The 82284-nt window shown below is 63.7% G+C and carries 76 protein-coding genes, 1 other RNA gene and 2 pseudogenes (1 of these 79 only partly in view); 34 read left to right on the forward strand and 45 right to left on the reverse strand.

Translation table 11 applies throughout. The annotated features are described in order from the left end of the window. Together PCE31106_RS09280 and PCE31106_RS09285 are read left to right on the forward strand one after the other, a co-directional pair. A protein-coding gene (locus PCE31106_RS09280; protein WP_017234925.1) for a benzoate/H(+) symporter BenE family transporter crosses the window boundary here: on the forward strand, positions 1-260 show its final stretch. 937 nt of this gene lie to the left of the window's left edge; only the last 260 of its 1197 coding nucleotides appear in the window; its start codon lies off the left edge, out of view; the stop codon is at positions 258-260. A 94-nt stretch (positions 261-354) separates the two neighbouring features. After that, positions 355-693 carry a DUF2322 family protein gene (locus tag PCE31106_RS09285; protein WP_150551534.1) on the forward strand — a complete coding sequence of 113 codons (339 nt, stop codon included), beginning with the start codon at positions 355-357 and terminating at the stop codon, positions 691-693. Positions 694-816: 123 nt separating this feature from the next. Here the strand turns inward: PCE31106_RS09285 and PCE31106_RS09290 are convergent, their stop codons facing one another. Continuing rightward, entirely contained in the window at positions 817-1659 is an 843-nt protein-coding gene (locus PCE31106_RS09290) for a class I SAM-dependent methyltransferase (protein WP_150551407.1), read from the reverse strand. A gap of 409 nt (positions 1660-2068) precedes the next feature. Between PCE31106_RS09290 and PCE31106_RS09295 the strand changes: the two genes are divergently transcribed. Next, on the forward strand, positions 2069-2749 hold the full coding sequence (locus tag PCE31106_RS09295; protein WP_017234922.1) for a methyl-accepting chemotaxis protein: 681 nt from the start codon (positions 2069-2071) through the stop codon (positions 2747-2749). 103 nt (positions 2750-2852) lie between these two features. Here the strand turns inward: PCE31106_RS09295 and PCE31106_RS09300 are convergent, their stop codons facing one another. The 4 genes from PCE31106_RS09300 to PCE31106_RS09315 all read right to left on the reverse strand — a co-directional run bounded on the left by PCE31106_RS09300 (position 2853) and on the right by PCE31106_RS09315 (position 7759). Beyond that, positions 2853-3365 carry a DNA-deoxyinosine glycosylase gene (locus tag PCE31106_RS09300; RefSeq protein ID WP_150563073.1) on the reverse strand — a complete coding sequence of 171 codons (513 nt, stop codon included), beginning with the start codon at positions 3363-3365 and terminating at the stop codon, positions 2853-2855. Next, complete coding sequence (locus PCE31106_RS09305) at positions 3353-3961, reverse strand: chorismate--pyruvate lyase family protein (RefSeq protein ID WP_017234920.1); 609 nt, start codon at positions 3959-3961, stop codon at positions 3353-3355. The genes PCE31106_RS09300 and PCE31106_RS09305 overlap by 13 nt, the downstream gene beginning before the upstream one ends. A gap of 211 nt (positions 3962-4172) precedes the next feature. After that, positions 4173-6059: a molecular chaperone HtpG gene (gene htpG / locus PCE31106_RS09310; protein WP_150563074.1), complete on the reverse strand. Its 1887-nt coding sequence runs from the start codon at positions 6057-6059 to the stop codon at positions 4173-4175. Between the two features lie 254 nt (positions 6060-6313). Further along, positions 6314-7759, reverse strand: a complete 1446-nt coding sequence (locus tag PCE31106_RS09315; RefSeq protein WP_017234918.1) for an aminotransferase-like domain-containing protein — start codon at positions 7757-7759, stop codon at positions 6314-6316. A 211-nt stretch (positions 7760-7970) separates the two neighbouring features. Between PCE31106_RS09315 and PCE31106_RS09320 the strand changes: the two genes are divergently transcribed. The 5 genes from PCE31106_RS09320 (at position 7971) to PCE31106_RS09340 (ending at position 11954) form a co-directional block, all read left to right on the forward strand. After that, a complete protein-coding gene (locus PCE31106_RS09320) occupies positions 7971-8324 on the forward strand; it encodes a DUF2917 domain-containing protein (RefSeq protein WP_017234917.1) in 354 nt (117 codons plus the stop codon). A 54-nt stretch (positions 8325-8378) separates the two neighbouring features. Beyond that, entirely contained in the window at positions 8379-9065 is a 687-nt protein-coding gene (locus tag PCE31106_RS09325) for a VOC family protein (RefSeq protein WP_150563075.1), read from the forward strand. A gap of 73 nt (positions 9066-9138) precedes the next feature. Next, positions 9139-10035 carry a DMT family transporter gene (locus PCE31106_RS09330; RefSeq protein WP_150563076.1) on the forward strand — a complete coding sequence of 299 codons (897 nt, stop codon included), beginning with the start codon at positions 9139-9141 and terminating at the stop codon, positions 10033-10035. A gap of 140 nt (positions 10036-10175) precedes the next feature. Next, complete coding sequence (locus PCE31106_RS09335; protein ID WP_017234915.1) at positions 10176-11366, forward strand: aminotransferase-like domain-containing protein; 1191 nt, start codon at positions 10176-10178, stop codon at positions 11364-11366. Positions 11367-11498: 132 nt separating this feature from the next. Beyond that, a complete protein-coding gene (locus tag PCE31106_RS09340; protein WP_150563077.1) occupies positions 11499-11954 on the forward strand; it encodes a RidA family protein in 456 nt (151 codons plus the stop codon). 130 nt (positions 11955-12084) lie between these two features. Here the strand turns inward: PCE31106_RS09340 and PCE31106_RS09345 are convergent, their stop codons facing one another. Next, positions 12085-12876 carry an SDR family NAD(P)-dependent oxidoreductase gene (locus PCE31106_RS09345; protein ID WP_150563078.1) on the reverse strand — a complete coding sequence of 264 codons (792 nt, stop codon included), beginning with the start codon at positions 12874-12876 and terminating at the stop codon, positions 12085-12087. Between the two features lie 35 nt (positions 12877-12911). Then, positions 12912-13115 (reverse strand): annotated as a pseudogene (locus PCE31106_RS09350) (SDR family oxidoreductase); the annotation flags it as partial. A 1-nt stretch (position 13116) separates the two neighbouring features. On the opposite strand from PCE31106_RS09350, the pseudogene PCE31106_RS09355 reads away from it, so the two are divergent. After that, positions 13117-13542 (forward strand): annotated as a pseudogene (locus PCE31106_RS09355) (substrate binding domain-containing protein); the annotation flags it as partial. A 94-nt stretch (positions 13543-13636) separates the two neighbouring features. Here PCE31106_RS09355 and PCE31106_RS09360 read toward each other — a convergent pair. Further along, a complete protein-coding gene (locus PCE31106_RS09360; protein ID WP_254440961.1) occupies positions 13637-14923 on the reverse strand; it encodes an MFS transporter in 1287 nt (428 codons plus the stop codon). Between the two features lie 114 nt (positions 14924-15037). Here PCE31106_RS09360 and PCE31106_RS09365 point away from each other — a divergent pair, with 114 nt between their 5' ends. Beyond that, positions 15038-15961 carry a LysR substrate-binding domain-containing protein gene (locus tag PCE31106_RS09365; protein ID WP_017234909.1) on the forward strand — a complete coding sequence of 308 codons (924 nt, stop codon included), beginning with the start codon at positions 15038-15040 and terminating at the stop codon, positions 15959-15961. A gap of 19 nt (positions 15962-15980) precedes the next feature. Here the strand turns inward: PCE31106_RS09365 and PCE31106_RS09370 are convergent, their stop codons facing one another. The 9 genes from PCE31106_RS09370 to PCE31106_RS09410 form a co-directional block, all read right to left on the reverse strand. Then, on the reverse strand, positions 15981-16433 hold the full coding sequence (locus PCE31106_RS09370) for a CopD family protein (protein ID WP_017234908.1): 453 nt from the start codon (positions 16431-16433) through the stop codon (positions 15981-15983). Positions 16434-16445: 12 nt separating this feature from the next. Then, positions 16446-18782, reverse strand: coding sequence for a DNA topoisomerase IV subunit A (parC, locus tag PCE31106_RS09375; protein ID WP_017234907.1), 2337 nt, complete (start codon positions 18780-18782; stop codon positions 16446-16448). Between the two features lie 262 nt (positions 18783-19044). Continuing rightward, positions 19045-20007, reverse strand: coding sequence for a lytic transglycosylase domain-containing protein (locus tag PCE31106_RS09380; protein WP_254440962.1), 963 nt, complete (start codon positions 20005-20007; stop codon positions 19045-19047). After that, the gene (locus tag PCE31106_RS09385; RefSeq protein WP_150563125.1) at positions 19991-20395 is read right to left on the reverse strand and encodes a DUF4399 domain-containing protein; all 405 of its coding nucleotides are present in this window, start codon (positions 20393-20395) and stop codon (positions 19991-19993) included. Before PCE31106_RS09385 ends, PCE31106_RS09380 begins: the two co-directional genes overlap by 17 nt. A 120-nt stretch (positions 20396-20515) precedes the next feature. After that, positions 20516-22495 carry a DNA topoisomerase IV subunit B gene (locus PCE31106_RS09390; RefSeq protein ID WP_150563080.1) on the reverse strand — a complete coding sequence of 660 codons (1980 nt, stop codon included), beginning with the start codon at positions 22493-22495 and terminating at the stop codon, positions 20516-20518. Positions 22496-22805: 310 nt separating this feature from the next. Continuing rightward, positions 22806-24737, reverse strand: a complete 1932-nt coding sequence (locus PCE31106_RS09395; RefSeq protein WP_017234903.1) for an ATP-binding cassette domain-containing protein — start codon at positions 24735-24737, stop codon at positions 22806-22808. An 86-nt stretch (positions 24738-24823) separates the two neighbouring features. After that, on the reverse strand, positions 24824-25312 hold the full coding sequence (locus PCE31106_RS09400) for a GNAT family N-acetyltransferase (protein ID WP_150563081.1): 489 nt from the start codon (positions 25310-25312) through the stop codon (positions 24824-24826). Between the two features lie 101 nt (positions 25313-25413). Continuing rightward, complete coding sequence (locus PCE31106_RS09405; RefSeq protein WP_017234901.1) at positions 25414-25647, reverse strand: hypothetical protein; 234 nt, start codon at positions 25645-25647, stop codon at positions 25414-25416. A gap of 558 nt (positions 25648-26205) precedes the next feature. Then, positions 26206-26721: a hypothetical protein gene (locus PCE31106_RS09410; protein WP_150563082.1), complete on the reverse strand. Its 516-nt coding sequence runs from the start codon at positions 26719-26721 to the stop codon at positions 26206-26208. Positions 26722-26875: 154 nt separating this feature from the next. Between PCE31106_RS09410 and PCE31106_RS09415 the strand changes: the two genes are divergently transcribed. From PCE31106_RS09415 to PCE31106_RS09430, 3 genes are all read left to right on the forward strand, one after another. Next, positions 26876-27073: a hypothetical protein gene (locus PCE31106_RS09415; RefSeq protein ID WP_017234899.1), complete on the forward strand. Its 198-nt coding sequence runs from the start codon at positions 26876-26878 to the stop codon at positions 27071-27073. Positions 27074-27182: 109 nt separating this feature from the next. Then, positions 27183-28901 carry a glutamine--tRNA ligase/YqeY domain fusion protein gene (locus PCE31106_RS09420; RefSeq protein ID WP_150563083.1) on the forward strand — a complete coding sequence of 573 codons (1719 nt, stop codon included), beginning with the start codon at positions 27183-27185 and terminating at the stop codon, positions 28899-28901. A gap of 320 nt (positions 28902-29221) precedes the next feature. Further along, on the forward strand, positions 29222-30160 hold the full coding sequence (locus PCE31106_RS09430) for an urea transporter (protein WP_150563085.1): 939 nt from the start codon (positions 29222-29224) through the stop codon (positions 30158-30160). A gap of 290 nt (positions 30161-30450) precedes the next feature. Here PCE31106_RS09430 and PCE31106_RS09435 read toward each other — a convergent pair whose 3' ends face one another. After that, positions 30451-31947 carry a cryptochrome/photolyase family protein gene (locus tag PCE31106_RS09435; RefSeq protein ID WP_150563086.1) on the reverse strand — a complete coding sequence of 499 codons (1497 nt, stop codon included), beginning with the start codon at positions 31945-31947 and terminating at the stop codon, positions 30451-30453. Positions 31948-32044: 97 nt separating this feature from the next. Here PCE31106_RS09435 and PCE31106_RS09440 point away from each other — a divergent pair, with 97 nt between their 5' ends. Next, a complete protein-coding gene (locus tag PCE31106_RS09440) occupies positions 32045-32500 on the forward strand; it encodes a hypothetical protein (RefSeq protein WP_150563087.1) in 456 nt (151 codons plus the stop codon). A 251-nt stretch (positions 32501-32751) separates the two neighbouring features. On the opposite strand, the gene PCE31106_RS09445 is transcribed toward PCE31106_RS09440, so the two are convergent. From PCE31106_RS09445 to PCE31106_RS09485, 10 genes are all read right to left on the reverse strand, one after another. Continuing rightward, the gene (locus PCE31106_RS09445) at positions 32752-33261 is read right to left on the reverse strand and encodes an MgtC/SapB family protein (protein WP_150563088.1); all 510 of its coding nucleotides are present in this window, start codon (positions 33259-33261) and stop codon (positions 32752-32754) included. Positions 33262-33340: 79 nt separating this feature from the next. After that, entirely contained in the window at positions 33341-34471 is a 1131-nt protein-coding gene (dinB, locus tag PCE31106_RS09450) for a DNA polymerase IV (protein WP_017234893.1), read from the reverse strand. Positions 34472-34550: 79 nt separating this feature from the next. Next, positions 34551-35264: a hypothetical protein gene (locus PCE31106_RS09455; protein WP_254440963.1), complete on the reverse strand. Its 714-nt coding sequence runs from the start codon at positions 35262-35264 to the stop codon at positions 34551-34553. A gap of 196 nt (positions 35265-35460) precedes the next feature. After that, on the reverse strand, positions 35461-36543 hold the full coding sequence (locus PCE31106_RS09460; RefSeq protein WP_150563127.1) for a CaiB/BaiF CoA transferase family protein: 1083 nt from the start codon (positions 36541-36543) through the stop codon (positions 35461-35463). A 102-nt stretch (positions 36544-36645) separates the two neighbouring features. Continuing rightward, positions 36646-37929 (reverse strand): CaiB/BaiF CoA transferase family protein, encoded by a 1284-nt coding sequence (locus PCE31106_RS09465; protein WP_150563089.1) that lies wholly within the window; start codon positions 37927-37929, stop codon positions 36646-36648. 12 nt (positions 37930-37941) lie between these two features. Beyond that, positions 37942-39960, reverse strand: a complete 2019-nt coding sequence (locus tag PCE31106_RS09470; RefSeq protein WP_150563090.1) for an aconitase family protein — start codon at positions 39958-39960, stop codon at positions 37942-37944. 129 nt (positions 39961-40089) lie between these two features. Continuing rightward, entirely contained in the window at positions 40090-41166 is a 1077-nt protein-coding gene (locus PCE31106_RS09475) for an ABC transporter substrate-binding protein (RefSeq protein WP_150563091.1), read from the reverse strand. A 180-nt stretch (positions 41167-41346) separates the two neighbouring features. Beyond that, entirely contained in the window at positions 41347-42258 is a 912-nt protein-coding gene (locus PCE31106_RS09480) for a LysR family transcriptional regulator (RefSeq protein ID WP_150563092.1), read from the reverse strand. A 367-nt stretch (positions 42259-42625) separates the two neighbouring features. Continuing rightward, positions 42626-42781, reverse strand: a complete 156-nt coding sequence (locus PCE31106_RS23980) for a hypothetical protein (protein WP_157211514.1) — start codon at positions 42779-42781, stop codon at positions 42626-42628. Between the two features lie 65 nt (positions 42782-42846). Continuing rightward, positions 42847-44568, reverse strand: coding sequence for an ABC transporter permease (locus PCE31106_RS09485; RefSeq protein ID WP_150563093.1), 1722 nt, complete (start codon positions 44566-44568; stop codon positions 42847-42849). A 301-nt stretch (positions 44569-44869) separates the two neighbouring features. Here PCE31106_RS09485 and PCE31106_RS09490 point away from each other — a divergent pair, with 301 nt between their 5' ends. From PCE31106_RS09490 to PCE31106_RS09500, 3 genes are read left to right on the forward strand one after another with little or no spacing between them, the layout of a single operon-like run. Continuing rightward, positions 44870-45979, forward strand: a complete 1110-nt coding sequence (locus PCE31106_RS09490) for an ABC transporter ATP-binding protein (RefSeq protein WP_150563094.1) — start codon at positions 44870-44872, stop codon at positions 45977-45979. Positions 45980-46038: 59 nt separating this feature from the next. Next, positions 46039-46833: a thymidylate synthase gene (locus PCE31106_RS09495; RefSeq protein WP_017234884.1), complete on the forward strand. Its 795-nt coding sequence runs from the start codon at positions 46039-46041 to the stop codon at positions 46831-46833. Further along, positions 46830-47318 carry a dihydrofolate reductase gene (locus tag PCE31106_RS09500; RefSeq protein WP_150563095.1) on the forward strand — a complete coding sequence of 163 codons (489 nt, stop codon included), beginning with the start codon at positions 46830-46832 and terminating at the stop codon, positions 47316-47318. The genes PCE31106_RS09495 and PCE31106_RS09500 overlap by 4 nt, the downstream gene beginning before the upstream one ends. On the opposite strand, the gene speD is transcribed toward PCE31106_RS09500, so the two are convergent. The 3 genes from speD to PCE31106_RS09515 are packed head-to-tail and all read right to left on the reverse strand — an operon-like array spanning position 47303 to position 50474. Continuing rightward, positions 47303-47791, reverse strand: coding sequence for an adenosylmethionine decarboxylase (gene speD, locus PCE31106_RS09505; RefSeq protein ID WP_150563096.1), 489 nt, complete (start codon positions 47789-47791; stop codon positions 47303-47305). The two genes, PCE31106_RS09500 and speD, sit on opposite strands and share 16 nt — an antisense overlap. Next, positions 47784-49070 (reverse strand): MFS transporter, encoded by a 1287-nt coding sequence (locus tag PCE31106_RS09510; protein ID WP_150563097.1) that lies wholly within the window; start codon positions 49068-49070, stop codon positions 47784-47786. Before PCE31106_RS09510 ends, speD begins: the two co-directional genes overlap by 8 nt. A 6-nt stretch (positions 49071-49076) precedes the next feature. Then, on the reverse strand, positions 49077-50474 hold the full coding sequence (locus tag PCE31106_RS09515; RefSeq protein WP_150563098.1) for a coproporphyrinogen-III oxidase family protein: 1398 nt from the start codon (positions 50472-50474) through the stop codon (positions 49077-49079). Between the two features lie 599 nt (positions 50475-51073). Between PCE31106_RS09515 and PCE31106_RS09520 the strand changes: the two genes are divergently transcribed. Beyond that, the gene (locus PCE31106_RS09520) at positions 51074-51805 is read left to right on the forward strand and encodes a helix-turn-helix transcriptional regulator (RefSeq protein WP_174975065.1); all 732 of its coding nucleotides are present in this window, start codon (positions 51074-51076) and stop codon (positions 51803-51805) included. A gap of 160 nt (positions 51806-51965) precedes the next feature. Here PCE31106_RS09520 and PCE31106_RS09525 read toward each other — a convergent pair whose 3' ends face one another. The 6 genes from PCE31106_RS09525 to pmbA all read right to left on the reverse strand — a co-directional run bounded on the left by PCE31106_RS09525 (position 51966) and on the right by pmbA (position 58128). Next, positions 51966-52679 carry an ABC transporter ATP-binding protein gene (locus PCE31106_RS09525; RefSeq protein WP_017234881.1) on the reverse strand — a complete coding sequence of 238 codons (714 nt, stop codon included), beginning with the start codon at positions 52677-52679 and terminating at the stop codon, positions 51966-51968. After that, positions 52676-53479 carry an ABC transporter ATP-binding protein gene (locus PCE31106_RS09530; RefSeq protein ID WP_017234880.1) on the reverse strand — a complete coding sequence of 268 codons (804 nt, stop codon included), beginning with the start codon at positions 53477-53479 and terminating at the stop codon, positions 52676-52678. Before PCE31106_RS09530 ends, PCE31106_RS09525 begins: the two co-directional genes overlap by 4 nt. Positions 53480-53497: 18 nt before the next feature. Next, positions 53498-54373, reverse strand: a complete 876-nt coding sequence (locus PCE31106_RS09535) for a branched-chain amino acid ABC transporter permease (RefSeq protein WP_017234879.1) — start codon at positions 54371-54373, stop codon at positions 53498-53500. 13 nt (positions 54374-54386) lie between these two features. Beyond that, complete coding sequence (locus tag PCE31106_RS09540; RefSeq protein ID WP_017234878.1) at positions 54387-55268, reverse strand: branched-chain amino acid ABC transporter permease; 882 nt, start codon at positions 55266-55268, stop codon at positions 54387-54389. 131 nt (positions 55269-55399) lie between these two features. Next, the gene (locus PCE31106_RS09545) at positions 55400-56551 is read right to left on the reverse strand and encodes an ABC transporter substrate-binding protein (RefSeq protein WP_017234877.1); all 1152 of its coding nucleotides are present in this window, start codon (positions 56549-56551) and stop codon (positions 55400-55402) included. 218 nt (positions 56552-56769) lie between these two features. Then, a complete protein-coding gene (gene pmbA / locus PCE31106_RS09550) occupies positions 56770-58128 on the reverse strand; it encodes a metalloprotease PmbA (protein WP_017234876.1) in 1359 nt (452 codons plus the stop codon). Between the two features lie 115 nt (positions 58129-58243). On the opposite strand from pmbA, the gene yjgA reads away from it, so the two are divergent. Then, on the forward strand, positions 58244-58849 hold the full coding sequence (gene yjgA / locus PCE31106_RS09555) for a ribosome biogenesis factor YjgA (protein WP_150563100.1): 606 nt from the start codon (positions 58244-58246) through the stop codon (positions 58847-58849). Beyond that, positions 58849-59469: a molybdopterin adenylyltransferase gene (gene mog, locus PCE31106_RS09560; protein WP_150563101.1), complete on the forward strand. Its 621-nt coding sequence runs from the start codon at positions 58849-58851 to the stop codon at positions 59467-59469. Before yjgA ends, mog begins: the two co-directional genes overlap by 1 nt. Before the next feature lie 96 nt (positions 59470-59565). On the opposite strand, the gene orn is transcribed toward mog, so the two are convergent. Then, a complete protein-coding gene (gene orn, locus PCE31106_RS09565) occupies positions 59566-60204 on the reverse strand; it encodes an oligoribonuclease (protein WP_150563102.1) in 639 nt (212 codons plus the stop codon). 103 nt (positions 60205-60307) lie between these two features. Here orn and PCE31106_RS09570 point away from each other — a divergent pair, with 103 nt between their 5' ends. Together PCE31106_RS09570 and rsgA are read left to right on the forward strand one after the other, a co-directional pair. Continuing rightward, on the forward strand, positions 60308-61555 hold the full coding sequence (locus PCE31106_RS09570) for a M48 family metallopeptidase (protein ID WP_130025503.1): 1248 nt from the start codon (positions 60308-60310) through the stop codon (positions 61553-61555). After that, the gene (gene rsgA, locus PCE31106_RS09575; protein WP_017234871.1) at positions 61552-62493 is read left to right on the forward strand and encodes a ribosome small subunit-dependent GTPase A; all 942 of its coding nucleotides are present in this window, start codon (positions 61552-61554) and stop codon (positions 62491-62493) included. The genes PCE31106_RS09570 and rsgA overlap by 4 nt, the downstream gene beginning before the upstream one ends. An 88-nt stretch (positions 62494-62581) precedes the next feature. On the opposite strand, the gene PCE31106_RS09580 is transcribed toward rsgA, so the two are convergent. From PCE31106_RS09580 to rpsP, 6 genes are all read right to left on the reverse strand, one after another. Next, positions 62582-63520 (reverse strand): CobD/CbiB family protein, encoded by a 939-nt coding sequence (locus PCE31106_RS09580; protein WP_026132135.1) that lies wholly within the window; start codon positions 63518-63520, stop codon positions 62582-62584. A 135-nt stretch (positions 63521-63655) separates the two neighbouring features. Next, positions 63656-64342, reverse strand: a complete 687-nt coding sequence (locus PCE31106_RS09585; RefSeq protein WP_026132134.1) for a CoA pyrophosphatase — start codon at positions 64340-64342, stop codon at positions 63656-63658. 232 nt (positions 64343-64574) lie between these two features. Beyond that, complete coding sequence (rplS, locus tag PCE31106_RS09590) at positions 64575-64961, reverse strand: 50S ribosomal protein L19 (RefSeq protein ID WP_017234868.1); 387 nt, start codon at positions 64959-64961, stop codon at positions 64575-64577. Between the two features lie 103 nt (positions 64962-65064). After that, complete coding sequence (gene trmD / locus PCE31106_RS09595; protein ID WP_150563103.1) at positions 65065-65835, reverse strand: tRNA (guanosine(37)-N1)-methyltransferase TrmD; 771 nt, start codon at positions 65833-65835, stop codon at positions 65065-65067. A gap of 60 nt (positions 65836-65895) precedes the next feature. Next, complete coding sequence (gene rimM, locus PCE31106_RS09600) at positions 65896-66546, reverse strand: ribosome maturation factor RimM (RefSeq protein ID WP_254440964.1); 651 nt, start codon at positions 66544-66546, stop codon at positions 65896-65898. Positions 66547-66675: 129 nt separating this feature from the next. After that, positions 66676-66927 (reverse strand): 30S ribosomal protein S16, encoded by a 252-nt coding sequence (rpsP, locus tag PCE31106_RS09605; RefSeq protein ID WP_017234865.1) that lies wholly within the window; start codon positions 66925-66927, stop codon positions 66676-66678. 328 nt (positions 66928-67255) lie between these two features. Between rpsP and PCE31106_RS09610 the strand changes: the two genes are divergently transcribed. The 5 genes from PCE31106_RS09610 to PCE31106_RS09630 all read left to right on the forward strand — a co-directional run bounded on the left by PCE31106_RS09610 (position 67256) and on the right by PCE31106_RS09630 (position 72072). Continuing rightward, positions 67256-68332 (forward strand): PQQ-dependent sugar dehydrogenase, encoded by a 1077-nt coding sequence (locus tag PCE31106_RS09610; RefSeq protein ID WP_254440968.1) that lies wholly within the window; start codon positions 67256-67258, stop codon positions 68330-68332. A gap of 196 nt (positions 68333-68528) precedes the next feature. Then, entirely contained in the window at positions 68529-69329 is an 801-nt protein-coding gene (locus tag PCE31106_RS09615; RefSeq protein WP_174975067.1) for an META and DUF4377 domain-containing protein, read from the forward strand. A 9-nt stretch (positions 69330-69338) separates the two neighbouring features. Next, on the forward strand, positions 69339-69788 hold the full coding sequence (locus tag PCE31106_RS09620) for a TM2 domain-containing protein (protein WP_150563105.1): 450 nt from the start codon (positions 69339-69341) through the stop codon (positions 69786-69788). 9 nt (positions 69789-69797) lie between these two features. Further along, positions 69798-70730 carry a Rossmann-like and DUF2520 domain-containing protein gene (locus PCE31106_RS09625; RefSeq protein ID WP_150563106.1) on the forward strand — a complete coding sequence of 311 codons (933 nt, stop codon included), beginning with the start codon at positions 69798-69800 and terminating at the stop codon, positions 70728-70730. Positions 70731-70917: 187 nt separating this feature from the next. Next, positions 70918-72072: a PA0069 family radical SAM protein gene (locus tag PCE31106_RS09630; protein ID WP_150563107.1), complete on the forward strand. Its 1155-nt coding sequence runs from the start codon at positions 70918-70920 to the stop codon at positions 72070-72072. Between the two features lie 66 nt (positions 72073-72138). Here the strand turns inward: PCE31106_RS09630 and PCE31106_RS09635 are convergent, their stop codons facing one another. Beyond that, positions 72139-72627, reverse strand: a complete 489-nt coding sequence (locus tag PCE31106_RS09635; RefSeq protein ID WP_017234859.1) for an Lrp/AsnC ligand binding domain-containing protein — start codon at positions 72625-72627, stop codon at positions 72139-72141. Between the two features lie 104 nt (positions 72628-72731). Here PCE31106_RS09635 and PCE31106_RS09640 point away from each other — a divergent pair, with 104 nt between their 5' ends. From PCE31106_RS09640 to PCE31106_RS09670, 7 genes are all read left to right on the forward strand, one after another. Next, a complete protein-coding gene (locus PCE31106_RS09640) occupies positions 72732-74018 on the forward strand; it encodes a D-amino acid dehydrogenase (RefSeq protein WP_150563108.1) in 1287 nt (428 codons plus the stop codon). Positions 74019-74123: 105 nt separating this feature from the next. Further along, positions 74124-75257, forward strand: coding sequence for an alanine dehydrogenase (gene ald / locus PCE31106_RS09645; RefSeq protein ID WP_150563109.1), 1134 nt, complete (start codon positions 74124-74126; stop codon positions 75255-75257). A gap of 217 nt (positions 75258-75474) precedes the next feature. Further along, positions 75475-76173: a bifunctional 2-polyprenyl-6-hydroxyphenol methylase/3-demethylubiquinol 3-O-methyltransferase UbiG gene (ubiG, locus tag PCE31106_RS09650; protein ID WP_026132131.1), complete on the forward strand. Its 699-nt coding sequence runs from the start codon at positions 75475-75477 to the stop codon at positions 76171-76173. A 1-nt stretch (position 76174) separates the two neighbouring features. Then, positions 76175-76900, forward strand: coding sequence for an HAD-IA family hydrolase (locus PCE31106_RS09655; RefSeq protein ID WP_254440965.1), 726 nt, complete (start codon positions 76175-76177; stop codon positions 76898-76900). A gap of 111 nt (positions 76901-77011) precedes the next feature. Further along, positions 77012-81022: a DUF748 domain-containing protein gene (locus tag PCE31106_RS09660; RefSeq protein ID WP_150563110.1), complete on the forward strand. Its 4011-nt coding sequence runs from the start codon at positions 77012-77014 to the stop codon at positions 81020-81022. 30 nt (positions 81023-81052) lie between these two features. Then, positions 81053-81411: a transfer-messenger RNA gene (ssrA, locus tag PCE31106_RS09665) on the forward strand. Positions 81412-82020: 609 nt separating this feature from the next. Further along, the gene (locus PCE31106_RS09670; protein ID WP_174975069.1) at positions 82021-82245 is read left to right on the forward strand and encodes a hypothetical protein; all 225 of its coding nucleotides are present in this window, start codon (positions 82021-82023) and stop codon (positions 82243-82245) included. The last annotated feature ends 39 nt before the right edge of the window (positions 82246-82284 follow it).

The following is an 82284-nucleotide window of genomic DNA, read 5'->3' on the forward strand; positions in this document are numbered from 1 at the left end:
GCACGTTCGGGGCGACCATCGCCGCCTTGTTCGCGGCGTTTCCGAAGGCCCTCGTGGTCTCGATTGCCGCGCTCGCCCTGTTCGGCTCGATCATGAACGGCCTGGCCAACGCCATGCACGACATGCGCCAGCGCGAAGCGGCGCTCATCACGTTCATGGTGACGGCGTCGGGCCTGACGCTGTTGTCCATCGGCTCGGCGTTCTGGGGCCTGATCGCAGGCGTGCTGACGCTGACGATCCTGCAATGGCGGCGCCCGTGAGCGTTGTGTGAAGCGGCGCGGGCCGGAGTGATACCATTCGGCCCGCAACATTTTTCGAACGCAACGTAACCGCAGGAGCCGCACCCCCATGGCAATGATCGAACCGACCCCGGTCTTCAAGGACAACCTCGCACAGATGGCCGCCGTCGGCAGCATCGAGGGCATCGCGCGCATTGCGCTACGCGACGGCACGGGCGCAGTCGTGGCGACCATCGAGAACGCACCGGGCAAGCAAGGCTCGCTCGCCGTGTACCACTATCTGAAGCAGGCCTTTGGCACGCTTGACGCCAAAGCGGCCGAGCACGGGCTGGCGGTCTTCGGCGAACACACGGCGGATGCGCGCAATCGTCCGGGCGCGCACCCGAACGTCGACCGCCTGCTGGCGATCGTGGCCGGCGGCGAGACGCTGAGCATCGAGGAAGTCGCAGCCTGAGAAGGCCACGTCCGTCGCACCCAATGAAAAGCCAGCCTCGCGGCTGGCTTTTTTTACATCCCCGACAGGCATCGCCGCGCCGAGATGCGCAGAGGTGCGCCGAAATGCGCCGACGCTCTGACGTCAGATCGTCAGCACCGGACCACCGTCGCCGTTGGCCGAGCGAAGCTGCTTGACCCAACGCTTGGCCGGCAGGCCCGTGGCGGCTTCCACCACCTTCGCGCGGGCTTCCACATCCTTCCACTCCACCGAGAGCAGCGGACCGTTGAAGGCCAGCACGATCACGTTGCCGTCGTGCACTTCAGGGAATTCGATCACGCGATTATCGAAAGCTTGACGCAGGCGACGGATGTTCTTCGGATAGCTGTCGTGATCGCCGAACAGATTCGTCGTCAGCATGCCGGGTGCGCTCAGCGTGGCGCGGCAGGCCTTGTAGAACGCGGGCGTGTCATGCACCGGGCCACGTGCGGTCGCGTCGTAGAGATCGACTTGCAACACGTCGACCGTGCCATGTCTCGCCGGGTCGGTGACGAAATCCCAGGCATCCGCTTCCAGCACCTTCAATCGGCGCGAGTCATCGGGCAGGCTGAACATGGTGCGCGCCGCCACGACCACGGCCGGGTTCAGCTCCACGGCGGTGACCTGTGTACGCGGGAACTGGCGATGCGAGAACTTGGTAAGCGACCCAGTGCCGAGACCCAGTTGCACCACGTGCTTGGGCGCACGCATGAACAGCAGCCACGCCATCATCTGTTGCGCGTATTCCAGCTCGATCCGGTCAGGCTTGGACAGACGCATTGCCCCTTGCACCCACGGGGTGCCGAAGTGCAGGTAACGCACGCCACCCATTTCGGAAAACGTCACCGGCGCGAAACGCGGCTTGTACGCGGGACGGGGGGAACGGGCGGTGCGCTCGTCGCTGACGAACGCTTCGGCTTCGATGGATTTGCGTTTGATGAGGGTCATGTGTCCTTCAATGAAACTCGGGAGATTCCGATGGGAACGCATTGTACCGGGTTCGCTTCCCGCCCCGTCGAGACGCCGCAACGCACGCGTCGCGATGACGCATCCGGCACAAGATCAGTGCCCCGGGCAGGATCCGCCGCACCATTTCGCTGCGCCCCGACGCCCAGGGCCGCTGCAATGAGCGATGGCATGGATATTGCAGAAGACACGCACAGGCCAACGGCGGCCTGAAAACAAACTGGCAAGTCGCGATGACATGCTCCGAAAAGGAGCGTCCCGGGCAATGGCGCCCCGAAGCGAGATGACCACGCACCGGGCAACCGGTTCGCAGGCATCTCGCTTCGGGGCGCTTTTGCTTTGCCGCTCAGCACGGCGCGCCTCTGCGTCGACACTCTCTGTAAGGCATGGCATGAACGCTTTTTCTACGCAATCAACCGAGGCCGAAGTGTCCGCCGAAACCCTCGGCACATTGATCAACCTCTCCGGCAGGCAGCGCATGCTGTCGCAACGGATCATCCTTCAGTTGTTGCTCGCTTCGCGTGGGGACACGGCCGCGCTCGATATCGCACGTCAATGTCTGTCGATGTTCGAGTCGGCGCATTCGGATCTCGCGACGGGCAATGAGCGTTTCCCTGGCGCGTTCTCCAGCGCCTTGCAGCAGCTTTATTTCGGCAGTCCGCGCGCCGACGCACGTATCCGTGATTTCATCGCCCAGGTCAGCGCCGTGATAGACGCCCCTTTGGCGGACACCCATCGGCAAGCGTCATCCCTCGATGCGCTGGTCGCACAGGCCACCCCGCTACTTGACCTGCTACAGACTGTTACGCAGGCCTATCAGGAGGAAATGCACCGTTGCGAAGTTGCCGTGCGCAAACGCCAGACCGACCTCGTGGAGCGCCTCAGCGGTATTTCGATGCAAGCCAACATCGTTGCGCTCAATGCGCGCATCTCGGCGGCTCGGGCGGGAGAGCATGGCAGGGAGTTCGCGGTGATCACGCAGGTGCTTGCAGACATCATCAAGGAGATGGATCAGTTGATCCGCAACGTCGTCGGCTCGAACGACAAGTCCAAAGGTTCAGCCAGGGTTTGATGCACCGACACCCGTGGATCGCTACGAATCGCGCCTCGCACAGTTGCGTGCAGCCACGCGCGGGCATGACCGAGCTACCCCGGACGCGCCGCTCGACAGGCCGTCACGCGGTCAATGCCTGCCACATGCGCAGCTTTTCTGCGTAGGCCAATGTGTAGGCCGGGCTGCTGGAGGGAAGCATCACGGTCCGGTACCGCTGCGCATGATGCGCCAGCACTTTCATGCCCAACCGGGCCGCCGTGCCGCCGTTGAATGCAACCACCTCGATACCTGGCAGTGTCTCGATGAGCCCCATCAGGTCGTTGCCCGTATGGTCGCGGATATTGCTGTCGAGACTGCCCTTGCGCCGGGCCTCGGCCACCACATCCCACAACCCGATGCGATGGGCGAGCAGCGCCTGCAGCTTCGCATCGTAGGAGAGCGACGGCAGGTCGACGCGGATCGTATCGCCCACCAGATGCCAGAAGCGATTCTGTGGATGCGCGTAATACTGCTGATGCGCGAGCGAGACGTCGCCGGGCAGGCTGCCGAGAATCAGCACGCGCGTTTGCGCGTCCACCACCGGCGGAAAGTTGCGTTTGCGCTCAGGGATGAGGTTCGTCGTCATGACACGCATCCGTCGTGAGCCAGCGCACCGTGCGTCGCTTCCAAACGCCGCCAGAAACGCGGCAGAAACGCTTCGGTGACAAGCAACGGCGCGCCTCGGCGTACGAAGACCGACCGACGCGCCCACAACCGCGCGCGTGGATTCGCACCGACGAGCGGGTCGCGCGCATCATGACGCGCACGGCCGTGCAACAGATGACGCGGCGCAAGCGGGCACGACACCAGCATGGACCGCGTGACGGTGGGATCGTGATAGAGCAGATCGGCCAGCGGTCGCGTACGCAAGCGACGCATAGCCTGCCAGATCGAGCGGCTATAGGCGAGCGGCGTGACGCTGTGCGCCACGACCACTGGCTCGCCGTCGACCAGCAGGATGACATCGCGGGCCCACATCGGCGTGCGCAATGGCACACCGATGGCGCGGCATTGGTCCGCGTCGGCGGGCATCACTCGCTCCGCCACGACGCGCACGCTCACGCGCCCCAGGGTCGACAGATGACGCGTGAGCGCGCCGCCCCGGGTAAGCCAATCTTTATGACGACGCGAAAGCGCCGGCGCCGGGACAGCCTGCCAGCGCCGCCCCCCCACATCAAATCGGAAAGTCATGGCTCGGCATTATAAAGGCGCAAGGCGACGACGCACCGCCCACACGTCGCGCAGCGGCGGCATTGGAGCCGGTCTGCGGACACCGGTCCGACACCCTTGATCCGCCGCCCCGTAACGCTCGCACCCAAAAACAAAAGGCCCCCGCGACATATCGACGCGGGGGCCCATCGGCAACGCCATGGTCAGCGCTGCGCGGTCTGCACTGGCGCGCTCACTGCGCGGCGAGCAGCAACGCGTTCGTACGCTTCACATACGCCGCCGGATCTTCCAGGCTGCCGCCTTCGGCCAGCAGCGCCTGATCGAACAGCAGTTGCGCCCAGTCCGCCAGATCGGCACGCTCTGCCGTCAGACGCTGGATCAACGCATGCTCCGGGTTGATTTCGAGAATCGGACGGAATTCCGGCATCTTCTGCCCCGCCGCCTTCATCAAGCGCTGGAGCGTGCCGCTCATGTCGTTCTCATCCGACACCAGGCACGACGGCGAATCGGTCAGACGGAACGTCACACGCACGTCCTTGGCCTTGTCGCCGAGCACTTCCTTCATTTTCTCGATGAGCGGCTTGAGGTCGCCGCTGGTCTTCTCCTGGGCGGCCTTTTCCCCCGCATCTTCCAGCGCGCCCAGATCCAGGTCGCCACGCGCCACGCTCACGAGCGCCTTGCCGTCGAAGTCGTGCACGTACGAGAGCATCCACTCGTCGACGCGATCGGTCAGCAGCAATACTTCCACGCCCTTCTTGCGGAACACTTCCAGGTGCGGACTATGGCTTGCCGCCACCCAGCTCTCGGCCGTGACGTAGTAAATCTTGTCCTGACCGTCCTTCATACGGCTGACGTAGTCGGCCAGCGACACGTTCTGCTCGGCCGAGTCGTTGTGCGTGCTCGCGAAGCGTAGCAGCTTGGCAATGCGCTCGCGGTTCGCCTGATCCTCGCCGGTACCTTCCTTGAGCACCTGCCCGAACGCGCCCCAGAACTGCGTGTACTTGTCCTTTTGGTTCTCGGCCAGATCTTCCAGCAGTCCCAACACACGCTTTGCGCAGCCTTCGCGGATCGCCTTCACATCGCGGCTTTCCTGCAGGATTTCACGCGACACATTGAGCGGCAGATCGGCGGAGTCGACCACCCCGCGCACGAAGCGCAGGTAGTTCGGCAGCAGTTGTTCCGCGTCGTCCATGATGAACACACGCTTGACGTACAACTTCAGCCCGCCCTGCGAATTGCGATCCCATAGATCGTATGGCGCATGGCCCGGCACGTACAGCAGTTGCGTATATTCGCTGCGTCCTTCGACGCGGTTGTGCGTCCATGCCAGCGGCGCCTGCATATCGTGCGCGATGTGCTGATAGAACTGCGTGTACTGCTCGTCCGTGATCTCGCTCTTGCTGCGGGTCCACAGCGCGCTCGCCTGGTTGACGGTCTCGTCGGACTCGGCGGGCACCATCGCCTGCTTTTCTTCGTCCCATGTTTCGCCGCGCATGACGATCGGCAGCGAGATGTGATCCGAATACTTGCGAATGATCGACTGAAGTTGCCACGACGAGAGCAGTTCGTCTTCGCCGTCGCGCAGATGCAACGTGATGGCGGTGCCGCGCGGGGCGCGCTCGATGGTCTCGACCGTGAAGTCGCCCTCGCCCGCCGACGACCAGCGCACGCCCTCCGAAGCCGGCAGCCCGGCTCGGCGAGACTCGACCGTCATGCGATCGGCCACGATGAAGCCCGAGTAGAAGCCCACGCCGAACTGGCCGATGAGAGCGGCGTCCTTCTGCTGATCGCCCGACAGGCGCGAGAAGAACTCCTTGGTGCCGGACTTGGCGATCGTGCCGAGATGCGCGATGGCTTCCTCGCGGCTCATGCCGATGCCGTTGTCCTCGATGGTGACGGTGCGGGCGTCCTTGTCGAACGACACGCGAATCTTGAGTTCCGGATCCTGCTCGTACAGCGCGGCGTCGTTGATCGCCTCGAAGCGCAGCTTGTCGGCGGCATCCGAAGCGTTGGAGATCAGTTCGCGCAGGAAGATTTCCTTGTTGCTGTACAGCGAATGAATCATCAGTTGCAGAAGCTGTTTGACTTCTGCCTGAAAGCTCATGGTGTCTTGCGCCATGGTCGGGAATCCTCGTGAATCGGTGAGATGGATGGAATATCGACACTGACCGCCGGCCGGCGCACTTGCGCGCGCGCTGCCGGAGCGGCGGTACCCGATGAAAATAGGGACGGCGGGCCGGCATTTCAAGGCCGGCAGAAGGGTTATTTCGCGGCAGCTTGCGCGACGATACGGGAAATTACGGCAAAACCTGGCGAAGCGCCGTGCCAGTGAGACGGTCGAACCGCCACCATCGGGCTCGCGCCCACGCCCACTCAGGCGGCCAGTTCGAGCTGCCGCGAGAGGAAGGTCAGCATGGCGGGATCGCTGGAACAGGCGATATTCATGCGCATCCAGGTACTCGGCGCCTGACGCGGCGAGAACAACGCCCCCGGCGCGAACAGGAAGCCCGCTTCGTGCCCCGCGGCGGCAACCGCGCTGGTATCGACGCCGGTGTCGACCCAGAAAAACATGCCCGACGTCGGTTCGCCGAACATGCGCAGGCCAATGCGCTCCAGACGCCGGCGCGTGGTGTCGCGCACCTCGTCGAGACGCGTACGCAAGCGCTCTACGTGACGCCGGTAATGCCCCTCGGTCAGCGCCTTGTAGACGATCCGCTCGTTGATCTCCGGCGTCGTCGAGCCAGACAGCATCTTGTGATCGACGAAGGTCTTCGCCAGCGCCGGCGAACACGCCACGAACGCCACCCGCAGGTTCGCGGCGAGCGTCTTCGAGAAGCTGCCCATGTAGATCACGCGCTTGAGCTGATCGAGACTCGCCAGTCGCGCCACCGGCTGGTGCGACGGGCACAGGTCGCAGTAGATGTCGTCTTCGAGCACCATGAAGTCGTACTGCTCGGCCAGACGCAGGATCTGGAAGGCGCGCGCCGCCGTCAGCGACGTTCCGGTCGGATTCTGCAGGATCGAATTGAGGATCAGCAACTTGGGCCGATGCTGCTGCACCAGGCGCTCCAGCGCCGGCATGTCGAGTCCGTCCGGGGTGTACGGCACGCCAATGGTGTGGGCGCCTTGCGACGCGATGCGGCCGAACATGACAAACCACGCCGGGTCTCCCACCAGCACCGTATCGCCCGCGCGCACGTACAGACGCAGCAGAAAGTCCACCGCCTGCGTAATGCCCGATGTCAACACGATCTGCTCGGGGCGCGCGCCGATTTCGAGTTCCGCGAGTTGTGTCTGAAGTTGCACGCGCAGCGGCAGGAAGCCATGCGGGTTACCGCTTTGGAGCAGATGCGCGCTCGACTGACGGCTCATCGAGCGCATGGCGGACGTCATCATGTCGGCATCGAGCCAGCTCGGCGGCAGATAGCCCATGCCCGGACCGCGCTCCGGCGCGACCGAGTGAAGCATGCTGCGCACGAGCCAGGCCACGTCGATCGGCCCCTGCGCGAGCATCGGCGCCGCCGCGTTCTGCGCGGGCATCACAGGCCGCTCGCGCACGTAAAAACCCGAGCCGCGCCGCGCCTCGAGATAGCCCTGCGCGACCAGCCGCTCGTACGCCTCGACGACGGAAAAGCGCGACACACGCTTGTCTTCCGCCAGCGAGCGAATCGACGGCATGCGCATGCCGGGCAGGAAGACTCGTTCCTCGATGCGCAGGCTCGCCCAATGCACGAGCTGATCGACAAGCGTCATGCGCGACGTGTCGAGCGCGGCGTTGTCGGCCAGCACCAGCGGGGAAATGGGGGTCGTTGTCGTCATCGTCTATCCACCTGGGCAAAGCTGACCGCCGCTTCGCGGTCAAAGTGTCTGCTGCGCGTCGGCCCGGTATTGCGGGGATTGTCCATCGGTCGCCACTCTACGCGCGCCAAATTCTCTGTCAATCCTTAACTGTACCGAAGATTACTTTGCCATCTGTACCGGTACTGTACCGGAGTTAACCGTTAAAGTGTCCTCTCAACTGGAGACCGCCATGCGTGAAATCCGACTCTTCGAACTGGACCGGGAACAGACCGTCTTCTGGCAGGCCCCGGCTGCCGACCTGCCGCAATCGCTTCAAGTGCTGCAAGGTGTCCTGTGGCTGACCGTGGAAGGTGAGCCCGCCGACCATTGGCTGCACGCCGGCGAGAGTTTTGAGATTCGGGCCGGTCAGCGCGTGTGGCTGGGCACATGGCAAGACGGCGTGCGTCTGCGCGTGAGCCATCCCGCGGCCACACTCACCGCGTCTGCCGGCAAGCGCCTCGTGCGCGCCGGGTGGCGACTGGCGTGGCGCGATCTCGCCGTGCGCATGGCCAATCGGACGATGACGCGACTCTCGCGTGGATGACCCGACGAAGGAACGAGGCGGAGTAAGCTATCGATTTTGCCGCCCGAACCCGCCATGACCGCACCCCAAGCCCTGAAACTGGATCATCTCGTCGTTGCCGCGCAAACGCTGGAGGCGGGCGAAGCCCATGTCATCGAGCAGCTCGGCCTCACCGAGCTCGTACCGCAGCGCGGCGGCAAGCACGCCCGCATGGGCACGCACAACAGTTTGCTGGGACTCTGGGGTGGCGCTTACCTAGAGATCATCGCCATCGACCCGGAAGCCCCGCCGCCAGACCGGCCGCGCTGGTTCGGCCTCGACGACGAGGCCGTTCAGGCGCGCCTCGAGCGCGGCCCCTACCTCGCGCACTGGGTGGCGCGCGTGGAGCGGCCGCGCTCGCTGCCACGCTGGCAGGCGCAGTATCCGCAGCGGTTGGCGCCAGTCATGGCGATGCAGCGCGGCGCGCTGTCGTGGCGGATCGGCGTGCCCGACGACGGCAGTCTGCCCGCTTGGCAAGGCGCCGGACAAGGTCTGCTGCCGACGCTGATCCAATGGGATTCGGCGCAGCACCCGAGCGATGCGCTGCCGAGCGCCGATTGTGCCGTTACCGCGTTGCGCGGCTTCCATCCACAGGCGGCGGCGATCCAGGCGCAATTGCAGTGGCTTGGGGCCGACGCACTCGTCAACGTCGAAGCCACGCTGGTCGAGCCGTCGCTCACCGCCGAAATCGAGACCCCCGACGGGCCGCGCACGTTGCGCTAGGCCCGCCGCACCGAACGCCCGGCACACCGCATGACGGGCGGATGACGCAGAACCAGACATACGAGGCGACACCATGAATTCGCGTGAATCCCGGGGCATGCTGATCGGACTGATCGGTGTGCTGATCTTCAGCCTGACGTTGCCGATGACACGCATTGTCGTCGCGGAAGTCAACCCGTTGCTCAATGGGCTGGGGCGCGCGCTGGTCGCATCCGTGTTCGCGGGCGCCCTGCTCTGGTGGCGTCGCGAGGCGTGGCCCACGCCACGTCAGATCAAGAGTCTCGCCATCACCTCGTTGGGCGTGATCATTGCGTTCCCGGTGTTTTCCGCATGGGCGATGAAGACGATTCCCGCGTCGCACGGCGCGGTCGTCAACGGCTTGCAGCCGTTCTGTGTCGCGATCTACGCCTATTGGCTCGGCGGCGAACGTCCGTCGCGCGGGTTCTGGGGCTGTGCCCTCGCCGGCAGCGTGCTGGTGATGGCCTTCGCGCTGCGCGCCGGGGGCGGCAGTCTGCATGCGGCCGATGGGCTGATGCTGCTGGCGGTGGTCATCGGTGCGCTCGGCTATGCCGAGGGCGGCAAGCTCGCCCGCGAGATGGGCGGGTGGCAGGTGATCTGTTGGGCGCTCGTGGTGTCGGCGCCAGTGCTGGTGCTGCCGGTGGGCTGGCTGGCGTGGCATCAGCCGTGGCCGGTCAGCGGCAAGGCATGGGGTGCGTTCGCCTACGTGACGCTCTTCTCGCAGTTCATCGGCTTCTTCGCGTGGTATGCGGGTCTGGCCATGGGCGGCATCGCACGCGTGGGCCAAGTACAATTGCTTCAGATTTTCTTTACGATTGCGCTGTCCGCCCTCTTTTTCGGCGAACACGTCGACACGGCAACGTGGCTCTTCGCCGCGGGCGTCGTCCTGACGATCGCACTCGGCAAGCACATGAAGATCGGCGCCTCGCGACTCACGGGCAAACCGGTCTGAAGGCACGTCGCGGCGCATGCGATCCCTGCCCCGCGACGCGTCTCCCCCAGGCGTTTGCGCCAGCCCCCACGCGCTCGGCACGCGCAACGCCCGATATCAGCGGCCGGTCGATCCGGCCGCCCTCTCAAAGCGAGACCCTCATGCATGATTGGCAATATTCCGAACGTGCCCGCCATCTGACCAGCTCGGCGATTCGCGAAATCCTCAAGGTCACGGAACGCCCGGACGTCATTTCGTTCGCCGGCGGCCTGCCGTCGCCCGCGACCTTCCCCATCGAGCGCATGCGCGCGGCCGCCGAGCGCGTACTGACCGACTCGCCGCAGGCCGCACTGCAATACAGCGCCACCGAAGGGTTCGCTCCGCTGCGCGAATGGATCGCGAAGCGCTACTCGCGCGACGGCCTGACGCTCGCGCCCGAGAACGTGCTGATCACCACCGGGTCGCAGCAGGGCCTGGACCTGATCGGCAAGATCTTCATCGACGAAGGCAGCCGCGTGCTGGTCGAAGCGCCGAGCTATCTGGGCGCGCTGCAATCGTTCTCGCTGTTCGCTCCGACGTATGTGCCGGTGCCGACCGACGACCACGGTCTGCTGCCCGAGGCGCTCACGCCCGAGCAAACGAAGGGTGCGCGCTTCCTGTATGCCATGCCGAACTTCCAGAACCCGACCGGACGCCGCCTGCCGATGGCGCGCCGCGAAGCGCTGGCCGCCGTTGCCAAGCGCGACGGCCTGGCGATCATCGAAGACGATCCGTATGGCGAACTCGACTATGAAGGCCAGCGCCTGCCGAGCCTCATGTCGCTCGCCCCGGCGCATGTGCTTTACATGGGATCGTTCTCGAAGGTGCTCGCGCCGGGGCTGCGCCTCGGCTTCATCATCGGCCCACAGGCAGTGATCGCCAAGCTGGTGCAGGCCAAACAGGCCGCCGACCTGCACACACCGAGTCTCACGCAGCGCATTGCCTACGAGGTCGTGAAAGACGGCTTCCTGGACACGCACATCCCGTCGATCCGCACGCTCTACGCCGCGCAGGCGAAGGCGATGCTCGCGTCACTGGCTAAGCACATGCCGACGGGCACCACCTGGACCCCACCGGCCGGCGGCATGTTCATTTGGTTGACATTGCCCGCCGGCATCGACACCATGCAGTTGCTGGATAAAGCGATTGCGCAGAATGTCGCCTTCGTGCCCGGCGCGCCGTTCTATGTCGGCACGCCGCCCTCGAATACGCTGCGGCTGTCGTTCGTCACCGTGCCGCCCGAGAAAATCGAGGTAGGCGTTGCGCGCCTCGGGGCGCTCGTCGCCGAAGCGCTCGCGCGGCGCGCGGCCTGATCCGTTTGTCGCCCCTGCCGGCCTGAAGCGATTCAGGCCGGTCGCCGACGGACGCGGTCATCGGCCCACTTTCAACCCACCTGTCGGGCCGATGTCTCGGTCCGGCCCAACGTATCTGCAAGGAAGCCGTACATGTCCGTCTACGACAAACTGAAGCAACTGGGTATTGAACTGCCGACCGCTGGCGCGCCCGCCGCCGCCTACGTGATGAGTGCGCAGACCGGCAACACCGTGTTCCTCTCGGGCCACCTGCCCAAGAAAGACGGCAAGATCTGGACGGGCAAGCTCGGCCAGGACGTGAGCGTCGACGAAGGCAAAGCCGCGGCACGCGCCGTGGCCATCGAACTGATCGCCACGCTGCACGCGCACACGGGTGACCTGAACAAGGTCAAGCGTGTCGTGAAGCTGATGAGCCTCGTCAACTCGACGCAGGACTTCACCGATCAGCACCTGGTGACGAACGGCGCGTCGGAACTGATCGCGGAAGTCTTCGGCGATGCCGGCAAGCACGCGCGTTCGGCCTTCGGCGTCGCACAGATCCCGCTGGGCGCCTGCGTCGAGATCGAGCTGATCGCCGAACTCGCCTGACGCTCGGCACATGGCGTTGTGATGGGAGGCGTGCCGCCTTACGGCCGTCTCCCTCCTCTAACTACAACCACCCCCGTCGACCCTTCATCGAGCCAGCACTGGGCAGCGCCGGCCCAACGCTCGTGTGGGTCTAGAAGGCGCTCTTGATCACGCCCCCATCGGCTCGCAACGCGGCGCCTGTCGTCGCCGACGACAGCGGACTGGCGACGTATGCCACGAGGGACGCAATTTCCTGCGGCGAACCGAATCGCTTGATGAGCGATGTGGGACGTACGGTTTCGAAGAATTCCTTTTCGAACGCTTCGAACGATTTGCCGTCGGCCTTTGCGAGCGTCTCCACGAATTCCCCCACGCCCCGCGATTTGGTCGGCCCCGGCAGCACGCTATTGACGGTAATGCCCGTGCCGGCAACCGCTTCCGCGAGCCCACGCGAGACCGCAAGCTGCGCGGTCTTCGTCATCCCGTAGTGGATCATTTCAGCGGGAATCTGTACGGCGCTTTCGCTTGAAATGAAAATAATGCGCCCCCAGTTGGCCTGCCGCATCGCCGGCAGGAACAGACGCGCCAAACGCACACCACTCAGCACATTGACGTCGAAGAAACGCTGCCAGTCCTCGTCGGGAATGGCTTCAAACGGCTTGGGCTCGAAGATGCCCAGGTTATTGACCAGAATCTCCACGTTCGGAAAGCGCCGCGCGAGTTCGTCCGCTGACGCAGCCGTACTGAGATCCCCCGCAAATCCGTACACCTCGCCGCCGGTGTCCGCTTTGAGTTGCGCAACGACGTCGTCGACCGATGACTGGGCGCGACCATTGACGATCACGCGCGCGCCTTCCTGCGCCAGTGTGCTGGCAATGGCGAGACCGATGCCGGCCGTGCTTCCGCTGACCAGCGCGAGTTTGCCCTTCAATTGCAGGTCCATGAGTGATTTCCTTTTCAGTGAATGCATTGAGATGGCGACGCGTCGGTGTCGTTCATGTCGCGATGCATCTCCGTGTCCACGGCGCCGGGCAACACGGCGTTGACGCGCACACCCTGCGCACCGTACTCGGCGGCAAGCGCCTGCGTCAACCCGTTCAGCCCGACCTTGCTCGCCGCGTAGGCTGCCGTACCGGGAAACGCGAACGAGTAACCCACGAATGTCGACGTGAAGATGATCGACCGCGACGGACATCCAACCGTGCCGGCGGACCTGATCACGCATCGCTGTATCGGGTACACGTATGCGGCCACCGGCGACGAGTGGCAACTGATCGACGGTGGCGGCAACACCCACGCCGTGCGGGTCGACTGCCACATGCATACCAATAACGGCGATACGGCGCGCGCGGCGGCGTTGGCCGGACAAGGCATCATCTGGCAACCCACGTTCCTGATCGGCAACGATCTGCGTGCGGGCAAGCTCGTTCAGGTGCTGCCCGACTATCGTCTGCCTGAAATCGACATACTCGCCATGTACCCGAGCCGCCGACACCTCAGCGCGCGCGTGCGCGTCATGATCGACTTCCTGGTCGGTGCGTTCGGCGGTGTGCCCCCATGGGATCGGGGTGACGGAAACGAGGTGGGCATCGCGCCGGCGACGCCTTGATCGCGCGTCACGCGCCTATGTTCGGCGTGCTCGGACGTTCCGGTTCAGGGACCGGGGAATCGTTCTGCGCGTTGGCGCGCGTTGCCGGTAACGATCAGCGCGGCTTGCCGCTGCCGTAAGCGCGTCGCATGGCTATCGCGACAGCAAGCGATATCACAACCGCCACCGCCAGCAGAGCAATCACGCCGTGCCAGCCGTGCGACTTGAGCATGACGCCTGAGTAGCTGCCGAGCACGCTGGAGCCCATGTAGTAGAAAAACAGATATAGGGCCGAGGCGATCGCCCGCCCTTCGGTCGCGCGGCGCCCCACCCAACTGCTGGCGACGGTGTGCGCCCCAAAGAAGCCGAACGTAAAGATCGCGAGACCGATTACCACGCCCAGCACTTGCGACGCCAGCAGGGTCACCAGTCCCACGAACGCCAACGCCACCAGCACCCACAGCAGTCGGGGACGTCCCACGCGGTCCGACAGCGGTCCCGCGATGAACGAGCCAATCACGCCGATCAGATACATCGCAAAGATCGCCCCAATGGCGGCGTGCGGCAGATGGAACGGCGGCGCCGACAGGTGAAAGCCCAGATAGTTGTAGACGCTCACGAAGCTGCCCATCATCAGGCCGGCGAACAGGTACAGGCCGAGCAGCGCCGGATCACCGAGGTGCCGCCGCGCATGTCCGATCGCTTCGCGCACCGTCATGTCGCGCGGCGAAAAACGACGCGAATGCGGCAGGCTGCGGGCGAACTCCAGCCCCATCGCCAGACAGACCAGCCCGATCACCGCCACCGACACGCGCCAGGAGAACAGGTCGGCAATCAACGCGGACAGCACGCGTCCGGCCATGCCACCGAGAATGTTCCCGCCAATGTAGAGCCCCATCGACATTCCAAGCGAGCGCTGATCGATTTCCTCGCTCAGGTATGCCATTGCGATGGCGGGCAGTCCGGAGAGCGCCAAGCCCTTGAGGGCGCCAAGGATGACGATCGTCTCGAAGTTGGTAGAGAACGCACTCGCAAGCGTGAGCACCGACGAACTGAGCAGCGCCATGGTCATCATGCGCTTGCGGCTCACACGATCTGCGGCGACACAGGTCACGAGCAGACCCAGCGCCATCATCATCGTGGCTGCCGAGACCGACCAACTCGCCTGTGCCGGTGTGATGCCGAACGTCGTGGTCAGCAGCGGCAACAGCGACTGCATGCAGTACAGCTGGGCAAACGTCGAGAACCCGCCGAAAAAGAGGGCCCGGCTGATGACGGCATATTCACGAGTGCCGCGCGCGACACCCGCCGGAAGCTTCGATGCCGGCGTACCGACGCCTGCGGCGGCGCCATTGGGAAGAGAAAGGGAGTTGGTTGATGCCATGACGCTGGAGCGACTCACGCGAGTCTTGGGGGGAAATATATACACCGAATGATAGGTTTGCCGTTACCCCACGTCCAATATATATTTACGCGATATATCCATATATAAAACAGATCAATCGAGGACTGAAGCATGGAACTGCGTCATCTGCGCTACTTCGTGGCCGTCGCTGAAGCGTTGCATTTCAGCCGTGCGGCGCAGAAGCTCAATATCGGCCAGCCGCCGCTCTCGATGCAGATCCGTGCGTTGGAGGACGAACTGGGCGTGGCGCTCTTCGAGCGCGCACAGCGACGCGTTTTCCTGACCACCGCCGGGCGGGCGTTCCTCGTGCGGGCGCGTCAGATCCTCGCCGACGCGGAAGCCGCTCGTCAGGAGGTGCAACAGATTGCGGGACTCGACGCCGGGGAATTGCGCATCGCGTTCACGACGTCCGCACCGATGACGAATCTGATGAAACGGGTCCTCACCGGCTATCGCCTGCGATATCCGCGCGTGACGCTGACGTTGATCGAATCGCCTTCGGAGCGGCAACGGGACGCGCTCACCGAGCGCACGCTGGACATTGGCCTGGTGCGTCAGGCGGACGACGCGCCGCCAATCGCGGGGCTCAGTTTCGAGACATTGATCGACGAAGCGCTGGTTGTGGTCTTGCACCAGGGTCATGCGCTGTCAGGGCGCGCAAGCTTGTCCATGGCCGACCTCGCCCATGAGGCGTTCATCATGCATCCGCACGATGTGGGCACGGCGATCGATGGAAAAATACGGCGGATGTGCGAGCGGGCTGGTTTTTCGCCGCGCGTCGTACAGGAAGCACGCGAGTCGACCACCATCGTGGCACTCGCGGCGAGCGGGCTGGGCGTGGCGATACTCCCGGCCGCCGTGCGATGCATCCAGATCGAGGGCGCATGCTTCATGGACCTTAGCGAGCCCGACGCGCACACGCCCCTGCTGCTGGCCAAGCGTCGCGACGACGCGAGCCCATTGGTGCAGGCGTTCGTCGCGATTTGCCGCGAAGTGGCGGGCCGCCTTCATGAGACGACGCCGCCTGGCGCATGAGGTCCCGCGAGGCCCGCAATCAGCCGCGCAGCGACGCTGCCAGACCGATGACGACGACGCCCAATACAAGATTCAGGATCACGAGCCGCCGGATCCCATTGACCGCGGCAGCGCCGTCCGGCCACGACTGCGCCTGCACCGCGCGTTGCAGACGCGGAAACAGCGCAAAGCGAATGTGACCGAAGACGAGCATCATCACCACGCCAATGCCGGCCATCGCATGCACGGGCCAACGGGCGTGCATGCCGCCCATCCCGAGCATCATGTGTCCGCCCGACAGCAGGATCAGAACGATGGCCACGCCGACCCAGGTGAAAAAGCGCGAGAGCGCCGCCTCCCATAACGGCAGACGTTGCTGCGGCGACAATTCGGAGGACGCCGGACGCAGGCAGGCGAGCGCAAAGAACATCCCCCCGATCCAGACCGCCACACTCACCAGATGCAAGAACAAACTCAAGGCATAAACGTTCATGCGTGACTCCCGTCAGGATGCCGAAGGGGCGGCCGGCAGTACCGGCTCGAGCGAACGCGGCTTGAACGTCGCGAACTTGACTGCGGGCGCACGTCCCTTGCGGGCGCGCTTGCCGATGTTCGGGGCGAGCGACGGCCCAGAGAGCGTCTCGGCCTGAAGCTTGCCTCCGCGCACTTCGCCATACACGGTAACGCCCGCTTCGCCGATCGGCACGACCGACACCAGCGTCTGCTTGTCATCGAGACCGATCAGCGTGACACCGCGTCCGCCGCCCGTGAGCGACTTCATTTCGTCCATGCCGAACACGAGCAGACGACCGTCGCTCGACAGGCACGCCACCGCGCTGGCACCCTGCCAAATTGGCGTGGGGGCCAGCGGTGCCGCACCTTCGTCGATGGTCATGAACGACTTGCCGGCCTTCACTCGGCTGACCATATCGCCCAGCTTCGTCGTAAAACCGAAGCCCGTCGACGTTGCCAGCAGCAGCGGTTGCTCGCCCGACGCCGCGTAGTAATGCAGCAAGCGCGAGCCCGACTCCAGTTCGATCAACGACGTGAGCGGTACGCCGTCGCCCCGCCCGCCCGGCAATAGCGCCACAGCCACCGAATAGACGCGGCCATTACTGCCCCACGCGATCAGCGGATCCACGGTGCGGCATTCGAACGCGCCATACAGCGCGTCGCCCTGCTTGAATGAGAAGCCTTGTGCATCGAGGCCATGGCCCTTGAGCGCGCGCACCCACCCCTTGGCGGACACCACGACCGTTACCGGCTCGTCGACCACACGCGCTTCGGCCACGGCTCGCTTCTCTTCCTGAATCAGCGTGCGGCGATCGTCACCGAACTGCTTCGCGTCGGTTTCGATTTCCTTGATGATCAAACGCTTCATCGTGCTGTCGTTGGCGAGCAATTCTTCGAGCTTCGCCTTCTCGTCACGCAACGACGCCAGCTCCTGCTCGATCTTGATCGCTTCCAGACGCGCCAGCTGACGCAGACGGATTTCCAGAATGTCTTCCGCCTGACGCTCGCTCAACCCGAACGCGCTCATCAGCGCGGCTTTCGGCTCGTCGGACTCGCGAATGATGCGGATGACTTCGTCGATATTCAGGAAGACGATCATCCGGCCTTCGAGGATGTGAATCCGGTCGTCGACCTTGCCCAGACGGTGGCGCGAACGACGTGTGACCGTCTCGAAGCGGAATCCGATCCACTCGGACAGAATGTCGCGCAGCGACTTCTGCGTCGGGCGGCCGTCGGCGCCGACCATCACGAGGTTGACCGACGCGCTCGACTCAAGGCTGGTGTGCGCGAGCAGCATCGTGATGAATTCCTGCTGGTCGATGCGGCTCGACTTCGGCTCGAACACCAGTCGCACGGGGGCGTCCTTGCCCGATTCGTCGCGCACCGCGTCGAGCATGCCGAGCATCGACTGCTTGAGATTCTGCTGCTCGGGCGTGAGCGTCTTCTTGCCGAGCTTGACCTTTGGGTTGGTGATTTCCTCGATTTCCTCGAGCACCTTCTGACCCGACGTGTTCGGCGGCAGCTCATAGACCACCGCCTGCCACTGACCTCGCGCCATCTCTTCGATCTTCCAGCGCGCGCGCATCTTGAGGCTGCCACGGCCGCTTTCGTAGGCCGCGCGAATTTCCGCCGCACTCGAAATCAACTGGCCGCCGCCCGGGAAGTCCGGTCCCTGCACGAGCGTCATCAATTCGGCGTCGTCGAGCTTCGGGTTGCGAATCAGGGCAACCGCCGCCGACGCAACTTCGCGCAGATTGTGCGACGGAATTTCCGTCGCGAGCCCCACGGCAATCCCCGACGCCCCGTTGAGCAGCACGAACGGCAGGCGCGCCGGCAATAGTCGCGGCTCCTGCGTCGAGCCGTCGTAGTTCGGCACGAAGTCCACAGTGCCCGCGTCAATCTCGTCGAGCAACAGCTTCGCGATCGGCGTCAGACGCGCTTCGGTGTAACGCATGGCCGCCGCGCCGTCACCGTCGCGCGAGCCGAAATTACCCTGACCGTCGATGAGCGGATAGCGCATGGAGAAGTCCTGCGCGAGACGCACCAGCGCGTCATAGGCGGACTGGTCGCCGTGCGGGTGAAACTTGCCGAGCACATCGCCGACCACGCGCGCCGACTTCACCGGCTTGGCGTCGGCCGCGAGGCCCATTTCATTCATTGCAAACAGAATCCGGCGCTGCACCGGCTTCTGGCCGTCGCACACATCCGGCAGTGCACGGCCTTTGACAACACTGATCGCATAGTCCAGATAGGCACGCTCGGCATATGCGCCGAGCGTCAGCGTGTCGTCATCCGACGGTTGCGTAAAGAGATCTTCTACTTGTTCCATAAAACCTATGGGTTTGCTGCGAACGTTTGACGAGAGTTCGGGGAGACGTTGACCGCGAGATCATACCAAGCTCGTCGGCACATTTCGGCAAAAACACGTCCGATTGGCAAAGCGAGACGTGTTTTCGGATCGGAGGACGCGGGAATCGGCGGGATTGCGCACGCATTTCGGACAAATCCGAGCGTCAGACCGTGGGAATCGACCGGCGACAGCGCCGCTGGCGCCTTCCTGACGCCGCCCCTGGTGGCGTTGCTGGGGTGCCTCAATCGATCGTTGGCGAAGACGACAGCGCCCCTTGCGCCGATGCTCGGACCGACGCATTCGGCATAGCAGCCGGCACGACGGGCAGTCCGGACGGCGCACCCAGAATGACGTGGATGCGACCGTCGCGCGAGCCGCTCACGCGCGCACCGCCAACGCGCCCCACGTGAGCGCCGCCCGGGCTCGCCCCGCTCATACGTATCGCCCCGCCGCCCTGCCCCAGCGCGGGCGCATCGGGATCGAAGCGTCGATAAAGGGCGAGCACGGTCGCCACGTAGTCGCGCGTCTCGGCATACGGCGGGATCTGGTCGGCGTGACGCGCCACCGCCCCCTCGCCCGCGTTGTACGACGCGAGCACCAGTTCGAGACGGTCGGGATAACGCGTTTGCAGATCACGCAGATAGCGGGCTCCGGTCAGCACATTCGTCCGCGGATCGGCGAGCTTGTCGGCGACCGTGCGTCGCGCGTCTGCGCGCACGCCGTAGCGCTCGCCCGTTGACGGAAGCACTTGCATCAAGCCAACGGCGCCTTTGGGTGACACTGCGGCGCTATCAAATCCCGACTCCGCCGCAATGACCGCTTTGAGCAACGCCACATCGACGTGATAACGCTGCGCAGCCTGCGCGATCACGGGCGCCAGCGTCTTCAGATTGGGATGTCGGGCAAGGGCATCGTACAGGCGCGAGCGATCCACGCCACTGGCCGTATCGCCGTGCGACGCACGCAGGTCGACGTTGCCGCCCGCCCCGACGACCGGACGATAACGCGCGTCGAGCTTGCGTGCCGCGAGATGGGCGACGCCGTTCTCATCGACATAACCATAGAGTTCGGCGTGTGCGAATGGCGTCGCGACAAGCAGCGCGGCAGCCAGCACGGGCCCGACGAAACGTCGCAGCGCGCAATGTCGGCAGATCGCTCGAATGCGGCGCGCCATCGAAACGGTGAAGTTACCGACCTTTGACATGCACCTTGATGGTCTGGCTCATGGCGGGACCGTACGATTGGTGAGCACCGTTGGCGAACTGCAACGTCAGCTTGTGATCGCCGGGCGTCAGATTGACGCTCGTTTCGGTCTGGCCTTTACCAAAATGCAGGTGCGTGTCGTCCGTGGGGACAACCTGACCTGCGGGAATGGGATCGCCGTCGATGATGAGATGGTGATGACCGGTGTTGGGCGTCATGTCGCCAGCCGGTTTGATCGCCATGCCCTCGACGCCGAAATGGACCGCGACCGGGTTCGACACCGTTGCGCCGTCCGTCGGCGCCACAAAGAAGACGCGCGGCTGAGCCGACTGTGCCAGCGCGGTGGCGCTTGCGCCGGCAACCAACAGCGACACAAAAAGGCAACGCATGGAACGCAACATAACGCGACTCCCGGAAGGGTGAAGGGTGGATTATCCCACGATGTGAGCGCTCACGCTGGCCTGCCGGCGCGTGAGGCACCCGCCACTGCACCGATGCCGGGAATCCGCTCAGATGTCGGCTTCCACCTCATTGCCCTTGGCTTCGAGCCAGCTGCGACGCTGCGCCGCCTCGCCCTTGCCCATGAGCATGTTCATGCGCGCCACGGTCGCATCGAAATCGAGGCCGCCAAGCGCCACGGGGCTCAACCGGCGGGTGTCGGGATTCATGGTGGTTTCCCACAACTGCGCGGCACTCATTTCGCCCAGCCCCTTGAAGCGGCTGATCGACCATGCGGTGTCACGTACGCCATCCTTGCGCAGCTTGTCGAGGATCGCTTCCAGTTCGCCTTCGTCGAGTGCGTAGAGCTTCTGTGCGGGCTTCTTGCCACGGGCCGGCGCATCCACGCGATAGAGCGGCGGGCGTGCCACATACACATGACCCTTCGCAATCAGTTGCGGGAAATGGCGGAAGAACAGCGTGAGCAGCAGCACCTGGATATGCGAGCCGTCGACGTCGGCATCCGAGAGAATGCAGATCTTGCCGTAGCGCAGATTCGACAGGTCAGGCGTGTCGTTCGCGCCATGCGGGTCGACACCGACGGCCACGGCGATGTCATGCACTTCGTTGTTCGCGAAGAGTCGGTCGCGCTCGGTCTCCCACGTGTTGAGGACCTTGCCGCGCAGCGGCAGAATCGCCTGAAACTCCTTGTCCCGCCCCATCTTCGCCGAGCCGCCCGCCGAGTCGCCCTCGACCAGGAACAGTTCGTTGCGCGTGATGTCTTCGGTCTCGCAATCCGTCAGCTTGCCCGGAAGCACCGCTACGCCGGAACTCTTCTTCTTCTCGATCTTCTGGCCCGCGCGCGTGCGCGCCTGCGCCTGACGAATCACGAGTTCGGCCAGCTTCTTGCCATGCTCGACATGATGGTTGAGCCACAACTCGAGCGCTGGACGCGTGAAGGACGACACCAGACGCACGGCGTCGCGGCTGTTCAGGCGCTCCTTGATCTGCCCCTGGAACTGCGGATCGAGCACCTTCGCGGACAACACGAACGACACGCGCGAAAAGACGTCTTCCGGCAGCAGCTTCACGCCCTTGGGCTGCAGATTGTGCAGTTCGATGAAACCACGCACCGCCTGGAACAGCCCTTCGCGCAGACCCGATTCGTGGGTGCCGCCGGCCGGTGTGGGAATCAGGTTGACATACGACTCACGCACCGGCGCGCCGTCTTCGGTCCATGCCACGACCCAGGCCGCGCCCTCGCCTTCGGCGAAGCTGTCATCGCTGCCATCGGCAAAGCGCTCGTCCTCGAACAGCGGAATCAGCGGCTCGGCGCCGCCCAGCGATTCGACAAGATAGCCGCGCAAGCCATGCTCATAGCACCACGTCTGCTCGTCGCCGGTCTTCTCCTGACGCAACGTGACGCGCACGCCCGGCAGCAGCACCGCCTTCGAGCGCAGCAACCGTTGCAGCTCGCTCAGCGGCAGCGTGGGATTATCGAAGTACTTCAAATCGGGCCAGACGGTGACGCGCGTGCCGCTTTTTTTCTCGCCGCGTTGTGCGGCGCGCGAGTGCAATGCCACGTCGACGTTGCCGCCATCGGCGAATTCCAGCTCGGAGACATGACCGTCGCGCCAGACCGTGACGGCCAGTCGCGTTGCCAGGGCGTTCGTCACCGACACGCCAACCCCATGCAAGCCGCCCGAAAAGGTGTAGGCGCCACCGGCCGCCTTGTCGAACTTGCCGCCCGCATGCAATCGCGTAAAGACGATCTCGACGACCGGCACACCCTCTTCCGGGTGGATGCCGACGGGAATACCCCGGCCGTCGTCCTCGACGCTCACCGAACCATCCTTGTTCAGCGTGACGAGGATCTGCTTGCCGTAACCGCCAAGCGCTTCGTCAGAGGCGTTGTCGATGACTTCCTGAATGATGTGCAGCGGATTTTCGGTGCGGGTGTACATGCCCGGGCGCTGCTTGACCGGTTCAAGGCCCTTCAGGACCTTGATGGACGCTTCGCTGTATTGGGCAGGCGTATTTTTTTTCGACATAGCGTGACTGAATTAGGGTACGACGCCCGGCGATTATCCACAGTTCCTGTGGACAACCACGGGGAAAACCCATGAACACATGACAAAAGTGACGCCGTATCAAAGACTTGAGTTGCGGCGCCCACAGAATGGGCACGCTGAGCGCGCCCAGCGCCCGGCCGGTGTTGTCCGGAGGCGAGCCGCGCCCGATGCATCGCGACCTATTGTACTGTCACTCGCGACGTGATCGGGTGACAACGCCAACGGCACCATGCAACGCGGCCGGGCCACGGCCACGGCCGCTCGCCGCTCGCTGACCGGATGCCGACGCTTACGCGCCCTCGCCGCGCTGCTTGGCTTCGAGCAGTTCCCAGCGTTCGAGCGCATCGAGCAACGCCAGTTCAATCGCTTCGAAACGTTCGGACAACGCCGCACCGGCAGCCGGATCTTTCGCATAGATCGAACCGTCTTCGAGCTTTGCCCCCACTTCCTGTTGCTCGGTTTCCAACGCGGCGATGCGCGCCGGCAGGCCGTCGAGTTCGCGCTGCTCCTTGTAGCTGAGTTTGGCGGTGCGGCTCGTAGGGCGCTTTGATGCGGTTGCCGTGTCCTTCGCGGCGACTTCGACGGGGGCGCGTTGCGCGGCGAGCGCAGCGGACCGATGGCTCTGTACCTGCCAATCGGTAAACCCGCCAACGTACTCGCGCCAGTTGCCGTCGCCTTCGGCCGCGATGACCGAGGTCACGACGTTGTCCAGGAACGTGCGATCGTGGCTCACGAGGAACACCGTGCCGCTGTATTCCTCGAGCAGCTCTTCGAGCAGTTCGAGCGTCGGGATGTCCAGATCGTTGGTCGGTTCGTCGAGCACGAGCACGTTGGCCGGACGCGCGAACAGGCGCGCGAGCAGCAGACGATTGCGCTCGCCGCCCGAGAGCGACTTCACCGGTGAGCGCGCGCGCTCCGGCGAGAACAGGAAGTCGCCGAGATAGCTCATGACGTGCTTGCGCGCGCCATTGATCTCGATCCAGTCGCTGCCCGGGCTGATCGTATCGAGCAGACTCTTCTCGGGATCGAGTTGCGCACGCATCTGGTCGAAGTACGCCACCTGAAGATTGGTACCGACACGAATCTGTCCGCTGTCCGGCGCGATCTCGCCGAGAATGAGCTTGAGCATCGTCGTCTTGCCCACGCCATTCGGGCCCACAAGACCGACCTTGTCGCCGCGCATGAGCGTCGCCGTAAAGTCGCGCACGATGACACGCTCGCCGTAAGCCTTCGTGACATGGGTCAGCTCGGCCACGATCTTGCCGGACTTCTCGGTCTGCGCCACATCCATGCGCACATTGCCCTGAATCTCGCGGCGATCGGCACGTTCGCTACGCATCGTCTTCAGGCGCTCGATGCGCGACACGCTGCGCGTACGGCGTGCTTCAACACCTTTGCGAATCCACACTTCTTCCTGCGCGAGCAGCTTGTCGAACTTCTCGTTCTCCACGCGCTCGATCTCGAGCTGCGCAGCTTTGCGCTCTTGAAACTGGGTGAAGTTGCCCGGATAGGAGAGCAGACGCCCACGATCCAGTTCGACGATACGCGTGGCCACACGATCCAGGAAACTACGGTCGTGAGTGATGAACAATAGCGCGCCACGATAGCCGATGAGCAAATCCTCCAACCAGCGAATCGCTTCGAAATCGAGGTGATTGGTCGGTTCGTCGAGCAGCAGCACGTCGGGTTTGGCCACCCAGGCCTGCCCGAGCGAGACACGCTTTTGCATACCGCCGGAGAGCGACCCGACGCGCGCGTGTCCATCGAGCCCGAGTTGCGCAACCGTCGTTTCCACCCGTGTCTTGAATTGCCACGCATCCGCATTGTCGAGCGACGCCTGCAACGTATTCAACCGCGCGAGCAGCGCGTCGTGCTCGGCGCCCTCAGGGGCATCGGCAAGCGCGTCCACCGTGCGTTCGTAGTCGGAGAGCAGCCCATGCAATTCGCCGAGGCCAAGCGCGACGGCGTCGAAGACCGTCAGTTCGGGATCGAACTCAGGCTCCTGCGGCACGTAGACGGTATTGAGTGAGGCCTGCCGTGCCACAAGGCCGTCGTCGGGAACCATCTGGCCCGCCACGATCTTGAGCAGCGACGACTTACCGGCGCCGTTGCGGCCGATAAGTCCAACGCGCTCACCGGCTTCGAGCGAAAAATCGGCATTGTCGAGCAATGCCACGTGACCGAACGCCAATTGGGCGCCCGAAATGGAATACAAGGCCATGTGTCGGGGGAACGGGAGAACTACGATGGGAGATATTGTAGTGCCGGGCGCGAGGGCCCGGCCGATAATGCACGGCTACGGCTTGGCTATGGCTTTAGGGTTGTGCTGTTGAACGCCGCCGGCGGACGCAGCATTTCGATATGCAGAATGCCGTCTTCGTCATACGGCTCACTGGCCTTGACGAAACCGAAGGCGCCATAGAACGCTTCGAGATGCGCCTGAGCCCCGATGCGCAGCGACGCCAACGGCCATGCCTCATCGGCGATCACCACGGCCCGCGTCAGCAATTCGCGCCCGAGCCCGGTGCCTCGATGCGACGCCGCCGTGATCACACGCCCGATCGACGCTTCGTCGTAGGCCACTCCGGGCGGCAACAGACGCAAATACGCCGCAATCTGCAGCGCATCCGCCGCATCGCGCACTTGCGCGACGAGATGCAGGCTGTGAGGGTCGCGTCCGTCGATGTCCTGATACGGGCATTGCTGCTCGACCACGAACACGGCATTTCGCGCGGCCAGAATACGGTAAAGCAGGGAACTGCCCAGCGCATCGAACGACTCGCACATCCATTCCATTCCCGACTCTCCGGCCATACGTTGCGAAAGGCGGGACTATAGCACCGTCGCCACACAACGATGCCGGCATCGCGCACAGGGAATGAATGGGGGAGATCGACTTACTGGAAGTAGACGATGCCCTGCTCGATGTCGGCACGGGCATTACGCTCGGCGTCGTCGAGGGCGTTGCCTTGCGTGGCAAAGCCGTAGGCGGTCTGGACCTGATAGGCCCCGACTTTTTCCAACCCGCCATGGGTCGGGCGGTGAATCTCGTAGAACGCGTCCCAACGAGCGTTGTCGCGCTCGACGGCACGCACGCTGTACTGAAATTCTTGAAATTGTGTTGTTTTCATTTTTGAATCCTTCTTACTGCAAAAAATATGACTGATAACTATCCCTCTCGAATCGGCTTACGGTGATGAGAGTGCAAATCTGCACAAATGTTTCCGTGAAGTGCACGCAGCCTATCTGCTCAACATGACAAACACACGACATTCGCGTGACTGACATACGACAGGCGGTGCAGGTGAACGCGTCACGTAGCGCAAGGCCACATGCGCACCGGCATTGCGCAATGCGGGCGCAATGAGGGCGTTCTGTACGACTTCCATCCAGTTTCGGGGAACGATGCGCTGTCGCCCAGTCGAGGGCGACGGCAAGAACGTTGGACGCGTGAATTCACGCCAAGCGTTCAGCGTGACATGCGGTAACAAAGTCGTGCGGCACATTTGTAGTGATAATCGTGCCACACGCGGGCCACCTCGGGACAGGCACTCAGCCGGCCCCGCTATGCATGCCTCGCTTGACTGCTATCCGCTCAATTCGAAATTGACGAAAAAAACGGTGCAGATAGCGAATGATAACAGAAAATTACTGTCTCGACACCAAAGCAGACCGGCGCCGAAGTCAGGTCAAGGCGTGGCGGCGCGGTCGTCAATTTGGGCGAGCACCCAATACATATAGCCCGCGAACGCGCCGAAGATCACGTGTCCCGCCACCATCGTCCAGCCGCGCGAGGCGACGAACCATGGGAACCACTGCGTCATGACGTAAAAATTGACGGCGTACACGGCCAGCCCGAAGATCGCCCCCGCCACCGACACCGTCACCACATCCGAATCCAGCCGGAAGGGGGCGACGATCGCGCCAAGCACCACGCCCAGAACGACACCGATGACCGCGTGGACAATGAGCGCCATGGCCACAATGGACAGGTCGAACGTAGCAGGCTGCGTCAGGATGCCAGGCCCCAGCGCGATGGCGGCGACCATGCGGGGTGGCACCCATGGGCTCTGGCCGGAGACCAGCAGCACCATCAGCATTTCCACCGCCGAGAAGAAGGCGCAGGCGACAAAACCGGAAACGGCGGCGGCGGCCCAGTCGGGCGAGCGGTGCGTGTAGCGATGCGAGTGGAGGTGCAGTTCCATGATGTTCTCCCTTGAGGGTGACTCTTGGAGCCGCCGGCAGGACCGGCAGTGCTTTCAGGATAGAACAATCCAGGCGCGGCGACGGCGGATCCGCGCGATATACTTGGATCTGGCGCCACGTCCCGCCGCCGGCGGGACTATCGGGAGATAACGTATGTCCAGTCTCATTGGCTTGCTCGTCGCTATCGTGCTCGTGGGTGTTCCCGTCTGGCGGATTCTGACCCGCCTCGGCCTGTCCCCCTGGTTCACGGTGCTGGCCTTCATCCCGGTCGTCAACATCATCTCCCTCTGGCTGTTGTCCTACGCCGCTTGGCCGGGCCAGCGGACATCGGTCCAGGCGTCCAACGGGTAACGCCTGCGGGCCGAGATCACTTGCCTTTGTCGACAGGGCGTGTCGACGCCTGCCCGTGGTGCAGTGCGGTACGGTAGAATATTCGCCAAACCCCGAACACTGGACTGGCATGAGCACAGAGCTGAACGCGGCATCCAATTTCATCCGCAACATCATTGACGAAGACAATCGCTCGGGCAAATGGGGCCAACGCGTCGAAACGCGTTTCCCGCCGGAGCCGAACGGTTATCTGCACATCGGCCACGCCAAGGCCATCTGCCTGAACTTCGGCGTGGCGCGCGACTACGATGGCGTGTGCCATCTGCGCTTTGACGACACCAACCCCGAGAAGGAAGAGACCGAATACGTCGATTCGATCATCGACATGGTCAAGTGGCTCGGCTTCAGCTACCAGACGCCGCAAAAGGAACACCTTTACTTTGCGAGCGACTACTTCGAACAGCTTTATCAGGGCGCCGAGATCCTGATCCAGCGCGGCAAGGCGTACGTTGACAGCCAGAGCGCCGACGACATGCGCGCCAGCCGCGGCAATCTCACCGAGCCGGGCAAGGATTCGCCGTTCCGCAACCGCTCGGTTGAGGAGAACCTCGATCTGTTCCGTCGCATGCGCGCGGGCGAGTTCGCCGACGGCACGCATGTGCTGCGCGCCAAGATCGACATGGCTTCGCCGAACATCAATCTGCGCGACCCGGCGATCTATCGGATCCGTCACGCGCACCACCACCGCACCGGCGACGCGTGGTGCCTCTACCCGATGTACACCTATGCGCATCCGCTGGAGGATGCCATCGAGAACATCACGCACAGCCTGTGCACGCTGGAGTTCGAAGATCAGCGTCCGTTCTACGACTGGGTACTCGGCGAGCTGGCCGACGCGGGCATGTTCAAGCGGCCGATGCCGCAGCAGATCGAATTTGCGCGCCTGCAACTGACTTACGCCATTACGAGCAAGCGCAAGCTGCGCCAACTGGTCGACGAAAAGCACGTCGACGGCTGGGATGACCCACGCATGCCCACGCTCGTCGGCCTGCGCCGTCGCGGCTTCTCGCCGGAAAGCCTGCAGTTGTTCTGCGAGCGCATCGGCGTAGCCAAGTCGGCATCGTGGATCGACATGAGCGTTCTCGAGCAAGCCCTGCGCGACGACCTCGACCCGAAGGCACCGCGTGCGACGGCGGTACTCGACCCGCTCAAGCTGATCATCGACAACTATCCGGAAGGCAAGCAGGAAGACTGCCAGGCGCCGGTGCATCCTCACGCGCCGGAGCGAGGCATGCGCACGTTCCCGATCTCGCGCGAGCTTTGGATCGAGCGCGAAGACTTCCAGGCCGAGCCGGTCAAGGGCTTCTTCCGTCTGTTCCCCGGCAACAAGGTGCGACTGCGCTACGGTTACGTGGTGGAGTGCACGGGCTTCGATACCGATGCCGATGGCAACGTCACTGCCGTGCATTGCCAGTATTTCGAGGACAGCCGATCAGGTACGCCGGGCGCCGACAACTACAAGGTCAAGGGCAACATCCACTGGGTGAGCGCGCCGCACGCGCTTGCGGCGGAGGTGCGCATTTACGACCGACTGTTCGTCGATCCGAATCCGGATGCGGGAGACAAGAATTTCCTCGACGCCATCAATCCGAACGCCAAGCGCGTCACGCAGGCCTACGTCGAACCGGGCCTGATGAGTGTTGCGCCGGAAGATCGCGTGCAGTTCGAACGCCACGGCTACTTCGTAGCCGACCGTCAGGACTCGGCACCGGGCAAGCCGGTGTTCAATCGCATCGTCTCGCTTAAGGACAGTTGGGCGGTCAAGCCGGTCAAGGGCGGCGGCAAGTAAACGCTTCGCGGCAAATCTCCGCGTAGCACTCAACCCGCGCCCTCGTGCGCGGGTTTTGTTTTTTGGGGCGCCGGTCAGACACAGCCCCGCCGCCATACCTGCGCGCTGTCGGAGCACTACCGACACAATGCCAACGCTATACCCAATATAAGGCGCCGACGCGCCCCAAAACGCCAGTTCGGCGTAAGCTCGCGCCCATTGCTCGCCCACCGCTCAGCCGCTGTGCAGCGGATGCCGCGAGCCCCCCCGATTCGCCTGATTCGCCTGATTCGCCTGATTCGCCTGATTCGCCTGATTCGCCCGATTCTCCACGATCGTCCATGTCAATCCCTCACCTTTCGCCGCCCCCTGCATCGCCCGCGACGTTGGCCGTGCCGCGTGCCGCTGCCAAGCGCAGAGAGTGGATCGATGCGTTGCCCAGCATGGCGGCGAATTTTGCGCAGATTTATTTCGTCCCTTCGGCAAGGGTCGGATTGTTGCTGTTCGTCCTACTCGCCCTCGCCAACCTCTCGGCTGCGATCACAGGACTGGCGGCGAGTATCGCCGCGTCGTGCCTCGCGGTCGCGCTGCGACTGCCACACGCACTGCTTCGTAACGGGCGATTGGGATACAACGCGACCCTCACCGGTATTGCATTCGGCGCGTTATGGCACCCCGACGCCACGTTCGTCGCATGGCTGGCGGTCTGTGTCTGCCTGACCGTGATCGCAACCGCGACCCTCTCGCGTTACGCACTGCCAGCCCTCACCGGCCCATTCGTGGGTGTGATGGCACTCACCTGGGCGATGCAGCCGTGGCTGCATTGGTTGCCGCGGGCCGGGGCACTCGCCTGCGACACCGGCACGCCGGGTTTCGTCTTCTGCTCGGTCGGTCAGGTCGTTTTCGTCGCCCCACTGGTGCTGGGCCTGCTGACCTGGTACGTCCTGGCCCTCTGGAACTCCCGCGCCACGCTGTGGGCGCTCGCGGCGGGCGTCACCGTCTGGTCGGGTCTCGCCGCACTGGCGACACTTTGGCCGCCAATGGCCACGCAGGCAGGGGGCATTGGCATCAACGCGTTTCTCGCTGCACTCGGCCTAGGGATGTTCGGACATCGCCCAACCGTACGCTTCGCGGGCGCCTTTCTGGCCTGCATCCTTTGCGTTGCGCTCGGCACCGTGTTCGGTCCGTTAGGCTGGCCGTACTTTACGTTGCCGTTCAATCTGGCGGTATGGGCCATGCTACGCGCGACAGCCCGGACAAGGCCACCGATCTCCGCATAAAAAAATGCCCGAAACGCTAACGTTCCGGGCACTCGCTCATCGCTCACCCCGTATTGCGAGACTGCCGTCTGCGCGGCGAAGCATCCGCTCGCTGTCCCGTGTGGTTTTGGCTTGCCCTTGCTCGTTCCCGAGCCGTGCCGTCGTTATTTATTGTGTGGCTTCTCCCCCGACACCCGCCAACGCCCCCCGACGTTCCTGATGCACCACCGAAGCCCGGCCCTCTCGCGTGCCTTACCTCTATCAACGGTGAGACGCGTGAAAAGTTGACGGGGGTATACACCGATCGTTGCTCAGTCCGCATCCAAGCCGTCATCGCGCTTGCCGGAAACCGCCGGCGTCTTCACGACCGCATATCGTGCCAGCGTTTCCTTGCGCGCCACGTCGTGCGCCACCCGCGGCGGCGGATAGTCGCGTCCCAGCGCCACGTGGGCATCGAGCAGCGTCTGCGCGTCGGCCCGCCAGGGAGCATGCAGCGCCTTGTCGGGCAGATTGGCCAGCTCCGGCACGTACTTCCGAATGAAGCGCCCTTGCGGATCGAACTTCTCCGACTGCGTCACCGGATTGAAGATGCGGAAATACGGTTGCGCGTCGCATCCGGTCGACGCCGCCCACTGCCAGCCGCCGTTGTTCGCCGCGAGGTCGAAGTCGTTGAGCGCGTGCGCAAAGTAGGCTTCCCCGCGCCGCCAATCGATACCGAGATCCTTGACCAGGAAGCTCGCCGTTACCATGCGCAGGCGGTTGTGCATATAGCCGGTCTGGTTGATCTGGCGCATGGCGGCATCGACGAGCGGATACCCCGTGCGTCCCTCGCACCAGGCCTGAAAATCGGCATCGGCCGCTTGGCCGGCAGCCCATTCGATGGCTTCGTAGGCAGGTTTGAACGCCTGTGCCACGACGCGCGGATGATGGTGCAGGATCATGAAATAGAACTCGCGCCAGATAAGCTCGCTGAGCCATGTTTGCGCGCCGCGACCGTCGTCCCCCCCTCGCAACATGGCGGCGTGCGCCTCGCGGGCGAGCGTGCGTATCGAAATCGTGCCGAAACGCAGATGTACCGACAGATAGCTCGGCCCGCGTATGGCAGGGTAGTCGCGTCGCTCATGGTAATGCGCCATGCGCGGCAGAAAATCGTCCAGCAATTGACGGGCGCCAGACTCCCCGGCAGGGATGGCCATACGGCGCGCGTCGGACACCTCGAAACCCAACGACGCCAGTGACGGGAGTGCACCGCTGCCCGTCGGTGGCACAGCCAATCGCCGCCGATCGGCGTCGCGGCCGTGCGGCGCCAAATCCACCGGTCTCACCTGCTTCAACCAAGCGCGCTGATACGGGGTGAACACGCTGTACGGCTCGCCCTGCGCCGTGAGAATCTCACTCGCCTCGAAAATCACCTGATCCTTGACGACCTCGAAGGCAATGCCGCGTTCGTCGAGCGAGCGAGCCACCGAGCGATCGCGTGCCACGGCGGCGGGCTCGTAATCGCGCCCGGCAAACACGGCCTGTACGCCGAGCGACTTCGCCAGCGACGGAATCTCCGCCACCGGATCCCCGTGACGCACAATCAATGCCCCGCCGGCATGCGTCAGCGTGGTGGCCAATTCGCTCACGCTGTCGTGTATGAATGCGACACGACGATCGTCGCGCGGCAAGACGTCGAGAATCGTTGTGTCGAACACAAACACGACATACACCGCTTGGCACGTGGCAAGCGCGTGCGCGAGCGTTGCGTTGTCCGTGCAGCGCAAGTCGCGCCGGATCCAAACCAACCCCTTATGGAAATCGCTCATGTCAGATTGGCGCCACACGTGCGCGCCATTGTAGGTTCCGTCCAATCCCGTACCATAGCGATATCGTGGACTTTATGCCATCGGCCTCGATTACCTTATGACTCAGAAGCTTCCGATTTTGGCTCACACGCGCGGGGTGGTGCCGGCCGTGTTCTGCCTCGCTGCCGCGTTGCTCATGACCGGCTGCGCCACCTCGACAGCGCCGCGCGGCGCATTGACCTCGGCACGTTCTGGCGCGCCCGATGCCGCCCAGTTGCGCGAGCATCATCTGGCGGCCGCCGACACCGCTGCCGACCAGTACCGCACATGCCTGTACGGCCACGTTGCCCGCTATGTCGATCTCGTGCCGGACCCGATCCGGCTGGCAGACGAAGCCGCCGCCGAGTGCGCCCCGATCACCGGGCGTTTCAGACGTGAGCGACAGGCCGCGGTTGTGACGTACACCTCAGCAACCGACGCCTCGCAGCAAGCCGATGCCGCCACACTCGCGCTTCAAGCCGACGGCCTGCGGGTGGCGCGCGCACGTGCCAGGGAGTTGCGCGCGCTGCGGTGAGCGTCTCGCCGGTCTCACGTCGAACCGACAAAGTCTCATGCGCGTGCTTTCCCTAATCGGGCAAGCCCCGATTGGCGAACGACCGGCCGCTGACCAAAATGCAATCGCCCTCTTACGTCCTTTTGGGGGTACTGCGACAACGTCATTTGCCCGCCTCGGCGGGCATTTTCTTTGGTATCCGCAAGATCTTCCGGTGATGTCCACCGGGGAGCGACGTGGACGTGCCGCGTCCCGGTTGCGCCGGATGGCACTTACTTGTCGTCGGGATCGCGCGGCGCCGGCGTGTCCGTGCCGGACGGCGGCCCCGGCAGCTCGTCGTGTCCCAGCCATCGATGCGCGACGGCTTCGATACGCCCGCCGATCGCCAATACGACGAGCAGCAGGACCATCGCGGCCAGCGCGATATGCCAACGGCCCAAGCCGCATATAATGCCGATCCCCGTGGTACTCCAGAGCGCCGCCGCCGTGGTGAATCCGTGCACCGACGCGCTACGGTTCGGCCGAACGATACAGCCCGCGCCCAGAAAACCGATCCCGGCCACAATGCCCTGCACCACCCGGCTGACCGACGACGTGTCATAGACCAGCGCCGACCCGGGAAACGGCACGACCGCCAGCACGAACAACGCCGAGCCGAACGACACGATCGCCAGTGTGCGCAAGCCGACAGATTTGTGATGGAGATTTCGATTGAGCCCGACGAGTCCGCCCAGCACCAGCGCTGCCATCAGCCGCAATGTGACTTCGATGATCTCCGCCATCCCTCACCTCGCTCGTTTTGCGCTTTCCGCGCTTTCCGCTCGTTTCTCGCATCTCGCTCGCCCGGCTCCTCCGAGCGATCTATGCCTGTGGCGATGCATTATCGCCCGTCCCGGGCAGAGTGAGTCGGGTCGGGTCGACCTCGTCGTCGAACAAGCGCAACTGGCGCGCGGCCTGGGCTTCGAGCAGGCGCACCCCCACGCCCATCAGGCGCACCGGTCGGCGTTTCCGGCCGACGGCGTCGGCCAGCAATTCACGACATTGCGCGGCATCGACACTCAGCGCGCCGGCTTCTGCCGTCGTCCGTGAAAAGTCGGCGAAACGAATCTTGACGAACACCTTGGCGATCGCCAGCGGCTCGCTTCGGCGCGCCCGCTCGATCCGCTCGGATAACTGACGAAGCAGCGGCTCAAGCGCCGCCTCGCAGTCAGCCAGCGTGCGCAGATCGCGCGTGTAGGTGGTCTCGACACTGATCGACTTGCGTTCCCGGTCCGGGCTGACGTCGCGCGTGTCGATGCCGCGGCAGCGCTCATACAATCGCTGACCGAACACGCCGAAACGCTCGGCAAGATCGGCCATCGAATGGCTGCGCAGATCGCCGCAGGACTGCACTCCCAGCGCCCGGAGCTTCTCCGCCGTGACCTTCCCCACGCCGAACAGGCGCTCGACGGGGAGCGCGGCCACGAAGGCGTCGATTTCTGCCGGTCTCACGACGAACATGCCGTCGGGCTTGCGCCAGTCGCTGGCAATCTTGGCGATGAACTTGTTGGGGGCGACGCCGGCCGAGACGGTGAGCCCGACCTCCTCGGCGACCCGTGCGCGAATCTCGCGGGCGATCAATGTGGCCGAGCCGTCGCAACGATCGCTGTGCGTGACATCGAGATACGCCTCGTCGAGCGAAAGCGGTTCGACGAGATCCGTGTAATCGCGGTAGATCGCCATGATGCGCTGCGATGCCTCCTGATACCGGCGCATGGTCGGCGCAATGATGCGCAACTCGGGACAGAGCTTGAGCGCCTGTGCCGAGGGCATGGCCGAACGCACCCCGAAGGCGCGTGCCTCGTAGTTGCACGTTGCGACCACACCTCGCTGATCGGGCTGGCCCCCGACGGCCAGCGGAATTCCCCGCAACGACGGGTCATCGCGCATCTCGACAGAGGCGTAGAAGCAATCGGCGTCGCAGTGAATGATCTTGCGCGTAGAGGAGGACATGGCTCGCAACGAAAATACTGTGCAAATATACAGCATTCACACCACATTTGCGCCCGACGCGTGACATTGCGTCAGCGCCTCATCGCACAGGCAGGAACTGGAGGAACTGTGCGCCGAGCACATTCTGGACGTACCCGATGCCGGCGCGCCGATACTTCTCGTCGAGCATCTCGGCGAGCAGATCGAGCCGACCGATGATCTTGCCAAACTCCCGTTCGAAGCTCACGTTGCGCACGTCGGTGAGTTCGTTCGCCAGCAGCAGCGGCTTGCCTGTCATGTCCTGACGACTCGACAGCAGCCACGCCGGGATCTCGACGTTGCGCGCCGCATTGTAGATTCGCTGTGCGTCGAGGCCATCGCTCAGATAGAAGACCGTCGTCCCGCCATGCGCCGCGACAATCGTGTCAGAAAGACTGTAGACGAACGCGGCCACGCGATCGCCACTGAAGGCCGGGTCGAGCGAGAGGGATAATGCCTTCACGTCGCGCAAATTCCGCAGCGCCGGCAGGCTTCGTCGCCCTTCGATGGCCGCGCGCAATTGCGTCATCGCCTGCGTCTGTGTCGCTGCCCCGCCCTTGCGCCATTCGCGCGGGTTGCGCTTGTAGAGCTTGTCGGCCAGCCGGTACAAGCCCTCGAGGTTGGCCCGCATGCCCAGCGTCGCCATGCGATTGATGTCCGTCTGTGCGAGATCGGCGGTCGTCATTGCCGTCGAGCGCACTTTGCCATGATCGGTGGGCGCGTCTTGGTAGGAGACGCATCCCGTACACATGGCCGCCATCACTACCGCAACCATGACAGCCACCGCCGTCAGTCGCCCTCCCGCGGCATGGGCTATCCCGTTTCGTGCTTGGCGCAAGGCGAGCCGTCGTGTCATGGCGGTATCAGGGTGGGCAAGCGATGACTCTACGCGAACAAAGGCCACACTTCGTGTCGTTATCTCCTGAAAAGTTGTGACATTCGGTAACGCACCCTCGCCCGGCGTCAGGGCGTCAGGGTGTCAGCGCCTCGCGCGCCTGCGCGAAGAGCGCGTGCGTCACGGCCTCCTCCAGGCGAAGCACTGGCGTCACGCAGCAGTCGGCATCGGCAAAACGCAACGTCCAGTCGGCCTGCGACGCGCTAGCGAATACCGCCGCCAGTTCAGCCTGAAGCGCACGTGCGTCGTCGCCGCCAATCGCCTGTCCGAGCGACCAATGCCGCGCTTTCCATTCGCTGCGCCCCAGCACGTCACACAACGTTTGCCAGAATTTGAGTTCGAGCGCGCCCACGGCCATGTAACGTCCATCCCGCGTGCGATAGACCTGATAACAAGGCACGCCGCCGTTGAGCAAGTCCGCGCCCGCCCGCGGCGCATGCCCTTGCCGATGCAGAGCGACGGCCGGAATGAGATTCGCGCGGAACACCTCGTGGGTCATCGAGACATCCAGCCATCGGCCGCGGCCGGTGCGCTGCGCCGCGACCAGCGCCGCCAGCACAGCTTGTACCGCTGCCTGCCCGCCGCCGTACAGGTCGCCAATCTGGAAATTCGGCACGATCGGCGCGTCGTTTGAATCACCCAGTTGGTCGAGCACGCCCGCGTAGCCGATGTAATTGATGTCGTGTCCGGCGGCCTGCGCCATCGGCCCATGCTGTCCGTACCCGGTGATCGATGCCATCACCAAGGACGGCCTGAGGCGCGCCAGCGTCTCGTAATCGAAACCGAGCCGCGCCATCACCCCTGGGCGAAATCCCTCCAGCAACACGTCGGCGCGAACGACCCAGTCGAGGAACGTCGCGCGGTCGCTATCGCGTTTGAGATCGAGTCGCTCGACCGATTTGCCGCGATTGAGCAAACGCCAGAATGCACTTGGTGGCGCCTCGCCATCGTTGAGCATCATCTCGCGGGCGTAGTCGCCGGCTCCGGTGTCTTCGATCTTGACGACATGCGCCCCCAGTTCCGCGAGGCGCAGTCCCGCGAGCGGACCCGGCAGCAAGCGCGTGAGATCCAGCACCGTGACGCCGGCCAGCGGTGCGTCGGCGACGACAGACGATTCACGGGCTTCGGGGCTTTCAGGTAAATCGAGCGATTCGGTCATGGCGAGCGAGCAAGGGATGAGGGTGGATGTCCACACCGTACCGCGCCGCACTGTCCGCGGGCAAGCGGACGACACGCCTTCTTTACTCAGACACTTCCGAAATCAGCCTCGATCCGTGCCGTCTTCCCGTAAAACGGGACCGGTGGCGTCACCGCGCCTCGGTGTCTCGCCCGCCGAACCATCGCCCAGCGGACCGGCCACCACCGCGTCCGTCAGCAGCCGCGCGATCTGGCCGTCGAGATACCCCAGATCCCGCAAGATTTCATACGTATGCTCGCCCGCCGCGGGCAACGGCCGGCGCGCGGGCAAGCGCTGCCCCGCCATCGCGATCGGAAGCAGCGGCACCTGCGTGTGCTCGCCTTGCTCGGTCACCAGATCGCCCAGTCCACCGCTCGCGCGCAAATGCGGGTCGTCAAACAGCGCCTGGGGCGTAACGATCGGCGCGAACGGCAAACCGTGCCGCTCAAACGCGGCCGCGAGATAACTCGCATCGAACCCCAACATCATCTCGCGCAGCAAAGGCAGCAGCCAGTCACGCGCGAGTACCCGATCGTTGTTCGTCGCGAGTCGCGCGTCGTCCGCCAGATCCTGCCGGCCGAACACGTCGCAGAAGATGCGCCACTGGGTGTCGCTCACCACCGCGAGGAAGATTTGCACGCCGTCGCGCGCCGTAAACACATCGTAGATCCCCCAGGCCGACAAGCGGGCGGGCATCGGGTCGGGCGCCACGCCCGTCACCGCGAACTGCTGCATGTGTTGCGCCGCCAGCAGCACGCAGTTCTCGAACAGCGCCCCCTGCACCTCCTGTCCGCGCCCGGTGCTCTTGCGCTCGTATAGCGCGGCCAGCGCGGCGAGCGCGCCGAACACGCCACCCATGATGTCGTTGACCGAGGCCCCCGCACGCAGCGGCTGACCGGGCGGCCCCGTCATATACGCGAGCCCCGCCATCATTTGCACGACTTCGTCGAGCGCGGTGCGTGCGGCGTACGGACCGGGCAGGAACCCCTTGAGCGAGACGTAGACAAGCGCCGGATTCAAGCGCGATAACGTCGCATAATCCAGGCCGAACTGGCGCATGCGCCCGGGCTTGAAGTTCTCGGTCAGCACGTCCGCCGTGCTCACCAGGCGCAGAATCAGCTCACGCCCCTCCGGCCGTGTGACATCCACGGCAAGACTGCGCTTGTTGCGATTGAACGCGCGGAAGAAGCCCGCGCCCGTGCCCAGCAGGCACCGCGTGGGGTCGCCGCCGACCGGTTCCACCTTGATGACGTCGGCACCGAGATCGCCGAGCACCATGCCGCAGGTGGGGCCCATGACCATATGAGAAAACTCCACAACCCGAATGCCTTTCAACGGCATTGGCGTTGCGGCGGACACGTCCGGCATCGGCTATTCTCCTCAGCTCGCGCGCAACGCGTCGCCACGCCGCCGATCCGGCAGGCGCGCGGCAGGCGCCGCGAAGCCGTTGCGTCGTAATTGATCGAAGCCGACGATGTACCCCGCCAAGGCACTCGCGGCCACGGTGGCCGGGCTGCCCAGCCACATCTGCCCGGGTCCCGAACGGCCCGGGAAATTTCGGTTCTGCGCGCTGATGACCACCTCGTCGGGCGCACGCGATACGCCCGGCCCAGCGTTCACACACGCCCCGCACCCCGGCGCGAGCACCTTGACGCCGGCCGCCGCGAACACGTCCGCGTAGCCCTGTGCCTCGCACCACGCACGGACATCTTCGCTACCGTACTGCAGGTAGAAGCGCACGCCATCGGCGACCTTGTGCCCTTGCGACAGGCCCCATGCGAGCACTTCGTGGCATGCGCGCAGGTCCTCGCGCTTGCTGCCCGTACACGATCCCCCGTACGCGATATCGATCGGCACCTCCGCCGACAACTGGGTGAGCGCCACGCCGTTGCCCGGATCACCGGGACTCGCCACCATCGCGCCGAGTCGGGCGCAATCGATCTCGATGACGTGGGCGTAAGCGGCCTGCGCATCGCTTGTCATCCACGGCGCCAACGCCGCGTCGACGCCGCGCCGTTCACGCAGGTATCTCACGGTCTCGGCATCGGGCACGATGAGCCCGGTCAGTCCACCGATTTCCGCCACCATGTTGGTCAGCGTCGCCCGCTCGTCGGTCGACAGGTGGGCCACCGCCTCGCCGGAAAATTCGATGATCTGACCGATGGCACGGCCGTCGCGGATGTACGGGAGATGCAGCAAGTGCAGCGCGAGATCCTTCGCCCCCACGCCCGCCGGCAAGCGCGAGCGCAGATGCACGAGACAGGTGCCCGGCACTGCCAGTCGCGCGTCGCCCGTCAACCAGGCGTTCGCCATCTCCGTGGCGCCCACGCCGAACGCAAACGCACCGACCGCGCCGCAATGCGGCGTATGCGAATCGGTGCCAACGATGACCTGCCCCGGCAGCGCGTAGCGCTCGAGCATCAAGGCATGGCAGATGCCTTCCGAGCCACCGCCCGCCGCGCGTCCATGCAGACGCAGATCGTGCTGCGCGCAGAACTCGCGCTGGACCGAACCCAGGCGCTGCGCCGCATCCAACAGCGGCGGCGGCCCGCCACTGCCGACGGACACCGAGTCGAGATGGGTCAGGTGATCCTCAAAGCACAGCATCGACGCCGGGTCGTGCAGCGCCGGCACCGCGTCGCCGAAGGCGTGACGCAGGAAGCTCACGGCCATCGGCGTCACGTATTCGTGGGAAAAACGCCAGTCGGCGGGGACGAACACGGCGTCGCCTGCGCGCACACGAGGCACGCCAAGCGCCCTGGCAATGATCTTCTCGCCGTAGGTCATCGGTCCCGGCGCATGAGCGGGCCGCGGCGCCACGACGTCTCCCGCCAGCCGGCGCCGCGTATAACCGAACAATCCCCCGCTGCGCACGATCTCCTCGCCCAATGGATCGCAGTCTTCGAGAAAGGCGTCGATGGCGACCGTCTCCCCCGCTTGCAGCCGCTCCGCGAGCGCCAAGTCGGTCGACATCAGCAGCCCGAGGTTCTGGCAGTTCTGCGCATAAATGCGCTCGAAACTCTCGGCGATGACGATCCGGATGCCCGCGCACCACTCGGCGAACGGACTCGCCTCGCGCGACGACCCCTTGCCACGGCGCATTCCGGCGACCGACAACGCGAAGCCGCCTTCGCGCACCGCCTTCTGCCTAACGGGAAACACGCCGGCCGGATTCGTTGCGTCCGCACTGCATCGCAATCCGACATAGACGTAGTCGCCGAGCGTCTCATCGAACGCCAGACACGCCCATGCGGGCGTCATCTCGTCGGTGGAAATCTGGTCGCGCAACGGCCCGGCTTCGGTGCGCGTCAACGATTCGCCCGCCAGTTGCCGGGCCATGACATCGGCCCGGTCGCTCAACCACAGCACACGTCCGTGGAGTTGCACAGTGGCTTGCATGAGATCGCTCCTCGAATGTTCCCCAAGGGGTTCACCCGTTTTGATCGCACGTTCCGTACCGAGTCCGCGGGCGGCCGCGAGACGGAACGTGAGGTCACGACATCCAGGCGCGCGTTCGTCTGGACACCCTCAGGGATACTGTCGATTGGCCTGTGTCGCAAAAACGTTGGTCCACGTATCGCCGAGCCGGATCTGCGACGGCTTGACCTCGGGCGTGAACGACGCGAGCGCCTTGAGCGCCGTGGCCGGACCGCCGGCGGGCATCATGCCGTCTGGCGAGAACGCCTCGCGGCAGTTGGCGAACGCTTCCAGATAAAGTGCCTTGTTGCCAAGCAGATAGGACTCCGGCACGGTCTTGATCAGTTCGGCGGCGGTGGCGTGCTGAAGCCATTTGTCCGCCCGCACGATGGCGTTCGCGACGGCCTGCACGGTGCGCGGATTCTTCTCGATGAAGCTCTGCGGCGCGTACATCACGGCCGCCGGCATCGGCCCGCCAAACATGGCGCGGGTGCCCGCCTGCGTACGCGTGTCGACGAGTACCTTGATGTCGCCCGACGACTGCAGCAGCGTCATCATCGGATCGACGTTGGAGACGGCGTCGACCTGCCCGCCACGTGCGGCGGCGACGACCGTCGCATTGCTGCCGACGCCCACGATGGACACGTCGCTCGGTTTGAGCCCGGCTTTCGCGAGCGCCACGTTAACCAGCATATGCGTGCTCGACCCCGGCGCGCTCACGCCGATGCGCATTCCCTTCAGGTCCTTGACCGATTTCACCTCCGCGGCCTTGGCCTTGACCACGCCGAGCACCAGTTGGGGGGCCGCGCCGAGCACCACGAACGCTTGATAGGTCAATCCCTTGGTCTGCATGAGCAAGGTATGCTCGAAAGCCCCGGCGCCCACGTCGGCGCTACCGCCGACGACCGCCTGCAAGGCTTTGGAGCCGCCGGCGAAGTCGTCGATGGTGACGTCGAGCCCTTCGTCCTTGAAGTACCCGAGTTGTTCAGCGATGGTCAACGGCAGATAGTAGAGGCCGGGCTTGCCGCCCACGGCGATCGTGAGCTTCGGCTTTTCGAGCGCCTGTGCGGGCGCGGCGCAGGCCCCGTTGCTCAGCCCCAATGCTGCGAGGCCTGACGCCACCAGCGAGAAGACGAGGGCCCAACGTCCTACGGCAACGCGCACGCGGCGCGCTTCGGTATGTGTCATCGCGTGTCTCCTCCCGCCCTATGCGGGAAATCGGCGCGCTCCAGCTCGTCGGCCGGAATCGCTATCGGCTCTGAGAGCATCCGCTGCCCCCGAAGCGCCGACAAGTTGTGTTTCGGCATGCCAGACATCGCCGTTCGCGACGCTTGCCGCCCTGGGGCGAACCTTTGGCGTTCCTATGCTTTACGCAATGTTGCGAGCGCACAGGTGATCGACGAGCATGCGCGAGGCGACGGGCAAGGCGTCGTAGCGTCGCACGCACACGATCAGCCGGCGCAGCGCCCACGGATCGGTCAGCGGCACGATGCGCAGCGCCTCCCCGTCAGTCGCTTGCGAGTAACTGCCGACGGCCTCGCGCGGCACCACGGCCAGCCCGAGGTTGGCGCGCACCATGCGGCACACCGCCTCGAACGTCGACACATGGATGCGGAATTTGACTGTCTTGCCCTGCTCGGCCGCCACGCGCCGCAGCACGGTGTACATGGCGCTGTCCGGATGCACGCCGATGTGATCGAAATCGAGCGTGTCGACGAAGGCGACCTGTTCGCGGCCGGCCAGCGCGTGGTCGCGGTGCAGTACGGTCACGATCTGGTCGTTGCGATAGGGGAAGACCTCGACATCGCGGGTATCCACGGCGTCCCAGCAAATCCCGATGTCGGTGGCCCCGTCCGCCACCCCGCGCACGACCTGTGCGCTGGTGTGATCTTCCAGGTCGACCTTCACGCCGTCGTGGCGACGCAGGAACGCGCCGAGCTCATCGGGAAGGGTTTCGACGATCGAGGAAACGTTGGCGAAGATGCGAATATGGCCGCGCACACCGCTGGTGTACTCGGACAGATCGCCCTGCATCTTCTCGAGGCTGCGCAACACATTGCGCGCGTGGTGCAGGAGGGCCTCGCCTGCCGGGGTCGCCCGCACACCCCACTTATGACGTTGGAGCAACGCCGAACCGACCAGGGACTCCAGGTCATTGATCCGCTTGCTCACGGCAGAGGGCGCGATGAATTCGCGCTCGGCCGCCCGTGCAATGCTGCTTTCTTCGCAAACGGCGACGAACAGTCGCAACGAGACTAGATCGATCCGCCATAGCGCCATGCCTGGTCTCCCAAAGGCACTGCATTGACAGCGATTTTGCGGCGCATGTGGCGAAAACGCCACTGTCGACCGCCCCCGACGACACAGCAAAGCACCCGCGAAGCGCCAACGTGCGACAAGCCCCCTGCTGAACGACGGCAAACGACTACGACATTCGGGGAAGCGGCGAGTCGACTCAGGGGGAAGCGACTCGTCAAGCGCGGGAGGCGGAGAACCCGACGTCAAGCCCCGGGAATACACGTTCCCATCGGACGTCGCGCATCCGTCTCGAAGTGCCGGTGCCGGTCCCTCCCGGGACACCCGCTAGCGCATCGCTCCCGCCAGCAGCACGGCGCTCCAGCCGCCGTCTGCCGTGTTCAGCGGTGCCTCAGGTGGCGGTGCCGACGCCAAGGCCATGAACAGCCAACATTTGCAAATGACGATCGCAATCATTTTGTTGACGCTCGATCATCCCGGCATCGTTGCCGGGCCTGCTTTGACTATAGTGCGGCGCTATCGGCGCGGCAACCAGGAAACGTTTCAAACGGGAATTCGATCGGGGTTCCCGCCACAAGTCGCGCGCGGCTTAGATGCCGCCGCCCCATCCATTCAGGCGCGCTTCGCGATGGCGCGCGCCAGCACCAGCACCGGCAACAGGCCCACCAGCACAAGCGTCAATGCCGGCACGGCCGCCTCGGCGAGGCGTTCGTCGGCGGCCAGATGACTGGCAACGACCGCCAGCGTGTCCATGTTGAACGGCCGCAGCGCGAGCGTGGCGGGGAGCTCCTTCATCACGTCGACGAACACCAGCAGCGCGGCCGTCAACACGCTGCCGCGCAGCAGCGGCAGATGCACCCGGCGCAGCATCGCCCAGCCGCCCACGCCGAGGCTGCGGGCGCTGGCATCAAGATTTGGCGGGATGCGGGCGAAGCCGGCGTCCACGCTCTGCAGCGCCGCCGGCAGGAATCGCACGAGATAGGCATAGATCAACACGCCGCTTGTGCCTGCAAGCACCAGTCCGTCGGCGCCGAACACATGACCCAGCCACGTGTCGAGTCGGAGCACCGGCGTGAGAATGCCCAGCGCGATGACCGCGCCCGGGATGGCGTAACCCACGCCCACGAGCCGGATGGCGATACGCGTAACGCGTCCCGGGGCCAGTCGCTGTGCGTACCCGAGCACCACGGCGAAGACGCTGGCAACGAGCGCCGCCAGCGCCGCGAGGCGCACCGTATTGAAGACCCACTCGCCGTACCGATGCCAAGGCACCTGATCGAGCTCGGCGACCGCCAGCCGCAGCATGATGAGCACGGGCAGCACGAAGCCGATGATGAGCGGCAGTGCGCACGCGAGGGTTGCCAGGGCGGCGCGCGCCCCTGACAGGCGCGCACGCCGCGACGTCGACGGCGCCCGCCCCGGCGCCCCGTAGAACCGAAGGCGCGTGCGGCTGCGCGCTTCCGCGATCAGCAGGACGAGGACGGCGAACAGCAGACAGGCGGACAGTTGCGCGGCCGCCACCCGATCGCCCATCGACAACCACGCGCGATAGATGCCGGTCGTGAGCGTCGGCACGCCGAAGTACGCCACCGCGCCGTAATCGGCGAGTGTCTCCATTAACACCAGCGCCAGCCCCGCGACCAAGGCCGGTCGCGCCAGCGGTAACGCCACGCGCCAAAACCCCTGTGCAGGCGTACACCCCAACGTGCGTGCGGCTTCGAGGTACCGTTGGCTGTGTTCCAGAAAGGCCGTTCGCGCCAGCAGATAGACATAGGGATAGAAGGCGCCCGCGAAGACCCAGGCAGCGCCGTACCAGCTGCGAACTTCAGGGAAGCCGGCGAGACGTTCGACCGCGAGCAGCGCGCGCAACGCGCTCTGCACCGGCCCGGCGAACTGCAGGAAATCGGTATAGGCGTAAGCGGTAACGTAAGCGGGCATCGCCAGCGGCAGAATCAGTGCCCACTCCAGCACACGGCGCCCGGGAAAGGCGCAGTGCACGACCAGCCATGCGCTGGCCACGCCCATCACCAGCACGCCGGCGCTCACGGCCATCGAGATGCGAAGCGAGTTGAGCAGGTACTCGGGCAGCACCGTATCGAGCATATGCGCCAGCACGGCATGCGTATCCGCGTCGCCCGCGCCAAGCGCCGCCACGATGCCGAACATCGGCACGAGCACTACCAGTGCGGGAACCGATGCGACCAGCCGCCACGCCCAGGCGCTGGAAAGACGGCCAGCGCGCCTGCGGCGGGCGACGGGAGGCGAACGCTCGGCCAAAACGGGATCGATGACGGCAGAATCGGCGGCGGCGCGGGACGGGGGCGTCGATGACATCGGCAAATGGTAACGGGTAGCGGAAATGGGGCGGACCAGCGAGCGGCGGGAAAACCCCCGGGCGACGGCGCACAGCCGTTGCCCCGTCGCGTGACTTCGGGGAACCGGTAGACACTTGCCGGTCTAAAGCGTTGTAAATTATACGCATTCGCGATTGCGACTCTGACGCGCACGGCCGCAGAAAGTGCCCGGCCTCCCGCGAAAATGCCACCTTGCGGGCATTCTTGTCGATTCGCGTCGGCTCGTTTCCATGACTACGCTTCGTTGACGTGCTTGCGTCGACTCACACTTATCCACGCCGATGCCCCTACCCTACCTGCTGCTCGACCATCTCTGTGTAAATTACGAGACTGCCGGCCACGTCCACACCGCGGTACGCGACTTGTCGCTGTCGCTGGCGCGTGGCGAGATCGGCTGTCTGCTCGGCCCGTCCGGCTGCGGCAAGACGACGGTGCTGCGCGCCGTGTGCGGGTTCGAGCCGTTGGCGGGCGGGCGCATCGTGCTCGATGGTCACGAAGTCGCCAACGCGCAGTTCAGCGAGCCGCCGGAGCGTCGCCACGTCGGTGTTGTGTTCCAGGACTACGCGCTGTTCCCCCATCTGGACGTTGCGCGCAACATCGGCTTCGGCATCGGGCGCATGGCGCGGGGCGAGCGTCAGGCGCGGGTGGAGGGGCTCGCCGAGCGCGTGGGGCTGGCGGGGGCGTTGAAGAAGTACCCTCACGAACTCTCTGGCGGTCAGCAGCAACGCGTAGCGCTCGCGCGCGCCCTGGCCCCCGCCCCGGCACTGCTGTTGCTCGACGAACCGTTCTCGAACCTCGATCTCGATTTGCGCGAGCGTCTGGCGGTCGAGGTGCGGGAGATCATCCAGGCGAGCGGCGCGACGGCGATCCTTGTCACCCACGACCAGCATGAAGCGTTCGCAATGGCCGATCGCATCGGGGTCATGCATGCGGGGGCCATCGCTCAGTGGTCGCCCGCGCACGAGTTGTGGCGCATGCCCGCCAATCGTGTGGTGGCGGATTTCATCGGACGCGGCGCGTTGATACCCGGCACCTTCCGGGGCAATGCCAACGGTGGCGGCATCTCGCTGGAACTTGGGGAACTGGCCGTCTCGCCCATGCTGGCCGACAAGCTGCTGCGCAGCGCCGCCAGGGACACGTATCCCGTGAGCGTCGACGTTTTGCTGCGCGCAGATGACATTGCCCACGACCCGGCGAGCCCATTCGAAGCGACGCTGGTACGGCGTGCGTTTCGCGGGGCCGATCAGCTTTACACGCTTCGTCTGGCGTCGGGTCGCGAAGTGATCGCTCGCGTGGATAGTGAACTGGCCCACGAGGCGGGCGAGCGCGTGGGCGTACGCCTGACGGTCGAGCATCCGGTGGTTTTCGCGGCGAGTGTCGCCGACGTCTGACCCTCGCGCAGCACGGCGTTCCCCGGAGGCTGGTAAAATCCGGCAAAACGGATGGGCCTATGAAACAGTACCTAGACTTCATGCGCCATGTACTTGAACATGGCACAGACAAGACCGACCGAACCGGCACGGGCACGCGCTCGGTGTTCGGCTACCAGATGCGCTTCGACCTGCAGGAAGGTTTCCCGCTCGTCACCACCAAGAAAGTGCACATCAAGTCCATCGTGCACGAACTCCTGTGGTTCCTGCAGGGCAGCACCAACGTGCGCTATCTGCAGGAAAACGGCGTGTCCATCTGGAACGAATGGGCCGATGCCGAGGGTGAGCTCGGCCCTGTCTACGGCGCGCAGTGGCGCTCGTGGCCGACGCCCGATGGCGGCCATATCGACCAGATCACACAGCTCGTCGAGCAAATCCGCACGACGCCCGACTCGCGCCGTCTGATCGTGTCCGCCTGGAATGTCGGAGAGATTCCGCGCATGGCGCTGCCGCCGTGTCATGCGTTCTTCCAGTTCTATGTGGCCGACGGCAAGTTATCGTGCCAGCTCTACCAGCGCAGCGCGGATATTTTCCTGGGTGTGCCGTTCAACATCGCGAGCTACGCGATGCTCACGCACATGATGGCGCAGCAGACCGGGCTCGAGGTGGGGGATTTCGTCTGGACGGGCGGCGACTGCCATCTGTACAACAACCATCTCGAGCAGGTTCGCACGCAGCTTGCGCGCGAGCCGTTGGCGCTGCCGACGCTCGAGATCTCGCGCAAGCCCGATTCGATCTTCGATTACCGTTTCGAAGACTTCCATATCACGGGATACGAAGCGCATCCGCATATCAAGGCGCCGGTGGCCGTATGACGATACTGACGCTGGTGGTCGCACGCGCCGAGAATGGCGTGATCGGGCGGGACAATCAATTGCCGTGGCGTCTGCCGGAAGATCTTGCTCATTTCAAGCGCGCGACGCTGGGCAAGCCAATCGTGATGGGACGCAAGACGTTCGATTCGATCGGTCGTCCGTTGCCGGGTCGGCGCAATATCGTGGTGTCACGCAATCCCGATTTGAAGATCGATGGCTGCGACGTGGCCGGGTCGCTCGTCGACGCGATGCGGCTGTGCGTGGGTGTCGAGGAAATCTGCCTGATTGGCGGGGCGCAGTTGTACGCGGAGGCGCTGGCAAGCGCGGACAAGGTGATCGTCACGGAGATCGCCAAGGCGTTCGAAGGCGACGCGCATTTCCCGGATCTGCCTGCCGCCCAATGGCGCGAAGCGACGCGCGAGACCCATCACTCGCCGGCGCCCAATGACTTCGACTACGCGTTCGTGACTTACGAACGGATTTGATGTGATGGGGTGCACGTCGCACGCGGCTCACCTCGCATGACGGCGGTCATGCGCAGGGTGCACTGTGGGAAGGCGTCGCAAAACGTGCGAAGTATCTTCTCCGGATCGCAAGCGTCACCGCATGTGAAGGCGTCGAAAAATGCCCGCCCTTCCTCGGGGTAGGTATGTAACGAGACATGTGACTCTGCGAGCAGCATCAGCACCGTGACGCCCACCGGCGCGAATTGAAAGTCCATGGTTTTGACCAATGTCGCCCCCGAGCGCGCAATGCCCATTTCCAGAAGCGAGCACAGATATGGGGCGTCGTCGAGCGCTCCGGGGTCAAGTCCGTGCAGGTCAGCGAGTACATGCCTGCCGTGAAAACCGTAGGCGCCACCGTGACCACATTGACCGTCCTCCCCCTCGTGTGGGCCAGCGGGCACGTCGAGCACTCCATGAGCCCCGCCGGCCGGAGCGCGTCGCTCACTATGCATCGATCACCTCGCACCCTCTTCTCTCCCGACGAGCAACCGATAACGCACCTACTGCGCACGCGCCGATCACCAGCAATCCATTGCAGACCAAACCGCCAGACAGGCTGCCGATACCGACCAACAGGCCGGCCAGCACCCCCGAGAATGCTTCCCCCGCGTTGGCGAGCGTGGAGAACACGCTGAAGTGCGTGCCAATGCGCTGGGGCGGCGAATACCGTTGTATCAATGTCGCCAGAACAACGTCGACACAGGCGCCGGAAATGCCCATCGCGAAAGCGATCGATAACAGCCACGGTAATTTGTCGGTGAGCGGCATCAGCGCCAGAAAGCCACCGTAAATCGACCAGTAGCCAAGCAGTTTGATAGGACCGATGCGTCGGGGACGTCGGGCAAATACGGCAGCGCCGGCGATGGTGCCGGCGGCGATAACACTCGCGACCAGCGCGGCGGCGCCGGTCGTTCCGCCGACCTGCATGGCCCACGCCGGAATCATCACGCGCAGCGCCGCCCCGACGAACAAGATGCAGACAGATGACATGACAATCGCACTGAACAGCGCCGGGCTGCGCGCAATGTCTCGGCATGCCACCCACCACGATGTCCACGCACGGTCTACGCGCAGCCGCCAACTGGCCGCCACGGCCTCGTTCGCCTCGTCGGGTGTGCGAGCGGGCGCGAAGCGTGCATGCGCGCCGCGCGGAATGCGCCACAGGATCCAGCAGGCAACGACGTAAGTCAGCGCGTCGAACGCCACGACCCACGTCAGCGAACCGCCCCACAGGAGCAACCCAGCCAGCGCCGGCCCCACCGCAGCGCCCACCTCCACCGATATCTGTGTCATGCCGTTGGCCGCCACGAGGTGCCGCTGCGTCACGAGCCGTGGAACACTCGCCTGAAACGCCGGTTGGAACAGCGTTCGGAACGTGGTCATGGCGCAGCCCGCGAGCGCCAGCCCCAGCGGTCCGAGTCCGTCACAGGCGATCGCGCCTGCCAGAACCGCCGTAATCGCGCCGCGAGCCACGTCGCAACCGAGCATCACGCGTCTGGCATCCATGACGTCGGCGAGTCTTCCCCCCAATGGGCCCGCGACGAAATACGGAACGAAGCGCAGGAAATAGATCCACCCTACCCACTGCAAATCGCCCTGCGTCACGGCCAACGCGAGTAGGACGAAGGCGAGTTCGTGCGCGCCGTCCCCGGTCTTGGAGATGAGATCGGCGATCAATACGCGGGTGAACAACGGTTCTGCCCGCACAAGAGTGGTTAAGGGAACCGTCATGGATCGTCAATGTGCAAAGCGTAGTTCGCTGATGTCCATGGATCGCTCGCCAGGTGCCAACTGCGTAACCACGAGACGATTGAGCATGGCCCGCTCGCGCGACGGCATCAGGTACACCATCATGTTGACGTACCAGTGCCAACCCAGTCGGGTCAAGCGATAGCTCTCGGCAGCGTCGTCGACCAGCCCCGCTTCGATCAGACGACGCAGTCGGTCGCATACATCCTCCGGGACTTTAGACAAGTCCACGAGACGTTTTTCCACGGCACCGTGATATGGCAATCGCAAGATGAGGGGACGTGCATAGTCCAACGCGGGCTCATGCTCACTGACGGCCGTCGGCAATTGCCCTTGCCCGAGCGTCTGATGATAGATCGCTCTCGAATGCGTGTTGGTCATGACGTGGCCGAACACGGCGCTAATCGCATTGACGCCAAAACCCAGCAAATCGCAATCGTCATAGCCATAGACGTGCTCGTGGTACACAAAGGAGTATTCGGCGCTGACAACCGTATCAGGAGAGCATCGGCCACGGACGTAGCCATGTCCGTTATGCGGCGAAAATCCCGCATGCCTCATGAATTCGTCAGCGAGAAGACGCATCGAAAACTTGCGTGCGGCCGACGTCGGAGAATACCCCGCCTTGGCGATCTTGCGATGCAATGTCACCTGCGTCATGACGTTATCAATTGGATAGACGTCAATGTTGGTTGTGCGCATCGCGACTGCCTGCTCCAGATCGCGCAACAGCATGTCCTCATCCGTTCCGCTCATACCGTAGAGCAGGTCGAACGATTGGTAGGGAAAGCGCGACGTCAGGCACTGCGTGGCCGCGTGCACCTGATCCAATGTGGCCGTCAAGTCAAACATCTCGCGCCAACGCGGATTGAACGTCTGCAAACCGAAGCGTGGATGCGTAACGCCAATGTCCTGCATGGCGCTCGCCTTCTCTTCCGTCAGACTTTTCACCTCGATTTCAAAGGAATACTCCTCGATGCGAGAAAGATCGAAGTGACGCCGAATACTTTCGCCAATACGTCGTATTTGCTCCGGCGATAACAAACTCGGCGTACCGCCACCGAAAAAGATCGCCCGCACAGGAACCGCTCGAAGATCGACCATCGCCGCCTTTAACTCGATCTCTTTGAGCAAGTCCACGACATAATTCTCAATGACATCGGCGTTACGAAATGTCCCTCGCGTGAACGGGCAAAAACTGCAAATCGTCTCGCAAAACGGAATATGAAAATACAAGGCGCGCGATGTGGCGTGCTGGCTCCCGGACCGCAATGCCTTTCGCACAGACGCGCCTTCGCGTGCAGCCCGCTGTCCGGGAAAAAAGAAGTTGTAGATCGGAAATTGCCTGTCGAACTTGAGCAACGGCGCATCCGAGAACAATTGCATGGGATCCTCAATGAGAAGCGGCCTGCCGATGAGTCGTGTGCGCGTCTCCCTCATGAAGGAAGACGCGCCCGTTGGACGGGTTACCAGGCGACCGCGCGAACGTCGTCCATCTCGCCAGCGTCCGAAAAATCAAACTCGTTCAGGATCATGTCCATGCCATTACCTCGCAATGATTGAATGAATGAGAGTTACGTGGGTATTGCCAATGCACGTTGGCGTCCTTGAAGTGTGTCGACAGAAGAGCCTTCAGTTCGAGGCATACGGCCAAAGAACGTGAGTTGATCGTCTGCTGCGTCACTTTCGGAGAACGCAGGGTCAGACTAAGCGCACGGCGGCACTTCGCAAATACGTAACAAATACGGTGACGTGGGGTCCGAGCGTCTTTCGGAAAGTGCTGACACAACCATAATTGGGAAACATCCGAATTCCTTGGCGCGTTATCTTCCGAACGCTTCGACGGCCGCGTTGAAAAGTCGAGCGGCGAAGCAGATTCGTCGATTCATCGCGATGCATGCGGCATGGGCACGCCAGCCGGTAAATCGTTCAAATGGGAGGCAAATTCACATCAACGGCCCGCGCGGCCAAGGAGAGGAGATGACATGCCAGCCGACCTACCCGCTGAACTCCAGAAATTCTTCGACGATGCTCCCGGATGTTGGGGATGCAAGGACGCGAATTCGTCGTTTCTTTATGCGAATGCCGCATACGGTAGGCTGATCGGATTGCCGTCGCATCTCGAGGTGATCGGCCGTTCCGACTTCGATATGCCTGGCAAGACAGTCGAATGCGCTGCAGAATTTCAGGCGCAAGACCGCGTAGTCATGGACAGCCGCTGCGCGCGGCGCATTTTTGACTGGCATCCCTACCGTGATGGAGAGTGGCAGGCACACATATTCAGCAAGATCCCGTTGATGAACGCGGCTGGTGAAGTGGCCGGCACGATTTTTCACGGTGAGGATCTATCGCAATTTCCCAGTTTCCATTTGCTGGGGACACTGCTATCCCGCGGGCATCATGCGGGAAGTCGTAGCGAGGCAAATGCGCAGACCAGCTATGTTGTCGACACCTGCAGCACCTTCGAGCCGGCACTCAGTCCTCGTATGCGTGAGGTGCTGTTTTTTACCCTGCGGGGATGGAGCGCCAAGATGATCGCCCGAGTCCTGGCCCTATCTCCGAGAACGATAGAGGCACACACTGACGCCCTGCGGCAGGCATTTCAGGTTCACAATCGCTCGCAACTGATTGACGCGGCCATCGTCGCTGGACACTTCACGAGAATTCCCGCATCGCTATTCAATCGGCAGTTGTCACTGATGCTGAGTTCGACATGACGCGCTGCGACAACGCTCATGCCGAACGCATAGCAACATAGAAAAAGCGGCGTCGACACGCTATCGTCAGATAACCTGTCGACGCCACCTCATCGACATCGTCCCTGCCTCTCAGGAAAGCTCGGGGCAAGCACGCACGCCCCTGCTCCACCGCCGGACCTCAACCGCCCAGATACGCTTCGAGCACACGAGGATTGCCCAGCAGATTGCGCCCCGTGTCTTCGAGCACCACCTTGCCGGTCTCGAGCACGTAGCCGTGTTGCGCAATCTTCAGCGCCTGGCGCACGTTCTGCTCGACCAGAAAGATGGTCAGCCCCTCAGCGTTGATTTCCTTGAGGGTGCTGAAGATGCCCTGCACGATGATCGGCGCGAGCCCCATCGACGGCTCATCGAGCAGCAATAGACGCGGCCGCGCCATCAACGCACGACCAATCGCCAACATCTGCTGTTCGCCCCCCGACAAGTTGCCAGCCATCTGCTCGATACGCTCGGCAAGCCGTGGGAAACGCCCCAGCACCTTGTCCAGATCCGCCTTCACGTTCTGCTTGTCGCGACGCGTGTAAGCGCCAAGCTCCAGATTCTCGCGCACGGACATCGTCGTGAGCGTGGCACGCCCCTCGGCCACCTGCACCAGCCCGCGCTGCACGATCTTGTTCGGTGCCAGACCGCCGACATCCTCGCCTTCGAAGAGAATCGTGCCCGCCTGCTTCTTGATGAGCCCCGACAAGGCGAGCAGCGTCGTGGACTTGCCCGCGCCATTGGCGCCAACGAGCGAGGTGATCTCATGCTCGCGCAACGAAAAATCGACGCCCTTCACGGCCTCGATATGCCCATAGGCCACCTTCAGGCCCTTCACTTCGAGCAGCGCGCTCATGCCTTGTCCTCCGCGCCGGCCGCGAGGGCAGCCGCATCGTCGTCATCGTCATCGCGGCCGAGATAGGCCTCGATGACCTGCGGGTTGTGCTTGATCTCGTCCGGACTGCCTTCGGCGATGATGCGTCCGAAGTTCAGCACGGCGATGCGCTCGCACAAGCCCATCACAAAACGCATGTCGTGCTCGATCATGAAGATCGTGTAACCGCGCGCCTTGATGTTCTCGATCTCGCTCATGAGATCGACCTTCTCGCCCGTGTTCATGCCGGCCACCGGCTCGTCGAGCAGCAACAGCTTGGGCTCGGTCGCCAGCGCCCGGGCCAGTTCGAGCTTGCGCTGATCGCCATAAGACAGGTTGTCGGCGATGTCATGCGCCTTGTGATCGAGCTTGACCCAAGAGAGCAACTCATGCGCGCGTTCGCGCGAGCGCTTCTCCATCTCTCGATACCCTGGCAGCGAGAACAGCAGGCCCGCCGGGCCATACGAGAGATGCCGGTGCATGCCGACCACCACGTTCTCGATCAGCGTCATCTCCTTGAAGACACGAATGTTCTGGAACGTGCGGGCAATGCCGCGCTGCGTAATCTTGTGCGGCTTCTGCCCCACCAGACTCTCGCCGTCGAACGTAATGCTGCCGCCCGTGGGCTGCAACAGCCCGGTGATCAGATTGAAGACGGTCGTCTTACCCGCCCCGTTCGGGCCGATCAGGCCGAAGATCGTGCCTTGCGGCACCTCGATGTTCACGTCCTGGAGAACGTGCAGGCCACCGAATCGTTTGGAAATATTGGAAAGCTTGAGCATGTCGTATCCCTCGTCCGCTTACGTGGAAGAGGCCGAGCGCGTCTTGCCGGCACGGAACCAACGGCGAAAACGCACCGGATCCCAAATGCCCTTGGGCAGGAACAGCACGATCAGCACCAGAATCAGGCCGTTGACCACCAGACGGAAGGCGTCGAACGCACGCAGCAATTCGGGCAGCAGCGTAAGAATCGTGCTGCCGAGCACCGGCCCCACGAGCCCGTTGATACCACCAAGAATCGCCATGGTGAGAATCTCCACGCCACGGTCGAAGCCGAATTCGTTCGGTCCGATGAAGAACGTCAGATGCGCATTGAGTGCCCCGGCCAGCCCGGCGAGCACCGCCCCCAGCACGAACGCCAGCATCTTGTAGCCCGTGACGTTGATGCCCATGAGGCCCGCCGCCGTCTCGTCTTCCTTGATGGCTTCGAAGGCACGGCCCACTTTGGAGCGGCGCAGGCGCCACAACACGGCGAGCGAGATCACCACGGCCCCCGCCACGTGCCACCACTGCGTGAGTTGAGGAATGCCGTTCAGGCCCAGCGCACCGCCGGTCAGACCCTCGGCGTTGAGCGTCAGCACACGCACAACTTCGCCGAAGCCCAGCGTCGCCATCGCGAGATACACGCCCGACAGACGCAGCGTCGGCTTGCCGATGATGAACGCGATGAGCGCCGGCGCTGCCATGCCACCGGCCAACGACACCGCAAACGGCGTGTCGTAGTTCATCGTGAGCAACGCCGCCGTGTACGCACCGATGCCCATGAACGCGGCATTGGCCATGGCCAGCATGCCGCACGAGAGCGTGAGGTAAATCGACAGGGCCAGCAGCGCATTGGTGCCGAATGTCAGCACCAGATTGCTATAAACCGCCCAGAAATTGTTAAACCAGTCCATTGCGCCCCCGTGATTACGCTTTGCGTTCGAGCACTTTGCCGAACAATCCCTGCGGACGCACCAGCAGGATCAGGAACAACAGGCCGAATGCCACGGCGTCGCGCATGTTCGAGCCGATATACGCGACCGACAACACTTCCGCGAAGCCGAGGAAGAGGCCGCCGATCATCGCGCCGCGAATGTCGCCCATGCCGCCGAGAATGATGACCGCGATCCCCTTGTGCAGCATCGGCTGCCCCATCAGTGGGAAGACGGCGTTGGAGTAAAGCCCGATCAGCACCCCCGCCATGCCGCCCAGCCCCGCCGCGGCAAACGACGTGGCCAGGAACAGGCCCTCGACGTTGATCCCGAGCAGGTAGGCTGCCTTCGGCGACTCGGCAATGGCGCGCAGCGCGCGCCCGAGTTGCGTCTTCTTGATCGTGGCAATGAGCACGGCCATGAGCGCAAACGAGATGAAGATGATCGCGAGTTCCAGTACCGTCATGTGCACGCCGGCCACCGTCAGGGTGTCCTGCGGCACGAGTTCGTACGGGAATCGCAGGTTCTCCGCGCCGAAAATACCTTGCACACCGTTGTTGAGCAGAATGCCCACGCCAATGGTGGCAATCATCGGAATCAGGTGAGGCGCACCGCGTTTGCGCAGCGGTTTGAGCACCAGCACGTCGATGAGCAGGCCGACCAGGCCAGCCACCACGACCGCCGTGACGATCGCCGCCCACAGCGGCAGATGAAGACGCACGACGGCTTGCAGCGCCGCATAGGCGCCAACCATGAAGACCGCGCCGTGCGAGAGATTGATAACGCCGAGGATGCCGAACACGAGGGTGAACCCGAGCGCGAACAAGGCGTACACGCACCCGAGGGAGAGTGCGTTGACGAGTTGCTGTTCCAGCATGGTGTCTATTCCAGCCTGAGGGACGGGGACACGCGCCGCACGGGGGGTACGGCGTGCGCCAGAAACGCCGATGGGCGTAGCGCCTTTCAGCTCTACGCCCATGCGGACTTCTTCAAGTACTGCCGGGCTGCTTACTTCTCGATGACGTACTTGGTACCCTTCGTCACGCTGACGATAGGCGCCTGTTGTGCATCGTAGCCGGCCGGCTTGCCGTTCTTGCCCATGGCCTGACGGAACGCAAACTTGCCCGTGGCGCCGTCGTGCGTGACCTTCGGCAGCGCGTCGCGCAGCGCCTTGCGGTCGGCATCCAGGTTGCCCGAGATCTTCACGCTCTTGATTGCGCCCGCCGCGATATACATCGCGTCATAGGCTTGCGCCGCGAACTGGTCCGGGGCCACGTTGTACTTCGCCTTGTAGGCGCTGATGAACTTCGTGTTGGCCGGCGTGCTGTTCTCGATCGACCACGGGCTCCCCACCCACAGGCCATCCGAGCTGCCCTTGGCCAGATCGAACACCTTGACCGAGTTCATGCCGTTGCCGCCGATGAACGGCACGTTGATGCCCAACTGACGGGCCTGCACCATGATCGGCGCGCCTTCGGCGATCAGTGCCGACAGCACGATGGCGTCCGGGTTGCTCGCCTTGATCTTCGTGAGCTGTGCCTTGAAGTCCACGTCACCCTTGGCAAACGTCTCGGTCGTCGTGACCGGGATCTTCAGATCGGCCAGCGCCTTCTTGAAGTTGTCGTAGCCGCTCTTGGTGAACACGTCGTCGTTGCCATACAGCACCGCGACTTTCTTGATGCCCGTGTGCTTGGTCGCGACCTTGATGGTCTCGGGCAGCACGTCGGCTTCCGTCACGGAGTTGCGGAAGATGTAGTCGCCGATGGACGTAATGCCGTCAGCCGTATTCGACGTGCCGAACGCCACGGTCTTGGCCGCTTGCGCGATCGGATCGGCCGCCTGCGCCGAGTTCGACAACGTCGGGCCGAAAACCATCAGCACCTTGTCCTGGAAGATCAGCTTCTTGAAGACGTTGATCGCCTCTTCTTTCTTGCCCTGCTCGTCTTCGACCTGCAGTACGAGCTTGTTGCCGTTGATGCCGCCGGCGGCGTTGATTTCGTCCGCCGCGAGCTGGAAACCGTTCTTGATGGCGGCGCCATATTGCGCCGCACCGCCCGACAGTGCCTCGGCCACGCCGATCTTCAGATCGGCTGCGTGGGCCGCAGCCACCATCCCAGTAGCGACAAGCGCGCTCAGCAACTTGGTCATGGTGCTTTTCATGAGTCTTCTTCCTCCGATTCCTGGTCTCTAGTTATGAGAAGGCGCGCCTTATGAGCGCGCCCATTACCCTAACTACCGCGTCTGTTCTTAAGCCACGGCTTAAGAAAACCCCTAAGCATAACGCAAACTACCTCTACCGGACACGGCAAATGGGGTTTTGCCCCGTTGCGGCGCACAAATGCAACGCGTTTATGGCGTCGCAACGGCGATTCGCAGCATCAATGACCGGCGATGGTCATTTGTTCAATCAGGATTGACCCGACCTCCTTGGTACCGCGCACCAGGGCATCGGCCCCAATCGCGACGATCTGGCGGAACATGTCGTTCAGGTTGCCGGCCAGCGTGATCTCCTCGACCGGATACTGAATTTCGCCGTTCTCCACCCAGAAGCCCGAGGCGCCGCGCGAATAATCGCCCGTCACATAGTTCACGCCCTGCCCCATCAGTTCGGTCACGAGCAGGCCGGTGCCGAGCTTGCGCAACATCGCTCGAAAGTCGTCCGTCGGTGCGGTGAGCTTGCTGTACATGCGCAGGTTGTGCGAGCCGCCCGCGTTGCCGGTCGTCTGCATGCCGAGCTTTCGGGCCGAATAGGTCGACAGGAAGTAGCCCTGCACCACGCCATCGCTCACCACGTCTCGGGCGCGCGTCCTCACGCCTTCTTCGTCGTACGGGGCGCTGCCCATGGCGCGCGGCACGTGCGGATCTTCGTAAATGCCGACATGATCGGCAAACACCGGCTTGCCGAGGGTGTCAACGAGGAACGTGGCCTTGCGATACAGTGCGCCACCGCTCACACCCTGCACGAACGCCCCCAGCAGACCGGCGGCGAGCGGTGCCTCGAACAGCACGGCGCACTTGCGCGTGGACAGCTTGCGCGCGTGCAGGCGGGCCAGCGCGCGCTCGGCGGCGTAGCGGCCGACCGTTTCGGGCGAGGCCAGGTCTTCGGCGGCACGCTTGGACGAATACCAATCGTCGCGCTGCATATGGCGGCCCGATCCGGCAATCGGCGAGACCGAAAGATAGTGTCGCGAATACGGATATCCCGACAGGAAGCCGCGAGTCGTCCCCAGCATGAATTGCGAGTGCTGGGCCGACACGCCCGCGCCTTCGGAATTTCGGATGAGCGGACTCACCTCGAATGCCGCCGTCTCGGCGCGACGCGCCAATTCGACCGCGTCGTCGGCCGAAATGCGCCACGGGTGAAACAACGACAGGTCCTGCGGATGCATCTCCAGCAGTTCGGACTCGGCAAGCCCGGCGCAGTCGTCTTCGGCCGTAAAGCGGGCAATGTTATAGGCCGCATCGACCGTGTCGTGCAGCGCCTTGCGCGAGAAGTCGGACGTGCTGGCATTGCCGCGGCGCTGACCGATGAATACCGTCACGCCCACCAGCTTGTCGCGATTGCGCTCAATGGTCTCGACCTTGCCGCGACGCACCGAGACCGACAAGCCGTCGCCCTCGGAGATCTCAGCCGCGGCATCGGTGGCGCCAAGCGAACGGGCGTATTGCAGTACGTCGCTGACAATTTCCTTGAGTTGATCCTGGGTATGCGTGAAATGCTGGGTCGCTTGGGACATCGGCGCGATTCGGTCAGTGGCTGAATAGGAACCGCCATCTTAGCGCGACTTCCCCGCCGCCGTGCGTCGGCACGGCAACTATTTGGACGCCGCGCGCCGCGCTACAATAGCGCTCATGACGCACACTCAACGCTTTAACCAAATCTCCCACGCCGAGCTTCCCGACGAAGGCCCGAGCAAATCCCAACGCAAGCGCGAGTCGCATGCCTTGCAGGATCTTGGCGAAGAACTGGTCAATCTGGCCAAGGACGCGCTCGCCCGCGTGCCGATGCCCGAGAACCTCGAACGCGCCGTCAAGGACTGCCGCAAGATCACCGCACACGAAGGCCGCCGCCGCCAGATGCAGTACGTGGGCAAGCAAATGCGCACGCTGCATGAGTCGGAAGTCGAAGCGATTCGCCGCGCCCTCGACGTCATCAAAGGCGTCTCGAAGGCGGAAACGGCCAAGCTGCATGCGCTCGAGCGCTGGCGCGAGCGCCTGCTGGCCAAGGACGAGGCGCTCACCGAGCTGCTCGCCCAGCACCCGCAGGCCGATGCCCAGCAGCTGCGCACACTGATTCGCAATGCCCGCCGTGAGCAGGCCGCGCAAAAGCCGCCCAAAGCCTTCCGCGAGCTGTTCCAGGCGCTCAAGGATCTGCTGGGCACCGGATCGTCCCACGCCGAAACTTCAGACGACGTCGAGAACGAACTGCCGGAATTCCCAACCCGCGAGGAAGATTGATGGTCGCCCGCGCCCATCCGGACGAACTTCGCGTAGGCCTCGTCTCGATCAGCGATCGAGCGAGTCAGGGTACCTATGACGACCAGGGCATTCCAGCGCTCCAGGCCTGGCTTGGCGCCGCGCTCCGGTCCCCCTGGGTGGCCGAAACGCGCCTGATTCCCGATGATGCCGACGGCATTACCGCCACGCTGATCGACCTGGTCGACACAATGCAGTGCGATCTGGTGCTCACCACCGGCGGCACGGGCCCTGCACGGCGCGACGTCACGCCGGAGGCGACATTGCGGGCGGGTACGAAGGAGATGCCCGGCTTCGGAGAGCAGATGCGTCAGATCAGCCTGCGCTTCGTGCCGACGGCCATCCTGTCGCGTCAGGTCGCCGTGATTCGCGAGACCCCGGCGCGTGCCGCGCTCATCATCAACCTGCCCGGGCAGCCCAAGTCGATCAAGGAAACGCTCGAAGGGTTGCGCGATATGGACGGAACGTCGATCGTGCCCGGCATTTTTGCCGCCGTGCCGTATTGCATCGACCTGATCGGCGGACCTTACATCGAGACCGACGACGCCGTCTGCAAGGCCTTCCGTCCCAAGAGCGCCATTCGCGCCCCGAAACCCGCCTGATGGACTGACGACAGGACGTTCCGGGCCATTCGGTTCGAACATCCAAAGCACAACGCCAGCGATATGGCTGGCGTTGTGAAGCGTCTGTGGGGAAGATCAGGCCGAAGTGGGCGCGGCCGCCTCGGGCGCGTCGGGTACGGTCGTCTTCAGGAAATGCTCGCGGTAGTACACCAGTTCGTCGATCGACTCGTGAATGTCGGCCATCGCCGTGTGGGCGGCGCGCTTGGTGAAGCCCTTGTAGACCGTGGGTTCCCAGCGGCGGCACAGTTCCTTGAGCGTGCTGACATCCAGGTTCCGGTAGTGAAAGAACGCCTCGAGCCTGGGCATGTAACGCGCCATGAAACGGCGATCCTGACAGATCGAATTGCCGCACATCGGCGACTTGTTGGGCGGCACGTACTGCGAGAGGAACTCGATCAGTTGCGCTTCGGCAGACGCCTCGTCGACCGCCGATGCCTTCACGCGTTCGATCAGCCCCGAGCGCCCATGTGTCGACTTGTTCCAGTCGTCCATTGCGTCGAGCACGGCGTCCGTTTGATGGATCGCGAACACCGGCCCCTCGATGCGGCGCGTCAGCGCGGAGTCCGTGACGACCACCGCCACCTCGATGATTCGGTCGCTGTCGGGCTGCAGGCCGGTCATTTCCATATCGAGCCAGACCAGATTGAACTCAGCGCGCGCAAGCGTCGTCTCGGCATCGGCAGACGTGGGATGTTGGGATGGAATGACAGACATGGTCGGAAGACTCTGGAAAACGCGTCGTTAGGCGACCGGCAAGGGCGTCCCGCCGGTCGAAAGAACTTATAATTCTCGCATACTTCGGATTCTCCTTAAGCGCATGCTCACTTACCTCTTCGTGATCTTCCTGCTGGCGATGGTCATGACCAAGCTTTGGCTGGCCGCTCGTCAGATCCGCCATGTGGTCACCCATCGGGCGGCTGTTCCCGAGCGATTTGCCAGTACGATCACACTGACCGACCATCAGCGGGCCGCCGATTACACGGTCGCCCGCACCCGTCTGGGCATGGCCGAGATCTTTGCCCAGGCGGTGCTGCTCGTCGCTTTCACGCTGCTCGGCGGGCTGAACCTGCTGCATATCGGCGTGACCGAATGGCTCGGCGAGGGCTATCTGGGTCAGATCGCATTGATCGCCGCCGTGCTGTTGATTTCCGGCCTCGTCGACCTGCCCTTTACTTACGTGCGGCAGTTCGTGATCGAACAGCGTTTCGGCTTCAACCGCATGTCGCTCGGGCTGTTCATTGCCGATATGATCAAGGCCACCGCCATCGGCGTCTTGCTCGGACTGCCGCTGCTGTTCGCCGTGCTGTGGCTCATGGAGCGCGCAGGACCGTTGTGGTGGCTGTACACGTGGGTGGTCTGGGTGGGCTTCAATCTGTTCGTGCAGTTCATCTTCCCGCACGTCATCGCGCCAATGTTCAATAAGTTCGAACCGCTCTCGGACGTGTCGCTGGCGCAGCGCATCGAGGGGCTGATGCAGCGCTGCGGCTTCGCGGCGCGCGGTTTGTTCGTGATGGATGGCTCGAAGCGGTCGGCACACGGCAATGCCTATTTCAGCGGCTTCGGCCGCACCAAGCGCATCGTGTTTTTCGATACGCTCATCGAGCGGCTCTCACCCGCCGAAATCGAAGCCGTGCTGGCCCACGAGCTGGGCCACTTCAAGCGTCGCCACATCACGAAGCGCCTGATCGTCGCCTTCGTGCTGTCGCTGGCATTCCTTGCCCTGCTTGGTTGGCTGATCGGCCGCACATGGTTCTACACCGACCTCGGCGTGATGCCGTCGCTGACCGGTAGCAACAACGCGTTGGCGCTGGTGCTGTTCTTCCTCGTGCTTCCGGTGTTCGGCTTTTTCGCCAGCCCGCTCGGCAGCCTGACATCTCGCAAGCACGAGTTCGAAGCCGACGCGTTCGCCGCCAGCCAGACGCAAGCCAGCGATCTGGTCAACGCTCTCGTCAAGCTTTACCAGGACAATGCGTCGACGCTCACGCCCGACCCCGTCTACACCGCGTTTTACTATTCGCATCCGCCCGCCTCCCAGCGCATCGACCGTTTGCTGGGGCACGCATGAAGCGCAGCCTCAAGGGAAAAGCCGCGCCGGCCGAAACAACCGCGCAGGAACGCCGTCACGGCCGAGTCACGGCGGCGCACGGCCGTCACTACGTCGTGGAAGCCGACGATGGCGAAACGGTGCTGTGCTTTCCTCGCGGCAAGAAGAGCGAAATTGCGGTCGGCGACGAAGTCGCCTGGGCGCGCACCGGCGATCAGGGCGTGATTGAAGAGATCCTGCCGCGCCGCAACCTGCTTTACCGCTCAGACCAGTTCAAGAGCAAGCTCTTCGCCGCCAACATCGACCAGTTGGTCATCATGTTGGGCACCGAGCCGTACTTCAGTGAGGATTTGCTGGGCCGAGCACTGGTCGCCTCGGAAGCCAATGCACTGAGACCGCTGATCGTGCTCAACAAGACCGATGTCGCCGAGGCCTTGCCGGCGGCGCGCGCGCGCTTGGCGCCGTATCGCGCACTGGGCTACGACGTGCTGGAACTTTCCGTGCGGGCGGATCCGGAAGGGGCGAAGGCGCTGCTGCTGCCTCGCCTGGCCCATCAAGCGTCGTTGCTGCTCGGGCAGTCGGGCATGGGCAAATCGAGCCTCGTGAACCTGCTCGTCCCCGATGCCGATGCCGCAACGCGCGAGATCTCCACGGTATTGAACTCAGGCAAGCACACGACGACCTTCACGCGAATCTTTCACCTGCCCGAAGGCGGACTGCTCATCGATTCGCCAGGCTTTCAGGAATTCGGTCTGCATCACCTCAAGGAAGGGGCACTGGAGCGCGCCTTCCCCGAGTTCCGTGCGCGGCTCACCGGCTGCCGGTTCTACAATTGCCATCACCTGAAAGAACCCGGTTGCGCTATTCTCGCGGCCGTGTCCGACGGAAGCATCTCGCAACAGCGCCATATGCTCTATGCCCAGCTCGTTCACGAGTCGGAGCAACAGATTCCCTACTGACGCATCAGTCAGCGGCGAAGCGATCCGCGCGAATCGGCCATAAAAAAACCCGCTTCCGCGGGTTTTTTTATGGGTTCTCGCTTGAACCTCAGCCCAACCACACGGCGAGGGTCAGCAGCAGCAACAGGAGCATCCAAAGCAAAACCGCGCGCCAGACCAGGCCGACGGCCGCCTGAAGCGTGCGCGGCGTGCATTCGCTGCCGACAGGCAGGACGGCGTCGTCGCCTTGATTCAGCGCATCGACGCTCGAGACTTCCGCCAGCGGGCCGGTCAATCGTGCGCCGAGGGCGCCGCTACCCGCGGCCAGCAGAATGCCTTCGTTCTCGTTCGGCCACTGCTTCGCATAGTGGCGCCACGCGTAAATGGCGTCTTCAAAGTTGCCGACAATGGCGAAACCGATGGCCGTCAAACGAGCCGGCACCCAATCGATGACATAGAAAACCTTGCGCGCGAAGGCCCCGAACGCCGGGCTGCGATCGGGCGCGGGCTCCGTCCAGCGACGCGACAGATATTCGGCGAGACGGTACAACACCGCCCCCGCCGGACCGACCGGCATCAGGAACCAGAAAAACACGCCAAAAACGTGGCGATGCGAGGCAATGACCGCGTGCAACAGTGTGTGGCGCACGATCTCGTCCACCGGCATGTCGACCGTGTCGATGCCGATCCACTGATGCAGGATTTCTCGCGCCTCGTTCACGTTATCGTTGTTCAGCGCAACGTGAATGTCCGTGAAGTAGTGACTGAACTGCCGGAATCCCATCGTCAGGTAGACGATGAGCACGTTCCATGCGAAGCCCAGGAAAATGTTGACCCGCATGAGCAGGTAGTAGATGACACCGACCGCCAGCACAAACGGCAGCACCACGACCAGCCACGCAAGCACGCCATGACGGGGTAGCCCGGCATCGAACGATTGCGACGTATGGGTCGCGTGGGAGCGAATCAGGTTGTAGATCGGGTTTTGCGTGGAGAGGGCACGCATCTGCTCGAGGATCAGCGCGAGGAGTACCGAAAAGAATGTCATGCGTGCGTTCAGATCACCAGACGGAATGGTGTAACGATAGCACAGCTTCTCGCAAATGCCCGCCCCAGGCGCCTGCACGACGCACTCACTTCACACTATAGGCAGACAACTCGCGAAAACGATCGGTCTCTCGCGTCAGGCCCGCAGGAGTTGATAGAAATTACGTAGCATGCCGGCCGTTGCGCCCCAAATGAAGTATTCACCTCCCGCGGGCTTCGGATAGGGCATCGCGTAAAACCGGCGTTCGCCCACCTGATAGTGGAAGACGCGGATCTGATGATGTGCAGGGTCCATCAGGAAATCCAGCGGCACCTCGAAAATCTCGTCGACTTCACCGGCATCGGCGATGAGATCGAACGGCGGCTTGACCAGGCCCACGACCGGTGCAACACGAAAGCCGGTTCCGGTGACGTAGTCGGGCAAGCGTCCGATCACTTCCACCGCCCCCGAATCGAGACCTATTTCTTCACGCGACTCACGCAAGGCTGTGGCGATCGGCGACAGATCGTCGGGCTCGCGGCTACCGCCAGGAAAACTCACTTGCCCGGCGTGCGTGCTCAGATGTTGGGTTCGCTGCGTCAGCAGCACAGTCGTGCCATGCGCGCGCATCACCAACGGCACGAGCACGGCCGCCGCACGCGGCGTAAATTGTGCCGGCGGCGCGAGTTCGATCGCACCCGCCTCCGGTGTCCAGATCGGCGGACTCGCGAGCCGGTCACGCAACGCGGCGGGCGTTAGCCGCTCCGCCGGCACCGCAGGCTCCCCCTCGCCCGTCGAGACGATGGGTAACGCTTCAGGATGCAGGATCAGAGGTGGCGCCACGTAGACCTTTGCTGGGTGGAGAACTTCGCTATTTTAGCGAGGAAGCCCTAAACACGTACACGCAAACAAAATGCCAATGGCACGGCAATTCGTGGCGTTCGATGACGAAGACACGCCGCAACATCGGCGTCGATGAAAGACAGCACAACGAAAAAAGCACCCCGAAGGGTGCTTTTCCATACGGCTTTGGCTGCGCCCGGCCACGAGGTCGCCAGGCGTAGCGGCGTCCGACTTACTGGGCGGCAGCGGGCTTGCTCTTGAACGAGAGCTTTTCCTTGATACGTGCCGACTTGCCCGAACGCTCACGCAGGTAGTACAGCTTGGCGCGACGAACGTCACCACGACGCTTGACTTCGATGCTGGCGATCAGCGGCGAGTACGTCTGGAACGTACGCTCAACGCCTTCACCCGACGAAATCTTGCGGACGATGAATGCCGAATTCAGGCCACGGTTACGCTTGGCGATGACGACGCCTTCGTATGCCTGAACGCGCTTGCGCGTACCTTCGACCACGTTCACGTTGACGATCACGGTGTCGCCCGGGGCGAATTCGGGAATCGTCTTGTTCGCGGTCAAACGCGCGATTTCTTCCTGCTCGATCTTGGCGATCAGATTCATTTACCACTCCTTGTGCCATCGTATCGGCGTTATATACCGGCATGCCGGCCCCGACAGAGGATGGGTGCAAACCGAATGCCGTCCCCATGACGACACCCGCTACCTACTTGGCCGACGTATCGACCCGCAGGCTTGCCAGCCATGCCTCATCGGCACGACTGAGCAATCCGTTGGCGCGTGCGCTCTCGATCAGATCGGGGCGTTTGCGCCAGGTATTGGTCAACGCCTCGCGGCGTCGCCATTTTTCAATCTCTGCATGATGCCCGCCCAACAGCACGTCGGGCACGCGCACCCCTTCGTACTCTTCGGGTCGCGTGTAATGCGGACAATCGAGCAGGCCATTGACGAAACTGTCCTGCTCGGCCGACTGCTCGTCGTTCAGTGCCCCCGGCAGCAGCCGGATCAGCGAGTCCATCAGTGCCATGGCGGGCAACTCTCCGCCCGACAGCACGAAATCGCCAACACTGACCTCTTCGTCCACGACGCGATCGATCAAACGCTGATCGATGGCTTCGTAGCGCCCACAGAGCAGAATCAATCCCTGCTCCTGTTCGCGCAGTTCCACGACACGACGATGCGTCAGTGGCTTGCCTTGCGGCGACATCAGCAACACCCGGCCGCGCGGTACGCCGGCTTGCGCCTGCGCAGCCTTTGCGGCCTCGATGGCGTCGTCGAGCGGCTTGGCGAGCATCACCATGCCCGGGCCGCCGCCGTACGGTCGATCATCGATCGTCCTGTAGCTGTTATGCGTGAAATCGCGAGGATTCCAAAACCGCAGACCATAGCGCGACTGCTTGAGCGCCCGGCTGGTGACGCCCCAGTCGGTCAGTGCCCGAAACATCTCGGGAAAGAGCGTGACGACGTCAAACTGCATCAAACCGGTTCCGTCCAGAGGTGCCCGGACACCACAGCGGCCGGGCGATCAATCGGTATCTCAGTAGTCAAGACCCCAGTCGACCACAATGCGCCCCGCCTCGATATCGACGGATTGCACATATTTGGCGACGAACGGGATCAGACGCTCAGCGGTCTTCGCCGACTTGTCGTCGACGGCAGGCGCCTCGTAAGCGACACGCAGCACAGTGTGCACGCCGTTGTCGAGCAACCCGACGACCTTGCCCAGCGATTCGTCCTGCAGATTCGTTACCTGGGCGCCAATGAGGTCCACCCAGTAAAACTCGTCTTCACCGGCGGTCGGAAACGCACTGCGCGGCACCCAGACCTGAAGGCCCTTGAGCGCCTCGGCGGCCGACCGGTTTTCGCTGCCGCGTAATTGCGCGACCACGGTACCGGAATGCCCTCGACTGTGCAGTACATTGGCCTTGGTGTAGGCCGACTCACCGGGACGACGAAAATACCAACAATCGGCGGACAAGAGCCCTTCGCCCTCGCCCGTATGCGGCTGCACCTTGATCCAGCCACGAATTCCGTAGGCGTCGCCAATGTAACCCAGCTCGACGAGATCGTCGGGCACTTCGGTCACCGGGGCGAGCACCTGCTCGGCACGCATGCCGGCGGCGCGGCGCGCCTTAGCACCGATTTTCAGCGGTACCCGCTCACGTGCGGGTCGAGCGGAACGAACCATGCCAATCCAACGTTGTGACGAACACACGGCGATGACCGCTCCAGATCGCTCGGGAGCAGGCACCGCCGTTCAATTCTCATGCCATCGGCAAACCGACGGCAATGCTGATAGCTTGACTAGCCGAAGCGCTTAGGCAGCGGCCTTGGCGCCTTGCTTGATCAGACGAGCCACGGTCGGCGACAGTTGTGCGCCAACGCCTTGCCAGTACGTCAGACGGTCTTGAGCGATACGCAGACCTTCCGTGCCTTCGGCAGCGACCGGGTTGTAGAAGCCAATACGCTCGATGAAGCGACCATCGCGACGGTTACGCGAGTCGGTTGCAACGATGTTGTAAAACGGGCGCTTCTTCGCGCCGCCGCGAGCCAGGCGGATAACGACCATAATAAATCCTTGTGAATCCAGAAGTGTTCGGACAGAAAACGCGACATTATAGCGCAAAACCCTCGTCAAAACAAACACTTCCCCGGACACCGGCGGCGCCCCGCCAAGCCGCCCCTGGATTGGGGGACAAGACCGCCGCGTTGGCTCCGGGAGGCACTGGTCTACAATGCACGCATTCTGTGCGTGAAGCGAGTCCAGCATGCAACGATTGACCGGTGGATGGCAGCGCCCCGCTCGGCCGCAATGGCCAGTGCGGGTCGCCGTGCGAGTCATCCATCTTGTGAAGCATGTGCGTCGGGTCGGTTTGTTTTTCGGCGCCGCGCTGGCGATGGCCCCATGCCTCGCCACGGCGCGCGACGCCCTTCCCATCGAACGTCTCGTCCTGCCGCCCGGCTTTCACGTCGAAGTCCTCTCCGACCGGGTGCCCGGCGCCCGCGGCATGACGCTTGGCCCGAAAGGCACTTTGTTCGTCGGCAGCCGCGCACAAGGCGTTGTCTATGCCATCACACTCGATCCGTCGCGCGCCTATGCGGCCAGGGTCCAGACCATCGCCTCCGGGCTGAACATGCCCGTCGGCGTGGCATTGCGCAACGGCGCACTCTATATCTCGGCCGTCTCGCGCATCGTCAAGCTCGACAATATCGAAAGCCGGCTCGACAATCCCGGCAAACCGATCGTCGTCTACGACAAGCTTCCTGGCGAAAGTCACCACGGCTGGCGGTACATCGCATTTGGCCCCGATCAGCGCCTGTATGTCGGCGTGGGCGCACCCTGCAATGTCTGCAAGCGCGACGGCGACCGTTTCGCGATGATCGGCAGCATGAAGCCGGACGGCACCGACTGGCAGGTCGTCGCCCGTGGCGTGCGCAACACCGTGGGCTTCGACTGGCAACCCAGGACACGCACGCTCTGGTTCACCGATAACGGTCGCGATCAACTCGGCGACGACGTGCCGGACGACGAGCTGAACCGCCTCACACGCATCGGCGAACACTTCGGATTCCCTTACTGCCATGCCGGCGACATCGCGGATCCCGAATACGGGCGAGAGAAACGCTGTGCGGACTTCACGCCCCCCGTGGCAAAGCTTGGCGCCCATGTGGCCGCGCTCGGCGTGCGCTTTTACACCGGCAAACAGTTCCCCAAGGACTATCGCGGCAGTCTGTTCATCGCAGAGCACGGCTCCTGGAACCGGAGCCGCAAGGTCGGCTACCGGGTCGTACGCGTCGTGCTCGACGCCAAGGGCAACGTCGCCAGGCAGGAAATCTTCGCGCAAGGCTGGCTTGGCGACGACGAGTCGGTCTGGGGCCGCCCTGTCGACCTCCTTACGTTACCAGACGGCTCACTGTTGATCAGTGACGATGAGGCCGGCGCGATCTACCGCATTACTTATCGGAAACCGTGACGCGGCCGCACGACGACGACCGACATCGACTCGGGAATCTCACCGCAATGACGATGCAAGGAACTGCACTGACCGGCATTCGGTCAACCTTTCATGGACTCAGGGCTGCGCACGGCGTCCGCCGCCTCCGTGTGCCGCGACACTTTCGCTGATCGTGCCCTCCCGGCACGCTCGGCAACTCCACCAAGACATGATCATGACCCAACGCCGACTCTCTTTCCTGCCCGCCTCGTTCGCCACCTATATGGCAACGCTCCTCGTGCCGGCGGCCATGTTGGCCGGCTGCGCCGCCCCGTCGGGCGGCGCCGGTCCATCGCAGGCGTCGCCCGGCGCGCCAGCCGCCGCCACCGCCCCCGCCGACATCCTCGGCACCTGGCAACTGATGCGGTGGGAAGGTGTCGACGATTTGCCAAGTCTGCCGGAAAGCCGCGCCATCAACCTGACCTTTAACGACAAAGGAGCGTTCTCTGGCTCCGGCGGATGTAACCGGATCTTCGGCCAGTACTCGGTGGGGCCGGCCAAGGGCCAGGTCAGCCTTCAGGCGCCGGCCGCCACACGCATGGCTTGCCCGGACTCGATGGCCTTCGAAGCCCGCTACCTGACGACGCTTCCCCGCGTCACCCGTTTCGAACGCCGCGACACACAGTTGATTTTGCGCACCCCGAATGGCGAGACGCTGACCTACGCCTCGCAGACGTTGCTGGATCGTCCGGTCGCCAGCGCCACCAAGACGGAAGACCGTATTGTCGACGTCGATTCGCAAATGGCGGATTGCGTGGGCGTCGCGCCACGGAAGTGCCTGCGCGTGCGCAACGCCGACGATTCCGGGAAAGCGCCGTGGGAACTCTGGTACGCCCACATCGATGGCTTCTCGTGGAAGCCCGGCGTAGAATACCGCGTGAAAATCCACGGCGAACCCGTCGTCAATCCGCCCGCCGATGCGTCGAGCATGCGCTGGACGCTGGTCGAAGTCATTCGCGAAACGCCAGCCCGATAACCCATCCCAATGAATGCAGTCGCCTATAAATCCAAGACCCTGACCGCGGGCCTGGCAATGCTGTTCGGCACGCTGGGCCTGCATCGTTTCTATCTGTATGGTCTGCGCGACCGCTTCGGGTGGGCCCATGTCGTGGGATCGGCCTGCGGTGTAGCGGGTTGGGGGCTGCTGGTCACGAGTGAGCTGCAGTCTCCCGCCGGATGGGGCCTGACGATTCTCGGCGCCATCTCGCTGTTTTCCGCATTCCTGACGGCGATTGTTTACGGACTTCGGCCCGACGAGCGCTGGGATGCCCAGTTCAACGCCAGCGCCCAGCGCAAATCGCGCTCGGGATGGATCGCCGTCATCATCGTGAGCGTGTCGCTGTTCGTGGGTGCGATGTTGATGATGGTCGGTCTCGCCGTGGCGTTCCAGACCTATTTCGAAACGCACGACACGCCGAACCGCCTGTCGCAGTAACGCGTGAGTATGACCACACCCGTCGCCGCCCCCTCCCGACCGACGCTGGGCTTCATCGGCGCCGGTCGCGTTGCATGCGCCCTCGCGCTCGCGGCGGCACGTGCGGGGTATGAGGTGACGGCGATCGCAAGCCGACGCCTCGATGCGGCGCAACGCGTCGCGGTCGCCTTGCCGGCGTGTAAGGCCTTGCCAATCCACCGGCCGAACGACATGAATGCGGTCTTCGCCCACGCGGACCTTGTCTTCCTGAGCGTTCCCGACGACGCCATCGCCACGTGCGCCGCGCATCTGTCGCCGCGCGCCGGGCAGGCACTGGTGCATTGCAGCGGCGCCTCGGAGGTCGGTCTGCTCGCGACCGCCACCCGACACGGTGCACAAATTGGCGGCTTCCACCCGCTGTTTCTTTTTGCCGGTCTCGATGACGACGCGATACGCCTGTCGGGCAGCGCCATCACCATCGAAGCCGACGCACCGCTGAACGCTACGCTCCACGCTCTTGCCCGCGCGATGGGGTGCCGCGCCCTGTCGATCCCGGCGGGCGAACGGATGCGATATCACGCCGGCGCCAATTACGCCGCCAGTTTTCTGCTGTGCCTGCTCGATGAAGCTACCCAGCTCTGGCAAGCGATCGGCATGCCGGAAGCCGACGCCCAAGACGCCATGTGGCCGCTGGTCATGGGGACCCTCACCGCCGCCCGCGAGCGCGGACTCGCCGGCGCGCTCTCCGGCCCCGTGTCGCGGGGCGACGCAGGCATCGTCACCCGCCACACCGAAGCGCTTGCCTCGCTGGGCGGCAACCACGCGACGTTGTATTCGCTGCTGACGCTCCGGGCGATTCACCTCGCCCGTCAACGCCCGAACGCTGACGGCGCCGCACTCGACGCCATCGCACGCGCCATCGCGCCATATTTGCCGCCGTCCGCCCCAGAAAGCGACGCATAAGCACATCCAGCGTCCCCAGCCCATCCAGTCGCTCGACCCCATCCACCCGCGCCACCCCGCCTCGCCCGCCAGTCCGTTTTGCGTCATGTCCGCCCCTCGAATACTGTACAAAAACACAGTATAATGACAAGCATTCCTCGCGAACGACCTGCCTTCGCGCCCCGGACTGCCATCAAGGAGACAAGTCATGGCTTCCTCATTCGCGCCGCCCCCGTCGCGTAAGGGCCGAGGCGCTACCGCCAATCTCGAATCGCGCTTCTCCGAATTCCGGCGCGAAAGCGATGAGACCCGACTTGAATCGGATGCAGCCCAAGAATGCGAGGTCAAGTTCGTCACGCAAGTCGCGCTGGAAAACGCGCGAACGATCATCTCGCGCAATCAATCGACGGACATTCCCTTCGACCGTTCGATCAACCCATATCGGGGATGCGAGCATGGCTGCGCGTATTGTTTTGCGCGTCCCACGCACGCCTATCTCGGCCTGTCGCCGGGGCTCGACTTCGAAACCCGCCTTTACGCGAAACACAACGCCGCCGAGCGCCTCGACGCCGAGTTGCGCAAGCGCGGCTATCAGCCCGCCCTGCTCGCACTCGGCGCAAACACCGACCCGTACCAGCCCATCGAACGTGAATACGGCATCACCCGAAGCGTGCTGGAAGTCCTCGAGCGTTTCGGCCATCCCGTCGGCATCACCACGAAATCCGCGCTGGTCACGCGCGACATCGACATCCTGTCGCGAATGGCACAGCGTGGTCTGGCCCGCGTATTCATCTCAGTGGGAACGCTCGATGCGGAAATCGCACGCAAGATGGAGCCGCGCGCCAATACCCCGGCACGTCGCATCGAGGCCATCCGAAAGCTGACGGACGCGGGTATTCCCACCGGGGTGATCGTGGCGCCCATCGTGCCGGCGCTCACCGATTTCGACATCGAACGCGTACTGACGACGGCGGCGCAAGCCGGCGCAACGTACGCGGGCTATGTGATGCTGCGACTGCCGCGCGAAGTTCACGATGTTTTCGTGACGTGGCTCGAAGCACATTACCCGCTGCGGGCACGCCACGTCATGAGCCTGATCGAGCAGGTGCGCGACGGCAAGCACAACAGTTCCGAATTCGGCACGCGCATGCGCGGCACCGGTTTGCATGCGGAGTTGATCCGTCAGCGCTTTCATCTGGCCGCCCGCAAGTTGGGTCTCAATCAGGCGCGACCACCGCTGCGTAACGATCAGTTCAAGGTCCCCGCACCGGCAACTTCGGCCGTCGCCAACGGACGGCAAACCGCCGCGCAAGCCCCTGAGGCCGGGACCGACAAGGCCGACCCGCAAATGCCGCTCTTCTAGGAAGCGACGCCGGACGCAACCGCAACTTGAGCCTATCGACGCTCTCCCGCCCTCCCGCCGCCGCGCTCACTCCTCGACGTGGATGGTGAGCGTCTCCTTGATCTCCTCCATCACGACGTAGCTCTTCGACTGCACGGCCCCCGGCAGTTGCAGCAGGATGTCGCCGAGCAACTTACGGTACTCGGACATCTCTCGAATGCGCGCCTTGATCAGATAGTCGAAGTCGCCCGAGATGAGATGGCACTCCATCACCTCCGGGATCCGCAGCACTTCCCGCCGAAACTGATCGAACATGTTGCCTGACTTGTGATCGAGCGTGATCTCGACGAATACCAGCAACGCGGCGCCCAGCGCGGCCGGATTCACCCGGGCGTAGTACCCCATGATCACCCCGTCGCGCTCCATGCGTTTCACGCGCTCGATGCAGGGCGTAATCGACAGGCCGACCTGCTCGGCGAGGTCTTTCATCGACATCCGCCCGTCTTGCTGAAGCAGCGCGAGAATGCGCCGATCGAGCCGATCCAGCGTTCGGATCGATTGCTGTTGGACTCTCATTATTTATTCCTGAATTTCCAATATATACATTAACTAAACCTACTAATCAGATAATAGTATGCCAATTATTACTGGATAAACATGGTTTTACAGGAGTCAACGCAATGAAGGTCATCGTTCTCGGTAGCGGCGTCATCGGCGTCACCAGCGCCTATTACCTGGCGAAGGCCGGGCACGACGTCACGGTGCTCGATCGTCAAGCCGGACCGGCGCTCGAGACCAGCTTCGGCAACGCCGGCCAGATTTCGCCGGGCTACGCCTCGCCGTGGGCAGCGCCGGGCATTCCTACGAAGGCCATCAAGTGGTTGTTCCAGAAGCACGCCCCGCTCGCCATCCGTCCGGACGGCACGCTCACGCAACTCAAGTGGCTCTATCAAATGCTGCGCAATTGCACGCCCGAGCGTTATGCCGTCAACAAGGAACGCATGGTGCGGATCGCCGAGTACAGCCGCGATTGCTTCCGTGCGTTGCGCGCGGAGACGGGCATTCCTTACGAAGGTCGTCAGGCGGGCACGTTGCAACTGTTCCGTACCGACGAGCAACTGGCGAACGCCGCGCGCGACATGGCAGTGCTCGAAGAGGCCGGTGTGCCGTTCGAGTTGCTCGACCGCCAGGCACTCGCCAGCGCCGAGCCGGCATTGGCGGCCGTCGCTCACAAGCTCACCGGCGGCCTGCGCCTGCCGAACGATGAAACCGGCGACTGCCAGTTGTTCACCACGCGTCTGGCGGCGATGGCCGAGGCACTCGGCGTGAAATTCCGCTACGACATGCCGATCGACGGTTTGAACGTTGCCGGCGACAAGATCGATGGCGTGGTCTGCGCAGGCACGGTGCAGCGCGCCGACGCCTACGTCGTCGCCCTCGGGTCATACTCCACACCGTTCCTGCGCGGCCTGGTCGACATTCCGGTGTATCCGCTCAAGGGATACTCGATTACGGTGCCCATCGCCGATGCATCGCGCGCGCCGGTGTCGACCGTGCTCGACGAGACCTACAAGATTGCCGTCACTCGCTTCGACGACCGCATTCGCGTCGGCGGCATGGCCGAAGTGGTCGGCTACGACAAGACGCTCAATCCGGCTCGCCGCGCCACGCTGGAAATGGTCGTGAACGATCTGTATCCAGGCGCCGGCAACACGGCCGACGCCTCGTTCTGGACAGGGCTGCGCCCGATGACGCCCGACGGCACGCCGATCGTGGGCGCCACCGCCCTGCGCAATCTGTTCCTGAACACGGGACACGGCACGCTGGGCTGGACGATGTCCTGCGGCTCCGGCCAGTTGCTGGCCGATCTGATGTCGGGACGGCGGCCCGCGATTCTGGCGGACGATCTGTCGGTGGCGCGCTACAGCCGCGCGCCCGACGCGCAGGCCCAACCGGCCTTCGCCTGAGCTTCCAGACGGCACCTTCGGGTGCCGTTTTGATTGGCGCCGCCGAAACGTTGGCATGCGCTGTCGTCACTTTTTGCTGTCACATCACAAAAAAGGAGACGCATCATGAAAATCGGTGTACCCAAGGAGATCAAGAACCACGAATACCGCGTCGGCATGACGCCCGCCGCTGTGCGCGAAGTCGTCGCCCGCGGGCACGAAGTGTGGATCGAAACCCAGGCCGGGTCCGGCATCGGCATGGACGACACGGTCTACGCCGCCGCCGGTGCACGCATTGCCGCCACGGCGGTCGACGTGTTCGATCGCGCCGAACTGATCGTGAAGGTCAAGGAGCCGCAGGCCGTCGAACGCGCCCGGCTTCAGCCCCATCACACACTCTTCACGTACCTCCATCTCGCCCCCGATCCCGACCAGACGCGTGACCTGCTCAAGAGCGGCGCCACGTGCATTGCCTATGAGACGGTGACGTCTGCGAACGGCGGACTTCCCCTGCTCGCCCCCATGTCCGAGGTCGCCGGACGCATGTCGATTCAGGCCGGGGCCACCGCGCTCGAAAAGACGCATGGCGGACTGGGTCTGCTCCTCGCCGGTGTACCGGGGGTGGAAGCCGGCAAAGTCGTGATCCTGGGCGGTGGCGTTGTGGGCACCAATGCCGCGACGGTGGCCGTGGGCATCGGCGCGCAGGTGACGGTGATCGACAAATCGGTCGACGCGTTACGCCGCCTCAATGCGCAGTTCGGTGGCCACGTCCAGACGGTCTACTCGACGCAACACGCCATCGAAACGCATTTGCGCGACGCCGATCTCGTCATCGGCGGCGTCCTCATTCCGGGCGCGGCGGCGCCGAAACTCATCACGCGCGCGATGCTCGGCCTCATGCGCAAGGGCGCTGTCATCGTCGACGTCGCGATCGATCAGGGCGGTTGTTGCGAGACCTCTCACGCAACGACGCACGCCGATCCGGTCTACGTCGTGGAAGGAATCGTGCACTACTGCGTCGCCAATATGCCGGGCGGCGTGCCGCGTACCTCCACATTCGCGCTCAACAACGTGACATTGCCGTTCATTCTGCAACTGGCCGACCATGGACCGGTCGCCGCGATGCGCGCCGATCCGCACCTGCTTGCCGGACTCAATGTGGCGCGCGGCAGGGTGACCAATCGTGGTGTCGCTGACGCGCTGGGCCTGGTCTATCACGATCCGCATGCCGTGCTGGCGAATTTACCGGCTGCGGCGTAGGCACAACGACGTGAACGCGTAGGCGCGTAGATGCATCGGCGCGACGCCGGGGCGCTTCACACCCGGCGCCGCGCCACGCCTCGCGCTTTGGACATGGGCACACTCCCTTCGTTATACTTGCCTCATCTCGACGGCGCCCGCCGGTCAAGCCGGTACCCAGGCACGTGCTGCCGCGCGGCATTCTGCCTGTCCCCAAGCCGTCCCTGTCCATGAGCAAGTGATGAACGCCGACCCGCAAGAACTCAATAAATTCAGTGAATTGGCCCACCGTTGGTGGGATCCCCACAGCGAATTCAAGCCGCTGCACGAGATCAACCCGCTGCGGCTCGACTGGATCGAGCAGCATGTGCCGCTCCAGGGCAAACGCGTGCTGGACATCGGCTGCGGCGGCGGCATTCTCTCCGAATCGATGGCGCGCCAGGGCGCACACGTCAAGGGAATCGACCTGTCGAAAAAGGCGCTCGGCGTGGCCGATCTGCACAGCCTCGAAGCCGGCCTGTCCATCGACTATGAAGAGATCTCCGCCGAGGCGCTCGCCGCGCGCGATGCGGGAACGTACGACGTGGTGACCTGCATGGAGATGCTAGAACACGTGCCGTCACCGGCATCCGTCGTGGCGGCGTGCGCAACGCTCGTCAAACCGGGCGGTCATGTGTTCTTCTCCACGCTCAACCGCAACCCGAAGGCCTGGCTGCTGGCGGTGGTCGGCGCCGAATACGTGCTGCGCATGCTGCCGCGTGGCACGCACGACTACGCCAAGTTCATCCGACCGTCGGAACTCGCGTCGTTCGCCCGCGCCAGCGGCCTGACGGTGCGGGATCTGCGCGGCATGACCTACAACCCGCTGAGCAAGCGTTACGCGATCAACCGCGACACCGACGTCAACTACATGATCGCGTGCACCCGCGATGCCTGATATGTTCGAGCCCCCCGCCCGAGTCCCCGCCACGCCCTTCGGCGCCGATGCACAACTGCTCAATGGCAACGTTCGCGCCGTGCTGTTCGACCTGGACGGCACGCTGGCCGACACGGCGCTCGATCTCGTCGCCGCCGTCAACAAGGTGCGCACCGACCGCGGTCTGGCGCCGGGTCCCTATGAGACGCTGCGCTTGCAAGCGTCGCACGGCGCGCGCGGACTGATCGGCAGCGCCTTCGGCGTCGCCCCTGAGGATGCGGCGTTCCCGTCCTTGCGCGATGCCTTCCTCGCCAATTACGAAGCCGCCTTGTGCGTGCAGAGTCGCCTGTTCGACGGGATTCCCGCGCTGCTCGAGGCCTTGGCTGCGCGCGGCATGCCGTGGGGCATCGTGACCAACAAGGCCGCGCGTCTGACCGATCCGCTCGTCAAATTGCTCGGGCTCGCCGAGGGTGCCGCGTGCGTGGTATCGGGTGACACGACGCCGCACAGCAAGCCTCACCCGGCCCCCCTACTGTACGCCGCCGAGTGCATCGGCATCGCGCCCGGGCGCATCGTGTACGTCGGCGACGACCTGCGCGACATCCAGGCGGGCAAGGCGGCAGGGATGGCGACTGTCGCGGCAGCCTATGGCTATTGCGGCGACTCGCTGACCCCTGCCGAGTGGCAGGCGGACGCTGTCGTCGAACACGCGGGGGCGATCGCCCCGCTGGTAATGTTGCCGGCCTGACGGGTCGGGTCATTACCTCCCGGGACAGGGCCACCGCAGCCGATCCCGGGTCTGTCTCGCCGCGCAACAGAGGCGCGGCGCCTGCGTCACTGGCGACTTACGGGAGACCGCATGGCCGAGCAAGAGAACGATCGCAAACCCCCTTCAGCCTCGCCGGAATCGTCCGCCGACGGCACTCGTCTGCAACAAGGTCTCGTTCGTGCCCGCGCGCTCGGGCGCGACCCCAACGTGCGCCGCCGTGCGCGCAAGACCAGCCTGTGGACCGCCGGGGTGATCGCCGTGTTCGGCGTCATCGGTTATTTCACTGTGCCGGCGGTGGTCAAGCATTACGCCGTCGAAAAGCTCTCGGCCTATCTGGAACGACCGGTGAGCGTGGGCGACGTCAGCTTCAACCCGTACACACTGCGCCTCGATTTGCATCAGGTCCATATTGGCGACAAAACGCCGGGGCAGCCATTCGTGGACGTGGGCATGCTGCGCGTAAACGCCTCGTGGGGTTCGCTGTTCCGCTTTGCACCGGTCGTCGACGAGCTTTACGTCGACACGCCGGTGCTCAACATCGTGCGCACGGCCCCACAGCGCTTCAACTTCTCGGACATCATCGATCGCGCAACGTCGGGACCGCCGTCCCCCGAGCCGTCGAAGCCCGCTCGCTTTGCGCTGAATAACGTGCAGATCAAGAACGGTACGGTGCGCTTCGACGACGCCGTGCAGAACGAAAAGCACGTCATCGATCATCTGCAGGTCGGCGTGCCGTTCATCGCGAACCTGCCGGCCGACACCGACATCTTCGTGCAGCCGCTGCTGCAGGCCTCCATCGACGGCTCGCCGGTACGGATCTCGGGCCAGACCAAGCCGTTTGCCGATTCGCTGGAATCGACGGTCGACATCAAGCTCGACCGGTTCGATCTGACCAAGTACCTCGGGTATTCGCCGGTCAACGTGCCCGCGCAGATCAAGAGCGGTGCCATCAGTACCGATCTGAAGCTGCATTTCACCCGCGACAAGGACGGCAATCACGTGCTGCTCACGGGCACGGCGGGATTGTCCGACGCCGTGGTCAACGAGCCGGATGGCTCGCCGCTCGTCGCGGTCAAGCAAGTCGACGTGAAACTGGGCAAGGTCGAGCCGCTTGGCAATGTCTATCACATCGATAGTGTGCGAGTCGACGGTCTCGACCAGCACGTCACGCTGGAAAAAGACGGCTCGATCAACGTCGCCAAGGCGCTGCTGCCGCAGCGTCAGGTCATCAAGGCGGTGGGCAAGGCGGTGGATCAGGCTGCGGCGTCGCCGCAAGCGAGCGAAGCGGCCAAGGCGGCACCGAAGGTGCCGGCCGAGCAGACGGCACGTCCTGCGTCGCCGGCGTCGGCGGCCGAAGCGGCCCAGGCGAAAGCGTTGGCCGCTGCCGAACCCGCGCCGCTCGACCTGCTGGTCGGCGACGTCTCGCTCGTCAACAGCAAGGTGCGCTTGACCGACGAGCGCGGCGCGAAACCAGCGAGCCTCGCGCTGGAGAATATCCAGATCGGCGTGAAGCAGTTCTCGACGCTCGGCAAGGACCCCGCGACGTACGACGCGTCGCTGGGCATCCAGAGCGGCGGTTCGCTCAAGGCGCACGGCCAGTTCAGCCTGCCCGCGTACAACGCGAGCGGCGAACTCGAGGCCCAGTCGATTGCGCTCGCCGCCCTGCTGCCCTTCGCGCAAGGTGCGCTCGCGGGCGAGCTCAAGAGTGGCACGCTCGGCGCCCAGGCCAAGTTCAGCGCGGCGTTTGCCCCCGACAAGCAGCCCAACGTCCAAATTGCGCCGGCCACGGCCACGCTCGAGAAGATCGAATGGCTGACCGGTCTCAAGGGCGACGCGCCGGTCAAACTGGCCAAGGCTGAAGTGAAACTCTCACACTTCGATCTGGGCGCGCGGCAAGCGGCGCTCGACGAGGTCACCGTCAACGGGCTGCAGGTGTCGGCGCGTCGCGACAAGGACGGCAAAATCAACCTGCTCGCCCTGACCGGCGACGGCCAGCCGAAAGCCGCGGCAAACCAAGACAAAGGCAAAGGCAAAGATATAAAGGCGCGCGTGGGCACGGAGCGCGGCCGGCGGACGTCCGCCGCATCGGCTTCATCGAACACGCAGGCGAGCGCGGGCGGCTGGCAATGGACTGTCGGCAAGGTGGCGTTGGAAAACGCCAGCCTCGGGTTTGAAGACCGCGACGTCAAAGGCCGTCCGATCAACGCGACGTTCGCACCGCTCAACGTCAAGGTGCAAGGCGCGTCGCAGGACATGAGCAAGCCGTTGCAGGTGGACATCAGCGGCACGCTCAATAAGAAAGGGTCGCTCAACGCCACGGGTCACGTCACGCCGCAACCGCTCGCGGCCGATCTTCAGATCAAGACGCAGCAGCTCGATCTGGCGGCGTTCGATTCGTACATGAGTGACCAATTGAACGCGAGCATCGCGAGCGCGCTGCTCTCCAGCAACGGGCGGGCCACGTTCGCGATGAAGGGCGACACCCCGCAGGCAACCTACCGCGGCGATGCCACGCTGGGCAACGTACGTCTGCTCGACAAGGTCACGACGGATGACTTCATGCGCTGGAATGCGCTGGCGGTGCAGCAGATCAATCTGGCGGTGGGCAGCGGCAAGCCTAACGTCCAGTTGGGCAGCATTGCGTTGTCGCGCTTCTACGCGCGTTTGATCATCAACGCGAACGGGCGCTTGAATCTGGCCGATGTGGTCGGCAACAAGGAAGCGGCACCGCGCTCGCTGACGCGTGCGAACGAAGGCGTGCCGCTCGGTGGATCGACGGCCAAGCCACCGCTCGATGCGGCGGCGTCCGCCGTGGAAGCGGGACAACCGACGGCCGCCGAGACGCCAGCGCAGAAGCCTGGCGAGACGACGGCACAGCGCGGCCCGGGCTACGGGGCTGGCAAGGCGCTGCCTGCGGACGTCCACATCGGGCGTATCACGCTGCAAGGCGGCAACATCAACTTCACGGACAACTTCGTCAAGCCGAACTACACAGCGAACCTGACGGATATTGGTGGGCAAATCGGCGCATTCGGCACGGCGACGACCGAGCCCGCTGCGGTCTCGCTACAGGGCAAGGTCAACCGGAATTCACCAATCGGCATCAACGGCAAGATCAATCCGCTGGCGCCGATGGCGTTCGTGGATCTGAGTGCCAAGGCCGACGGCATCGAGCTGACCAATCTCACGCCGTACTCCACGAAGTACGCGGGCTACCCCATCGACAAGGGCAAGCTCACGGTCGATGTGCACTACCTGCTCGATCAGGCGAAGCTGACGGCGAACAATCACATCTTCATCGACCAGTTGACGTTCGGGGATCACGTGGACAGCCCGACGGCGACCAATCTTCCGGTGCGTCTGGCGGTATCGCTGCTGAAGAATTCGCGCGGCGAAATCGATGTGGACATCCCGATCTCCGGCTCGCTCGACGATCCGCAGTTCAGCCTTGGCGGGGTGATTTTCCGGGCGTTCGTGAACCTGATCGTCAAGGCGGCGACGGCGCCGTTCAGTTTGCTGGCGTCGGCGTTTGGCGGCGGCGACCAGGAGCTGGGCTACGTGGAGTTCGCGCCAGGCAGTGCGCGCCTGACGCCGGAGAGCGAGAAGCGGCTGGAGACGCTGGTCAAGGCGCTGACGGATCGCACGGCGTTGAAGCTGGATATCGAGGGTCGGGTCGATCCGGCGAAGGATACTGACGGTCTGCGCAAGGTAGCGGTGGAGCGCGCGATCAAGGCGCAGAAGGTCAAGGCGATGGTCGGCAAGGGAGAGAGCATCGACGTGGACACCGTGAAGGTAAATCCGGAGGAGCGCAGCAAGTACTTGACGGCAGCTTACAAGGCGGCCGACTTTGCCAAGCCGCGCAACCTGATCGGGTTTGCGAAATCGCTGCCGGACGACGAGATGGAAAAGCTCATGGAGACGAACGTCAAGGTGGGCGACGACGATCTGCGGGCGCTGGCGGATCGGCGGGCGCAGCGCGTACGGTCTTGGCTGGATGGCAAGATCGCGTCGGATCGGATGTTCGTGGTGGCGCCGAAGCTGACCGCGGACGGCATCAAGGACAAGGGGGCGACGACACGGGTGGACTTTGAACTTAAGTAGGCCATTTGTGTCATAATCAGCGTTACCACTGGGGCCGACATGGTTTCGACGTGGGTAGCGAAGCGAATCAGGGCATACCGAGGACCCGTCACCTCGTTAATCAATGGGAAAATTAGTAACTGCAAACGATAACTCGTACGCACTGGCTGCCTAAGGGCGCCTGCCTCGCACTAGCTCTCTGACGGGTTAGGGTAGCAATACCAAGCGAGGTTATTCACGTCAGATAATCTTCGGTGGTGCCACGGCGCCGGAGCCTAAAATCAAGTGGATCGCTGTTGCGTAGCGTGTTCGTCCGCGACAAAACGGTTAAATCAAATGACTGAACTAAGTATGTAGAACTGATCGTAGAGTACTTGCGGACGCGGGTTCGATCCCCGCCGGCTCCACCAATACCAATGCCCAACTGTGTATGCAGTTGGGCATTTTTTTCGTAAGTCCGCGTCCCTGCGCGGGTTCCTGCGGGTTCCTGCGGGTTCTTGCGGGTTCTTGCGGACTTCGGCTTCCCCGGCCGCTCCCGAAAAACGCCCGTTTTCACTCTCTCCGGGCCATTTTTCTCTCCGGCCTCGCCCTCCCCAAGTGGCCCAAAGTCCGCAAAGGCCACGGTTCGACGCCATAAAAATCAACAGCTTACGCGCGAACGAATCAAGCGGTTGTTTTTTGGCATCGGTTGGCGAAGGAAACCGCCCCGATTCGGAGAGTGGAGATACGCCAAAGATTGCGTCAGAGATTCGAAAGTGTTGAAGGGTCGAGGCTGTCTTTGAAGGCAGGTACCGGCCATGACCTGAACCGCCCCAGATTTCCAACTCGTCCGACTCAGGCCCCTGGCGCCCCACATCCTGCCGTACTCGTGACCTCGATTGGAAACGTCACCCGAGCCCCGAGCCCATCCTCAGCCAAGGCGGAATGCGCAGCTCGGCCATCACGACTGGTCTAACACCATACTCTTTCCAAAGAAGTTTCAGGCTATCCTTCCTAAAAGAACAACCTGCGGGGACCACATGCCTAAGACCAACCTCGAAATCGTGCAGCCGCCGAAGCGGGCACCGCGCGATGCCGCACTCAATGATCAAGACGCTATCGACAGATCACGCACCGCTGAGATCGTGCTTGCACTTTGTGGGCCGATGGGCACCCCGTTACACGATGTAGCAAAGACGTTCAAAGACTTGCTTGAGGGGACTGATTTGAACCACACCGGATTTGGTGGAGGCTCGAATTCTTGAGAGAATCGAGCCATGAACAAGAAAGCAACGAAGTTTTCC

The sequence above is a fragment of the Pandoraea cepalis genome (assembly GCF_902459665.1).
GTDB classification, from domain to species: Bacteria; Pseudomonadota; Gammaproteobacteria; order Burkholderiales; family Burkholderiaceae; genus Pandoraea; species Pandoraea cepalis.

What these genes read in the sequence shown, in the direction of transcription:
- PCE31106_RS09335 (WP_017234915.1), top strand. Translation starts at nt 10,176, where the DNA reads ATGCATGATTGGCAATATTCCGAACGTGCCCGCCATCTGACCAGCTCG.
- rsgA (WP_017234871.1), top strand. Translation starts at nt 61,552, where the DNA reads ATGAAGCGCAGCCTCAAGGGAAAAGCCGCGCCGGCCGAAACAACCGCG.
- htpG (WP_150563074.1), bottom strand. Translation starts at nt 6,059, where the DNA reads ATGGCGCAAGACACCATGAGCTTTCAGGCAGAAGTCAAACAGCTTCTG.
- PCE31106_RS09395 (WP_017234903.1), bottom strand. Translation starts at nt 24,737, where the DNA reads ATGGCCTTGTATTCCATTTCGGGCGCCCAATTGGCGTTCGGTCACGTG.
- PCE31106_RS09475 (WP_150563091.1), bottom strand. Translation starts at nt 41,166, where the DNA reads ATGACACATACCGAAGCGCGCCGCGTGCGCGTTGCCGTAGGACGTTGG.
- orn (WP_150563102.1), bottom strand. Translation starts at nt 60,204, where the DNA reads ATGTCTGTCATTCCATCCCAACATCCCACGTCTGCCGATGCCGAGACG.
- PCE31106_RS09615 (WP_174975067.1), top strand. Translation starts at nt 68,529, where the DNA reads ATGACCCAACGCCGACTCTCTTTCCTGCCCGCCTCGTTCGCCACCTAT.
- PCE31106_RS09670 (WP_174975069.1), top strand. Translation starts at nt 82,021, where the DNA reads ATGCCTAAGACCAACCTCGAAATCGTGCAGCCGCCGAAGCGGGCACCG.
- PCE31106_RS09515 (WP_150563098.1), bottom strand. Translation starts at nt 50,474, where the DNA reads ATGCAATTGTTCTCGGATGCGCCGTTGCTCAAGTTCGACAGGCAATTT.
- speD (WP_150563096.1), bottom strand. Translation starts at nt 47,791, where the DNA reads ATGCATAGTGAGCGACGCGCTCCGGCCGGCGGGGCTCATGGAGTGCTC.
- PCE31106_RS09345 (WP_150563078.1), bottom strand. Translation starts at nt 12,876, where the DNA reads ATGGACCTGCAATTGAAGGGCAAACTCGCGCTGGTCAGCGGAAGCACG.
- PCE31106_RS09535 (WP_017234879.1), bottom strand. Translation starts at nt 54,373, where the DNA reads ATGGACTGGTTTAACAATTTCTGGGCGGTTTATAGCAATCTGGTGCTG.
- parC (WP_017234907.1), bottom strand. Translation starts at nt 18,782, where the DNA reads ATGGAACAAGTAGAAGATCTCTTTACGCAACCGTCGGATGACGACACG.
- PCE31106_RS09580 (WP_026132135.1), bottom strand. Translation starts at nt 63,520, where the DNA reads ATGACATTCTTTTCGGTACTCCTCGCGCTGATCCTCGAGCAGATGCGT.
- PCE31106_RS09420 (WP_150563083.1), top strand. Translation starts at nt 27,183, where the DNA reads ATGAGCACAGAGCTGAACGCGGCATCCAATTTCATCCGCAACATCATT.
- PCE31106_RS09625 (WP_150563106.1), top strand. Translation starts at nt 69,798, where the DNA reads ATGACCACACCCGTCGCCGCCCCCTCCCGACCGACGCTGGGCTTCATC.
- ald (WP_150563109.1), top strand. Translation starts at nt 74,124, where the DNA reads ATGAAAATCGGTGTACCCAAGGAGATCAAGAACCACGAATACCGCGTC.
- PCE31106_RS09295 (WP_017234922.1), top strand. Translation starts at nt 2,069, where the DNA reads ATGAACGCTTTTTCTACGCAATCAACCGAGGCCGAAGTGTCCGCCGAA.
- PCE31106_RS09405 (WP_017234901.1), bottom strand. Translation starts at nt 25,647, where the DNA reads ATGAAAACAACACAATTTCAAGAATTTCAGTACAGCGTGCGTGCCGTC.
- PCE31106_RS09495 (WP_017234884.1), top strand. Translation starts at nt 46,039, where the DNA reads ATGAAACAGTACCTAGACTTCATGCGCCATGTACTTGAACATGGCACA.
- PCE31106_RS09315 (WP_017234918.1), bottom strand. Translation starts at nt 7,759, where the DNA reads ATGACGACAACGACCCCCATTTCCCCGCTGGTGCTGGCCGACAACGCC.
- PCE31106_RS09290 (WP_150551407.1), bottom strand. Translation starts at nt 1,659, where the DNA reads ATGACCCTCATCAAACGCAAATCCATCGAAGCCGAAGCGTTCGTCAGC.
- dinB (WP_017234893.1), bottom strand. Translation starts at nt 34,471, where the DNA reads ATGTCCTCCTCTACGCGCAAGATCATTCACTGCGACGCCGATTGCTTC.
- PCE31106_RS09455 (WP_254440963.1), bottom strand. Translation starts at nt 35,264, where the DNA reads ATGGTTGCGGTAGTGATGGCGGCCATGTGTACGGGATGCGTCTCCTAC.
- PCE31106_RS09470 (WP_150563090.1), bottom strand. Translation starts at nt 39,960, where the DNA reads ATGCAAGCCACTGTGCAACTCCACGGACGTGTGCTGTGGTTGAGCGAC.
- PCE31106_RS09300 (WP_150563073.1), bottom strand. Translation starts at nt 3,365, where the DNA reads ATGCGTGTCATGACGACGAACCTCATCCCTGAGCGCAAACGCAACTTT.
- PCE31106_RS09630 (WP_150563107.1), top strand. Translation starts at nt 70,918, where the DNA reads ATGGCTTCCTCATTCGCGCCGCCCCCGTCGCGTAAGGGCCGAGGCGCT.
- PCE31106_RS09460 (WP_150563127.1), bottom strand. Translation starts at nt 36,543, where the DNA reads ATGACCGAATCGCTCGATTTACCTGAAAGCCCCGAAGCCCGTGAATCG.
- rimM (WP_254440964.1), bottom strand. Translation starts at nt 66,546, where the DNA reads ATGGTTCGTTCCGCTCGACCCGCACGTGAGCGGGTACCGCTGAAAATC.
- PCE31106_RS09635 (WP_017234859.1), bottom strand. Translation starts at nt 72,627, where the DNA reads ATGAGAGTCCAACAGCAATCGATCCGAACGCTGGATCGGCTCGATCGG.
- PCE31106_RS09480 (WP_150563092.1), bottom strand. Translation starts at nt 42,258, where the DNA reads ATGGCGCTATGGCGGATCGATCTAGTCTCGTTGCGACTGTTCGTCGCC.
- PCE31106_RS09435 (WP_150563086.1), bottom strand. Translation starts at nt 31,947, where the DNA reads ATGAGCGATTTCCATAAGGGGTTGGTTTGGATCCGGCGCGACTTGCGC.
- PCE31106_RS09465 (WP_150563089.1), bottom strand. Translation starts at nt 37,929, where the DNA reads ATGCCGGACGTGTCCGCCGCAACGCCAATGCCGTTGAAAGGCATTCGG.
- PCE31106_RS09390 (WP_150563080.1), bottom strand. Translation starts at nt 22,495, where the DNA reads ATGTCGAAAAAAAATACGCCTGCCCAATACAGCGAAGCGTCCATCAAG.
- PCE31106_RS09660 (WP_150563110.1), top strand. Translation starts at nt 77,012, where the DNA reads ATGGCCGAGCAAGAGAACGATCGCAAACCCCCTTCAGCCTCGCCGGAA.
- PCE31106_RS09385 (WP_150563125.1), bottom strand. Translation starts at nt 20,395, where the DNA reads ATGCGTTGCCTTTTTGTGTCGCTGTTGGTTGCCGGCGCAAGCGCCACC.
- PCE31106_RS09610 (WP_254440968.1), top strand. Translation starts at nt 67,256, where the DNA reads ATGGCCCCATGCCTCGCCACGGCGCGCGACGCCCTTCCCATCGAACGT.
- PCE31106_RS09410 (WP_150563082.1), bottom strand. Translation starts at nt 26,721, where the DNA reads ATGGAACTGCACCTCCACTCGCATCGCTACACGCACCGCTCGCCCGAC.
- PCE31106_RS09305 (WP_017234920.1), bottom strand. Translation starts at nt 3,961, where the DNA reads ATGACTTTCCGATTTGATGTGGGGGGGCGGCGCTGGCAGGCTGTCCCG.
- PCE31106_RS09620 (WP_150563105.1), top strand. Translation starts at nt 69,339, where the DNA reads ATGAATGCAGTCGCCTATAAATCCAAGACCCTGACCGCGGGCCTGGCA.
- PCE31106_RS09640 (WP_150563108.1), top strand. Translation starts at nt 72,732, where the DNA reads ATGAAGGTCATCGTTCTCGGTAGCGGCGTCATCGGCGTCACCAGCGCC.
- rpsP (WP_017234865.1), bottom strand. Translation starts at nt 66,927, where the DNA reads ATGGTCGTTATCCGCCTGGCTCGCGGCGGCGCGAAGAAGCGCCCGTTT.
- PCE31106_RS09325 (WP_150563075.1), top strand. Translation starts at nt 8,379, where the DNA reads ATGACCGCACCCCAAGCCCTGAAACTGGATCATCTCGTCGTTGCCGCG.
- yjgA (WP_150563100.1), top strand. Translation starts at nt 58,244, where the DNA reads ATGACGCACACTCAACGCTTTAACCAAATCTCCCACGCCGAGCTTCCC.
- PCE31106_RS09330 (WP_150563076.1), top strand. Translation starts at nt 9,139, where the DNA reads ATGAATTCGCGTGAATCCCGGGGCATGCTGATCGGACTGATCGGTGTG.
- PCE31106_RS09380 (WP_254440962.1), bottom strand. Translation starts at nt 20,007, where the DNA reads ATGTCAAAGGTCGGTAACTTCACCGTTTCGATGGCGCGCCGCATTCGA.
- PCE31106_RS09320 (WP_017234917.1), top strand. Translation starts at nt 7,971, where the DNA reads ATGCGTGAAATCCGACTCTTCGAACTGGACCGGGAACAGACCGTCTTC.
- PCE31106_RS09415 (WP_017234899.1), top strand. Translation starts at nt 26,876, where the DNA reads ATGTCCAGTCTCATTGGCTTGCTCGTCGCTATCGTGCTCGTGGGTGTT.
- PCE31106_RS09370 (WP_017234908.1), bottom strand. Translation starts at nt 16,433, where the DNA reads ATGAACGTTTATGCCTTGAGTTTGTTCTTGCATCTGGTGAGTGTGGCG.
- PCE31106_RS09655 (WP_254440965.1), top strand. Translation starts at nt 76,175, where the DNA reads ATGTTCGAGCCCCCCGCCCGAGTCCCCGCCACGCCCTTCGGCGCCGAT.
- PCE31106_RS09525 (WP_017234881.1), bottom strand. Translation starts at nt 52,679, where the DNA reads ATGAGCGCGCTGCTCGAAGTGAAGGGCCTGAAGGTGGCCTATGGGCAT.
- PCE31106_RS09530 (WP_017234880.1), bottom strand. Translation starts at nt 53,479, where the DNA reads ATGCTCAAGCTTTCCAATATTTCCAAACGATTCGGTGGCCTGCACGTT.
- PCE31106_RS09510 (WP_150563097.1), bottom strand. Translation starts at nt 49,070, where the DNA reads ATGACGGTTCCCTTAACCACTCTTGTGCGGGCAGAACCGTTGTTCACC.
- PCE31106_RS09570 (WP_130025503.1), top strand. Translation starts at nt 60,308, where the DNA reads ATGCTCACTTACCTCTTCGTGATCTTCCTGCTGGCGATGGTCATGACC.
- PCE31106_RS09520 (WP_174975065.1), top strand. Translation starts at nt 51,074, where the DNA reads ATGCCAGCCGACCTACCCGCTGAACTCCAGAAATTCTTCGACGATGCT.
- PCE31106_RS09485 (WP_150563093.1), bottom strand. Translation starts at nt 44,568, where the DNA reads ATGTCATCGACGCCCCCGTCCCGCGCCGCCGCCGATTCTGCCGTCATC.
- PCE31106_RS09400 (WP_150563081.1), bottom strand. Translation starts at nt 25,312, where the DNA reads ATGGAATGGATGTGCGAGTCGTTCGATGCGCTGGGCAGTTCCCTGCTT.
- PCE31106_RS09285 (WP_150551534.1), top strand. Translation starts at nt 355, where the DNA reads ATGATCGAACCGACCCCGGTCTTCAAGGACAACCTCGCACAGATGGCC.
- PCE31106_RS09490 (WP_150563094.1), top strand. Translation starts at nt 44,870, where the DNA reads ATGCCCCTACCCTACCTGCTGCTCGACCATCTCTGTGTAAATTACGAG.
- pmbA (WP_017234876.1), bottom strand. Translation starts at nt 58,128, where the DNA reads ATGTCCCAAGCGACCCAGCATTTCACGCATACCCAGGATCAACTCAAG.
- PCE31106_RS09430 (WP_150563085.1), top strand. Translation starts at nt 29,222, where the DNA reads ATGTCAATCCCTCACCTTTCGCCGCCCCCTGCATCGCCCGCGACGTTG.
- PCE31106_RS09365 (WP_017234909.1), top strand. Translation starts at nt 15,038, where the DNA reads ATGGAACTGCGTCATCTGCGCTACTTCGTGGCCGTCGCTGAAGCGTTG.
- trmD (WP_150563103.1), bottom strand. Translation starts at nt 65,835, where the DNA reads ATGCAGTTTGACGTCGTCACGCTCTTTCCCGAGATGTTTCGGGCACTG.
- PCE31106_RS09445 (WP_150563088.1), bottom strand. Translation starts at nt 33,261, where the DNA reads ATGGCGGAGATCATCGAAGTCACATTGCGGCTGATGGCAGCGCTGGTG.
- PCE31106_RS09340 (WP_150563077.1), top strand. Translation starts at nt 11,499, where the DNA reads ATGTCCGTCTACGACAAACTGAAGCAACTGGGTATTGAACTGCCGACC.
- PCE31106_RS09545 (WP_017234877.1), bottom strand. Translation starts at nt 56,551, where the DNA reads ATGAAAAGCACCATGACCAAGTTGCTGAGCGCGCTTGTCGCTACTGGG.
- PCE31106_RS09440 (WP_150563087.1), top strand. Translation starts at nt 32,045, where the DNA reads ATGACTCAGAAGCTTCCGATTTTGGCTCACACGCGCGGGGTGGTGCCG.
- PCE31106_RS09500 (WP_150563095.1), top strand. Translation starts at nt 46,830, where the DNA reads ATGACGATACTGACGCTGGTGGTCGCACGCGCCGAGAATGGCGTGATC.
- mog (WP_150563101.1), top strand. Translation starts at nt 58,849, where the DNA reads ATGGTCGCCCGCGCCCATCCGGACGAACTTCGCGTAGGCCTCGTCTCG.
- rplS (WP_017234868.1), bottom strand. Translation starts at nt 64,961, where the DNA reads ATGAATCTGATCGCCAAGATCGAGCAGGAAGAAATCGCGCGTTTGACC.
- PCE31106_RS09540 (WP_017234878.1), bottom strand. Translation starts at nt 55,268, where the DNA reads ATGCTGGAACAGCAACTCGTCAACGCACTCTCCCTCGGGTGCGTGTAC.